Genomic DNA, 115,343 nt, shown 5'->3' on the forward strand with positions numbered 1-115,343 from the left:
GAACCGACGTAAGCACCCCAAAGTGTAGCTTCTGAATTTGAGTTTTCCGGCAAGTCATAGTGTCCTGCCTCACTCGGAAGTGGAATTCTGCTTGCCGGGCGTTAGCATAACGCCTTCAGGAGGAATTCCCCATGAGCATCGATTCTCCGGACTCGCCGCGGCGTGAGCGGCGTCATTTTACGGCCCAGCAGAAGGCGGCGCTGGTGAAGCGGCACTTGCTCGACGGCGTTCCGGTTTCGGACCTGTGCGACGAGGCGCAGAGCACACCCACCCAGTTCTACCAGTGGCAGAAGCAGCACTTCGAGGGCGCCGCGGCGGCCTTTGAGGCGAAGAAGCCGGGCAAGCCGGCCGGGACGTCGCGGGGTCCGAACGCCGTTCGTGCGTGCGAGCATCGAGCCGGCCGCCGCCGTGCCGGCGACGATGCAACCGCGGTCACCAAGCGAATGCCCCAAGTCGAGGGGCCGCTCCCGGCGTTCCGCGTCGCCGTCGATCGTGTGCGCAGCACGATTCCTTCACCAGGGTCGCGCGACCTGCTAAGCTGGGCGGAGATCGTCTCCTCCCGACGTCACAACCGCGTTCCGCGCGTCGTCCCGAACGCAGCGCGAGCGGAGTCCGTGCCGGCGGCCCGCGGGGACTTGCCGGGCGTCGATCCAACCTCGTCGTCGGCCTTGAAGAGGGCGCCTGTGAACTATCTCGCCGTGATTTGCGTGCTCGCGTCGGCGTGCGCGAGCGCGACTGCCGCCGAAAAGCCTCGCGTCTTCGTGCTCTCGGACATCGAGAACGAGCCGGACGACGCCATGTCGATGGTTCGTTTTCTCGCGTACGCCGACCAGTTTGACGTCGAGGGGCTGGCGGCGACGACCTCGGTTCATCAGCCGAATCGAGTCGCCCCGCAGCGAATTCGCCGAATTGTCGAAGCGTACGCATTGGTGCGAGACAATCTCGAACAGCACCAGCGAGGGTTTCCGACAGCCGACGTCTTGCGGCAGCGCGTCACCGCCGGGTTGCCGGTCTCCGGCCTGACCGGAGTCGGCGAAGGCCGCGATTCCCCGGCGTCGGAGCTGCTCGTCAAGGCGGTCGACAAAGACGATCCTCGACCGCTGTGGGTGACCGTGTGGGGCGGGCCGAACGTCTTGGCTCAAGCGCTGTGGAGCGTACGGCAGACGCGCTCGGCGGACGAGCTGAGCAAGTTCGTCGCCAAGCTGCGCGTCTACGCGATCTCCGACCAGGACGACAGCGGTCCGTGGCTGCGCGAGCAGTTTCCCGATCTGTTTTACGTGGCCAGCCCGGGCGTTCATGCGGGAGGCGCCTACCACCACGCCACGTGGAGCGGAATCAGCGGCGACTATTTTCACGGTCGATTTTGCGGCGCGGACTTTTCCTTGGTAACGAACGAATGGCTCGACGTGCACGTGCGACGCAAAGGGCCGCTCGGCAAAGAGTACCCGCGGTGGGAGTACCTCATGGAGGGCGATACGCCCTCGTTCCTGAATCTCGTCGACAACGGCCTGAGCGATCCCGAGCATCCCGACTGGGGGGGATGGGGGGGCCGCTACGAACTGTACGTGCCGCGCAAGCAGAAGTGGCACTTGCAAGCGGAGCAGCGACCGCTCTGGACCGACGCCGAGGACGAAGTTCTGGGAATCGACGGCCGGTGGCATACGAGCAACCACGCGACGATCTGGCGGTGGCGCGAAGCCTTCCAGAATGACTTCGCCGCGCGGATGGATTGGACCGTCAAGTCCTACGACGAAGCCAATCATCCCCCCGTTCCGCGGCTGGGCCACGCCGACCGTCTGACCGCGAAACCGGGCGAAGTCGTCCGGCTCAGCGCCGAGGGTTCGAGCGACCCGGACGGCGACGCCTTGTCTTACCATTGGTTCTGCTACGGCGAGGCCGGATCGCTGACGATCTCGAGCGGAACCACGGGGCAGCCCGTTCCGATCCGGGACTTCGACCAAGCGACCGCGTCGTTGACGGTTCCCGCGCGGGGGACGATGCCTCCTGGCGCAGGCGCCATGCACGTCATCCTCGCCGTGACCGATCACGGAACTCCGCGTTTGACCCGCTATCGCCGGTTGATCGTGGACGTCGCACGCTCACGTTAGGAAGCGCACTATGACTTTGCGTACCGTCTTGCTCGTCTTGCTGGGGACGGCGCTCCTCGACGGCCGCGCCGCCTGGGGAGAAGTCCGGTTCAGCAGGAACCTGCTGAAGCAGGAGGATGCCTGGTTTCGAACGGACGAAGCCCGTGCCGTCGCGGACAGCGTGATTCAGTACCAGTCGCCCCACGGGGGGTGGCCCAAGAGCACGAACCTCGCCCAGCCGCCGCGTTCTCCCGAGGACGTTCCGCCGCCGGGACGGGGCCGCGCGAACAGCTTGGACAACGATGCGACGACGGTCCCGATGCAGTTTCTGGCGCGGATGACTCACGCGACCGGCGAAGCCAAGTACCGCGATTCGTTTTTGCGCGGCGTCGATTACTTGCTCGCCGCTCAGCTCCCCAACGGGGGATGGCCGCAATTCTGGCCGCTGCGAAACGGCTACTACGCACACATCACCTACAACGACGGCGCCATGATCCGAGTGCTGGAGGTGCTGCGCGACGTAGCTCACGGAAACACCCCCTACGAGTTCGTGGACGCGGTGCGGCGCGAGAACGCGGCTCGTGCGGTGGCGCGGGGCGTCGACTGTATTTTGAAGACTCAGATCAAGCAGGACGGGCGGCTCACGGCGTGGTGTGCGCAGCATGACGAGGAGACGCTCGAGCCGACTTGGGCTCGGGCGTACGAGCCGCCGTCGCTTTCGGGCGCGGAGACCGTGGGCATCGTCCGCTTCCTGATGTCGATCGATGATCCTTCGGACGACGTCGTGGCCGCCGTCGACGGAGCCGTGGCTTGGCTGCGGTCCGTGCAACTGACAGGCTGGCGCGTCGACCAGGTCGTCGCCGCCGACGGGCGCCGCGAGCGAAGGCTGGTCGCCGCCGCCGAAGCCCCGCCGCTGTGGGCCCGCTTCTACGAACTGGAAACGAACCGTCCGTTGTATCTCGACCGCGATTCCGTGTTCCGATACGACTTCGGCGAACTCAGCGACGAACGACGCAACGGATACGCGTACCACGGCACATGGGCCGCTGCGCTGCTCGACAAGCACTATCCTCGCTGGCGTGCGAAATACGGGATTGTCCGAGAAGACGCTCCTCCCGCAGGGGGCGTGCGATAGCTCGCGCCTTGCGGACAGCGACGAGGGCCGGATCGTCTGGATCGTGCGGTCGTTCAGCCCGTGCCGGCGGTAAGCGTTTCACGATCTACACGGTCTCAATGCTCGCTACGAGTGGCCGATTTTGAGAGCGCGGGCAACGTTCCCGACACGGTCAATCTCAACGGCACGACCAAAACGTTCACCGCAACCGGCGGACCGGTGGTGATCAACGTCGCGGGCGATTTCATCCTGAATTCCGGCGCTACGTTGCGCCTTACCGGCGCCAGTCCGCTCGATTTCTTCGTCTTCAACATCGCGGCCAACGCCAAGTTCGACATTCAGGGCTCGGTCGTCGAATTGCTGGGCGACGTCACCATCAGCGACGTGCTGTTCAACGTCAAGGGAGTCGTTGGCGGAGGCGGCGAAGACGACGCCAAGATTCAAGAGAGCCTCTTCCGGGGCACGCTCCTGGCCGCCGGACGAAACGTGCTGGTCAACGACAACGAGTTCAGCGAGGGGCACGGCATCTACGGCGCTCTGATTGCCGGCAACAAGCTGATCGTCCAGGAATCGGACATCGTCCACGACCCGTTCATGCCGGTCCCCGAGCCCGCAACCTGCGCTCTTGCCGGACTCGGCGTCGCCGCCGCAACGCTGCAGCGGCGCCGGCCGTCGTAGCGACCCGAGTCGAGCGAACGGTCGAGGCTCAGGCCCTCCTCGCCGTCGCCGATTCGTCGCTGCGGGAGCGGCCCAAGTCGGACGCTCTCCGCGGCTCGCCGGACGACGCGTTCGAAAAGCGCCCCGGGCCAAGTCGACCAAGCTCCCCGACCCCTGCTTCTCGACATGCTGGGCGGCGGCCGATCTCGTCGATCCATGTGCGTCGACGAATCTCCGTCTCTAGCTCCAGTCTTGCCGCACGCTCTGGTGCGCCGCGTTTCCCGCTTCGCGATCCGCAGCAACGCGCACGCGGGATCCGCAGCCCCGGCACGACCTCTCACGACGCCAATCCAAAAAGGGCGAACCGCACCGAGCGCGGCCCACGTTCGGGGCGCCCCCTTCGAACCGCGAGGCGGGTGCAGGTTGCGAAGGCCGCGCCTCCGTGCCGTCGGCAGCACCCCCCTGCGCGCCCCCGCCCCCGCCCGACGACTCGTCCCTCCGCCCGACCCCTCTCGCGCCCCGCCTGTCCGGAGCGACCTCAGGCGTCGCCGCAACCGCAATCACAGCAATCGGTTCCGAGAAGGCTCGGTTTTCGGCGCGTCGTTCACGAGCGCTGCGAACCGCGTGCAGCGACTAGGCGTATAGTCCCGTGGAGACGGATTGTGCACGGTTGGCGTTTCAGATCTCCCAGGAGGAAACGCATCGATGACGACGTTCCTGCGGTCGGCGCTTCCTCGCCCTCGATCGCCCCCGCGCGGACGGAGGTCTGCAAACGGGCGCTGCTGCGCCTCGTGCGCCGCCAATCGCGAGAGCGAGAAGCCTCTCCGTCGCTGCGGCCCCAACACGAGGGCCCGGTCGCGATCGAGACGGTCCGCGGCTGGTCGACGCGCGCCGCCTCGACCCTCGCTTGGCGAGTCGCCCCCCAGGGCCGCGACACCGTTCCTGGCGAGCGGACGCGGCCTGGAGTCAAGCCCGCGCAGCGGTTCCGCCCGGGGCCGCTTCCCGGACGCGCGCCAGCCTGCCGAGCCTGCCGTCGGCGCGGTCCGAGTACGGCTCTCGAATCGCGCCCCCGTCCGGTCAAGTTCGCCGCTCCGCGGGCTCGCCCCCGTCGTCTCGCCGCATTGACTGCGAAGACGCAACGCCTGCCGATCGAGCCCTGCCGCGTGCGGCGAGCCGCTCTCCCCCGCTCCCGTCGTGCCGCTCGCCCCCGTCCGACCCGACGGCTCGGCCCGTCGCCGGAGGATCGGATCGGGCGTCGTGCGGCGACGTCGCGAACGGTCGGCGGCCAGGGGGATTCGCACAGGTCCCTGGGCGAACCTTCGGCGCCTCGCGAGCGGACTTGCGCGGGCTTGGGGATCGCGCAGGGCGCCGGACGCCGGCGACGCGGATCGCAATCGGATCGGAACGACCGGCAGAGCCGGGGTCGTTTCGTCGGGGGGGCGCCCCCCGACCATTGTCCCACCACCGACGCTTTGCAACGAAAGGGCGGCCATGGGCCTGGAGACGAACAACGCGCGGGATTCCCGTCACGAGCCGTCGACCGACCGACCTGTCGGGGCGGTCGAGCAGGCGCTCGTCGCCCGCGACGCGGAGCCGTTGTTCGTCGTCGGCCTGGGAGCGTCCGCCGGGGGGCTGGAAGCGCTCGAGACGTTCTTCGAGCGGATGCCCGCCGATGCGGGGATGGCCTTCGTCGTCGTCCAGCATCTGTCGCCGGACTTCAAGAGCCTGATGGACGAGCTCCTGTCGCGCCGCACCGAGATCCCCGTCCATCGCGTCGAGGACGGCGTGGTCGTCGAGCCGAACGCGATCTACCTGATTCCTCCGAAGAAGGAGATGATCATCGCCGGGGGCCGGCTGCTGCTGACCGACAAGGATCCGGCGGCCGGCTTGAGCCTGCCGATCGACACGTTCTTCCGATCGCTGGCGCAGGAGGCGGGAGAACGCGCGGCGGCAATCGTCTTGTCCGGAACGGGCAGCGACGGCTCGCGGGGCGTCCGCGCCGTTCACGACGCGGGAGGACTCGTCATCGCGCAGTCCGAGGAGACGGCTCGGTTCGACGGGATGCCCCGCAGCGCGATCGAAACGCGGGCGGTCGACTTGGTGCTCCCCCCCGAGGCCATGCCGCAGGCGCTGCTCGATCACGTTCGCCGACCGATTCTCGGAGCGCGACTCGGGGGCCTTTCCGGGGAGGTCGTTTCCGAGAGCGGGATGAACGCGATCTACGCCCTGCTTCGCGCCGAGATCGGGATCGACTTCACGCACTACAAACCGACCACCGTCTTGAGGCGGATCGACCGCCGGCTCCGGATCGCGCACGCCGCCGACCTCGACGAATACGTCGCCGCGCTCCGGAGCCAACCGGCCGAACTCCACGCGTTGTCCAAGGATCTGCTGATCGGGGTGACGCGATTCTTTCGGGATCCCGAGTTCTTCGCCCGGCTCGCCGCGGACGTCGTTCCCGACCTCGTCGCTCTGGCGACGCGCGACGAGGGGCTGCGCGTCTGGGTCGCCGGGTGCGCGACCGGCGAGGAAGCCTATTCGCTCGCCATGCTCTTTCACGAAGCGGTGACGGCGGCGGGGCGGCCCCTGGACCTCAAGATCTTCGCGACCGACGTCCACCGGGCGAGCCTCGAATTCGCCTCCGCCGGCCTCTACGACGAGGGGGCGTTGGCCGACGTCGCGCCGGCCCGCCGGGAGCGGTACTTCCTGCCCCAGAACGGCCGCTGGCAGATCGTCCCGGAGCTGCGGAAACTGATCGTGTTCGCGCCGCACAACGTGATCAAGGACGCCCCCTTCACGAAGCTCGACCTGATCAGCTGCCGCAATCTGCTGATCTACCTGCAGGCCCCCGCCCAGAAGAAGGCGCTGTCGCTGTTTCACTTCGGGCTCAAGACCGGCGGGGTGCTGGCCCTCGGCCCCAGCGAAAGCCCGGGGGAGATCGCCGAAGAATTCGCGACGCTCGATCCCCACTGGAAGCTCTATCGGAAACGGCGCGACGTGCGGCTGTTCGCCGAGATGCGAGCGCCCCTCGCGCCGGTCGTTCCGCCCGTCCCGCCCGTCCCGGTCGCGGGGAGCGTCCTGCGCCGTCCGCGGACGGCGCTCCCCGACGCCAACCTCCTCCGTGTCTACGACGAGCTGCTCGAGGCGTACGTCCCGCCGAGTTTTCTGATCAATGCGCAGCGCGAGGTCCTCCACGCGTTCGCGGGGGCGGGACGCTGGCTGCGGGTCCCGGACGGCCGTCTCTCCGCCGATCTGCTCGACATGGTCGACCGCGATCTGCGGCTGGCGATTTCGAGAGCCTTGCAGCGGGCGGTCCAGGAGAACGCGCCGGCCGCGCTCGGCGGCGTGCGGCGGGAGGCCGGCGGCGCGGCGGAGCGGCTCCGCGTCTCCGTGCGGCCGCTCGCGGTCCGCGGAGCGGGCGAACCGTACTGCCTCGTCGCGATTGAACCGGACGAGCGGCCCCCCGCGGTCGCAGCGCCCGCCGGGGAGCTCGACGTCGCAGCGGCCTCGGAGCAGCGGCTGTCGGAACTCGACGACGAACTCCGGTACGCCCAGGAGAACCTGCAGGCGGCCGTCGAGGAGATGGAAACGACGAACGAAGAGCTGCAGGCGACCAACGAGGAGCTCGTCGCGTCGAACGAGGAACTCCAAAGCACGAACGAGGAGCTCCACTCGGTCAACGAGGAACTGCACACCGTCAACGCGGAGCATCAGCGCAAGATCACCGAGCTGACCGAACTCACCGACGACATGGACAATCTGCTGCGGAGCACGGACGTCGGCACGATCTTTCTCGATCGGGAGCTGTTGATCCGCAAATTCACGCCCCGGATCGCCGAGTCGTTCCGGCTCCTCCCGCAGGACGTCGGCCGGCGGATCGACAGTTTTGCGCACGACGTCCTCCACCCCGGCTTGCTCGACGACGTCCGGCGCGTCTTGGCGGACGGCGCCGCGATCGAACGGGACGTACAGGACAAGCGGGGGGAGTGGCATCTGCTGCGGATCCTCCCCTATCGCACTCAGGAGGCGATCGAAGGGGCCGTCGTGACGCTGATCCCCGTGACGCGGCTCAAGAAGACCGAGGCCGAACTGCGGCGGCTGTCGAAGGTCTTCATGGACGGCGCCGACCCGATCCTCATCGAGGATCTTACGGGCACGATCCTCGACTTGAATCGCGAGGCGGAGCGGGCCTACGGCTGGTCCCGTGCGGAGCTCGTCGGGCAGCCCGTCACGAAGCTGATCCCTCCCGCCCTCCACGCTCGGAGCGACGCGCTCCGCCAACAGTGCCTGCGCGACGACTCGGTCCGCAACGTCGAGGCGGTCCGCTGCGCGCGTCACGGCGAACCGAGGCCCGTGCTCCTGACGCTGTCGCTCTTGCACGACGAGTCGGGGCGGCGGGCGGCGATCGCCAGCATCGCCAAGGACATTTCCGCGCAGAAACAGGCCGAGCAGGACGCCCGCGACGCCGCTCGCCGCCGGGACCAGTTCCTGGCGATGCTCTCCCACGAGCTCCGCAATCCGCTCGGCGCCCTGCTCAACGCGACGCGGTTCGTCGTCCGCGCGGGGAACCGCGATCCCGCTCTCGGCCGGGCGTGCGCAGTCATCGAGCGTCAGGGGAAGCAGTTGGCGCGGCTCTTGGAGGACCTGCTCGAAGTCTCCCGCGTCACGCAGGGGAAGATCCGCGTCGCTCCCCAGATCGTCGATCTCGTCGCCAGCGCCCAGGAGGCCGTCCAGGTCTTACAACCGCTCGTCGACCGCCGCGGGCACGCGCTCGAGACGGAGTTCCCCGAGCGACCGCTCTACGTCGAGGGAGATCCGGCGCGACTGTTGCAAGTTCAGGAGAATCTCCTGGAGAACGCGGCGAAGTACACCCCGCGGGGCGGGACGATTCGGCTGGTCGTCCGCGAGGAGGCGGGGGAGGCGGTCGTCACGGTCCGCGACAACGGCGTCGGGGTCCCGCCCGAGATGCAGTCCCGGATCTTCGAGCTCTTCGTCCAGTCGCCGCAGGCGCTCGAGGAGGACGAAGCGGGGATGGGGATCGGCCTCACGTTGGTGCAGTCGATCGTCAGTTTGCACGGCGGGCGGGTCGCGGTTCGGAGCGACGGCCCCGGCACGGGGAGCGAATTCGAAGTCCGGCTTCCGACGACCGCCGAGCGCCCCGCCGCGACCCCGGCCGCCGCCGTCGCGCCGTCCCCGGCGGGGATGCGCGTCGTCGTCGTCGAGGACAACGCCGACAGCCGGGAGATGCTCGCAGCGCTGCTGACGATGGACGGGTACGACGTCGCGACGGCCGCCGACGGCCGGCAAGGGGTGCGGACCGTCCTCGAGCGGGCGCCGGACGTCGCCCTCGTCGATCTCGGGTTGCCGGGGATCGACGGCTTGGAAGTCGCGCGACGGATCCGCGCGGCCGAGCTGCCGCGGCCGGTCCGGCTCGTCGCCCTCACCGGCTACGGCCGCGCCGTCGATCGGGAAGCGGTCTTCGCCGCCGGCTTCGACGAGCATCTCGTCAAGCCGGTCGATCCCGACGAGCTGGTGCGAATCCTCCGCCCGCCCCCGGCGGGGAGCTGAGCCGGCGTGTCGGGAGCGGGGACGGCGCGTCTCCGCTCCCGGCCGCGCGGCCAACCGGCGGCGATCCTGGCGAGTCGTCGTTCGATTCCGGACAACCCGGCTCGGCCCTGGTCGGCGCTGCGGACCGCTTCCTCATGGGAAGCGGCGCGGCTCACGCCGGAACGAGTTCCGCGGCCAGGTCGCGCTCCATGGCGCGCACCAATTCCTCCGGGTCGACCGGTTTCGTGAACCAGCGGTTCACGCCGTGCGGACCGACCGGGACGTCGGCCTCCGCCGGAACCGTGCCGGTGACCGCGAAGATCTTCAGGTCGCGATGCTCGGGATGGCGGCGGATCGCGGCGACCGTCTTGGGACCGTCGAAGCGCGGCATCTTCATGTCGAGGAGCACGACGTCGGGCGGTCCGGGCTTGGCGAGATGAACCATCGCCTGGAGGCCGTCCTGCGCGTCGTCGACCGCGAATCCGCTCAGCCGGAGATAGCCGGCGAGGAGTTCCCGTTCGTGGGGATCGTCCTCGACGACCAGCGCGCGGGGGGTGCGGGGGAGGGGCGCCGCGGCGTCGCGCGACGCGTCGTCGCCGTCGAGCTCCGCCTCGATCGCTTTGAGCTCCCGCAAGATCTCCAAGACGGTCGGCTCGGCGTCGTCGGTTCGCCCCGCGTCGAGTTTGCGCTGCAACACGCGGAGGCCGAGCGTCGCCCGTTGGAGCCGGTTCCGCGTCGCGTGGTCGAGCCCGCCGCTCGGCGCTGCGCGGTCGGTCGGCGATTCGCGGCGGTCCTCGGCGAGTTCCGCGCGGAGGACGGGGATCGATTTGGGGGCGTCGATTCCAAGTCGAACGTGCTTCCCCTCGACGCGCAAGATCTCTACGGAAATGCCGAGCGTGGGGAAGACGACCTTGTCGTTTCGTCCTCGAGAGAGAACAAGCATAGCCGGGCCTCCATGCCTGCGAAGCGATCGCGCTCGGCCTCCGGCCGACGATCGACCCCGTGGCGTTGTCGTGTGCCTGATCGCCCGCAACGGCGCGGCGCCGCCCCCGGGGGCAACTCCCCGGGGCGGCGCGGCCGCGTCAGACGGCCCAACGTCCCTGTCGAGCGAACTGCGGAGGTCCCTTCCGCGCGGGCTGACAACCAGCCGCGTCTCGTTCTAATCCATCGCGGCGAAATTCTTCAAGACGAATCCGCGCGCTTTGAGAGCGCGTGCGCGCAGTGCTGTCCGCGGGCCGACGCTAGCGTGCCGAGCGCGCGGCCGAGCCGTTCCGGAACGTCGTTCAGCGGGAGTCAGCCCGCCGGGCCGGCAGGCGCCCTGCGAGCAGTCCCGCGATCGCCGCGGCCAGCAGCAGTCGCGTCGGCGGCTCCGGCGCGCTCCCGGCGGCCGCCGCGCCGGCCGTGCCGAACTGCGTCGTCCAGATCGCCAGATCGTCGCGATCGACCGTCCCGTTCCCGTCGCCGTCGCCGTCGAATCGGAAGGCCCCGGCGTTCGTCCCGGCTCCCCGCTGCCACCTCAGGAAATCGTCGCCGTCGACGTCGGCGTCGCGATCGAAATCGCCGGTCGAAGGCCCGGGGGGCGGCAGCGGCAGGTCGAGGCGAAGGCTTTCGCCGCCGGTCACCGCATACGACCGGCCCAGCACGTCCGTCACGTCGACGGTCCCCGCGGAGACGCTCAGGTCCAAGGTCCCGAGGCGATCCGCTTCCCCGTACTCCAATTCGTAACGGGTGCCGCGGACGGCGACGGCGGCCGTCGAGGTTACGACCCGGGGACGCGGCCCGGCGCCGAACAAGGTTTCGAACGACAGCTTCCCCGCGAGCAGCTTGACGATCGTTTCGACGACGGTCGGACTCCGCAGAGTCCCCACTTCCAACGTGCCGTTCGGTAAGAGCGCCGCTTTCGCCCCGTCCTCGAACAGGACTGTGACTTCATGGGCGGACGTGTTGAGCACGACGTCCCCTTCGACGAGCGCGTAGCCGTCCTGAGCCGGGAAGCGGGGCCGTCCGATCGGCTCGATCCACACGCCCGCGGGGTCGCACTGCAACGTGGCGACTTCGTGCCGCGGCGCCTCGCGCAACTCGACGCCGCCCGGCAGTGCGAACGCGGGGACGGTCAGGTTCGCGCTCCAGGTCGCTTGAGCGCCGGCGCGCGGATCGTCCGGATCGACGTTCTCGGCGTTCGTCCCGGCCGCGACGCCCGCGGCGACGACCTGTCCCAGCGAAAACCGTTCGCCGATCCGGGCCGGAAACTGAAACGCGAACGTCCCGCTCATCGGCAGCGACGCCGGCGAGGTCGTCACCGGCTGCGACGCGCTGGCGCCCGCGAGACTCAACGCCGGCAGGTCGCCCGACCGGGTGAACGACGCGGTCAGGTCGCCGGGGGTCGTCGTGTGGCTGTCGAGCGGACGGGCGTGGAGTTCGTAGGGAAAGACCGGAAAGAGCGACGGCTCCGCTTCGCCGTAGCCGAGCGCGGGGCCGAGATCGAGGTCGACCCCGGCGCCCCCCGGAACGTCGACGTAGCGGAACCCGAGCGCACCGCTGACGCTGAACCGGGCCTCGAGCGTCACCTCGGCGCCCCAAGGAAGCGTCGGAGAGTACGCATAGTAGTGTCGGAAGCGAACGGCGCTGACGTTCGCGTACCCGCCGAAATGCCCGGGGTTGCGATTGTTGGTTCCGACGCCCGACCCGTCCACGCGGAAGGTCGCGGCGTCGAGGACCAGCCCGGCGGAGGCTTGACTTCCCGTCACGGCGGCGCCGAGCGTGCGGTCGAGCGGGCTCGAGCCGAACGGAAACGCGGCTTCCTGCGCGTCGGTCAGCGCCGGACTCGTCGCCTGCACGACGAGCTGACCGAAGGAGTAGGGCTCGACCGCAGCCGCGCGGGCCAGCCCGATCGTTCCCAGGACGACCGCCGCGGCGACGGTCGCTGGCGCATGGTTGTCGACGAATTGGTTTCCTGACTGCCGCATGACGACCACCCCCTGACGGTTGGGCGGCAACGACGAAGAGATTCCCTCAGCACCCGCCGGATGACGACCGGTCGACGGCGGCGCAACCCCCGCGCGGGGAGGCCTTCGCCTGCGGGAGAGACCCGCAGCGGGCGCTCCTCGCCGCCCCTGCAAGAGGGGGCGCCAAGGCGTGCGCATCGAGAAGCCAAGCGTGCCATCGCACACCTGCCTGTGTCGCCCCGGCACGGCCGCCGAGCGAACCGCTCGGCGCCGCAGGCCTTGAGCTCGGGGGCCTGATCATGCCGGGGTCTTGTGCGGAGTGCTCGGGAGTTCAAGCGGCAAATCCGATGCCGCGGGGGCTCGTCACGGGCCTCTCGGCGGGTCGAGGCTCTCGCTTCCGAAGGCGCCGCGGCTTGGGGAACGGGCCGGCGAGGGGCCGGCTCGTGTGAGCCAAACAAAAAAGCGAGCCGAGGCGTGGGCCTCGGCTCGCTGGGAGATGCTCGTTCGATTGTCTGCCGCGCCCGACGTCCGGGGCTGCAGGGGATCGCCCGCCGGTTAGGCGCGGCGACGACGGAGGTAAGTCGCAAACCCGCCGGAGGCGATCATGCCCAAGAGCACGAACGACGACGTCTCGGGGACGGCCGAGAAGCTGAAATTGTCGATGGCAAGACCGTGGTCGTTGCCGGCGTCGTTCAATTCAATCCAGCGGATCCAGAGGGTCTCGCCCACCTTCCATTTAATGTCGTTGATTGTCCCGCCGCGATTGGCGACAAGTCCGGCGACGTTGCCGTCTACGGCTGCTGCGGTTGAAGTCGCCACCGGAGAGGTCCAATCGAAGGTCCCGCCAGGAGCAGTCCAAGTGGTCACGCCAGCAAACGTGCTCCCGAACCCGTATTGCAGGACCATCGGTTGAGCGGTGGTATTCCCGCCGTTTCGCCACTGTTCGCCGTCGAAACCAACAGTAAACGAAAACAAAGTTGCCGAGGTATCGTTCGTTAATCCAATAGCGATATAGCCGGAAAGCGAACCTGAGCCGACGCCGCCAAGAGCACGATCCTGAGCACTGGCCGAGCCAAAACTGTAGAACGCGCCAGCGTTGCTGCTTCCAGTTCCAACAGTGTACTGTGTGATCGCAGCATTGCTGGAGTTAAACAAATACCATCCGTCGAGCGTGGTATCGTTGGTCCAGGCTACCGTTGTCCCCGTTGACGCCAACGTGTTGAAGTTCTGAGTGTACGTCGACAAAGTCGTATCGTACGACAACGTCGCGTCAGCGCGGGGCGTCGCGAGGACGCAGAGGGCCAGAATGGCAAGGCAGGTACGCAGCAGCTTCACAGGAAGTCCCCTCTCAATGCAGCTCAATTGATTTCCATCAGGAGGCCCGGCCGCATCGGCCTCAAACCGCCTGATCCACTTTTGCATCCGCCGTCTACTTCTCGTTACGATTCTTGCAGGCGTCCGAATCGGCGTCAACCATTTTCCCGCAGCCAACGGGCCCGTATTCCGAGGCAAGTGAGCGGAACAGGAAGTCGCCGCCTCGTCATTCGCCTCGACTTAAGTCCAGACCCCGGCTCTATAGCAAGGTGCATCTTCTGCGCCGAAACGGGCTCTTGTCCCGGTTCGATCCAACGGACCGCGTAACACCCTTTCCGACAACACGTTAGTGCGACACATGGATCGCCCCCCGCCGCCCGTGCGGGGGAGGGGACGGCGGGCCGTGCCGGATAATTCGGCGCCGGCCGCGTAAACGAGGCGCAACCTTGGGGCGCTCCTTGGCACGGCTCGCCCGCTCGACCCTTACCGGGCTCCGGGGGGTGTCCGCTCTTACGGCTAGGTCGCCCCGAGCGGTGCAGGTCGTTGAGGTCCCAAGCCGCCTCGCCACAAGTCAGCCCCCCGGCACAAAGGCACAGCCGTGGTCACCCTCGTGACCACGGCTGTACGGAGATCGATCAAACAGGGGTGCGAACGGTTGCCGGGGGTCCTTATCCGCCGCGCCGCCGAGTCCAGTACGCCCCGGCCGTGACGCAGCCGACGAGCCCGGCGAACAGGAAGCTGGACGCCTCGGGCACCGCGGCGATCGCCGTGCCGTTGATCGTCACGTTGTCGAACCGCCACGTGCCGCCCGAGCCGTAGTCGCCCGTGGTCGTTCCGCCGCCGGGCGTATAGCTTGCAGCGGCGTTGGCTCGCATGTACGCCGTATTGGCGGCGTAGTCGGGCAGGGAGGCATTTTGGTCAAACGCCACCGGCGAGAAGATCGAAACGATCCGCAAGCCGAACAGGGGGTTGTCGTTCGCCCCGCCGACCGAGGAGAGATCGAAGTCGAAGGTGTAGAACGCGTCGTGCGGAGAGAGCCCGCCGCCGTTGTCGGCGAACGGCGTCCAAGAACTGCCGCCGTTGGTCGTGTATTGAACTTCGGCCCAGCGCGACGCGGTGCCGCTCGCCCGATGATCGAACGAGAGGGTGATGTTTTCATACCCCGCGGTGCTGACCATGAACTGCACGCCGCGGGTCCCGCTGCCGGCGCCTTGAGCGGCGTAGCTTGTGGTGTTCCAGCCGCGTCCCGGGTTCCCCGCCGCGAAGGTGGCGGTGACGCCGACGAGGGAGGCGGTTCCGGCGCCTGTGGACGGGGTGGTCACGTCCCCCTCGAACGTCCACTGTGTGATTAGGTCGGCCTGCGCCCTTGCGGTCAGCAGCAGGACGGCGGCCAGGATCGGGACAGTGTTCTTCATTGCGCTCTTCATTGCGGGTCGCTCCTAGAAAATCGATCATCGTCGGATGGCGTTGAGCAGACTGCTCCGGCAAGTCCTTGGCGCGTGCGCGTCAGCGGCGCTCGCACAAGAGCCTGCTGGCCGACACGATCATCCAGGTTGCGGAGTGCGCCAATTCCTTGGCCCCGCAGCGAGCGACCGATTCATCGAAACTTCATCGAATCACGAAAACTTCATCGTTCGTCTTCACGGACGCTTCATCTGGTCCACACAATCGCTCACCCCCTGCGTCCGGTCGTCGAGCAACGCAGCGCCCGCGCTCGCCGACTTCGCCCGCGGCGACGTCATGCGGAGCGGGCCGAAAAGAAAAGCGAGTAGCGCCAGTTGTCCTCAAGGGAGTGCGTGAGCAAGAAGCTTTCACCCCAAACGCGGCCCACGCCTGGAGCGCCGCTCAGATCCCTGCAGCCCCGGCCTCCGGCCGGGGGTTGCGCACCAAAGGCGCAACGCTTGCTCCAACGATAATCGACCCCCCGGCAGAGCCGGGGGCTGATGTTGCAATTGGCAACGTGGCGCGTGGCAGTGGGATGCTTCTTGCGGCTGCGCCGTGCGAGGTTGGGGACAACCTGGGCTGCCCATGGGCGCTGCGCCCGATCTTCGGGGTGAGACCATTTGCGCCCATCAATTGGGCAAGTGGGTTCACGACCTACGCCTGGGGCGCGTGCTCGGGGAAGACGACAGGCAGCCTGTCCCGCCCCGAGCGACCCGACGCCCAGCTAGCGGCGCTCGGCCAGCAGCGCGCGCAGCGCCGCGTCCCACTGCTCGACCATCCGTTGCCGGCTGAAGTGCGCGTGATAGGCGGCGTGGCAGCGGCGGCGGAGGGCGGCCAGTTCGACGGGGTTGTCCGCGAGCGCGCGGAGTTGAGCGGCGACCTCGGGGACCGTCGCGGGGGTCAGCACCCAGCCGGCGTCGTGCGCGCGGACCCAGCCGGCGATCGCCGACTCGGGCGCCCCGGCGTAAACGACCCCCCGCCCCGCGGCCAGGGCGCCGAAGAATTTCGAGGGGACGACCGTGCCGGTCCACTCGGGGCGGAGGCTCACGAGGTGGAGGTCGCAGGCCGTGAGCCGTTGTTCGAGTTGGTCCTCGGGGGCGAAGCCCGCGAAGCGGACGTTCGCGTCGTCGGGCCCGACCGCCGCTCGCAGTTCGTCGGCCCGGTTCCCCCGGCCCGCGAAGCAGAACGCGACCCCGCTGCCGCGCAGGGCGCGGGCCAGCGCCAGGAACTCTTCGTACGAGTGGGCCCGGCCGAAGCTGCCCGAGTAGAGGAGCCCCAGGGTGGCGTCGCCGAACAACTCGCGCCGGACCGCGGGGTCGGGCGCCGGCGGGGTCGCGGGCTCGACGAGCGACCAGGGGGTGATCGTCGCGGGGCGACAGCTCGGCTCGATCGCCTGCAGCCGCCGGCCCATGCAGGCCCCCAGGTCGGCCACCAAGTCGCACCGCCGATAGGCCGCCGCGGTCAGCCGAGCGAGGAGCCGCGGCAGCCAGCCGTCGGGGGCGAGCATGCCGTCGGCGACCGCCGCGTCGGGGTAGAGGTCAAAACACCAGTGGGCCGTCTTCGTGCGGCGACGCAGCAGCTTCCAGGGAATCGCGGCGAGCACCCCCAGGATTGGGTCGGTGCCCACCAGCATCACCTCGTTCGGCCGGCGCCGCGACGCGAGGGCCGACCACGCCCAGGCGGCGTGCATCCAGGCCGAGTTCAGCAGCCGGCCGCGGTTGGACGACTGGTCGAAATCGGGCCGCCAAACGCGGCGGATCTCGACGCCGGCGCGAACTTCGCGGCGCGAAAACCGCCGACCGCGGCCGAAGCAACTGCGGTTGGCGGGCCGAACCGTGACCCGCCACCCGCGCTCGGCGAGCCCCGTCGCCAGTTCGTCGAACAGCCGTGCGCTGACGACGTCGTCGGGGCGGAAGAAGTGGTAGAGGAGGGTCAGGCGCGGCGGCTCGGACGGCGCGGGGGGGGCGGCCTCGCGGCCGCGCTCGGCTGCCCGCTCGGCGTCGATCATGACTGCGGCGCCGCGGTCGCCTGGGTCGGCTCGGCAGGCGAGTCCGACGCCGACTCGGCGGTCGCGGGGCTCCCCTGGATCACCTGGCGCAGCAGATGCGTGCGGGCTTCATGCAGCAGCCTCCGCGCGATCTGCTTCGTCTCGTCGGCCAGTTCGCCGGGGGCGGCGACGAGCACCTGCACTTGGAACATCTGCCGCGACGGGGCCAGCGGGTGGCGCCGCACGAGCAAGCGCCACAATTGATCGCGGATCGCGCCCATCGGGGGCGAGACCGGTTCGCCGAACTCGTCGAACATCGACCAACTGACGAACGCCCGGGCGCCGTCCGGCTTGGCGAGATCGACCTCGACGGCGGTCCACGTCTGATCGCCGATCTCCTCGGTCGACCAGTCGCGGCGAGCGACCTCCCACCCGGCGCCCGAGTAGCAGATGGTCAGTTCGTGCCACCCCTGGCTAAACGGAAAATCGCACGATACGACGTACCGCTCGCCCGAGGGGCCTTGGTACTGATAGGTCCGCGAGAACTCGCCGAAGATCACGTCGCCCCGTTCGCGCTTGGTCTCCTCGAACCCGACCCGCGCGGTCCCGGCGAGTTGCTCGGGGAGCGACGATTCGGCGAGCGTCGTCGCCGAGGCGACGTGCGCGTGGGCGGTCGTCGGATTGAACCACGCCCAGGCGAGGAACCCGAACTGGGCGACCGCCAAGGCGCCGAACGCGATGGTGGCGGTGCGCAGCAGCCGCAAAACGCCCGCTGGGACCGCGGAGGCCGCGGCGGCGACCGGCGCGACGTCGTCGGCAGGCGGCTTGCGGTTCGTGCGCAGCGGATCGCCCCAGCGCACGATCGCGTCCCAGACCGCGGCCGGCCAGCGGCCGAATCGCAGCGGCACGCCGGTCTGCTGGTTCCACGCCGACAACACGGGGGCGAGCCCCGCTGCGAGCAGAAACTCGGTCGAGATCAACGCGCCGAACGCGACGACGAATACCCCCAAGCTGAGGATTTCGTGAGGCGCTCCCTTCGTCCAATCGACGTCGAAGTAGTGCAGCGCCCCGGCGATCAGCGAAATGCGGATCGAGTTCATCAGCATCGCCCACAGGACGCCGGCCGCGGCCAGGGCGGCCAGGTGCAACGGGGGACGGTTGCGCCACACGCCGTAGATGACGGCGCAGGCGATCAGCGACTTCACCGAGACGATGCCGCTGCACGCCTCGTCGACGAACAACTCGCGCCCGGCCAGCAGCAAGGTGTTGCCGTCCATCAGGTGGGCCACGCCGACCAGATCGAGGATAAAGCTGCTCAACCGGCTGCTGGCCAATTGCAGCTTGGCGACCAGTTGCTGTTCGAGCCCCAACGGCAGGGGCAGCACGAGCCACAGCAGCAGCCAAATTCCCCACAGGTACGTCACGCGGCGATAGCGGCCCACAAGCGCCAACCCCGCGGCGGCCAGCACGATCAGCGACGCCATCGACGCCCAGGGGTTGTACAACAAACCCGCTCCCGCCAGCGACGCCCAGGCGAGCGCCGTCAGGGCGCGGCTGGCCCGCACGGGCCGATCGGCCCCGGGCGCCGGCGCAGGATCGGCCTCCTGCCAGCGGACGTACAACAGTCCGCCGAAGGCCGCGAACACGAACGGAAAATACTGAGACTGCGGCGACGACCACAGTTGCTGAAAAAACGCCGCAAGCATCGGGGCGTACGCCGCGGCCACAGCGACGGCCGCCGCGATCAACACGGTCCGTGGGACGATGCGTCCTTCGGCGGGGTCGGCGTTCCACGAAAGGGTCGTCATGCAACCAGATATTCAGCAGCGAGGAGAGGCCAGCCGACGAAAGTGGCTTGGGAGCAGCGCCCGTCGGCGCAATTGGAAGACTTCATCATACACTGCCGCAGGAAAAACGATCCCCCGCGACGGACTCTTCGCGGCCTAAGTCGGGACGTCGGAATCTGCGGGTTGTGCGCCCTGGGCGACCTCGGCGGCGGGTGGTCCGACTTCCGGTCGGCCTACCGCCGGAGGGGCGACCGGGGCGCCGAGTCGGCCCGCCGCGAGGAACACCCCGACGGTCGTTTCATAGGCGGCCTTCATCCGCGCGTAGAGGACGCCTCCCCGTCCGTCGAAGATCGCCCGTTTAACCAACAGGAGATGCATCATCCGCAGCCAGCCGCGAGCCGGCATGCGGTAACTTAGGCGCTTGATCGCTCGTCGCCGTTCAATCCCGCTCCCCAGCGCGATCGCCCGCAGATCGCCGCCCGTCGAGCCGTCGCCGGCGAGAAACTCCTCGGCCTCCTGCCGTGCGTAGCGCGCGTGTTTGACGAACCAATCTTCCAGCCCCTTGGAAAACGGATCGTGCAAGTACGGCGAGCGCAATCGGCCAAGTTCGCCGGCGGTCGATTCGCGCTGGCCGTGGCCGGAATCGCAAAATCGAAGTCGGCGCTTGTGAAACAGTCGCACTTGGTAAGCCGGATACTCGCCGGAGTAGCGCAGCCAGCGGTTCCCCCACATTAGTTTGCTGGGGACGTAGTACCCGGCCTTCTCGTTCTGCGGAGTCGCCAGCGAGCGAATCTCCTCGACCAACTCGGGCGTGAATCGTTCGTCGGCGTCGAGGTGAAACACCCAGTCGTGCCGCAAGTCGAGGGAGTCGATCGTCCAATTTCGCTGCTGCCCGAACGAGCGAAATTCATTGTGACTGACGATCGCCCCGCAGCTGCGAGCGATGGCGACGGTGTCGTCGGTCGAGCCCGAATCGACGACATGCACGTCTTCCACGACTCCCGCCAACGAATCAAGACACCCCGGCAAGTTGCCGGCCTCGTTCTTGCAGAGGATGACGACGCTCAGCGGCAGCGGTTCGCACGAGGCTGGTTTGGCAGAATGTTCGTTCAAGGATGCAACGATCAAATGGGAATAGCAACCTATCTGGCAGCGGAGATCAGTGGTGAAGCGCACAAGTGCGGAACTTGGCAGCAATGCACTGAGTCCTGAAGAATCTCCGACGGCGGACCAATTTCGTCGCGCAGCCGCTGGCGAGCGTCAGCAAGATGTGCGTCCGTGGTTCAGGGACGCCTGCGGCGCCCGGAAGTGCGTCGAACGCCTCTGGCCCATACTGGCGTTGCCATACGAGGAAATCGCTGCCGGAGACGACTTGATCAAAATTCGCATCGCCATCCGCAAGGGCGGCAGGCATTCCTGTGCCGAAGCGATTTTGCCACGTCGCCAGATCGACGGCGTCGACCACCCCGTCGTCGTTGAAGTCAGCCAAGTCGCCCCCGTCCCAAGATCCCTCGGCGGTCAAGATCCGCGGCATTGTGATATCAGCCCAACTCGCCGCGAGACCAGCCGTGATCTGTGCGCCGGCGGAAGTCAACGGGGTGACGCCGTCGGCAAAGGTGCCATAGTAAACAGTTCCGTCGCTTCCTGTGACCTGGGCAAGCGGATTGATGCGAAAGTCGCCGGCCAGCGGATCGCCGAGCCAAAACTGCGAAAGCTGAGCCGGAGTGAGGTAGACGCTATTAGCGTCTTCGCCAGTCGCCGATTGCCAAGCGGCCAGCGTGTTGTATATCGTCGCTCCAAAGCGGCAGCGGAGGTCGGCGCCCGTGCCAGTCGAGGCTCGAGCGCAGAAGATGTTGAAATCGCCCGAGTACGATCCTCCCAGAGCGTCGATCTGATACGTGTTCGGAGATCGCCCGACGAAGACGGAACGGTGGACCGAAAGAACGCCGCCGGCCGGATTGTTAAGCATGACCGGGCGACCAAAGCCGCCGCTGCTGTCGATCACCGCAAATGTGCAGTTGCTCAACTCCAGGGAACCGGAGTATCTCAGCAGTTCCACGTTGTTGTTGACTGTTGCGTCGACGGCGAAGAAGCAGTTGTCGACAGTAGAGCTTCCAGTCGCCTGCAGACGCGACGCGCCTCCGCTTGCTGCGAACTCGACTTGAAGATCTCGCGCCGAGAAGGTCGTCGTATCGCTTCCCACGCTGAATACGGTGTGAGCCTTGCGATGGGTCCCGCCTTCAACGGTCGTGACAATGCCGCCCCCGTATCCGACGCTGAACTGGCCGGAGGTTCGTGTGCGTTGAAACGCAATGGTCTCAAACGAAGGCCCGCTGGCATCATGCACCGCAAATGCCGAGAAATTGGGGCCGAGTGCGTCGCCGTTTTGTTGCACGAACGTGCAGTCGGCAAACGTGCCGTGATAGCCGGCCGCCTCATTGCGGAAGTTGACCAAACCGCCGGAGAAGCCTGCCGAGTAAACGCTCAGTGCGTCGCCGACGACGACTCCGGAAAAGTGCTGGGCGAAACCATGATGCTTGCCGCCGCCGTAGGCTTCGCTGTCGGTGATCGTCCCTCCGTCGGTTCCGTTCCAGGCTTCCAGGCCGCCGTTGTTGAGCATAGCTCCGCGAACGTAGATTCCGTCAATGGACGCGGCGTTTCTTACCGCTGCCTGTCGCACGGAGATGCGCAGACTCCGCGAATTTTCGTTTGGATCGCCGCCGTCGTTCAGATGGACCACAACGTCGACTGGGCTCGCAAGAGCGTTAGGCGGTGCGAAGTAAGTCCCCGGCGTGGCCTCGCATTCCTCTGCTGTCTGAACCCTGCGCAGGAGCACGCCGTCGTCGAAAGCCATAACGCCGTAGGATTGGGAGGTCGTCTGAATTGGGACGGAGGCGGCAAACACGCCTCCTCCCAGGCCTTGCCACGATTCGACTCGCTCAGTTGCATCAATTGCCGGGCGGGGACCTTCGCCGTACGCAGTGAAATTCAGCCCCACGACTGCAGAGCCGATCGACTCACGCCAGATTCCCCCGCGGCGCAAAGCAATTGTGTCGCCCGGCGATGCCAGCGCTTCGGCGGCCGCCAGAGTCCGCAAAGCCGAAATGCGTGCCAAGCCATCGTTGGCGTCGCTGCCAAAGGGTGAGACGTAAAACGTTGCGGCGTGCAGAGAGTTGAGCTGCACGAGGAACGCGATGAGAACGAAAAGAGCACGACGAAACCGGGCCAGGTGACACTCCGAGTCGAACCGCATTCTGACTGCTATCGCCGTTGTTCGCTGGGAGCAGTTGTCACGATGCCAGTATTGCAGGTGCAACATATGCAGAAATGCTAAGTTGTCCGGATGCAGATCGCGGGGCCCAAACGCCATTATGACCCTGCTCTCTCCGCTACGGCAATCATCGACTTGGCCAACGGGGCGAAGCGGCCGACGCGGAGGAATCGTACGCGGGCGAACCCGGCTTCCTGCAGCAATTGCGTCAGCGTCGCGATCGACCAGAACTTGATGTGCCCGTGATCCCACAACGCGGTGAAGTGACGGTCCATGGCGCCGGTCGCCGCGAGGGCCAAGTTCTTCAAGTAACCGTGATACGGCGTCGAGACGATCGCGATTCCCCCCGGCTCGACGAGGGAGAACAGCGTCGCCGCGTAGTCGCGCGGAGCGTAGACGTGCTCGACGACCTCCAGGCTGATCGCCGCCGGAAACGTTCCGTACCGCGCGGCCAGGTCGTCGTAGGCCGAGCCTTCCTCAAGTCGCAGTTCGGGGTAGCTGGCCGCGGCTTGCCGGATTCCCTCGGCCGACGGATCGACCCCGGTCACGTCGTATCCCAGCGAGGTCAAGTAGGCGGCCACCGAGCCGTTGCCGCAGCCCAGGTCGAAGACCCGCCCCGGCGCGGCGCCGAAGCGGGCCGACAGTTCGCTTGTCAGCGCCGGCAGCAGGTATCCGTGGGAATGGTTGCTATTGGCGTCCGCATAGCGATAGCCGCCGATGGCGCTGGTTTGTTTCATGGCGACGGGGCGTCCTCGGGTTGAGCGGGGCGCATCAGGCGGGGTTTGATCGGTCGGGCCGGGTTGCCGCCGACCACGGTCCAGGCGGGGACGTCCTTCAGCGCCACGGCGCGGGCGCCGACGACCGCGCCGGCGCCGACCGAGACGTTGGGCCCGACGAAGGCGTCGGCGCAGATCCAGGCGTCGGACCCCACGACGATCGGGGGCTTCCGCAGCGGCAGCAGCGGGTCTTCGTAATCGTGCGTCCCGGCGCACAGGTGGGCGCGGTGCGACACGGTGGCTCGGGCCCCGATGGTCACGAAGCCCAGGTTGTAAACGAGCGCGTCCTCGCCGATCGCCGCGTCGTCGTCAATCGCCAACTGCCACGGGTAGTAAACTCGCGCCGACGGATAAATGTGCACGTTGCGACCGACCCGGGCGCCCAGTCTCCGCAACAACCACCGCCGCCAGCCGAAACAAGGCCGCGGGCTGAACCGAAACAGCGGCCAGCAGGCCATCCACAGCACCCGGCGCAGTTGCTCGGTGCGCGTGTACTTGCGGGCCGAGCGATTGCCGCCGACGTCAAGTTGTTGCGATTTCGGTGCGGTCATGCCGTGGGGGGATGGACTTGCGAAAATCAGGCGACGGGCTTTGCGGAAGGGCGCCCGGCTCGGTCGGCCTCCGTCGCGACCGCGCGCGGGGGACGGAGGCCGACGTTCGCTCGAGCGATCGACATCGGTCAGATGTGATTGCGAGTCATGTGGTACGACGCCGGATTGCCGCGGACAATGCGGCTGTTCGCTACGCTGCCCGCCACGACGCTGCCGGCGAGGACGATCGCCGCGGCGCCGACCTGGACCCCGGGGAGCAGGATCGCTCCGGGGCCGATCCACGCGTCGGCGTCGACGTCGATCTGGGCGCTCAAGGGGGGCGCTGCCGACACCGGGCGTCCGCGGCGCGGAATCGACGGGGTCGAGGAGAGGACTTGCGCCCCCGGGCTGATGATCGCCCGGTCGCCGATGGTCACCCCGCCGGCGGTCATCAGGCGGACCCCCGCGCCGATCTCGACGTCGTCGCCGATTTCGAGCCGTTCGGGACAGTCGACGGTCACGTCCGGGGCGATTCGCGCCCGGCGGCCGACCAAGGCCCCGGCCGCCCGCAACGACTCGACGTCGTAGGGCCGGCACAGGGCGCCGGCAGCCGGGGGGACGGCACGGCTCGGCTCGGAGGCGGAATCCACGTTCGTCATCGCAACGGCTGGTTCAGTCACGTAGGTCTCCTTGCGAAGTGCGAGAGTTGCCGGCGGGTCGACGCTGCTCGACCACCGCCGGCCATTATCCCGAACGCCGCAGGAAGATTCGACAACGATTTTTGGGCCACTTTCCGGCGACGACTGTATGCGGTTCACTTGGTGCAAACCCATTCAGGGGCAGGACCCCCGCCGAGGACCCACTGGTACGTGGCGACGAATTGCCCGGCGATCCTGGGCCAGGCGAATCGCTCCTCGACGAGCCGCCGACCGCGGGCGCCCGTCGACCGCAGATCGGCGGGCGACAGGCTCGCCAGCGTTCGCAGCCCCGCGGCGATCGACTCGGGACGCGGTTCGATCCGCAGCGCGGCCTCGGCCGCGAACATCTCGGGGAGGTTGCAATGGTCGGTGATCAGCAGGGGAAGGCCGTACGAGCTCGCTTCGAGCGCTGCCACGGGGAGCCCCTCGCTGTGCGACGGGAGGATGAACGCGCTCGACGCGCAGATCAGCTCGTGCTTGTCCCGGCCGTACTTCGGGCCGACCAGATCGACGCTGTCGGCGATCCCGGCGTCGGCCGCCTGCCGACGAAGTCCGGAGAGCATGTCGGCGTCGTCGGCGCCGGCGACGACCAGCCGCCATTCGCGGCGTTCCGTCGCGCTGAGGGACGCCCAGCCGGCCAGCAGTTCGTGCAGCCCCTTCTTCGGGTGAAGCCGACCCAAGAACAGCAATTGTCGCGGCCCGTCGGCGAGCGGCGCCGGTTCTTCGGGCAGGTTCACCCCGTTGGGGATCACCGCGACCGGGTTGCAGAGCCCCATCGCTCGGGCGCTGTCGCGCTCGGCGTCGCACAGCGCATGCAAGCAAGCCGCCCGGCGCAGATGCCGATTCTCGTAGAGCGCCAGAGCCAGTCGCTTCTTCCACCGCGACAGGCGGAGGGCCCAAGGGTCGATCATGCCGTGGGGCGAGACGAGGTAGGGCTTTCGCGTCGCCCGCTCCCATGCCGACACCGAGGCCGACAGAAGTTGCCACAAGCCGTGCGTGTGAACGAGGTCGGGGGCCAGTTCGACAAGCGTCTCCCGCAGTCGGGGCGCGTAGCCGAGTCGGGCCGGTCCGACGACGGGACTCAGCCGGGGTCGGACCGCCGACCACGCGGCCAAGTCGGCCGACGCATGGTCGTCCTCGAGCGAGGCGACCCCCAGCTCGACGTTGCCTGTGGCGGCGAGCGCCTCGGTCAGATCGCGCACGGCCGCCGCGACGCCGGCGCCGCTGCGGGAGATCGACCCGGTGACCAACGCGACCTTCATCGGGGGGCGACTCGCAACGCCAAGCGGGTCAGGGCGCGATCGAGCAGCCGCGACCCTCGCGCTCGGGCCGTCAGCGACGCCTCGGCGGCGCGCAGCAAACCGCGGGCGAATCGGTCGGGCCCCCACTGGTCGACGATCCGCCGGCTGGCGACGGCCATGTCTTGGAGCCGGGCGTCGGGAAGCCCGCTGATCCGCAGCAGCACCGTGGTCATTCCGGCGACGTCGTACGGGTCGAAGGTCCAGCCGTTCACTCCTTCGTGGACGAGATCGGGCGCGCAGCCGCAGCGGTCCGAAACGAGCACCGGCAGCCCCGAGGCCATGGCCTCGTTGACGACCAATCCCCATTGTTCCGAAGTGCTCGCCTGCACGTACGCGCCGGCAAGTCCGTAGTACGCCGGCATCTGGTCGTAGCCGGCGAACCCGGGAAACAGGGCGGCCTCGCCAAGGTCGAGCCGCTCGGCCTCGGCTTCGAGCGCGGGACGCAACTCGCCGTCGCCTGCGATCACAAGCTTCCATGCCGCCGAGCCCGCTTGCCGCCGGTACTCGGCGTAGGCCTGCAGAAGCCGGCTGAGGTTCTTCTTGGCGATGAAGCGGGCCGCGGTCAAGAAGTATCGCTCGGGGAGACCCAATTCACGGCGAATCCGGGGGGCGTCGGTGCGAGTCTTCTCCAACTCGGCGGCGAAGTAGTCGTTGTCGACGACGTCGTACCCCGGTTCGATGCGGTCGGCCGAGACGCCGAGCTTGGCCACGTACTGCCTATGGCGCGTGCCTCCGACCAGGGCCGCGTCGAACTGCGAGACGATCCGCCGCTTGACCCACTCGCGAACGGTCTTGCGACGGAAGTCGATTTCGGTCGTCGCGGACAGAAGCACGCGCCCCGCGCCGCGGGTCGTCGCCCATTGCAGGGCGCCGAGCGCCTCGGGGACGGTCCAGCCGGGGATGGCGACGACGTCGGGCGCCGCGGCGTCGAGGGCCGCCTGCACCGCCGCGACGACCTCGCCGCCCGGCACGGAGAGAATGTTACGCCCCTTGAACAAGGTCGTGATTCCCAAATCCTCCTGCCGCTCGGCCCGCCAGCCGGCCACGTTCGTCGCGCCGAGTCCGTCGACGATTTCGATTCCGACCAGTTCGCCGCAGCCGGCGATCGCGCGCCGCGCGGCGACGTATCGCGCCAAGTGGTACCGCCCGAACACGCCGTAGACGAGGGCGACGTTCATCGGTTTCGCCGCGTCGCCGTCTCGGCGACGGCGTCGAGCAGGATGCGGCGGAACTCGCGCCGCCCCTCGGCGCCGAGCGCGTCGACGCGGCGCTTCGCCTCGGCGAATCGCTCCCGGTTTTGCGGGTCGAGTGCGAAGTCGATCTTGGCGCGAAGCTCCTCGGCCGTGAAGTCGGCGATGTCGACCACTTGGTCGCCGAGCCCCGCCATCTCCATCATGCCGCGGGTCTTGGGCAAATAGGCGATCGCCGCCAGCGGGGCGCCGGTCTGCAATGCAAATACGTTCGAGTGCATGCGCGAACCGAGGAACGCCAGCGAGCGGCCGATGATGCCGCGCATGATCGGGGGAGGATAGTTCGTCTCGTCGACCGCCACGGCCTCCGGGGCCAGCCGGTGCAATTCGTGCATGGCCGATTCGTCGCCCGGGGTGCCGAACCCGGCCTCGACTTGCTTGAGGACGAGCGTCGATACGCCGTGCCGGGCGCGCAGTTCACGGGCGACCTGGGCGACGTTGGCCAAGTACGCGGCCCGGGCCTGTGCGGGGGCGTTCGAACCCGGAAAGTACCAATCGAGCACCGTCGCCGCCAAGAATCGTCGAGGCTCCACGCCGAGCTTGGCGAGCGCCGCTTCGGCTCCCGCTTCGTCGACTCGATTGTCGTAGAACGCCATGTCCGGCAATTGCTGCACCAACTCGTCGGGCAGCTGCAACTCGTCGCGCACGATCCGCTCGGAGGCCGACTCGCGGACGATCACCCGCTGCGTCCGGCGCAGCAACTTCGCCGCTCGGCGCCGCCAAAAGGGGGAGTGAAACGGCCCGATGCTTTGCGGCGCCAGGATCACCGGGGCGCCGCTGGCGACTGCCATCTGCAGGTGAGCCAGATTGCTGACGATGCTGGGATTGGAGTCCTCCAAGTAGCCCCCCGGACAGGCGACGACCAGATCGAGATCGGCGAAGCAGGAAGCCCGCCCCCCGGCGCCCCGCGGAAGGAAACTCGGCCTCACGACGTTTCGCCACACGCCGACGAGCAAGCCAGCGACGTTGTCCGCCCGGCGGCGGAGTCCGCCGCGCGAAGACGTGCCGTACTGCGTGCTCCAGCGGACCTGCGGGAAGTAGCGCGCTTGGCTCGCCGGATCGCGGCAGATCCCCAGCAGCTCGGCCCCGGGAAAGGCGTCAGCCAGGGACTGCAGCAGCGCGTCCAGCAGCATCCAGTCGCCCTTGTTCACGTAGCCGAAGACGTGCGTCACGAGAATCCGCATCCGGCGTTCCGCAGTGCGCTCTCGGTCCTCCGGGGGAGCGCCTCCCGCCGTCGTGCGGGTGTCGTCGAGTTCAGGAATAGCTGTAGACGACGGCACGCGCCGGTTCCTGTCTTTGTCGGGCCCAATAGAGCAACGGGACGACGAGAATCGAAATCATGACAATCCGATTGACGAACATGTGCGTACTGTGAGCGATGCACCAGAGCGAGGGGATCAGCAGCGAGATGTAGAGAATCTGCGCCGAAGGCCACCTAAGCATGGCCGAGTTGTAAAGCCCGCGCATGAAGTAGGCGACCAAGAAGAACTTGAACGCCCCGAAGTACCAGAAGGATTCGTACGCATCGGCCACGCCCGTCTTCGAGGCGCCGTTGTAGAAGGCGTACATTTGGTACGCTGCGCTGTCCTGACGAAAATGCCCCGGGTTGATCATCAACGACTGCTTGAACTCGTGGCCGAGCAACTGCCCTGGAACGAACCCGAACACCAAGGCGTTCCAGTGCGAGATCCCGAAATCGAAAGAGCCGCTTTCATCGACCATTTGGATCGCCAGGCAGCAGCGGATTCCCTCGCTCGGCTGCTCGGCAATCGAATGCTGGACGCCTTTGAAAATCTCGTCGACGGTGAGCTTTTCGAGATTGAAACTCGTACTGCCCAAGAGGCTCGACTTCAGTCCCTCGCCGTGCGAGAGACTGCGGCGGTAGACCGAGATCGACAGCAGCAAGACGATGCCCAACGCAAAGCCGCCGACGATCATCGGCCGGGGGAGCGTCTTGCGCCGCACGAGCCAGTACGAGCAGAGCAACGTCACGCCAATAAATGCAAACTGACTGCGTCGCCCGCCGAAGATCGCTTTGTCGGCGAGGAGCAGCAGTCCGATCAACACTGGCGGCAGGAACTTGCGATCGCGCGATTGCAGGTAACCGATCAGCGAAGTGATCAAGCCGTAGTGAAGCAACTGCGAGAAGAATTGGAGAATGGTCGATGAACCCGTCCACTGGCCGCGACGGAGTTCCGCCTGCTCAAGATTGCTCAAAGCGAACATCATGACGACCCCGACGATCGTCAAGAACCAACTGACGGCGACTAACTTCTGCGGCTCGAAGCGCCATTCCGCTGCGCGGATTCCCTTATTGTTCAATCCGTAACCGAGAAAAATTGCGCCCAGACAAAGAACCGCCGTCGTCGCCGCTTCCTGGATGGCAGCAGGCGAAATCCCCTGGACCTGCGACGCTCCGTACAACTGCGGCAAGATAAAGCCGCCGAACAGCAGACTGCAAAGCGTGGGGAGTTCGATCAGACCCTCCGGCCGGCGCAGGCCCCCGAGCAGCCCTGCGACGCAGCAGACGCCTAGCACCGCGAGCATAATCTCGGTCATGGCCGGGTCGCCCCCGCGAAGCGCGACTGGAAACAGTCCAGCAAGGCCTTGCCGTAGGCCTGCAGATCGTACTCCTGCCCGCGAATCGCCGCCGAGCGTGACATGCGCGCCAGCAAGTCGCGATCGCCGGCCAAGCGCCGGATTGCGCTGGCGATCGCCTCGGCGTCGCGAATCGGGACGATGAAACCGTCCTGACCGTCTCGCACGACGCTGCCGGTGTTGGGCGTGCACACGACCGGAAGCCCGGCCGTCAAGGCCTCGTACGTGACGGTCGCCGATCCCTCGCAGAGCGACGGGAGAAGAAAGACGTCGGCCCAGGCCAAGTGCTCGATGACTTCGCAGCGCGGGACGGGACCCCGCAAGTCGGTCGTCGCGGCGATCTCTCGTCCCGCTTCGGGCGACGCGGCCAACGGGCCGACGACCCGAAACTCGGCGACGTCGGCCGCTTGGCGCGCCGCTTCCATCACGTATTGGGTCCCTTTTCTCAGGCCCACGGCGCCCAGCGTCAAAACTCGCAGCTTGCCGCGGCTGAAATCGGTCCGTTCGCAGCGGAATGCGCCGTCGACCCCGTAGGGGACGGCTTGGTACCGCTCGACTGGCCCGCCGCAAGCGCGGAGCGCGTCGCCCACGAACTCCGAACCGCCGACGATCAAGTCGGCGAGTTCCCACTCTCGCTCGAGGCGATCGTAGCTCCGATGCACGGCAGGAGACTCGACGACAGGCCGTTCCCAGTGGGGATAGCGGCGCTGCTCTTCGGCGAGAATTCGCAAGAGAAATCGTCGCGGCGCGTTGGTTTGCTCGAGGACGGTGAACAGGCCTTGCGCGCGGGCCGCGCAAAGAATCTCGAGCCCGCCGTAGTTGAAGCAGTATGCCGCCGAAGCGTCGCGGAACCCGCCGTCGACGACCCGTCGACAAAACTCCGTGGCGAATTTCATGCCGCCGACGAGCGTTTCGTCGAGGTCGCCGAGTCTCCGGTCGCGCGCGTGACGGTACCCCAGGTTCGTAAACGCGGTGACTTTGTCCGCGGGGATTCCGCTTGGGTCGCGGCTCAAGAGCCGACGCAACGAGGCGGGACGCCACGACGCGGGCAGGGCGTGGAGGAGGCGGGGCCAGCCTTTCGTCGCACAAATGTCCGTATACAAATGCGCCAGCATGCCGGACTTCTGCAAGATTCGAGGCACCGCATAGTGCATCCGGGCGCCAATCTGCGCGACGACGACGGTCAGAGGTTCGAGAATTTCGGCCGCGACTGTCACTGCTCGCCTCCCGCCCGACCGACCAGAGCTCGCTCGTTGAAGACGTAGCCGAACAGGTCGACGTCTTCCTCGAAGATTCCCCCGATGAACGCTTTCAAGTCCCCGTCGTAGTATTCCCGGTAATCCTCGCGTCCCGTCGCGCTTCCGATCCGCGGCAAATCGACCGATTGCACGCCGAGGCGGGATAACTTGTGCAGTTCGTCGCCGAGCGCCTCGAACCGCAACAGCTCGTCCATGGCGATGCGCCCCGTCGAATCCCGCAAGAATGCAACTTGAGTTCGCTGGTGGGCGCGAACGTTGTGGTCCCGCGGGGGGCGATCGAGCCAGCCCCTCCAGAAGGCGTCGAAATCGGCTCGCGACGGCTCGCGGCTCCGATCGCGCCAATGGTGATACGTCGAGACCGCGCGGTCCCACGGATTGCGGCACACGGCGAACTTGAACGCTTCGGCCAACGTGCGCGGCGGCACGAGACCCAACAACTCGATCTCCTGCAGCGTGCAATGCTGGGCGCACAGACTGACGTCGACCGTGCCGAACAGCCGCTGCGAGGCCTTGCGATCGGCGAACTTGCGTTGGAGATACGTGCCGGCGCGCGCCGGAAAGCTGCGGAAGCGGTACGACGCCAACTCGGCTTTGTCGACCATGCCGAGCAGCGCCTCGATCGACTTCCCAGCATTCTTGGGGACGTGGATGAAGAGCAGGTTGCGATTAGGATCGTAAGTCATTTCGTCTTATCAACGACAAGTGCCGGCGCGTGCGGCCCGGCGGCTTCACGAGTTCCATTGTTGCCAGTAGCCGGCAGGCTTGTGCTGGTCTGCCAGCAACTCGCGGACGTCGTCGCCAAGTTTCGCTTTGACGAAGGCGAGAGTCTCGTCGTCCCAACGAGGTCGTTCCTCAATAGGTCGCTTCATATGACGCCTGACGAGACCGCGCCATGAGTTCGGAAGTCGGCTGCGAATGGCGCCGACGAGCGGCAATCGCCTAGCCAGGGACAGGACTCGTCCGTCGATCAGCTTTCCCGAAGAGACGTTCTCGGGACGATCAAGCCCCTGGAATTCAAAACCGGGGTCCAGCCCCAAAAATCGAAGTACGTCGGCAAGAGTCGGAGCGGGGGCCGCGATCATGTCCTCAAAAAACACGATCCGGATTCTGTCCGCCGGAAAGTGCTCGCGGTAACGACTCAATTGTTCATAGTATCGGGTGGAATCGATGAGAATCGACGATTCGTGGACAGCGCGATTAAAATCCGAAACAACCTCGTTCGAGCCGTTCGTCCGCAGTTCGATCCACAGCGACTCGATCCGTTTGACGGGCTCTCGGACGGCGTAAATGATTTTCGCATCGGGCAGGCAATCCGCAATTCTTGACGCCGCCTCGGGGTGCTGACGCAACGCCGAGCATCGCCAGCCGCCTGCGATAAAGACCTGCTGTCCCTCGTATCGAGGAAACAAAGTTGCGTAGTACTCGAGCCCCCGCCGGTACATCTGGTCGTTCGTGAAAAAAGCGATATCGTTGCCCGAGTAGACGTCGGGATGTTGATTGAGCTTCCGTTTCAAGAAGCTCGTGCCCGCTTTTGCCGCTCCGATGACGAACGTATTGGGAAGCATGTCAGTCCGAATCCAATGTGAAGGGTCGATTGCGTCGCGGCGCTGTGCGGGTTGCGAGTCCATCGTTTTCAATTAGCTGCGTCGCCCCGGAACAGGGGGGAGCATCACGTCGTGCAGGAACGTTCGCCACGTATCGCCGACAAGACTTAGCGAACCGCGAAGCACGACTCCGGCCAAGATCATTTCGGCTCCCAGCAGCGCGACCGCCGGACCGATCAATCCCAGGGCCCTTGTCAGCGGGACGGCGACAAGGCAGCTCGCGCCCATCCCGAACACGAAAAGCATCGCCAGCCGTTGATGAAGATTGATCGAGGTTGCGACGACGGAACTGGTGAACCACGTCGTTCGCATGAACACGGCCAGCAACAACGACGCCAACAGGGCAAGATCGCAAGTCACCTTGCCTCGGGTCCAGAATTGCAGCAGCCAGGGACCTGTGAGGCAAGCGAACGCCAGCGCCAGAGCTGAAACCCAAATTGCGTATCGACACGCTTGGCGATGGAGTCGCCGTTGGAGCGGTATGTCCGATTCGCCGTAGGCTCGAGCGAACTCAGGGCTGACGACGCGGTTGATGATCGACGTCAGTTGCGTAGCGATATTGGCGATCGTTCGGTGGGCGGAGAAAGCGACGGTCGCCGCAGGACCTGCAACTGCGGCGACCACTTGGATCATCCCTTGATTGTTCAGGGCATGTCCCAACGGCATGGCGGCCGAGGCGAAGGCGGGACTTACGAGTCTGCGAAGGACTTGCCCGTCGGCATGTCGAACGCCGGCGTGCAGCCAGGGGCTGTAACGCTTCAGCACGAGCATCGTCACGGCGTGCGCCGCCAGCCGAAAAACGGTTCCTAGCACCGCGGCTGCAATCATCGAACGGAACGTCAGGGCCCCGATCGCTTGGCCGATGAATTCGCTCGTCCGTTGCAAAGTGAAGCACAACGATCCGACGGCGAAGTTCCCGTCACAGCGGAACCCGGCGATCGCCAATTGAGACAGTACGCTCGACAACACGCCCACGATCAGGGCCGTGCCGATGACTCGAATTTCCGCGAGCGAGACCTCGACCGGCAACAGTGCAGGAAACGGCGTAAGCCAGAGAACCCCCAAGCCGACGATCAACGCGATTCCTGAAATCGCGGAAAGCAGCGCCCACATGCTTTGGTAGACGACGACGACTCGTTTTCGGTCGCCCCGTCCGGCGTCCATTGCCATCTCGTTGGCGGCAGCCGTCGCGAATCCCATTTCGCTGAGCGTCAGAAACGATGCCAACGAGGTCAGTGCCAGCCAGTGGCCGAACCCTTTCATTCCCCAGGCAGCGACAAAGGCCGGAAACGCGGCCAATTGAATGCTCGCCGATACGACTTGGCCGAAAAGCGCCGCTGAAAATCCGCTGACGATCCGCGCTCGGACGGAGTTCTGCGGGCTCGCAGGATCGGGATCAAGTTTGGAGGCTCCGGATTCCATCAGCGGTCGATTGTGAATCGCAGTAGGGACTCCTCGCTGTCGACGGCGTTGGCCCGGATGTTGCGAACCAATCGCTGGTAGGTCGTCGGCGCCGGCTCGCAGGCGAGCGACCGGGCGCCGCAGACGGCGCTTGCCAAGATCGTGTAGACGCCGACGTTGGCGCCCAGGTCAAGCAACAGGTCGCCCGGCCGCAGCAGATGGAGGACGAACGACATCTCGACGAACTCGTGCAGTCCGACGTAGATATTCCCCGTCGCGCCCTGCATGCTGCGTTCGACGACGAGCCGCGAATCGTTGACGAAGGGGTACTCGACCGGGTGTTTCAGCAGCCGGCTTCCCAACTGCCACCGCGCCCAGCGCGAGATGCTTGCCCGCCGGTGAAGCCGGCCGAGCGGGTGGTTCGCAATGAACTTCCAGGTGTTTAGCAACGACACGGCGGCGTCAACAATCACGAACGTTCGCGGGGGGCGCGGTCGCCACGAAATGCCCCTCGGCCACCTGATACTCAATCGTCCCCGGGCGCCAGTCGGCGGCGCCGGCGACCGGTTCGACCAAGTCGGGATGAATCTCGACGGTCGCCCCCGAGCCGAGCGCGGTGACGCCCAGGAACAGTTTCGACCGGTGGTCGGCGTTGACGACGGTTCCCTCGAGGCCCTTCATCGGTCCGCCGACGACCCGGACCCGGGCGCCGGGGACCAGCCGGGGGTGGAGTTCGAATCGGTCGGGGGCGGCTCGCAGCCCGAGTTCCAACGCGGCGATCTCGCGGCGGAAGCGGTCCTGCTCGCCGGGGGCGATGTCGACGTGCGTGACGATCCGCTCGGTCTTGAGCGCCGCGAGCCGCGTCGCCTCGTCGCCGGCGTAGAAGAGATAGGACGCGAACAGCGGGTAGAGATTCCGCCGCCGCCGGCCCCCGGAGGAGGTCTCGCGGAGCACCAGCGGCAGAAAATACGGGATCCCCCTGCGGCCGAGGTCCCAGGCGAGCGCCTTTTCCTGCCGCGGCTTGGCGTACGCGACGCGCCACGGGGCCGGTTCGTCGGCCAACGGGCCGGCGCCGGGGAGGGTCATCGGCGGGTTGTCGCGGAGTTTGAGCATGCGGGAAGCGGCGCGGCGGGCGGACGTTCGCGGGACAGGGGTCGGTCGGCGCGGACTCCGTCCACGTCGGTGCACGGCGCCGAGGTCGCGGGAAGGCCGGAGGTTGCTGCGGGCGGGACCTCGCGGAGGCCGTCCCAATACCGGGCCGGACAACGGTTCGCGAGCTGGAGGCGGGGTCCTGTCGACGGGGCGGGACTCGGGGAGAGTCGACGCCCCGACAGGCGTCTCCTGCTCGGCGACTGCGAGTTCGCAACCACGGGATTCCTGTCGCAGGAGTCCCGAGGGAGGCGGCCACTCAGTCGCCGGGCAAGAAGCTTCAGGTTAACCGCGCTCGTGCGAGGGCGCCAATCATTCGCTGGCGAAAACCTGGGCGCCGGAGGACGCTCAAGCGGGTCGACTGCCTAGATCCGGTGCAAGTCGCGCAATCGGACCGCGACAGCGAGGCGGATTGGCCTTGCGCGACGCGTTGCAGGCGATGCGCAATAACGAGATCGCACCTGCGGTTTTTGCAGGATTTTTCTGGACGCAACCTTTGCCGCGGTTAGATTAGGCGCATGCCGGTTCGCCGCGCTTGTCAGCGGCGGCGATCCGCCGCTTGTCTGTGAGTCGTCGCCCGAACTTCTAAGATCCTTCATCGTTGAAGCGAGTTGAGCCATGAATTGCCGGCGTGCGTTTCTCAGCGTCGCTGTGGTGCTCGGGTGTGCGGGGCAAGCCGCGGCGGCGGTTTGGTATTACGACACGAGCGCGACGCCAGGACTCGGCGGCTCGCCGGCGCCCGGCAATTGGGCCAGCGGCGCGGGGGGCGCGATGTGGTCGACCGATCCCACCGGCAGTACGGCGCCGGTCGTGACGGCCTGGAACTTGGCCGCCAACAACGACGCGATCTTCGACGGCACGCCGGCCACCGTCAATATTTCCAGCGGCGGCGTGACCGTCGGCGGCATCGATTTTCGCGCGACCGGATACACCCTGGGAGTTGCCGCAGCGCCGGCGGCGATCACTTTTGTTTCGTCGACCCGCAACGCGATCAACGTCGTCTCGGGCACGGCGACCGTCAACAATCCCTTCGTCGGTTCGACCGGTTACCAGAAAACGGGCGCCGGCACGCTCATTCTGACGGCGACGACCGGCCACACGATCACCGGCCCGGTGTCGATCACCGGCGGGACGCTGCAGCTTGCCGGTTCGGGCTCGATCGGCGGCACGGGGGTCGGTTCCGGTGACGTGACGATCGACGGCGGCACGTTCCGCAATAACGCGGGGGGTGTCTCGGCGACGTTCCTGACCGGCAATCGCGGCATCGTGATCGGATCCAACGGCGGGACGATCGACGTTCCCGGCACGGTCATCCAGATTTACACGAGCGGCAGCATTACGGGCCCCGGCAACACCCTGACGAAGTCCGGTACCGGCACGCTGCGCGTGACGACGCCGACCTCGATCACGTTTTCGAAGCTCGTCGTCACCGGCGGGCTCTACCAAGCGGCGGCAGACACCATCTTCGGCGCGGTTCCGGGAGCGGCGACGGCCGACGCGATCACGCTCGACGGCGGCGGCATCAGTTCCAACGGCGGATTCAGCTTTCACGCCAACCGCGGCATCACGTTGGGTGCAGCGGGCGGGACGATCAACACCTCATCCAGTTCCACAGTTCTGGGCAAGATCACAGGCGTAGGATCGCTGACCAAGACCGGCTCCAACATTCTGACCTTGTCGGGCGACAACGATTACTCAGGCGACACCAATCTGAACGTCGGCCGAATCAACTTCAACCATAACAACGCAGCGGGGACCGGAACGATCAACGTGGCGAACGCAGCCGGCATCGAATTCACGTCGACGGCTGTAGGCGTCAGTCTGGGGAACGAGATTTCGCTGGCGGGCGGCGCGAACACGGCCAAGTTCTACGCGACGAGCGGCAACTCGCTCACCCTCACCGGCAAGATCACCGGCGCCGGCGGCATTCTGCGCGACGACAACGGCGCCGGGACGCTCACCCTCGCCGGCGACAGCGATTTCACCGGCGGCGTCAAGGTCGTCAGTCGCGGGATTGTCGTCGGGCACAAGAACGGACTGGGGGCGGGCGTCCTGGCGCTTGGCGACGCAACGACCGCTCCGGCCAATCCGATTGCGATCTCCGCGTCGACGCCGCTGACCGGCGCGAGCGCCGTGGCCAATTCGGTGAGCGTGGCGCGCGATTTCACCGTCGCGGGTTCCAACGGGATCGAGTTCTCCGGACCTGTCGATCTCGGCTCGGCCACGCGGATCGTCACCGTCTCGAACACCGGCGACACGATCGTCTCCGGCGTCGTCAGCGGCGGCGTCGGGGCCGGACTGACCAAGAGCGGCGCCGGCGACTTGACGCTGACGGGCGCGAACGACTACTCCGGGCCCACCGTGATCACCAGCGGTACGCTCTACGCCAACAACAGCACGGGCAGCGCCACCGGAGAAGGGTCGGTCACGGTCGACGCCGCCGGGACGCTCGCCGGATCGGGCGCCGTGAGCGGGACGGTGCTCGTCAACGGAACCCTCTCGCCGGGCAACAGCATCGAGTCGCTTTCCGTCGGGGCTCTCACGTTGGCGGGGACCTCGAATTCCATTCTCGAACTCGACTCGAGCGGCGTCCCGCTCGCCGCGGCCGCCGACCTGATGAACGTCTCGGGCTCGCTGACGATCGACGCGGGGGCCAAGCTGACGCTGCTCGACGTCGCCCTCGTCAGCGCACCGTTCGCGCCCGGCACGAAGTTCACCCTGTTTCGCTACGACGCGAACGGCTGGAACGGCGAGACGTTCGACGGCCTGCCCGACGACTCGGTGGTGACCGTCGGCGCCACGATGTTCACGCTGAACTACAACGATCTTGCGGCCGGCGTCAATTTCGGCGGCGGCGCCGGCGGCGGCCATTACGTCACCCTGACGGCCGTTCCGGAAGCGTCGGCAATCTTGTTCGGCAGCGCGGTCGCACTCGTCGGCGGGACGACGATGCTCGTCCGCCGCCGCCGGCCGCGAGCGGGGTGAACCGCGGCCGGCTCGAGCGACTGACGTTTGCGGACGTCCGCCGTCGCTGAGTCTCGCGCCGCGAGAGTGATGCGTTCGCCCTTGTCTGCGGCGCGAGCGGAACGGGCCGAGCGTCAGACCGGACCTCGTCGACGCGCCGTCACGAGTCGGCGAGGAGTCGTCCCCGCACCTCTCTCCTGACGCTCGCGGGCTGAGGAGTCGACGCCGACGTCGTTCCGACGCAAATTGCCGTGGCGACGCAATCTCGAATCGCATTCGCCTTGGGGCTTCGCGCGACTCCGCCCCAGTGAAACCCAGCGGCCGCGAAGCGACGCTTCGGCAAGTGCGAGCCGCCGGCGACGGTCGTGATCAAGCCGGTTCGCCTGCGAACAGGGCCGGCAATTGCGTCGCAGTCGCCGACGTCGGTCGCCGGTTGAAACACTCCAAGGCGACCTGACGTCCGCTCCCAGGCGTGCGGAATTTCGAACGGTGTTTGCAAATCGCAAGCTCGGTCGCTCGGCCTCGGGAGATTAGGATGATCGTGGCCCGCCGGCGCGGGTCCCTTGTCCGCTTCCCTTTTCTGACAACCTCGACGACCTCTCGGTCAGGACGTGCGCGGGTCGCTCGCTGCGGCCTCGCATGCGAATCGTCGGCGAATCGTCGCCCTGGCCGCCGTTGTCGCCGAGGCAGACTCCGTCCGAACTTGCTCGCGGCGCTGCCGCGGCGACTGCGTGAATCAGAACGACGAAACCTGCCTCCTCTGGTCTCCTCAAGGGGTCCGCCTGATGTTCGCCACAGAATCCTCGGTGCGTTGGTTGCGTACGGCAGTCTGTCTCGCGGTATTCGCCTGGAGCGTCGACGTCGCTCGGGCGCAGACCAAGCGGACTGACTACGGGGGCGACGGCGTCACTTGGGAAGACGGAGCGAATTGGAGCCCCGACGGCGTGCCGATTTCGACCGACGACGCGTTCGTCAACCGCACGGCGAACGGCGGTTCGCTAAGCGTCTCGACCAACCAGACAGTCGATGATCTCGCCGTCAGCAACAAGAGCAACTCCGGGACGTTCGTCAGCGGAACCTCGACGCTGAACGTGCTGCCGGGCGCGACGCTGACGGTCGGGAGCACAAGCGGTTTTCGCATCGGTCATGAGCGACCTCTCGCCGACGGGGTCGGTTCGTCCGCCGGGGAGGTGATTCAGTCCGGCGGGACGGTTTTGATTCCCAACGGAACGAACGGTTTGCGAATGTCGCAGTCCCATGCCAACGCGGCCGAGTCCCTGTACCGAATCAGCGGCGGGTCGCTTCAAGCGGGCGCCGTCGGCGGAACCCAAACCCCGCTCAATCTGGGCGGAAGGTCGAACAACTTCGGCGTCGCCGAATTCCATGTCGTGGGGAGCGGAGCGACGTCGATCGTCTTCGGCGGCGACGCGGTCCTCGCGGGCAGCGAGACCGCCAGCGGCGGAATCGCCCGACTCCACTTCACCCTCGACGCGGCCGGAGTGACGCCGCTGGTGCTCGGCGACGAACTGCGGTTCGACGGGACGGGAACCAAACAGTTGGTCGTCGACATGATCGCCCTTCCTCCGCAGACCGACATCACGCTGATTAGGTCCAACCGCATTACGACCGCCAACTCGTCGCTGGCGCAGTTCACCGGCTTGCCCGACTTGTCGCCGATCTCGGCCACCTTCGGCCCTACGACGTACCATTGGCTGTTGGACTACACGGCGGGGGCGAACAACGGCGTGTTGGACTCGAGCGTCGTCCTGCGGTTCCAGTCCGCCGTCACGGCGGCGGTGCCCGAGCTCTCGTCGTTTTGCTTGGTCGGGCTGATCGCCTGCGGCGGCGCGTGGGCCCGTCGACGGCGGACGACTGCCGGTCGCCCGTAGCCGACGCCCGGCCGCGACTCGCTCGGGCAGATCTGGTTCCCGGTCTCGGCCAAGAGCCGCCGGCGGATCGGCCGGCCGCCGCCGGTCCAGGAGCGTTCCGCCCGCCGCAGGACGACGCCGAGCCCAGCCTCGGGGAGCTTCCCCGTCGCGAGGTCATCCGCGAGGGACGGCCTGGGCCTTGCGAAACGCCCCCGGCGTCGAGTTCGCGCACCGCTTGAAGGCCGCGGCGAACTGCGACGCGGATTGATAGCCCGTGAGCCGCGCAATCCGATCGAGGCCGTAGTCGGTGTCGCACAACAGCGCCTTGGCGCGGCTCATCCGGACCCGTTCAATCTCGGCGGCCGGCGAACGTCCGACCGCGACGCGAAATCGTCGCTCCAGCGTCGAGCGGCTGAGGGGAATGCGATTGAGCAGGTCCTGAACGCTCAGCCCGCCGCCGGCGTGATCGCGAATGAACGCGAGGGTCGCGGCGACGTCCTGATCCTCCACGGCGGCGACGTCGGAGGACTGGCGCTGGGCCAGCCCCTGCGGCGCGACGAGCACGACCTCCGCCGGGGGCGACGCTCCGTTCATGAGGCGGTCGAGCATCGCGGCCCCTTCGAAACCGATCCGGCGGGCGGCGGGGCGAATGCTGCTCAGCGGCGGGGCGGACAGTTCGCAGATGACCTGGTCGTCGTCCACGCCCAGCACGGCCGCTTCCTCGGGGACCGGAACGCCGCCCTGCGAACAGGCCTCGAGCACCTGCCGCCCCCGCACGTCGTTGCAGGCGAGCACGGCCACGGGCTTCGGCAAGCGGCGCAGCCACGCGCCGAGTTGCGCGCTTTCGAATTCGCCGCTGGCTTCGGACCGCAGCACCGTGACTTGGCCGCTTACCCGGCGAGGCGGTTCGTACGCCTGCCGCGACGCGGCGCGATGCTCCAGGTGCGCCAGGAAGGCGCGCCCGCGCTTGTCGGAGAAGTCGACGCCGGAGAAGCCGCAGTACGCGAAATGTCGGAAGCCGCGGTGCAGAAAATGCTCCGCCGCCAGGCGCGCAATCGCCTCGTGGTCGGCGTCGAACATCGCTCCGCGGGGGGGATGGAACGCGCCGCGCAAGTCGACCGTCGGCAGTCCCAGCCGCGCGATCTGTTCGGCGATCGGCTCCGACTCGATCCGCGCAATGACGCCGTCGCCTTGCCAGTCGGCCAGTCCGGCGGGCAAGCGTTCGCCCAGGCCCCGCTCGACCTGGAGCACCCGCCACCCCCCGTGCGCCCGCACGTAGTCGGCGACCCCCAGCAGGCAGTCGCGGCCGTAGGCGCGCGAACTCTCAATCAGCAGGATGACGCGCTTCGGCAAGGCCCTGGTCCCCGGACGGCGCGAAGAAACCGACGACAAGACGACAACCCGACGGCGGCCGGGCGGGGCCAAGCCGGCGTCAGCGTCAATTATGCCTCAGATCGCCGCGTGTGGTGAGGCGCCGGGGGGCGGGGCTCGTGACAAAATTTGCACATGGATTGACGGACAACCGGCATGACGGCCGAGCCGCCGCCGAGTCCAATGACGGGTGGTCGACCCGCTCTCCTCCCCCGTCCGGCCGCACTTCGCATGACGAACCAAGGCCCCGTCTCGTCCGTCGACGTTCGCTTCGAGCGGGTCGAAATCCCGACGTATCCCGTGGGGCCCGCGTGCCCGCACCCGATGTTCCTCGACAAGCGGGTCTATCAGGGGAGCAGCGGGGCCGTCTATCCGTTTCCGGTCGTCGAGAGCGTGGGCGACGCGTGCCGGCCGCAGACGTACGAGGCGGCGCTGCTGGAGAACGAGTACCTCCGGCTCATGATCCTGCCGGAACTCGGCGGCCGGCTGCAGATGGCGCTCGACAAGACGAACGACTATCGCTTCGTCTATTGGAATCGGGTGATCAAACCCGCGCTGGTCGGCTTGACCGGTCCGTGGATCAGCGGCGGCATCGAGTTCAATTGGCCGCAGCATCATCGCCCCAGCACGTTCCTCCCGGTCGACTGCGATCTGGAGCGGCACGCCGACGGATCGGCGACGGTCTGGTGCCACGAAATCGATCGCATGGTCGGCACGCGCGGGATGCACGGGTTTCGGCTCCGACCGGGCCGGGCGTATCTGGAGCTCGTGGTGCGGCTCTCCAACCGCACGAACCAGCCGGAAACGTTTTTGTGGTGGGCCAACCCGGCCGTTCACGTCGACGAGCATCACCAGTCGATCTTCCCCCCCGACGTCCGGGCGGTGATGGACCACGGCAAGCGGGCCGTCAGCACGTTTCCGATCGCCACGGGAGAGTACTCCAAAGTCGACTACTCCGCCGGCGTCGACATCAGCCGCTACAAGAACGTCCCGGCGCCGACGTCGTACATGGCCTGCGCGTCGAACTTCGACTTCGTCGGGTCGTACGACCACGGCCGGCAGGCCGGCCTGCTCCATGTGGCGAGCCATTACGTCGCGCCCGGCAAGAAGCAGTGGACCTGGGGGTGCGGCGAGTTCGGCCGAGCCTGGGACCGGCGCCTGACGGACGAAGACGGGCCCTACGTCGAGTTGATGTGCGGGGTCTACACCGACAATCAGCCCGATTTCAGCTGGCTGGCGCCGGGCGAGGAGAAGTCGTTTTCTCAGTATTTCATGCCCTACAAAGGGGTGGGCGTCGTCAAGAACGCCACCCGCGACGCGGCCCTCGGCCTGGAAATCCGAGGGACGCAAGCCGTGGTGCGGGCCTACGCGACCGCGCGCCAGCCGGGCGCCAGCTTGTCCGTGCGTCTCGGAGATCGGGAGCTGCTGCGGTGCGTCGTCGACTGCGACCCCCGCGCCTCGATCGAGGTCACGGCGGACGTTCCCCCCGGCGTCGACGAAGACGCGCTGGTCGTCGTCCTCGAAGACGGCCGCGGGCGGGAGCTCGTCAGCTATCGCGGCGTTCCCGAAGAGTTTCCGATGCCCGAGCCGGCGCGGCCCGTCCCCGAGCCGGCGGAGCTGGACTCGGCGGAGTCGCTCTACTTGGCCGCGATCCACCTGGTACAGTACCGTCACGCCACGAGACGCCCCGCGGACTACCTGCGCGAAGCGCTGCGGCGCGACGCCGGCGACGTGCGGTGCAATACGGCGATGAGCCGACTCCGCTACCGGCGGGGGGAATACGCGGCGGCGAAGCGTCACGCCGCGGCCGCCGTCGCCCGGGCGACGCGTCACAATCCCAATCCGCTCGACGGCGAGCCGTTCGTGCTCTTGGGTTTGGCCGAGGCCGCGCTCGACAACGAGCGGGCGGCGATCCAAGCGTGGCACAAAGCGGCCTGGAGCGCGGCGTCCCAGCCGCAAGCGTACTTCGAGCTCGCCAAAGCGGCGCTCCGGCAAGGCGATCCGGCCGAGGCGCAGCGGATGCTGGCGCGGTGCCTCGAGCGCAACGCCAACCACAGTCAGGCGCGGCACCTCGAGGTCTGCCTGCTCGCGGAGCGCGGCGAGCGGGTCGCGGCCAAGCGGCTGGCGGAGCGGGAGCTGGCGCGCGATCCGTTTTGCCTGGGGATCGTCTACGCCTACGTCACGGACCTGGGGGGAGACCCGCAGTTGCTCGAGCGGCGCCTGCGTCACGACAGTCACAGCTATCGACAGCTGGCGCACGACCTGGCCGACGCCGGGCTCATGCGGCAGGCCGAGGACGTCCTGCAGCGGTACCTCGATCGCTGCGGCGACCGCCGGCCGGATCCGCAGTTGGTCTACTGCCTGGCCTGGCTGCGCGGTCGGCGCGGCGACGCCGACGCGGTCCGCGAACTGCTGCGCCTGGCCGCCTCGTTGCCGCGGCACGAGTTCTTTCCCAATTCGTTGCACGATCTCCGGGCCCTCGAGTTCGCGGTCGCCGTCGAACCCGGCGACGCCCGCGCGTGGTGCGATCTCGGCAACCTGCTGTTCAGCAAGCAGCGCGACGACGAGGCGATCGACTGCTGGGAGCGCGCCGCCCGGCTCGCGCCCGAATTCCCGCAGCCGCGACGCAACCTCGGCCTGGCCTACTACAACAAGCGGCGCGACGCCCCGGCGGCGTGGGCGGCGATGGACGCCGCGCTTCGGCTTGATCCCGCCGACGGGCGGGTCCTGTTTGAACTCGATCTGCTGGCCAAGCGCCTCAACCATCCCGCCGCCGACCGCTTGCGGCGACTCGAGGCGCACCGCGCCTGCGTCGACGCCCGCGACGACCTGACCCTCGAATTCGTGACGCTGCTCAATCAGCTGGGCGAACACCAGCGGGCGTTGCGCACGCTGCTGTCGCGAACGTTCCAGCCCTGGGAGGGGGGGGAGGGAAAACCCTCGTCGCAGTACGTGCTGGCGCTGGTCCAACTCGCCCGTCGCGCCCTGGGCGCGGGCGAGTTCGCGCTGGCCGACGAGTTGCTCCAGCGGGCGTTCGTCTGGCCCGCGTCGTTAGGGGACGGCAAACTCCCCGGCATTCAGGAGAATCACCTCCACTTTTGGCGCGGCGTGGCGCTCCGCGGCCTGCAGCGGCACGACGACGCCCGGCAGTGCTTTGATGCGGCGAGCGCCGGGCCCGCCAGCCTGGCGCCGGCGCAGTTTTACAACGATCCCCCTCCGGAGACGAGCTTCTATCAGGGCCTGGCGAACCTGGCGCAGGGGCGTCGCGCCGCCGCCGTCGAGCGATTTCAAGCGCTGGTCAGCTACGGCGAGCGCCACTTCGATGAGCCCGCGTCGATCGACTTTTTCGCCGTCTCGCTTCCCGACTTCCTCGTGTTCGAGGCCGATCTCGCGGCCAGCCAGCAGGTGCATTGCCGGTTCCTGCGGGCGTTGGGGCTGATCGGCTTGGACCGGTTGCCGGAGGCCGAGGCCGAGTTCCAACAGATTCTGGCGGTCGACGCGAACCACCTCGGCGCGCTGCTCCACCGGCCGCTCTGCCAGGCGCGGGAGCGGGAGGCGCTGCTCGTCGGCGGCCCGCACGACGAGGCCGGCGCGCCGCCCCCCCGCTCCGCGGCCGGCGACCGCGCCTGACCGCCGCCATCGCGGCGGCTTTCGATTCGATCCCACCCTCACCCCCCGAATCCAACCGATGCCTGCTCTCCCGACGATTCTTGCGGCGGTTGCGGTCATGACGTCCGTGCTCGGCCTCGGCGGCGGCGCAGCCCATGCGGAGCCCGCGGCCGAACTCAATCTCTCCGGCTCGTGGCGACTGGCGCTCGACCGAAACGCCGCGGGGGACGCGGCGCAATGGCAGCGGTCCGATCAAGGCGAACGCTTCGATCGTCAGGCACGACTGCCGGGCTCGCTCGACGAACAGCGGATCGGCGATCCGCTCACGCTCGCCACGCGCTGGGTGGGAGATTGGGAGCGGAGCGCGTACCGCACCGACCCGCGGTACGCCCCTTATCGGCCCCCGCACGAGGTGAAACTGCCGTTCTGGCTCACTCCCGCCACGCATTACGTGGGACCGGCGTGGTACCGCCGCACGTTCCGCGTTCCGGCCGCCTGGAGCGACCGGCGCGTGACGCTGCTGCTGGAGCGATGCCACTGGACGACCGCCGTGTGGATCGACGGCCAGGAAGTCGGCCGGCGCGATTCGCTCTCCGCACCGCATGAGTACGACGTCACCGCGTGGGCCCGACCGGGGGAGCACGAGGTCGTCCTCCGCGTCGACAACCGCGTGCACGTCAATCTCGGCCCCAATTCGCACAGCATCTCCGACCATACGCAGGGCAACTGGAACGGCGTGGTCGGTCAGGTGCGGCTCGCGGCGACTCCGCAGGTCTGGATCGACCGCGTTGGCGTCGTCGGCAGCGCACGGAACAAGACGTTTGCGGTGGAGGTCGCGCTGGGGAACCGCACAGGTCGCGCGGCGCGCGGCACGCTGACGGCGTCGGTCCGTCCCCGCGAGGTCCCCCAAGCCGAGCCGTGGCAGACGTCCGTCGCCGTGACTGCCGCGAGCGCGGAGCGGAAGGTTCGCCTCGAGGTCCGGCTCCCCGAGGAGAGCCCGCTGTGGGACGAGTTCGCCCCCGCCCTGTACGACGTCGAAGTCTCCTGGCGGCCGACCGAAGGAGCGGGGCGCGAGACGCACGTGGTCCGCAAACCGAGCGGCCTGCGGGACGTGACCGTCGAGGGATCGCAAATCGCCGTCAACGGGCGACCCGTCTTTCTGCGGGGAACCTTGGACTGCTGCGTGTTCCCCCAGACCGGTTATCCGCCGACCGACGTCGCCTCGTGGCGGCGAATTCTGCAGACCTGCCGCGAGTACGGACTGAATCACGTGCGATTCCACTCGTACTGTCCCCCGGAGGCCGCCTTCATGGCGGCCGACGAGCTGGGCGTCTACCTGCAACCCGAGTGCGCCAACTGGGCCAACCAGGGCGCCTCCTTGGGGGACGGCGGGCCCGTCGACCAGTACGTCTACGACGAGACGCAGCGGATCCTGGACGCGTACGGGCATCACCCGTCGTTCCTCCTCTTCGCCTGCGGCAACGAGCCGAGCGGCAGACGGCACGTGGACTTCCTCAGCCAGTGGATCGGACATTGTTCCGCGCGCGATCCGCAGCGGCTGTACACCGGCGGGTCGGGCTGGCCCGTCATGCCCGCCAACCAGTTCCACGTGTCGCCCGCCCCGAGAATCCAGGCTTGGGGCGCGGGCCTCCGGTCGCGGATCAACGCGCGACCTCCCGAAACCGTCTCCGACTATTCCGAGTTCGTTCAAGCGCAGAGCGCACCGGTCATCGCCCACGAGATCGGCCAGTGGTGCGCGTTTCCCAATCTCGACGAGCGACGAAAATACGCCGGCCATCTCCAGGCCAAGAACTTCGACATCTTCGCCGACTGGCTCGAGGCGGTCGGGCTGGGCCGCCTCGCTCACGACTTCTTCTTGGCGTCCGGAAAGCTGCAGACCCTCTGCTACAAAGAAGAGATCGAAGCGGCGCTGCGGACGCCCGGCTTCGGGGGATTCCAACTGCTGGGGCTCAGCGACTTTTCGGGGCAAGGCACCGCGCTGGTGGGCGTTCTCGACGCGTTTTGGGAGCCCAAGCCGTACGTCACGGCGGAACAGTACCGTCGCTTCTGCGACTCGGCGGTCCCGCTGGCGAGACTCCCCCGGCGGACTTACCGCAACGACGACGTGCTGGCGTTTGAGGCGGAACTGGCGAATTACGGACCGCGACCGCTGACCGGGACCGCCGTTACGTGGAGCCTCGTCGCCAAAGCCGATGCCGCGGTGCTCGCGAGCGGCGTGTTGCAGGCCGATGCGGAGACGGGCGCCGTCACGTCGGTCGGCTCGGTCGAGACGTCGCTGGCGGGCGTCCGCAGTCCCGCCGCCCTGAGGCTGGAACTGGCGTGCGCGGAGACCGGCTCGAAAAACGACTGGGACCTGTGGGTCTATCCTGCCGAGTCGTCCGAACCGTCCGGGCCGTCGGACGGCCTGCTGATCGCCACGGAAGCGGACGACGCGGTGCTGGCGGCCCTCGACGCGGGAGGCGTCGTGTTGCTGACGCTGCCCGCCGAGCGGGTGAACGCGTCGGCCGTGCTCGGCTTCTCGTCCATCTTTTGGAACACGCTGTGGACGGAGAACCAGCCTCCCCACACGCTGGGCGTTCTCTGCGACCCGCAGCACCCGCTGTTTGCCGCGTTTCCTACGGAGTTCCACTCGAACTGGCAATGGTGGGAACTGATTCACGGCGCGGCGGCGATGGACGTTACCGACATTGCGGACCAGGTGACGCCCCTCGTGCGCGTGACGCCCGACTGGTTCAACCCCCGCGCGCTGGCGCTCGTCTGCGAGGCTCGGCTGGGCCGCGGCAAGCTGCTGATCACCTCGGCGAATCTCGCTCCCGACCGGCCCGACTGCCCCGCGGCCGACCAATTTCGCCAGTCCCTGATCGACTACGCGACCAGCGACGCGTTTCAGCCGACGACGACGCTCACGCCGGAAGCGTTGCAGTCGCTGACCAAGCCGCCGCGCTAGACCGTCCCCCCCGTCAGCGGCGTGCGCCAGGGGGCCCCCCCGCGCCGCCAGCCCCGCTTCCTCTCGTGCGTGATCTCATGCATCTCGGATTCGTGTGGAGAGTCTGCACAGTCGCCGCGCTGGGCGGCCTGCTGTTCGGCTACGACTGGGTCGTCATTGGCGGGGCGAAGCCGTTTTACGAGCAGCGATTTCAGATCGCTGCGAACCCGCTGGCCCAAGGCGTCGCTATGAGCACCGCCTTGTGGGGATGCTTGGCGGGGGCCGCGTTGTCCGGCCGGCTTGCCGACCAGATCGGACGCAAGCGGCCGCTTACGCTGGCCGGGGCGCTCTTCACCGTCAGCGCCGTGGCGACGGCGCTGGCAGGCGATTTGACGACCTTCAACGTCGCACGGTTCGTCGGCGGGATCGGGATTGGATTGGCCTCGAACCTGTCGCCGCTGTACATCGCCGAGGTGAGCCCGGCCGGCATGCGCGGGCGACTCGTCTCGCTCAATCAGCTGCTGCTGGTGACCGGGATTCTGGCGGCGCAACTCGTCAATTGGCGGATCGCATCCGACGTGCCCGCCACGGCGGAAGGGGCGGCGCTGGCGGCGACCTGGTGCGGTCGCATCGGGTGGCGATGGATGTTCGCCGCGGAGGCGATTCCCGCCGTCGGGTTCTTGGCCCTTTCGTTGCTCGTGCCGGAAAGTCCCCGGTGGCTGGTCAAGGCGGGGCGGCCCGACGACGCTCGCCGCGTGCTGGCGCGGATCGGCGACGACGCCTACGCCGCGACCGAACTCTCGGCCATCCAAGCCTCGACGGCCGCTCACGCCAAGCGGCCGTTCCGCCTGGGGCAACTGCTGGAACCGAGCCTGCGGCGACCGTTGCAAGTGGGCGTGGGCTTGGCCGTGCTCCAACAGTGGTGCGGCATCAACGTCATTTTCAACTACGCCGAAGAGGTGTTTCGCGCCGCCGGTTACCAGGTCCGCGACATCATGTTCGTGATCGTGGTCACCGGGCTGGTGAACCTGCTGTTCACGCTGGTCGGCATGGCCGCCGTCGATCGCTTCGGGCGGCGGAAGTTGATGCTGTCCGGCGCGGGGGGGCTGACGGTTCTGTTCGGTTTGCTCGGAGCGTTCTACTTCGTCGGCAGCCAAGGCCCCCACATGGTGGCGCTCGTGTTGGCGTCGATCGCCTGCTACGCCATGTCGCTCGCTCCGGTGACCTGGGTCGTCATCTCCGAAATCTTCCCCACCCGCGTGCGCGGCACGGCGATGTCGGCGGCCGTGTTCGCCTTGTGGCTGGCGTGCTCGCTGCTGACGTTCACGTTCCCGTGGCTGAACTCCCGCCTGGGGGCGGCGGGGACCTTTTGGCTGTACGCCGCCATTTGCGCCGTCGGCTTGGCGTTCATGGCGCTCCGCCTGCCGGAGACGCGCCATCGCAGTCTGGAAGAGATCGAGCGCGACTTCGCCAGTCAGTGATCCTGCCAGCAGCGCCGCAGACGGCGAGGGGAAGCTGACTGAGGTCGTTCAGGCGGCGGGGGCGGGCTTCCCGAACTCTTGTCGAGACTACTCCGCACAAGCGGACGTTGCCTCCCCTCTCGGGTCGGGGCTCGGCCTGCTCCAAGCTCGCTTCGTGTTCGCTCCGCTTCCGCTGGCTGCGCTGACAGCGGCGGCCGCCCATCCCAAGCGCGGTGCGGCATGGTCCGTCGTCGCGCCGGAGAATGCGAGCCGAATCGGCGCTAGCCGCGGAACGCGAGCGGATCGCGGTTGCGATCGTCGGCGGGTCGGTCGACGACGCGGACGACGCGGGCTCGGAGTCGAATCCCGCCCTCCTGGCGCTGCCTCTTTGGGAAGGGCCGTTCCCGGATCGTCGCCCAGGCCCGAATTGCGGAGGGTTGGGACGAGCTTCCGCCGCATGTTCGTGAGGCGCCGCTTGCGCTCGTGGACGCGGACGTCCGGTCATGGCGCCGTCGAGAAATGGGCAACCGGCGGTTGCCTATTTGACAATCGTGCCGCAGGCGGCGGCGTCTTGGCCCCGGTCCGTTTTGCCGCATGTGGCGACGCTATTCGGGGGATCAGCAATGATGCAGCGGCCTGCTGCACATCTGGCGCGGGTCTGAATTCGCCGTGAGGATGAGGCGCTTCAGCTGATCGCGTCGCTGCGTTCGGCAACGAGCCGCTTGTAGGCTTCTTTCTGATCATCGGGCAAAAAACTCCGGTCAATCTGCGCATGCGCATCGCCCAAGACGGACGCCTGTCTCTCGAGCAGGCGCAGCGCGACCTTATCCGGCAAATTGCAGTATGCGGCGAATCGCCGCCACACGCCCCGGCTCAGATTGTCCGTCTGGCCCTGCAGCGGCAGCGCGAGCTGGTCGTCAGGGATCGCCAGGCGCGTGCAAACCAAGTCGTAAGCGGGCGTCAGGCGCGTGATTCCGTCATCGCCGGTCAGCAGCGAAAAGTTCTTCAGGTGCATGTCGCCGTTGCCGGTCCACCAGGCGAACAGGAGCAGTCGGTACAGCTTGAGCAATTCGACCGGCGGCTCGTCCGCGTACTTGCGAATCAGCTTGACGCACAGCTCCGCCGACCCGTCGTCGTATTTGTCCTTGGGGGGCAACTCGGCGAGCTGGCAAAAATCCTCCTGGGGGAGCTTGCGGCCGTCGAGCGTGCGGTCGAAGCGTCGGACGATGTAGGCGAGCGCGCCGTCCTTGAGCGAGACAAGCCCGTTGGGCGCGACCTCGATGTCCACGAGCCTGGCCAGTCGCGTGGTGACGTGCTCGTTCTCTGGCAAGGCCGGGTAGGTTCCGGTCTGCGGCTTGAGCACGTAGCGTCCGCCGACGGCCGCGACCTGGAGCGTGGCCCGATCGGCCGAGAGATTGACCGAGATTTTCTTTTGAATGCCGGAAAGCGACGTGTGGCCGACCATTGCCAGAGCCGCCGTATGCAGCTTACTGGTCTCTAGGTCGAGTATCGGAACCTTCGTCGTTCCAAACAGCGCGCGCAGGCAGCGCGGATGGTAGTCGCTTTCGTCGGTGACCTCGCCCAGGCAAATGCGGCAGGCTTGGCTCATGTCGCCTCCTCAGCCGGCAGGATCTCGACTGCGCCGACGCAATCGGCGCAGGTGGCGATCAAGAGGCCGAACACATCGTCCTTGGAAATCTTGAGCTTCTTGGTTGCCAGCTCCAACAGCCAGCCTTCGGGGAGCAGATTCTCAAAGAACGGGTGCAGGCCGTCGGTGACGTACGGCTTGTCCGTGACCGGCAGCGTCATCGAGACGGCGACCGAGGCGGGATTGGCAACCCATTCCGGGTCGTAGCGGAAAGCGACCTGTCGGCCTTCCTCGGACAGCGTCCCGACGCGCTGCCCGTCAATCCGCACGATGGCTTGGCGCGCGCTCATGATTCGCCATCCCTCGGCGCATCGACGACGCCGAGCGTCTTGCCAAACACGGCCAGCACCTTGTTCACCGCGTCCATGCGTACGGTCGGCTTGGCCCGTTCCAGCTCGGAAACGAAGCGCCGCCCGACGCCGGCCAGGTCCCCAAGCTCGCCCTGAGTGAAGCCCCCGGCCTTCCTTCGTGCGCGAACAAATTCGCCGATGTCCTTGCCAAAGTTTCGGGCCATGGTCGCCTCGATGGGATCGCAATGCGCCCGATCGGGAGCATTTCTCGTGTTCGAGGCAATCATACCCCTGGAGTTGGCTAAAGGCAATCAACTTGCACCCGTTCGGGTGCATTATTCCATTTTCTTGGCCCACGAGGCCAGTAATCCTTGCAGTTCCCGTCCTGTGCCCCCGAACGGGAGCAGTTTCAAGAAGCTCGGGACACCGACCAAGTCAATTGCCATTAGGCTCATATCGCTCGACGCCGTCGCCTCGGGCGGATCGCGTTTGCATTCGTCGGCAGGTCGGTCGACGACGCGGGCGACGCGGGCTCGGACTTGAATCCCGCGGGAGTTCGACAAGATGGAGATCGGTGGACAGCGGCGGAGAACCGACGAGTGGCGCAGCCCAGGTCGGCTCCGGCGCGGGTGAGTTCGTTCGCCAACCGCGGCTTCAGCCACGAGCGGCCCGGTGGCACTGCCTCCGCGCGCTTGCCCCGTTCTCCCCGCTAGGAACCCCGTGTGGAGGTCAAGGAGCAGGGGTCTGGAGGCGGTTCCCTGAGGCCGCCGGATCCGCCCCAAGGAGCTGCCGAACGCCGACCCGTCACCTCGAGATTCCCGCGAGAACATCTTGAACCAAAGCGTGCGGAGCGCCCTTCCTCGACCAACGCCTCGATGCGGATAAGGATCCGCCAAATGCGACAAATTGGATTGTGATCGGCAGCCCGCCGGAACAGACTCAAGTCGAGAGGACGAACGCGCTCGCGGCCTGTTCGCGCCGTTCGGCCTGGCGGCCGCGGGTCGCGCCGGTTTCGGCCGTGTGCTGTCGCTCCTCCGCTCGACGGGCAGCGCCGCGTCACGGTCGCCCGCCGGTCAGGCGACACGAGCTCGTCAGTCACGCTTGTCTTGGGTTTCCGTGCATTCCTGGCGGTACGAGCCTCCGCTCCTGAACCTGTGCGCATGATCGGGCTGCACGGGGCGCACAGCTCCCTGGTCTTGAAACCGTCTGCCGCCGCTGGAGTCGGCGGTCGGGCGACGAACCAGGGCCGAGGCGACTCGTGTTCGCGAACCGTCGGGCGGCTTCCTCGAACCTCGGAGGGTTTCCGTGATGTCCTCGCAACGCCTGGGGCTGCAGCGGTTGATCGTGAGCACGAATTCAAGGCGGCTGCTCGCGCAAGCAGCGTGTCTGTGGTGCGTCGTCGTCGGAGCGACCCCCGCGGCGACGGGGCAGTTGATCAATCTCAACTTCACGAACGCGCCGTACTCGGGGAGCGGCGAGACCAGTCCCGCCACGCCCGCCGGACCGGCGGGCGTTTGGAACAATCTCACGACCGGCGTCTTGAACGACCCGGGAAGTTTCGAAACGGACGGCGTCCAGGTGCTCTTGGCCGACGGGAGCCCCGGTCCGACGCTGACGCTCGACGCCTCGAGCGGCACGTCGAGCGGGAACTCCTGGAACGGCACGTCGTTCGTCTCGCCGATCTCGTCGGTCGACTACACGACCGGCGGCGGCGTCTACGACGTCCCGAACCTCTACGAGTCGGGCGTGGTCAACGGCGGGAACAACACGACCGGCTTTCGCCTGCGCGGGCTCGCGGCCGGAACGTACGACGTCTTCGTCGTGCCGATGTTCCGCAACGCGCAGGCGGCCGGCGAGAAGGCCGATCCGGCCGTGAGTTTCCGGATCGGTCTCGGGAACGACGTCGACGCGCGCAACGCCGGCGATTACGCGCTCCTGGCGATGGCCTCCAGCACGCCCCAGTTCGTCGCGACGAATCTCACGACGTGGGTCGCCGCGACGGACGGAACGACGCCCTACAACTATTTCAGCGCAACCGTCGCAATCGACGGCCCGAATCGCTGGCTGACGATCTTGCTGGGAGATTCCGCGACGACCGGCCCCGACCGAGCCGGGTTGAGCGTCGTCCAAGTCCGCGCGAGCGGCTCCGCGCCGATCGTCGCCGGCGATTTCGACGAGGACGGAGACGTCGACGGGCGCGATTTCCTCATCTGGCAACGCTCCCCCGCCGTGGGCGACCTCGCCGCTTGGCGGCAGCACTTCGGCACGAGCGGGCCGCCGGCGGCCGTGACGGCGACGCCGGAACCGGCGAGTTGGAGCTTGGCCTTGCTCGCCGGCCTGGCCGGCGGATGCTGGCGGCGCAAACGCTCCCTCCGCACTCCGCGGGACCGCGCCCCGCTTGCCGGCTGACGAAGCGCGTTCCGTCGACGCTGGCGCGAATCGTCGCTGGGCTCCCAACGCCTCAAGAATCCGGTCTGCTCGCGCGACCGTGTCGGGTCGCAGCGTCCAACAAGACGCTCGGCGCTAGGACCTCGCCGCTGAGTCGGACTCCGCATTGTCCTGGCAGCCTTACGGCCGACGGACCATGGCGGCGGCCAGCACGACGGCCACGGCGACCGTTGCGATCACGACGGCGCCGGACGACGGCATGGCGATCCACTTGAGCGACTCCTTCGCGGCGGCCGTGCTTCCCAGCCCCGGGGCGCGAAATCCGGCCGCCAGCCAATAGACGGAATAACCGAGCCCCCCCAATCCGAGGCCGAGGCTGATCGCCCGCGTCCAACCGGGCGACGTCCCGAGCAAGACCGCCGCCAGCGTCAAGCCAATTGCGGCGGCGCCGAGCCCCCCGGCATGCAAATGCGCTCGCTGCATGTACGCCCACGACTTGTCCAGCACCGATTTGATCGCCGCGTCGTCGCCCCGATAGACGGTCTCGCGCACGTCGGCAGCGGAAGAACTCAACTGCGATTTGATCGCCTCCTCGTTGAGCCCGAACGCAATGCCCAGCCCAAAGCCGAAGAGCAGCGTGAGCACGGCGAACAACAAGCCGGGAAGCGCCGGCCGCAAGGAGCGCAGGTTGTCGCTCGCGACATTGGTGGTCGACGTGTTCATTTTCCAGTGTCCTGATTCCGGGGAGGAGCGAGTCGTGTCGTAAGCGACCGCCTGACAGTCGCTTGCCCGACCGACCCTCAGGATACACTGGCGGGCCTCGTCAGCGGGAGCCGTTGCAATCGGTCGGAAGCGGCGGCGTCCGTCGTTTGTGCGCGACGCGTCAGGCGGGCGCGGCCAGTGCTTTCCGGCGACCAGCGCGACGAAATTCAGCACCTCAAGCCGACCGGCTGCCGGCGGTGCGGCGCGACGCTCCGCCGGCGCGACCCGACGCCGCTGCCGCGGCAGGTCGGGGAGCACCCGAGCTCCGACCGCACGTCGCGGACTGCCGTCGGGCTGCGGCTCATTGCGCTGCTGGCGCCAGAGCAAACGCTGCCTCGAGCGCGGCGAAGCGGCCGCGCTCGAGGCGTGCCGTCGCTACCTGCGCCGCCGAGCTTGCGCAATCGCACCGCACACGGCGCCCAAGAGCGCCAGCCCCCCCGTCGCCGGCTCGGGAACGCCGGTGATCACGAACGCCATGTCGAGCGGCCTCGGGGCCCCGTACTGGGGATCGAGCGGCGCCCAGGGCAGCCCCGGGAGGAGCGGGCGAAACACGGCCGTATCGGCGAACGGATTGAGAGTCGTCTTCCACCCGACGGGCGACTGCGGGCTCACGTCCCAAGCGACGCTGAGTCCCAGCCAGTAGATCGTGTCGAGTTCCTGTCGGAACGGGTCGACGATGTTCTCGATGTTGATCTGGTGAAAGGTCGCGTGGTCGGCGGGCGTCCAAATCGGCTGCTGCGGATCGGCGAAGCCTTGCAAGCCCGTCCCGTAGTCCCGCACGACCTTGAACTCGCCGGCCGCCAAGTCGAAATTCCTGCTCCACAGGACGTGGCCGGGCTTGCTGAACGGCCCGGTGCGGTCGTCGGCGTAAATCGTCGCCAGCACGTGATCGATCCGGGTCTCCAATCCCTGGGCGACTGAATACCAGAAATGGATGTCCGACACCGGGCCCGTCTGGCTGCACCTCCAGTCGTCGGCAATCTCATGCTGGGGGGTCACGATCTCCACGTCCCAGCCGAAGGGGTCCGGCAGTTGCGGAAAGTGCATCTTGTGCGAGTCGCCGGGACGCCAATCGGCCCCGACCGGCGCCGCGCACAGGAGGACGACGCCGCCGAAAGTCGCAATGATCTGTCTCGCGTTCATGAGTTCTTACCTCCCGCCAAGTTCCGCCGCACGCAGCCCGCGAGACGACCCGCGGGCCGGCGAGCGGCGATTCGATACGGACCGTCGGACGGCCGACGCTCCGAGGACGCCCCCCAGGCCGAGGAGCTCGGCGGACGGCTCGGGAACGGCGGCGTCGTTCGCCAGGACCGGAACGCCGCCGTACTGTCGCTGCCACGCCAAGAAGTCGGAACCGTTGACGAAGCCGTCGCCCGTGGCGTCGCCCTGCATGTGCGCCGCCCCGACCAAACCGTAATGGACCTGCCAGAGGGCCAAGTCGGCCGCGTCGACGTCCCCGTCTTCGTCAAAGTCCGCCTCCGCCCACGGTTCGACGATTTCATCCCAGATCTCGATCGAGCCCGGATTGAGGAACGGCTCGACGTCCAACCCGTCGATGTTGTCGGTCGGCAGAACGCCGAGCGCGGTCGCGGGAAGATAGAGGTAGGGCACGCCCGCGAATCCTGTCGCCAGCACGTCGGCCGGCGACCAGCCGCGCTGCGTCAGGGTCGGCGATCCGGGGGCCAGCGAGAAGACGGCGAAGTCGAGTTGCGACGTCGCCTGCAAGTTCCCGTCGACGTCCCACACGGCCAACGCGTCGATCTCGTCGCCGCCCGTCAAACCGATCAACGGCGCCGCCGCAAACATGGCCAGCGGACCGCCCCCGGGAGGCGACGCCAGAATGTCCGCTCCCCCGGCGCCGAGCGGCGTCAAATCGGGGCTCGCCGCATCGAGCGACAGGTAGACGGGCCGCTCCGAGACGAAGTCGCCGTTGAGATCGAAGGGCGTCAGTTCCAGGGCGTCCATGTCGTCCATGTCGGTGACGCCGGGCAGTCCCGACGTGTAGGGATTGAACAGCGTCGGCGGGATCGTCGGGATTTCGTTGTAGCGCGTCTGATTGGCGCTCAGCAGATTGATCGGCCCCGGGAAGACCGGTCCCGCAATCGCCGCCGGCCCCGCCATGCCGAAGACGGTGGCCGTGACCGGAAGCGTGGTGAAGCCGTTGACGACGAACCGATCGCCCGCCGCTTGGCGCCGCGTCGCCTGATGCGCGACATGCGTTCCCGGCATGCCGATCGAGAGATCATCGACCGAGAAATAAACGACCAACTGTTCGGCGAAGAGCAGTTCGCCGTTGGAGATGCCGTCGACGTTGCTGAGGCTGCCGAGGGCCGCGACCCCGAACGACGGCCCCGTCAAATGGAGGACGGGGCCGGGTCCCCCCGCGTCGAACCCGCCCGCCCCGGCGCCCAGCACCTCGCCGTAGACGTCGCTCGTCGACGCCGGGTTGTGCGGCATCGCTGACGGCGAAGCGCGATCGATCGAGATCGGATCGGGCTGCAGCGGCGGCGCGGGATCGGCGTACGCCGAGAGGCCGCCGCCTTGACCGACGCAACACGCGCACGCCAGAAACGCTTCCAGGACCGGTTTGAACTTGACGCGCCACATCGTGCACCTCCTCCCAAGGACTGCAGGGCATTGCCGCCCCGCGTGCGTCGGCCGCTTGCCGAACGTCATGCTCACGTCGACGCCTGGCTCAGGGTCCCTCGCTGCGGGGACGACTTGTCTTCGCAACGGGCGTTCGCTCCAAGCCGCTGCAGCGGTTTGGAGCCGAGCGAGGGACAACCAAGGCGCCGCCTTGGCAGCTGTCGTTGACGCCGCCCCAGAGTGGATGACGGCGGCAAGCAGAACCCGTGTGTCGCACTCAATGGGCGAAAACGCCCTGCGATGGCGATCGCTGGCGACGAGCGCGATGATCGAGAGCCTTGCGTTGAAACGAGTAACGACGATTCCGCCCGCATCGCGCAGCGGTCAGACGGATCTTGCTGCAAATCACGGACCTCGGTCCCGCTCAGCGCCGCGCTCGACTGCGCGGACGGGCGAGACCAATCACGGTCCGCCGTACGGCGAAGCGAACCGACTGCCGCGAGCGCCGCGGAACGTCCCTGACGGCGATTGCGACGCGAGGGAGCGTCGCCGTCAGGTCAGGTCGCTCGACCGGCGCAAGTCCTCCATCCCGTCGCGGCCGCTGAGGGTTAACCGCAAACGACGATGAGGCGGGCTGCGAGGCCTCCGTCAGGGCTGCGAGCGCCATAGGCTTGTCATAGCCTAGTCTCGACATGGCATTACCAGGGAGGTCCGCAAGCAACTCGCGCCCGGGGATCGAGCAATGTCGGCAAACTTGGTTCCGATCGAAGAATTGAGGATCGGCGATCGGCTGTACGAGTCGGTTTACGATCGAATCGGTCGCCTGCTGGTTGCGGGCGGGACGGTCGTCGGCGAGACGATCCAGACCCGGCTGGCGGAAGAAGGGGTCGTGCGGGTTTTGCTGGAGGATCGCAGCGCGCGGCCGACGAGCGATTCGATCGGCGGCTGTTCTCGGTGCGGACTGGGGCTCGCCTTGAAGGTCCCCTCCGCCGGCTCGCCCGCCCTGGTCACGGCGTGCAGCGGCTGCGGCGCGATTTACGTCGCGGCCTTCGACGGCGCCTGTCCCGGACTCTGTTGCGGTCCCGAGCGGGTCTACTGCGATCGCAGCCGCTGTGCGCATCTCGCGCCGGTCTTCCTCCATACCCTGTCGCCCGCCGAACTCGCCTCCGTCCGCGCCCTGGGGACTCCCGGAGCGGTCATCCCGGACATTCTCCACTCCGGCGAAGAACGTCGCCGCAGCAAGCGGCATCGGCTCCACGCCTCCGTCTCGGTCCTCCCGCTCGACGGGTCGTTTCGCGTGCTGGGCCCCCCGCTTCCGGCGACGCTCCGCAATCTCTCCTTCTCGGGTGTCTGCGTCGCCTTCGGCGCGGATCGCGAGACGGGTGCGGCGGTGGTCGACTTCACCCCGTCCGGGGTTCCGCAGCTTCGCTTGATCGTGCGGGTCGTCTGGACGGCGATCACCGAGGCCGAGCGGCTCATGAGCGGGGTGATTTGCGGGCGAATGCACGAGTCGGCCGGCGACCTCCGTTCGCTCCAGGATCTGCTCCAGCGCGGCCAGCGCACGGCCGCGACGCTGGCCGGCGCGACCTCGTCGCGCGGCTGACGGCGCCGCTCGGCGCTGGCGACCGACGGCCAGCCGCGTCCCCCGTCGCGCGGTCGCGTTCCTCGCAAGTTCGGCTCGAACGAGGCGGCCTTCGCGCGTCCGCGCCCGGGAATTCGTCGACGTCGAGATGGTCGAGGCTGGTTGCGGGCGCGGAATGCCGGAACGCCTTCACGGCGCGATTGTTCGCGACTCGCGGCGTTTTCTCCTTGGATCGGCGTTGCCTGGATTTGATTTGAGGTATACACTATGTGTATACCTTCCTCGGGCCGTTCGGGAGCAGGAGCACGCCATGACCAAAACGCTGATCAAGCACGGCAACAGCCTGGCCCTGGTGATCGACAAGCCGATCCTCGAATTGCTTCAAATCTCGGCGGACACGCCGTTGGAGTTGTCGACCAACGGCGACCTTATCGTCATCACGCCCGTGCGGAACGCGAAGCGACAACAACAACTCCGCGCTTCGCTGAAGAAGATCAACGGGAAGTTCGGCGACGACCTTCGGCGATTGGCGGAGTAATCGGCCGTGGTCGATTTCCTGAGCGTATCGGACGTCTTGCTGCTGCACCTCGATCAGATCGAACTCTATGGAGGCGATCCCGGCGTGCGCGACCTGGGGCTGTTGGATTCGGCGGTTGCGCAGCCGCGGGCGACGTTCGGAGGCGAGTTGCTGCACCAGTTCCCGTTTGAGACGGCGGCGGCGTACTTGTTTCATCTCGTTCAGAATCACCCGTTCGTGGACGGCAACAAACGCACGGGAGCCGTTGCGGCGCTCGTCTTTCTCGACCTCAACGGGATTGAGATCGAAGCGCCTCCCGGCGGTCTCTCCGAGTTGACGCTTGCCGTCGCGACCGGTCAGGCCGACAAAGCGCGCATCGCCGCATTCCTTCAACGGCATGCGAACTAGGCGGTCGCCTCCGCGGCGACGCTCCGCAATCTCTCCTTCTCGGGTGTCTGCGTCGCCTTCGGCGCGGATCGCGAGACGGGTGCGGCGGTGGTCGACTTCACCCCGTCCGGGGTTCCGCAGCTTCGCTTGATCGTGCGGGTCGTCTGGACGGCGATCACCGAGGCCGAGCGGCTCATGAGCGGGGTGATTTGCGGGCGAATGCACGAGTCGGCCGGCGACCTCCGTTCGCTCCAGGATCTGCTCCAGCGCGGCCAGCGCACGGCCGCGACGCTGGCCGGCGCGACCTCGTCGCGCGGCTGACGGCGCCGCTCGGCGCTGGCGACCGACGGCCAGCCGCGTCCCCCGTCGCGCGGTCGCGTTCCTCGCAAGTTCGGCTCGAACGAGGCGGCCTTCGCGCGTCCGCGCCCGGGAACTCGTCGACGTCGAGATGGTCGAGGCTGGTTGCGGGCGCGGATTGCCGGAAATGGGCAGCGCCGCTCTCGGCGCCGATCAGCCCAACACAACCGCCTGGGGCCCGAGGACGTTCCAGGCGAACGCGGGCGAAGCAGCCGGGACGAACGGGCTATCGCAACCTCTGCGATTCTTCCGAGGAGCGTCCAGGTTCGATGGGGACGCTGCCCTCTTCTACGGCGATTGGGACGGTCCTTGCGTCACGTGTCGGCGTTGTTTCCTGCGAGGATCTCGGGCCCCAACCAACCTCGCGATTCCAGGAGTGAGACCACTTCGTCGGCAATGTCTCGCGCAGTACGCGCTTCCGTCGAGGCGATGACGTCGGCGTCGGTCGGGGCTTCGTAGGGGAAGGTCACGCCCGGAAAATTCTCGATCTCGCCAGCCTCCGCCGCTTGGTAGCGACCGAGCGCGTCCCGCCGGCGACAAACGGCGAGCGGCGTCGCCAAGTGGACGTGGACGAGCCGCTCGGGGCCGATCAGCGCCTTGGCGCGGCGGCGCACGGCGTCTTCGGGAGCGGCGAACGCGGCGACGCAGATTTGTCCGACGTCGTTGACAAGCCGAGCGATTTCGGCCGCGCGGCGGAGATTCTCCGAGCGCTCTTCGGCGGAGAATCCCAGGTCGCGACTGATCCCGAATCGCAAGGACTGCCCGTCGAGGAGCGCGACGACGCACCCCAGCTCGAACAGGCGGTGCTCCAACTCGCGGGCGAGCGTCGTCTTGCCCGCTGAGCTCGGTCCGGTCACGAGCACGGTCCCGGGCCGGTGCCCGAATCGTGTCGCGCGGCGCTCGGGCGAGACGAGACTCGTCGCACGCTCGAGTCGCCATCCCGTCGGGGCGTCTTGCCAGTGATCGCGGCTTCGCGGAGCGAGCGCTTGACGCACGACGCCCGCGGCGACGGTCTCGTGCGTGATTCGATCGACGAGGATCAGCGCTCCGGTGGTCTTGTTGCGGGCGTACTCGTCGAGGACGAGCGGGTCGTGGAAGCCCACAAAGCACTGGCCAAGCTCGTTCATGCGCAACGTGGCGGCGGGCGTTTCGCACTGCGTGTCGACGTCGATGGCGCAGCGGATGTTGCGCACTTCGCAGACGGTCTTCTGCGACGCGAGTTTGCACCAATACTGCTTTCCGAGGGCGAGCGGCTGCTCGGACATCCAGATCAGGCTCGCTTCGGCCTCGCGCGCGACGAGGGGGGCCGCCGCGGGCTTGGCGAGGACGTCGCCGCGCGTCACGTCGATTTCGTCGGCGAGCGTGAGCGTCGCCGCCGCCGGGGCGACGGCGACCGGAACGTCGCCGTCGCACGTCACAATCGAGCGAATCCGCGACGTCCGGCGGGACGGCAGAATCACGACCTCGTCGCCGACGCGAACTTCGCCGGACGCGAGCGTGCCGCACAAGCCGCGAAACTCCGCATGCGGGCGGTTGACCCATTGGACCGGAAACCGCAGGGGACCGGCTCGCTGCGCGGGGACGACGTGCACCGTTTCCAAGAGATGGAGCAGCGATCCGTCGGCGTACCACGGCGTCTGCGCGCTCGGCTCGGCGACGTTGTCGCCCCGCAACGCCGAGAGGGGAATGAATCTCAGGTCCGGAATCGAGAGCTTTTCGGCGACGCGGCAGAAATCGTCGCGGATCCGTGCGAAGACCGTTTGGCTGTAGTCGACCCGATCCATCTTGTTGACGGCGAGAAACACATGCTGAATTCCCAGCAACGACGCGATGAAGGCGTGGCGTCGCGTCTGAACGAGGATCCCTTTGGTCGCGTCGACGACGATTACGGCCAACTCGGAGTTCGAGGCTCCGGTCGCCATGTTGCGGGTGAACTGCTCGTGACCGGGCGTATCCGCGATAATGAACGTCCGTTTCGTCGTCGAGAAGTAGCGATAGGCGACGTCGATCGTGATCCCCTGTTGACGCTCGTCCTCCAGCCCGTCGAGCAACAGGGCCGCGTCGAGTTCCGCGCCGGTCGTGCCGTGACGCGCCGAGTCGGCTCGCAGTCGATCAAGCTGATCGTCGTGAACGGCCCCGGCGTCGATGAGGAGTCGACCGATGAGCGTGCTCTTGCCGTCATCGACGCTGCCGCACGTGAAGAAGCGGAGCAATTCCCGCGGGGGGCGTCGCGCGACCGACTCGGCGAGCGACGTTTGGCAAGGGGCGGCGGAGCGTTCCGCGTCGGAGAGGGGGGAGAGCGTCTCGGCGGTCATGGGGCGATCCTGGCAAGTGCGAAAATATGCGGACGAACGTCGCGGCAGGGCTTCTGCGCCGCGGGCGGACCGTCTCCGAAGCGGGGCTAAAAATAGCCCTCGCGCTTCTTGCGTTCCATCGCCGCCGCTTCGTCGCGATCGACGGCTCGGCCGTACCGCTCCGAACGGCGGGCGGTCAGCGTTTCGTCGACCACGGCTGCGAGCGTCGTCGCCGTCGATTCGACGGCGCCCGTCAACGGGTAGCAGCCGAGCGTGCGAAACCGAACCATCCGGACGCTCGGCGTCTCGCCGGGAAGGAGTCGCATCCGCTCGTCGTCGACGACGAGCAACTCGCCGTCGCGATCGACGACGGGCCGCGGTTTGGCGAGGTAGAGAGGCACGATCGGAATTTGCTCTTGGAGGATGTACAGCCAGACGTCCGCCTCCGTCCAATTCGACAACGGAAAAACGCGGAAGCATTCGCCGCGGCGATGCCACGTGTTGTAGACGTTCCACAGTTCGGGACGTTGATTGCGGGGGTCCCAGCGGTGGCGCCGATCGCGAAAGGAGAACACGCGTTCCTTGGCACGCGATCGCTCCTCGTCACGTCGCCCGCCGCCGATCGCAGCGTCGAACCGATGATCGTCCAGAGCCTGCTTGAGCGGCTGCGTTCGCATGACGTCGGTGTAGGCCCCGCCGGCGTGATCGAACGGATTCACTCCCGCCCGGACCCCGTCCTCGTTGACGGCGACGATCACCTCGAGCCCCAGAGCGCGACGGACGTATTCCTCGCGAAACTCGATCATTTCGCGAAACTCCCACGTCGAGTCGACGTGGAGCAACGGAAATGGGAGCGGAGCCGGGAAGAACGCCTTCCGCGCCAAGTGGAGAATGACCGAGGAGTCTTTGCCGATCGAGTACAGCAGCACGGGCTTCTCGAATTCGGCGACGACCTCGCGGAGGATATGAACGCTCTCCGCTTCCAAATGGCGCAGGTGATCGTCCCGGTGCGCGGGAGGCGTTCGTTCCGCAGCGGCGACGGAGGGAGCGGCAAGCGGCGCTGTCATGGAGAATCGACCTTGAGCGGCGAGGGGAAGGAGCGGACGGCCGGCGAGCGGCCTGGGAGTCCGACGCGTCGGGACGCGGCGCGGCGGAGCCGGTCACGAGCGGCCGGCGTCCGCGGGGGCGAGAGGTTCGTTCCGAAGTTCCATGGCGTGAGCGACTCGAATCGGCAGCCACGATCCCCGACGCGTGAAGCGGAAGAACCGACCCTCGTCGAGGGCGACCAGATGCAGCCAGCCGTTTGCGATTTGGGCTCGCAACGAGGCGTGCGCGGCAAGGATGCGCTCGATCGCTTGCCGCGGCGCGGCGACGACGGCCTGGAGGCGCAACGGTTCGTGACGCCACCGCGTCCCGTCGTGGAGCGATTCCACGGGAAGTCCAGTGAGCAGGTCGCCGCCGCCCCCGGCGACGAGCCCGAAACGGCCGACGACGTTATGGGTCGTCTTGGTCCCGCACCCGTACTGAGCGTTGTCGACCGTCGAGGCGTAGTACTGCAGGTTGATCCATTGGGCGACGACCAGCGGGGCGGTCATGATCAGCTCGAGCGTCGATCCGTCGAGGTCGGAGCGATGGTCGTAGTCATGAAGGAAGACCCGCCCGTCCAGGCGGGCTCCCCGGGTGAGTTCGCGGGGACCGATCACGAAGGCGGCGTTGCCGACGAGCCCCCATTCAGGCCGGACCTCCGACCAGTCCCGCCCCCGGCGGACCAGTTCGGCGTCATCGCGGCAGGCGAGCGTCGGCAAGCGTTCCTGCCGCGCTTTTCCGGCGGCGACATGGGCGACCGTCTGGAGCAATTGGACGTCCGCGGCGTGCGAATCGGGGACGTCGGCGAGGAAGAACGTGATCGCGTCGGTCGTCGTCTCATGGAGCGCAGCCAGGAAATGCGTGTCCGCAGGGACGTCGACGCCGCGCTCGGCCAGTCCTCGGCGAACGTCCGCGTCGTTGAGCAGCGCGGCTGCGAACTGCGCGTTCGCCTCCCCGCTGTGGCCGCCGCAGGCGCCGCATTCCAAGCCGGCTTGGAGCGGGTTGTTCGCGACGGCGGTACCGTGCCCGCAGAAGACGACGAGTCGCGGAAACTCGGTTGCGATCCCGGCGTTTCGCAGGATCGCGTGGGCCAAGTCGAGCCGGCGGGAAGGAGCAAGCCCCGGCGCATCGAGCCGGAAGCGACTCGGCCCCGAGGCGCCGCGCTCCGCGTTCGTCAGTCCGTCGCATCGACCGTCGTTCGGGCGGCCGCCGAACCCGAGCGTCCGCCGGAGCATCCGGACGCCGGCCCGCCAGCCGCTCGTCTCGACGAATCCGAATCCGCCGATCGCCGAATTTTGAAAGGCTTTCTCGGCCCGTCGCACGGCGCGGACGAAGGCTCGCTTGGCGAGGAGCCCCGGCGCTTGTTTGTCGTCCGCCACGCGTTCGACGACTCGGATTTCGGGCGCGAGGAGGGCCGGAACGCGCGTCGAACCTTGCGTCGCGCCACACGGAAGGAATTCCATCGGGATGCCGAAAAAGCCCGCGAACCCGCTGGTCGCGATTTCGGCCGAGCAGGACTCCAGCGCACGCCGAATCCGTTCCGAGCGGACGTCGATGCAGAACACCAGCCGAGCGAGCTTTCGCGAGGGGTCGGCGCCGGCGGCGCGCGAGCTAGAGGGGGACGCGTCGCTCGCCAGCCGACTCAAGAGGTCGCGACGATAGGCGATCTCGGCGGCGCGCAAGAGGCAATACCGCAGGAGCGCTCCGTCAGGACCGCCGTCGGTCGCGGGGGTCGAACAGGCGGCCAGAGTGCTCCAGGCGACTTCGATCCGATGTCGCTCCGAGACGGCCGCGTCGTACGCCAGCCGCATCGCCAGGAGACCGACGAAATCGTCGTTCTGTTCGCCGCGGCGTTCCCCCTGGAGGCGCTGGAACTTGGCCCAGGAGCTCCACCCGAGGACCGCATGCGCGGCGGCGAGGAGGACGAATTCCTGCAGGGAAGCCGGCACGCCAAGTCGCGCGAGCAACGCCGCGACGGCGGACGTCGGATCGTCCGGAAGTCGTCGCACGAACGCGCGAAAGCCGGTCAGGCCCAGCAGCTCGACGCGTTTGTCGATGAGTGCGGCCGAACGCCACGCCTGATAGAGCGACCGTCGTTTCCACGGACTGACCCACGCCGACTGCCCCTGGTCGTAGTGAGCGGCACAATGCTTGCCGATCTCTTCCAGGAGGATTTGCGACCATTCGGTCCCGGCGTAACGATCGACGACGGCCGCCAGCGGCTCGAAGCGCGGATGGCGAGCCGACCCCGCCTCGTCGGCGGGGGGGTCGGACCACTGCGCCCGGCCCGTGAGCAGGGACCCGATCCAACACGACTCGAGCCGGCCCGCCCCCGGGACGCCGTCTCGCAAGAGTTCGTCGATCGCCGCGTCGACGTCGGCGAGGGTGAAGCGACCCTCTTGGAACTGAGTGCGGTAGTGTTCCAACGGCATCAGCAGTTCGCCGGCGGACACGCGCTGCAGATCGCGGCGCGCGGCGAGCCATTCCTCCGTGCCGTACCCTTGGTAGGGATTGACGGCGACATAGTCGGCCAGCGGCCAGACGGGGGCTATTTTCTCGATCACCCGCTCGAGGGTCGCCTCCAGATTCTCGTCGCAGGCCTCCGCAACTGGCGTCGAGAAAGGGGCGAGGGGGGCGTCGATCGCTCGAGGCGGAACGAGCTGCAAGTGGGATGCGACGGACATCGATGCGACTCCGGTCAAGCTCAGGTCAGGGACGGGCTGGGACGACGAACGATCAGGGACCGAGGGGGGACGGGACCACACGCAAGACGATCAGGTCGAGAACGACCGCAGGCCCCTGCGTGCGAACGCTTCCGCATAGAATCCGTTGAGGGCGTGCACGTAGAGCGCGTGCTGCCAGGGAATCGTTCTGCCGCCGGCAATCCGCAACTCGCCCAGAAACAAGGCCCCGAACGCCGCCAGCAGGAGCGCCGCCGCCGCCCAGGTCGCGGGGGCGGAGCCGACGGCCGGCACGCTGCCGGTCAGCGCGGCCTCCACGAGGAGGTAATTTGCCGCGTACGCGAGGCAGAGCCCGGTCGTCGAGAGGACGACGTACCCGCGCCGCCAAGGCGACTTGTGCTCGAGGAGGTGCCAGGCGCGACGGACGAGGGCGAGACAGAGCAGCCCGCCCAGAAGATGCCCTCCGGGCTTCGTCGTCGGCGAGATTCCGCAGGCGGTCGTCGTCGCCAAGTAGGCGCCCAGGACGAGGCACGCGGCGATCGCAAGGCGCCTCGCGGGCGGGACCGCGGGAGATCGCTCCTGGTCGACCGGTTCCTGGGCCGTCGCGACGACGAGGACCTCCCCGCTGGCGAGAAAGGCGTAAGCCTTGTAAAGCGAGTGCGCGACAATGTGGAGCATCGCGGCGGCGAACGCTCCCAGGCCGCACTGGAACATCATGAATCCCATCTGAGCGATCGTCGAATAGGCGAGTGACCGTTTGACGCTGGTCTGGGCAAGCATCGCGACTCCGCCGACCAGCGCCGTGACGACTCCGACGATCGCCAGCGTCGCCAGGGCCGTCGGGGCGGCGACGAGGACGGGACTCAGCCGCACGAGCGCATAGCCTCCGGCGTTGACGATTCCCGCATGCATCAACGCCGAGACAGGCGTAGGCGTGTCCAAGGTCTCCGGGAGCCAGAAGGAGAACGGAAACTGCGCGGACTTGACCGCTGTGCCGAGGATCGCGAACCAGACGAACGCCGTCATGGCGGAGTCGACCTGCCCGGCGACGATGCGTTGCTCGCCGGCAGCGATGAGATCGGCGAGATTCAAGGTCCCGAACGCTTGCCAGGCGAGGAGCAGAGCGCCCGCCAGGAGCAGGTCCCCCAAGCGATCGACGACGAGCTTCATCTGCGCCCCGGCGGCGGCGACGGGGCGGCCCTTACGGTGGGTCAGCAGGCGGTGGAGGCTCGCGCAGGCCGCCGACCAAGCCCCGACCATGATCAGGAGATTCCCCGCCAGGGCCATCAGGGCGGCGGCGCCGATCGTACCCCCGACGCGGCAAAAATAGGCTCCCTGGTCCGAGTCCCCGTCGAGATAGCGGGCGGAATACCGCGCGACGACCCAGCCGACGGCGCTGACGAGCGCCACCATGATCCACGCTCCCCCGGTCCAATACACGAGATCGACGGGCGCCTCTCCGGCGCCGATCGCGGCAAGCGGGCGCGGCTGGGTTCCCAACTCGATCCCGACGAGCATCGCGGCGAAGAAGACTCCGACTGCCAGTCGAGGGACCCACCGGACGGCCGCGATCGCGTAGCGATTCGCCAAGCGAGACGGCGCCAGACCGATTGCCAGCAGGGCGGCGACGGGGATCAGGATGAGCAGGGGGAGCGCGTCAGACATGACCGGTCCTCGGGGAGCGGGAACATGGCGAATGTGATAGCACGAAAAATAATGTACGAATTACATATCGTCAATAGAGAGTCGTGTTCTTGAGCGCGGATTTCTTGAGGACGGGGGGCGGCCCCGTCGCGAGGCCCCGGATCCGTGTGAACTCGGGCGCTGTTCCTGAATTCCCAGTCGCGAATTGGACTTCCGAGGAACCGTGCTAGAATGAGCAGGCTCCGTTCCCTATTCCCGCACAGGCGCGTCATGCCCCGCTCCAAGCCCGGTTCTCGCTCCTCCTCCGCCCGAGCTTCCGGGCGATCGGAGCAGGCCCCCGCTCCCCCCGCAGCAGGGACTCCTCATCGCTGGACGTTTCTTACCAATCATGCCCACGTCCTGATCCTGCTCCACGCCCAGCCGCAGTTGGTGCTGCGACAGGTCGCGGCCCAGGTGGGGATCACGGAACGAGCGGTGCAGCGGATCGTGCAGGAACTCGAAGAGGCCGGCTTCATCGAGCGCGAACGGGTCGGACGGAAGAACGAATATCGGGTGCTGACCGATCAGCCCCTGCGCCATCCGATCGAGGCTCACCGCCGAATCGGAGATCTGCTGAAATTGATCGTCGGCTGACGCGAGCGACGACGCGCCGAGAATCGACGCCCCCCAGGGGTCCTCGCCGACTGCGAGCGGCGTTCGCCGCGCGAAACGATGCAGGAACTCCTCGTCGGCGAGGGCGCCTGGACGGTCGGCGCCTCTCGGCCCTTGACGACGTGTCGCCAAGAAGTCGTGCGGGCTGGGCTCCGCTCCCGGCACTGCGCCGCCGCAGCCAGCGCCGGCGCATGCACTGGGGCCGATGCTGCCCGGTCGCCAGTCGCGGGGTTCCCGCTCCCTCGATCCTGCACCCGCATCCGAACGATCGCTTCTACGCCAATCGCCCGCAGCACGAGCCGCATGTGATGACGCCCCGCGCGCGGATCGCCGCGGGGGGCGGCTCCACAGGGCCGTCCCTTGTCGCGACCCTCTCGTGCAGTCGGTTGAAGAGTTCGGCCGCGGCTGCAGGCGGCTTCTCGCGGTTCGGCGACGTTGCCGGCGGAGGGCGTTTGTCGCCAAGCATGAAGCGCCCCCCTGAGGCGCCGCCTAGCGAACGGCGTCAGGAGGCAGGGGACGGGTGATCTTGACGACGACTTGATTCGGCCACTTCCGATCGTTGTAGATCCGCTGGGCGCGCATCACCGAGAGTTCGACTCCGGCGGCGGTTTGTTTCGCAGTCGGCGTCGGATCCGCGTCGGGCTCGTATTCGAGGACTTGGCCGCCGTGGCCCAACACCGAGACTTCCGATTCGTCGCTGAGCCGCAGGGACTTGAGACAGAGGGTTCGCCGCTCGCCGAGGGGCCACGCCTCTTCCCCGGAGAGCACTGCGTAGACGGCCTCGCCGTCCTTGGCTTGCGTGAACCAAGTGCGCCCCTCGCGGCTCACGTGCCAGGGGCGAACGTTGTAGATCGCTTCGCCGTTGATGAACAGCCACAAGCCAAGCTCGCGAAGCAACGCTTCTTGCTCGGGCGGGATTCGTCCGTAGGAGTCGGGGCCGACGTTCAAGAGCAGGTTGCCCCCGCGGGCTCGCGTTTCGACCAAGATTTGGATGAGCTGTCGGCCGGTCTTGTACGTCTCGTGGACGCCGCGGTACTGCCACTGGTCGCCCAGCGTGTAGCAGGCCTCCCACGGTTGTCCTGGCGGCACGTCGCCCAGATTCTGTTCCGGCGTGGACATCGCTCCGCGCGTGACCAGCGTGCGGGGGTTGCGATCCCACACCAGCTTCTTGAGCGCATCAGGGGGCTCCAAACTGTCGAAGAACCACAAATCGACCGGGTCGTAGGCGTCGCAGAGTTCCTCGATCTGTCGGCGGCAGTAGGCTTCGAGCTCCCTGTTCTGGCTGAGCTGGGTGTAGCCGCGCTCGATCGCCCGGGCCGGGACGCGGCCCTGGGCATGGAGCAGAGAGAAATCCTCGGGCGAAAAATAGAGCCCCGCTTTGAGTCCTTCGGCGCGGAACGCCTGCATGTACGGACCGACGACGTCCTTTCCGTAACGGGACGACTCGACGTCGAAGGTCGTGGTCGTCGTAGGAAAGAGACAGAAGCCGCTGTGATGCTTGGCGGTCAAGACGGCGTACTTGAACCCGCACGTGCGGGCCAGCGCCGCCCACCGGGCCGGGTCGTAGTCGCACGGATCGAACGTCTGCGGCAACTCGCGGAAGAATCGGTCGCGATAGGAATTGTCGGCCCCCACCAGCGAATGACTGATGACCGCGCCGTACTGGACGTCGAGCCCCCAGTGAATGAACAGCCCCAGCCCCAAATCCAGGAAGGCCTCGACTTCGTCCGCGCGATTGCGGCTGTCCGAGGCGGGCGAGGTCCCTTCGGGCGGTTGTGCAAACGACCGGGACGCGACCGTCCCGCCGACCACCAGGCAGGTCGCCGCAAACGTCGCCGAGCATGCTCTCACGTGGCGTCGCATCAATGATTTCCCAAGGGGTGACTTGCAAGCGTGAGTGAATTAGGAGCTGAAGCAAGCGGCGCGCGGGTTGCGGCAGGACCTGGGTCGTGAACGCACCGCGTCGCGGGTCGTTACTGCCACGTCGTCAGGCGGACTCGATCGCGCGCGTCAAGGCGCTCGAGCGCCTGGCGGAGCGCCGGCCGATCGGCGAACTTTGTTGCGGCACGGACCTGGAGCGCGTAAAGGCCCGTGGGAGGCCCTTGGCTGATTTCCTTGTAAGGCCAGACGGCGCCTGGTTCGCCGAACGGCGTCAGGTAGGCCAGCGCCCCGCGGATGCTCCCCCCCTGGGGACTTTCGTAGCCCCACAGATCGACCCCGACGGCGTCCCCCATGGAGGCCAGCATGATCAGCCCCCGGAGGTTCATGACGCAGTAGGACCAGCTTCGCGTGCGGCTCAACTCGTGCGGTTGTCGCCCGTCGCCCTGGACGTGGGCCGCGATTCGTTTTTCGGCCGCTTGTTCGAGGATCGTGCGGGCCGTCTCCGGTTGTCCGATGAACAAGGCGAACGCGGAGGCTTGAGCGTCGTGATAAGTGCCGTGGTTGTTGTGTTCGCGCGACTCCCTGCGCCCGAGCTCGCTTGACTGAATCCAGGCGAGGAAGTCGGCGAACCAAGCGCCGAGCCCCGCGCGGGACTCCGCACTCCAGGCCGGAGACGACTCCAGAAACGACATCGCCGCGACGACGTGGATCAGCTCGCTCGATTCGATGAGTCCGTAGCAGCGACCCTCGGTGAGACCGGGAACCCCCTGGCCGTACTTCATGTGGGGATTCATCCGCGTCGCGGGGTCGAGAAACCAGATTCGCAGCAGTTGCGCCGCGCGCTGGGCGTATTTCTCGTCGTCGAAATAGTAGTAGCCCAAGGCGAGCGTCTCGACGGCCTGCGACATCGCTTGCAGCTCGCGCTCGTCGGAGATCGCGTAGTACTCGGGATTGACCACGCCGTCTCGCTTGACGTAGGGGAGCCCGTCTTGGGATTTGGGATCGGGCCACCAGTAGGGGCCCTGGCTCATGTAGTCGTGCTTGTCGCCGCTCGGAGGGGACTGCTCTTTGTGCATCACCGAATAGGGGCCCAGCGCGAGCGCCTCGTCGGCCTCTTCGCGAAGCGCGGCCAGGGCGTCGGTCCAGGGGTGCTCCGACTCCGTCGAGGCGACCTGCTTGATGCGAGCCATGTCGTCGAGGCGCCACAGGACGGCGCTGGCCTGGATCGACGACGGCGCTGCGCCGACAATCGAAGCGGCCGAGTCTGGTCCTTGGGCTCTGGCCGTCGCCTCGAGCGCGAGGCCGGCGACGGCGCACCACGCCGCCCGGCGCCAGGAATTGGCGTGCAGGCCGGCCTGTCGCCGCAGCGGGCAATTCGGAGTTTGATTCATCGTGCGACTCTCGCCGGGGGGATGCGGATTGCCAAGCGCTTCGTGCGATCGCGCCGACCGGGTTCGGCGGACCGCGGGCCGTCATCGCGGGCCGATGCTGTGAAACGGAATGGTCCTGACGACCGGGACGCGGTCGGCGAGGGACCGACGCGGCTGCAGCGTGAACTGGTCGTCCTCGACGACCCCGACTTCGTCAAGCTGGTCCGTCTCCAGTTGCAAGTTGTTGCGAAACGTCAAGAGGTCCATGTGCTGGTCCATGCCGTCGTTCACGTGAAGCCATTGGTCGCAACCGACGGCCACGTTGTGCTCGATGACGTTGCCCTTGGGAAGCATGGGGTCGTCCTCCATAATGCCATGAAGCAGCGGGTAACGCGTGCGCCATTGCTCTCCGCGGTAGCCGACGCGCTCCGCTTTCGCCAGCAGGTTCCAACTGTCGCGGGGATCGTCCCAGACCGTGCGCGTCAGTCCGCGAGCGTCGGCGTGAATCGCCTGTCGGCACGCGACGAAAACGTTGCCGCGGACGAGATTGTCGCGTCCGCCGCCGATGAACGTGGCCCGACTCGCGCGGTAGAAGACGTTCCCCGCAATCGTGTCGCCGCTGTCGCAGTCGTCGAGATAGACTCCCATGGCGCCGACCTGTCCGAAGCTGGTCAGGTGGTGAATGAAATTGTGACGGACGACGTTGCCGCGGCTCGCCCAATCGCGCCCGGTGTAGATCGCTCCGACGTCCGACGTCTCCAAGGCGACATGATGCACCTCGTTCAGTTCGATCACGTGCTCGTTGCCGCCGTAAATGACGGCCGAGTGGGGGGCGAAGGCGATTTCGTTGTGGGCGACGCGATTGCCGACGCCATGGAGACGCACGCCCGGGGCGTAGGTGCGCTGCAGGCGGCCGAATTCGCGGATGCGGCAATCGAGGACCGAGCAATTGCCGCAGACGAGCGTCTTGCGCACGCCGCAGTCGAGGTCGACCCCCCCGCGACCTAGCTGGTGCAACTGGCATCGCTCGATCCGGCAATCGAACGAGTCGCGGACGACGGCTCCATACCCGCCCAGATTCCGGACCGTGCACTGGGCCACGACCACGTCGCGGCAACCTCGCACGTCGAATCCGTCGCCGTGGCCTCCTTCGAGCGTCAGGCCCCGCAGCGTGACGTGCGCGGCGCCGCGGACGGTAACGATCGGGGCGTCCAAGTCGGACAGCAGCGTTTCCTCTTCGGCGACGGATCCGGGCGGATAGAAGTAGAGGACGTTCGCCGTTCGGTCGAGCCACCACTCGCCGGGCGCGTCGAGTTCGGCCAGAACGTGCACCGCGTAGTATCGCCGGGGAAACCGCTTCAACCAGGCGTCCTCAGGGAAGTCAAAGCGATGTTTTGCCGCCAGCGCGAGCCGCTTCTTGGAGAGGTCGATTTCGGCGATCTGAAGCACCTCGTCGGCCCAGTCGCGACTCCAATATCCGTGGAGCCACGCGCCGCGTTCGACGTTCCATCGGTCCGGGCGCGGGCCGGCGTAGACGATCGTGCCGCCGGCGCCGCGCGAGGCGTCGACCGCATCGCGGCGGACGACTTCGTCGAATTCGGCCCAGCCCTCGTTCGGCCAGCGGGCGGGGGTCATCGGTTTGCCGCCGAAGTACAACTCCGGCGCCGGCCAAGCGCCGTGCCAGCTTGGCGGAAGTTCCGGAAGCGGCCCGACTCCCAACGCGGCGAGGTCGACTTGCAGCACGTGCGAACGAATCTCGTCGGCGATCTCCGCCGCGGGACCGCCGGCCGCAGGCCTCCAGGCCGACCCGGGGATCGTAGTCCCGGCGAGCAGCCGCACGGGGCCCGGACCCTCCCGGCAGATCTCGACGCGCGAATGTCGGCCTCGCAATTCCACCGTCTGGCGAATCGGATAGTCGCCCGCAGTCAAGCGGATCGTCGCCACGGCGTCGATGTTCGATACGTCCGCTTGGCGCCAAGTGCGAAGCCGCTGCAGGGCCTCGTGCAGGCTCGCCAGCGGCGCGTCGGCCGTCCCGGCGGCACGGTCGTCCCCATGCGGAGCGAGGCGCCATTCACTCCCCGCCGCCTGCGTCGGGGCGAATCCGCACACGACCGCCGCGAGCAGGGCGCTTGGCAGGCTTAGCTTCAGGCGCTTCATGGGAATTCTCGGAAAGCGCGGCTAACTCGAGACACGCGCAACAGCGCCCGCAGCGGCGGCTTGGCCGACGGCGACAAGCCGCAGACCCGCCGTCGCGAGCATCCCGAATGCGAGCGCCGCCAATGTCGCCGCAGGGGGCTCGGGGACAGGCTGCGTCGTCAGGCTCGTCGTCGCTGCGATCGCCCCTCCATAAGTGCGACCGAATCGGTCCCGCCACACGGCCAAGTCGGCGGCGTCGCCCGCCGCGAATCCGCCGTGGTTTCGCTGCCAAGCGAGGAAGTCGCGTCCGTCGACGACGTTGTCGCCGTCGAAGTCTCCCGCGAAGGAGGCCAAGTAGGTGCTTCCCGGCCCGACGTCGCTCACCGTGAGCGGGCGGAAATCAAGCTGCGCGCCAACCAGCGGAAACTGGCTCGATTCGCGGAAACCGACCGGATCGAGCACGAGTCCCGGATCGACGCCGACGCCGACTCCTGGCGGCGTATAGCCCGGAGTCCCTGACCCGGTCGACCACACGACGTTGCCCGACCACTGATTCGAGACGTCGGGGGCGTTGTTCTCGCGGCGAATCGCTTGGCCCGCGTTGTTCACGATCAGGTTGTCGCGAATCTCGTTGCCGGAGGGGGGCGTGTCGATGAACGCTCCGCTGACGGTGCTGCCGTAGAACTGCCCGTAAATGAGGCTGAAGTCGCCCGTGTTGACGATCGTGTTGTTCGCCACCAGCGCGTCGCGGAACGGTTCGTAGGGGACCTCCGACTCTCTCCCGGCGCCGAGGATCATCCCCCCCTTGAGATTGCCTGTTTCCGGTCCGTAGAACCCCTCGAAGTAGTTGTTGGTGACGGTATGACCGGAGCCGTAGGCTCGGATCCCGCGGCCGTTAAGGAAGTAATTCGAGTCGACGACGTTGTCGTCGCCGGCGCGCAGGACGAGTTGGTCGTTATTGTGGTCGAACGTGTTGTAGCGGAACACGTTCTGCGAGCTCTTCGAGGAGACGAGCTCCGACGAACTGGCGTTGTCCTTCCACAGGTTGTGCTCCACGGTGGTCCGATACGCGACGTCGGCGGACGACCCCCAACTCAACTGCAACGTCTCGAACCCGGCGTGACCGCTCCAGTAGTTGTACCGGAACAGATTGTCGGTGTTGTCGGGATCGGTCGCGCCGCCGCCGACGCGGACGACGATGTTCTTGTTGTTGTTCAGAAACTGGCTCCGTTCGACGACGTTGTTCTTCGATCCCAGGGTGAGATGGAGGAACATCGTGTTGTTCGACGCGTTGTCGGCGGGGTTCGGGCTGCTGAGACCGCAGTCGACGATCGTCAGATTGCGCAGCACGTTGTTGCTGGCTCCCCGAAGTCGGACGACCGTCATTTTGTCCGACGAGCTCGTGCCGGGGATTTTGACGTTGTCGAAGTTGAACCCGTCGAGCGTCCAGTAATCCCGTTCCAGCCGCAGCTTGGCGCTATCGCCGAGACTGCTGCCGGTGAACGTCACCCCGCCGATCGACTCGGCCTGAAACGTGATCGGATTTGCGGCCGTGCCGTGCTTGCCGTTGATCCGCACGGGGAAGTCGTACGTGCCGTTCTTGACGACGATGACGTCCCCCGGATTGGCGCCGGCGAGCGCGGCGTTGATCGTCGTTTGGCTGTCGACGTGCCACGTGGCGGCGGTCGACGGCTGTGCGCACGCGAGCGCCCAGGCCGTCGCCCCGACGATCGCGAGGCGCAGCCGCAGGGCGTCGGCCCGCTGGTCCGAGGGTCGAATCGTTTGCGGCGATGACGTCGTTTGCATCAAGTTGTCCTCTCTGTTTCACCAAGTCGCCCCTGAGCGGACGCGCCGGCTTTGCCAAATGCTTTCAGCGATTGCTGCAGTTCCGGATGGTTGCGGGCGTAGTCGGCGAGCGTGGCGCCGCTGACGGCGGCTTCCCAGGCTTGGCGAATAGCTCGACACCCCGCGGCGGGTCCGCCCGGATGAGCCATCACGCCCCCCCCCGCCAAGTACATCAGATCGACCGTCCCGGTGCGGGCGAAGGTCTCGGGCGCCTGCCCGCCCCACTGTCCCGACGACACGACCGGCATCGCCCGATCGTCGCCGAACATCGGCGTCAGGCACGCCTTGATCGAGCGCTCGACCGAGTCGTCCGACTCGCAGAACTTGTTCTGCAGGCCGTTGACGTGCAGGTGATCGACCCCTGCCAAGCGCCAGATCTTCTGCCATGCTGCATACTCGACGCCGACGCCGGGGCTGCGCGAAAAGAGTCCCCACCCGTTGCGGTGCCCATGGATCGGCACCTGGGAACGCCGCCGCAGGGCCAGCGCTCCGGCCGGGCCGACGTGATGCATGCTGATCATGACGCAGGTCCCCCCGTGGGCGACGACCGCGTCGTGGTGACGGTACATTGCGTCGAGCTCGTCCGACACGTTGAAGGCGTACATCGCCTTGCGACCGTTCCGGTCGGCGAGTTCGTTGATCACGCGCATCACTGCTGCGACCCGTTCCGCCAGGGGCGAGTGCGGCGGGTTGGCCAGCAGTTCGTCGTCCTTGATGAAGTCGACCCCCGCCTCGACCAGCGTGCGAACCGTCGCGGCCGTTTCCGCGGGGCTGAGCCCCACGCTTGGTTTGACGATCGTGCCGATGAGCGGGCGAGCGAACGCTTCGGCCAATCGGCGGGTCCCTGCGACGCCGAATTGCGGGCCGGGAAGCGCCGCAAACGCCTCGGGGAGTTCCAAGTCGAGCAGCCGCAGGCCGGTAAACTCGCGCAACTCGAACAAATTGCCCGTGACGGTCGCCAGCAACGTCGGCAGGTTGACGCCCATGTTCTCCAACGGGAATGCCAACACGAGCTCCGCTCGCTGATACTGCGGCGCTCCGCCGGCGAAAGGAGGCTGCGCCCCCCCGGGGAGCGTCGGCTTCTCGGCGACGTCCAGCGGCGTGATCCGCTCGACGTGCGCCAGATGCCGTCTGCGCAGTTCGTCCGTCTCGCCAGGCACGCGCACGAACGTGCCGCATGACTGCTCGCCGGCGAGCGCCGCGACCGCTTGCTCCAGCGGATGCGGCGTCTCGATCCAGTAGGTTGCGCGGACGAACTCGCGAGCCACGGACGGGTTTCCTCAATGCACGGGGAATTACGAACGACGAGCCTGGCGCTCGCCCATGGCGACGGTCGGCACTTCAAATCCTGGGCGATCTTGCCGGCGCAACAAAGCGTTCCCGGCTTCCGAACCGGGGCCGACGAATCGCTCGGACTGCGGATCGAAGGTCAGCACCGGACCGAGACGGAAGTCGCGCGCCGCCTGGGGACCGTCGTGAGCGACGGCCACGTTGCGCAGTTGCTCGACGAGCGCGACGGCTTTGTCGCCGCCGGCAAAAGCGCTCTGGATGTCGTCCAGGACGGCGGCGCGGTCGGACTCCTCGAGGGCGGCGCCAGCGCGATAGGCGACGTTGGCCAAGCTGCACCATTCGGTCGAGTTGTGCCCCGTCTCGGCCGGCGCTTTCAGTATGCTGGCGTCGCCGGTGCGCACGGCCTTGATAAAATTCGCTTGATGGCCGCCGCCGCCGTTGCCTGTGAACTCGCGGATCTTCTTGCCGGCCGCATCGAACGCGGCGCCTCGGCCGCGCTGGCCCTCGAGACGTCCGCCGGCGCAGAAGGCCGTGTAACCGCTGCCAGGGCCCGGCGTGGTGGGCGAAGACTTGCTTCCTGGCTTCACCGCGACGTTGCAGACTCCGACGATCACCGGAATGGAGCCCGTATCGAGCACGGCCGCATGGACGTTGGGCGTGTTGCCCGCGTCGTGCCACGCGAATCTCCCGCCCCCGGCGACGATCCGGCGAGGCAGGGCGACGCGGTCCTGGAAGACGACGTTCCGCACGTCGTCGACGATATGAACGCCCCAATTGCCCATCTCGCCGGAGCCGGTGTTCCAGTCCCAATGCCAATCATAATGGAACTCCTTGCGGAAGATTGGCTCGTCCTGAGCCGGTCCCAGCCAAAGGTCGTAATCGAGCGTGGCGGGGGCTGCGAGGGGGGACGCGAGCTTGCCGATCGTTCCTCGCATGCCGAAGCGGCTGACTCGTACGGACTCGACGGGGCCGAGCGCGCGATCCTCGTGCAGAAACTGCTTGAGCTCGTCCTGCATCGGGTCGGACCTCTGCTGCGTTCCGACTTGGCAGATGCGATCGTAGCGGCGGGCGGCGTTGACGATCTGGCGGCCTTCCCAGTTGTAATGTCCCAGCGGTTTCTCGACGTAGACGTGCTTCCCGGCTTGCATCGCCCAAATCGCCGCCAGCGCGTGCCAGTGATTGCACGTGGCGATCGCCACGGCGTCGATCTCGGGCGAGTCGAGCATCGCCCGCAGGTCCTTCCAACGCTGCGAGCCGGGAACTTGTCCTGCGAGCTCGTCCAGCCGGGCTTCGTCGGGGTCGCAGAAGCCGGCGAACCGGACGCCCGAAATGCCTTTGAACGCGTTGAACAATTGCCCTCCCCGCCAGCCGCAGCCGACAAGGCCGAGATTCACTTGTCCGTCGCCGCCAGCGGCGCGGACGCGTCCGCCGGACAGAGTCGCCAGCGCCCCGGTTGCGGCGCCGCAGTACAGGAAGGATCGTCGCGTGAGCTTGGACATAGTTGGCGGTCCTTGTTGGGTCGTTAGCGCAAGATCTCGAAGTCCGATCAAATGCCGTGACCAAGTAGTGCGCGCAGCGCGACGACGGCGACGCCGATCGCGGTCAGCGCCGTCGAGGCGGGCTCGGGCACATTGTCGGCGCCGGCCATCGCGGCGATCGCGACGCCGAACTGCCGCTGCCAAGTCAAAAAATCGGATCCGTCGAGATCGCCGCCGAACCGAGCGCCGAAGCCGTTGACAGGATCGATGAGATCGGCCGAACTCACTTGGCCGTCGCCGTTGAAGTCGCCCGGCAGCGTCGTCGCCGCCGCCAGGACGAGATTGTCCAAGTAAGCGGTCCCGGCGGTCGTGCCGTCGGGATCAAACAAGTAAAAGCGGAACTCCACCGGCTCCGTAAGCTCTTGAAACTCGTCTCCGATGAGACTGATGAAGTAGGTCTCGAAGCGATCGGAAGCGACGTCGTCCGCCGCGAGGTTGTTCGTGAAGCCGTCGATGCTCGAGCGAACGAAGTACCGGTCGTTCGCGCCGGAGTCGCTGGAGCGGCGCAGATCGTACGTCAAGTGCGACAGCGACAAGCTTGTTCCCGCAACGGGGGAGATCGTGAATCCCACGTAGTCGTCGGCCGCCACGGCTGCGGCTTGCGAGGCCGTGTTCGCGCTCGACAGCGCAATCGCCAGCGAACCGGAGGGATTTCCCAGGCCGTTCTGCATCGCCGAGATCCCAGACCCCAGGGTCACGTTGCCAGCGACGGAGTTCGGGTGCGCATCGTTCGATTGCAGCCATGTCGCGCCGGCGGTGAACTGATATCGGGCGACCGTGACCGGATTGGCCGGCGCCCGGAAACTGCCCAGTTGCATCAGTCCTTCAGCCAAGTAACCGAATCCGTCCACGGCGTCGTAGCGATCTTCGCCGCCGTGGGTCCGGAACATGTCGCCGGTCCACAGCACGTGGATCGCCTCGTGGGCCAGTCGTTCGGCGTGCTTGCGATAGGCAGGGTCGTCGAGTCGATCGGCCGCTTTCAGCATAATCTGAATTGCGTGACCGTACGCCTCGGCGTAGGAACCGACGCCGTCTTTGGCGTTCAGAGCCGGTCGCTCTTCCATGATTCCGCGCGTCATCCGCTGAATATGCGTCTCCAGGAACGGCACGTCGGCCGGGAAGGCGGTTTCGCTCGCGTGGTGGAGATGGATCAGCGTCGCCGCGAGTCCCAAATAGTGGTCGTGCGACGGAATCTGCACGTTCCAGGGGCTGCTGTAGTCGAACGGCGCGTAGGGAGCTCCGGAATTGTCGAAGCTCGGCGAGCCGTCGTTGACGTTCACTTTGCCCCAGTAGCGCTCCGTCGGTTCGTGCCAAGCGTACTGCAGATAGGCGTGCACGCCGTCGCGCGCCATCGTGACGTAGTCCTGATCGCCGGAGTATTCGGCCGCGATGAGCAACTTGCCGGCCCATTCGCCGATCTCCGTCGTCGACACCTTGTAGTCCCACCGCGACGTGTTGGGCATGTTGTTGCGGACCAGCCCGGTCGTGGCCCCGCGGGCCGTGTAGCTGTAGGTCGCGATCTTCTTGGCGTGGTCGAGATACTTCTGCTTCTCGACCTCGGGGACGAGTCGGGCGAGCCAAGTGAGCGACTCGACCAGCACGCCGCCGGCGTCGATGAAGGCGTGCGGCGAGTCGGTGAACGTGTCATGCCGGCTGAAGAACCCGGTCGTCGTGTCGTAGCCGTCCTGGACGTGATGCTCGCCGGCTAGATCAATGTGCGTCTTCGTCATGTCGGGATCGAGCGCCCAAAAGAAGTCCCAGTTGGGCGTATAGGGCCGCATCTCGTGGTAACTCCCGGAGAACCCCATGTACCGATCGTTGTAGTAGTCGTTGACGGCGTCCGTCGGGCTGTCGAACGCGCGATAGAACCAGTGCTCGCCCCACTTCCACAATCCCGAGCGAGAAATGCGGCTGCCGTCGCGGCCGTTGCTGGGCGCCAGGTACGTTGCGGCGTACAGGTTGGCGGCGTCGTGATACTTCGAGTCCCCCGTGACGGTCGACAACGCCAGCGCGGCGTTGATCTGGGGGATGTCAAAATAGAGCGTCGAACCCTTCGGCGCGGGATTTTCGCGATAGATCCGTTTGCCTGCCGCCGCGTAGTCGCTCGACGGATAGTTCTTGGTGTTGGTGTCCAGCGACGCCATCCACAGCGGGGTGTGGAGCGGTCCGTATCTGTCCAGACCGTACTGCAAGTAGACGTCGAAGTGTCCCTGCACCAGCGGCAGCAATTGCACCTCGGCCGCCGAGCCGGTCGCGGAGAGCCCCGTCGCGAGGATCGTCGCGAAGAACGCCGTTCGAATCGCAGTCATGTTCATTGTTGTCCGCCTCGTCTCGTGTTGCCTTGCCTGGATCGTGATCGCCCGACCGTTCGTCCGTTCCGCGACGGACGACTACGTCGGCGCGCGGTTCTCAATTTGGAGGCGCTCGGCGCGCGCCATCGTGTCGGCGTACGTCTCCAATTCGAACTCGCGCAGAATGTCCGCCACTCGGACGTCGGGCGAGCGGCTCTCGATGATCGACCACTCCTCTTCGGCGTAGGTCGTGATCACGACGTCGCGGCCGTACTTGGACTGGATGTCGGGAAAGCGAGCGTTGAAGGGCCAAGTGTGGAGGAAGGTCTTCTCCAGGTTCACCGCGGCGCACGCCCAACGGTTCCAGCGGCTCGTCGCGGCAAGGGTTTCGCCCGTCACATCGACGATCTTCGACGTGTCTTTGCGCGTGCTCGACGCGACGACCAGTTGGTTCTGACAAGCTCGCATGTTCACCGCTCGACCCGCGGCGAAGGCCGAAGGGAAACAAACGATCTCCGCCCCCGCGTCGCGCAGCCGCCGCCAGCCGTCGTGCCACTCGACGTCGAAGCAGATCTGAGCCCCGACTCGTCCGAAATCGGTCTCGAACACAGGCGGTTGCAACGGACCGGGGGAGACGCCGTACTCCATCTCGCCGACCGTCGGGTAGGTCTTGCGATACTCGCCGCACGGCCGGCCTTGGCGATCGATGATGACCACGGCGTTGTAGTACCGCCCCGCCTCGACCGTGTAGCCCGAATAGGCGACGTAACACTGGTGCGATTTCGCGAATGCGACGAATGGCGCGGCGAGCTCGCCCAGCGGGGCTTCGGCGATCTCGCGCACCGGCGGTCGGCTGCCGGCGCCGCCGGGAAAAAGGAACATCTCCGGCAGGCAGACGAGGTCCGGCTGTTGCGCAGCCGCCGCTTCCATTCGAGCGAGCGTCTCCCGCGTGAGGGCCGCAGGCGTGGTTCCCGTCATCCCGTCCTGAGCGATCGTGGCGATCCAGACTTCGCGCGGCAGTCGACTGGGACGCTCGGGACGGGTCGCCGTCGACGCACAAGCGGCGCCGGGGGCCGTCGCTGCGGCTCCGGCGCTCAACGAAGCGACGGCCGACCGGCGGAGAAACGTGCGCCGCGCGATTGCTGAAGGAATTGTGCTCATGGCAGATCTCGTTCAGTCAGTCGTCGCTTGCCGGCGATGCGTCCGCAGCACAAACGTCCAATCCTCGTCGCCCGGAGTCGGCGGCGGCGGAACGCGCAGCCGCTTGCCTGAATACTCAAGGGAGGCGACGTCGTGCGAGTTTCCCGTGCGCGGATCGAACCAGCTGGCCGCGTACCGGCGCGGTTCCAGGTCGTTCAATTCCAAAAGCTTGCCCCCGTTGCCTCGCGGGAGGTAGACGACGTAACCTTCGCCGAGGATCGCAGCGCAAAGCGGCGGGCTGACGTCGTCGGCGCTCGGGATGCGGGTCTTCGCGCCGTTCACGAGCGCCATGTCGCGCCGCGGCTCCAGGCGGTTCCAGGAGAACTCGCGGAGCAAATCGACGGCGTGTCGCACTTGCGCCGAGCCCGGCATTTGCATCGCTTCGGGCCAGGGGATCGTCTCCGGCGAGGGCTTGCCGGTTTCGCCCTCCCGGTCGTCCGGGTCGTAGAACTGCCAGACGCCGAACGCCCCGTAGCCGTATCCCGCGGAACCGCTGAGATACGCCGCCCACGCTTGCCACCGTGCGTGATAGGCGCCCTGCGGATCGGAAGCGCGTTCGTAACAGGCTTCGCTGCAAAACACCGGCTTGACGGGCGACAAGGCCCGATTCTCGGCGGTCCTGCTGACGATGCGGAACATCGACCGGACGTTCTGGCCTGTTTGCAGCCAGTTGTGATCGAGCCACGACTCGTGATGAAAGGGTCGTGACGATTGATGCTGAAAATGCTCGTCGCCGGCGACGAGGCGACTGCTGGGGTGGATCGAGAGGGGAGTCCGGTAAGGATTATGCCGCTGTACGGCTTCGCCCAACGCGCTGAACTGCCGCGGCGTCCAACCGCAATCCGTCAGCGCGTACTGATACTCGCCCGACAGGGCCCACAGGGACGGGAACGCTCCGTACCGAACGGCGCAGTACTCGCTCAGCCTCCGCGCCGTGACGAAATCGATCGGGCAGCGCTTCGTTTTCCCCCACCATGAGAACGGCGCGGCTGTGATCATGCCGGCCGAACGGATCGCCTCCATCCGGCGGTCAAGGAATCGAAAGTATTCGGGGTTGAGACGCGTCAACTCGCGATCCAGAAACGCTCGCCCCCCTTCGTTGCGCTGGCCTTCGGGGTTGTTCGGCTCGTCCCCGAAGCCGTTCAGGAAGCGCATCAAGACCGTGTTGAACCCTTTGCTGCGCCGATCGGCGAGGTACTGATGAAACGGTCCGTCGGCTTGGTCGCCCAGCCCGCACCGCGCCGTGTTCCCCCCCCACAACGTGTCGGCCAGCAGCAGCACGGGAGAGCCGTCGGCGTACTGAAACGTCCTGCCGTCGGCGCTGATCCGAATCGCGCCGCGCAAGCCGGGATTGTCGACCAATTGTCCCGGTGCGGGAGCGATCGCTTCAATTTCGCCGCCGACGCCGGCAAGTCGCGAGTCGCTCGACTGCGTGCGATAGCGCCATGTGCCGGCAGTCGGGGGAGCGAAGCGGACGAGCCATCGCCGCGGGCCGTCCCAGCATCCCTCGATCTTCAGCTCCTGGCCCGAATCGGCATGAACGAACGAGACGGCGACCGGGAACTCGTACCAAGGGTGCTCGGCGGCAGACGTCAGCGCGAGATCGATCGTCGTCCAAACCGCGCAGCTTCGGCGGGCAGACCCGTCGTCGACTGAACCGGTCGCCGAGAGCGCGACGCCGCCGATCGATCCCAGCGCGATGCTTGCGATCAAGACGGTCGTACGCATGATGGCCCGTGGCGCCTGCATCAAACCTCTCGTCCTCGGTGCGACAGGCCGGAGCCGCGGTCCGACCGCTGCTCCCGGCGTCGCAGCGGCTGCTAGAAGTGAAAACCCTGCAACTCGCCGTCGTCGCCCGACTCCAATTCCATGAGCGCTAGAAACAGCACGCCCAGTCCATCGACGGCGTCGGCCACGTCCTCGCCGGGATGACTGCGAAATGCGCCGATGTCGGCGATGTAGAGTCGCCCGACCGCCTCCTCGGCGACCTGTTCCGCCAACTGCCGATACTCCGGCTGGTTGAGTATCCGACCGGCCCGCGAGAGGAAATGAATCGCACGGCCGTAGCTGCTGGCAAACGCCCCGTCAATCATCGGGCCTGAGTGTCGCTCTTGCTGGTACTGGGCGGGCAAGCTGTTGCGGACATGCTCGGCCCACCGCTCGGCGCCGGCGCGGTATTCGCCCCGGCCGGTCTTCTCGTAAAAGTCGAGGCACGCCTCGGCCATTTCCATTGGATAATCATGCGTCGGGAACAGCGGCTCCCAGACGTCCGAGTGCCTGGTCGGAGCAAACGGTTCCGAGGTGTTCGGCTTGCTCGGCTGGCCGTCCTCGACGTTGACCGAGCCGAAGTACTTGCCCGCTTCGGCGTCCCAGCCGTAGCGGAGATAGGCGAGCATGCCCGGCTGCGGGATTTCGGCGAACTCCGCGTTGCCTGACAATTCGCCGCAGCGCAGCAGCATGGCGCCCCACAGTCCGACTTCGGAGGAGGCGCTCTTGTAATCCCAGCGTCGCTGCACGGGCTGATTGCGGATAAGTCCGGTCGCCTCGCCCCGTTGTGCCGCGCTGTAGCGCGCGACCTTGAGGGCCGTTTCGATCAACGCGTCCTTGTCCTCCACGTCCTTGGCGGCCAGCCAGCAGAGCGATTCCGCGATCACGCCGCCCGCCTCGAGGAACGGATAGCTGGCCGCGACGTCCTTCTCGGTCGGTCGATACACGGCGACGGTCGTCTTGGCGTGGCGATCGAAACTGCCCGTGGTCTGGTCGGTGACGTGGTGCGTGCCGAACGCGCGGATGCATCGCGCCGTTCGCTCAGGCGAGTTTCGCCAGAATGCTTCCCAGTTGATCGGCAACGGCCGGGCCTCGTGCGCGGGGTGACCGATCTTTTCCATCCGATCGTCGAAGACGTGATACCAGAGGTGATTGCCCCACAAGAACAAACCGTTCTCCTGGGAGACGCAACGAGCGAAAAAGTCGTTGATGTACGCGTCGCAGGCGGCGGCGTACTTGGGATCTCCCGTCTTCTCGCTCAACTGATACGCGGCGACGAGCGTCGGGAGGTCCCAGTAAAGATTGCTGCCTCGCGGGGCGTGAATCCGCCGATAGACGCGGCGACTTGCGTTGTCGACCTTTTCGTTTTGTCCGCCGTTCGCCAAATCGATCGAAGCCAGCCAGAGCGAGTTCTTGTCCTTGCCGTAGCGATCAAGGCCCGTCGCCAGGACGCGGTCGAAGTGGCGTTGGACCAGTTGCTGGTAACGACCTTCGCCGCGGGGAACTGCGACGGAGCCGGCTTCGGCGGCCAGAACCGCCGCGGGAATTGCCGCCGCCAGCGCCCCGCAACCGAGGATTCGAGTCCAAGGCATGGCCGGTCGCCGGCAAGTCGCCCGTTGCTGCGAGCTGACATTCATGACTGTTCCGCAAGTGTGTGAATAGAATGAAAATATGAATAGAAGACGTGGGCGGTCGCCTGCCGTCAGAGCGCACGCGACCGCGCTCAGCCCGAACGGCGGGCGCATTATCGGCTAAGATCGAAGTTCGCCTGGTCGGTGCCCCCCGGCGGGACGGCGAACGTGAGCGTAGTTCGGGAGTTGTATTGAGCCGGGATCGTCTCGCGCGACAGCACCTTTTCGTTGTCGTCGACGACGCGCGTCGTAATCATCACGCGATTCAGTCCGACTGCGGCGCCCTCCGGGCCGCGGAACACGGTCAGCGAGTATCGACCTTGTTCGTCGGTTTCACCCATGGCCAGTTGCTTGACCGCCTCGGGATCCTCCTGCGGCGCCGGCATGAATCGCACTTTGGCCTTCGGAACCGGCTTGCCGTTCAAGGTCACTACCCCGGAGACCGGCGAGATCTCCACCCGCGACCCGCAGCCGACCGTCGCAGCCAGTCCGAGCAGCAGCCACGCGCAGGATCGTGTCGACGCCTTCACCATGGCGATCGCCTCGAGAGCTTGTTGAAACCGGAAAAGACGCTTTTGATGCGCGTCGTGTTATCGAACGCCGGAGACGGTCTCGCCTCCCTCGATCGTCGACATATCCGCCAGGACGTAGACGTCCGCTGAGTTCGAGATGCCGTGAACCGAGCCGTCGCAGAACAGAAAGTTCATGACGCCGCCGGAATGCACCGACGAGAAGACGCGCTGACAAGGCGCCTTCGAGATCCCCTCGAGCGTCGCTTCGCACAGATCGAAATCCGGCGCAAACGGCAGATTGCCGATCTCGGGGATAATCGTGCCCATGTTGTAGCCAAAGAACGAATACGCCCAGAGGGCGCTTCGCTGCGGTCGCGTGATCGTGGCGTACTCGCCGACCATGAGCGTGTTCGACGTCCCGTCGGTGATGTTCTTGATCCCCTCGGGCTGCAGACTGTGCTTCAGCTCGCCGCTGGTCCCGCGGCTGGCGAGGATCGTGCGTTGAGCGGGGTAGGGGCTCTTGGGCGTCGTCACCACGTGCAACGGTCCGCGCCAGTGCCACGGCACGTGATCGACGCCGTCTCCGACCTGGACGCGAAAATCGTTGAAGAAGCCCGCCGTGCCGCTCTGGGCGGTCGTAATCGCGCCGCGCCCCATGTTTCCCTTATACGATCCCGGCGCCCACTCGTACCCGCCGCTCGAACCGCTCGCCGGCTGAATCAGGTTCTGCTGATTCGAATCCGCCGGGCAACTCATCGACGACAACTGAGTCTGCGCGACGATTTGGTGATTGGCGTGGCTGTTCTGAAGATTGAAATCGTAAGCGTCTGCCAGGGTCTGCTGTTCCATGTACGGCAGCAGGCACACGGCCCAGTTTTCCCACACGTTCGACGCGGTGTTCTCGTTCCCCAGCGCGATCTTTCCCGGCGGAAAGGCGTTCTTCGCGCTGTGGTGATTCTGCATGGCCAGACCGATCTGCTTGAGATTGTTCGTGCATTGCATGCGTCGCGCCGCGTCGCGAGCCGCTTGAACGGCGGGCAGCAGCAGGGCGACCAACACGCCGATGATGGCGATCACTACGAGCAATTCCACGAGCGTGAAACCTCTGCGAGTCCGCGATACGGAAACCATGGCGCACTCCGGTTTGCAAATAACGGAAAGAGATGTCGAGATGAGCGACAGCACGATTGGAATGGAGAAGAGCCGGGACCCGTCGGCGCAACGCCTCGCCGCCAGACCGCTCGCAGACGGCGAGCCCCTGGCGCGATTGCCGAGCGCTTGGCGGCGACGTCGGACGGAACCGACGACTCGGACGTAACGTGTTCGTTAGGAATTGCGCGACGCGCCGTCGTCCCGACGGAACGACAGCATGAAGTCGCGACCGTATTCTAAGTGACGCCGCATCAATTCTGCCGCGGCATCCTTGTCGCCGGCGAACGCCTGCTCGGCGATCGCGACGTGTTCCGACTGGTTGGCGATCATCCGCGACGGGTTCCGCTGCATATGCCGCGTAAAGACCATCAGCATCTTGTCGCGCAACTGATTGATGACGCGCAGAATCTCGTGGTTGCCCAGGCACTTGCAGAACTCCAGGTGGAATTCCAAGTCGAGCGACACGCTGCTTTCAATATCCTCGGCCATGGCGGCCAAGTACTGCTGCGAGAGCAGCGATTCGATTGCGGATCGCTGCTGTGCGGTCAGCTTGCCGGTGATCGTGCGAATCGTATAGCTTTCGAGAATCAAGCGGATTTCGAACAGATCCGCAATTTCGTGAATCGACAACTCGCGCACGAAGACCCCCTGTTGGGGCGAGATCGCCACGAGCCCCTCGCTGTCAAGCCGCTCCAGCGCCATCCGAATGGGCGTCTTGCTCATCTCGAGCCGGTCGGAGAGTTGACGCTCCGACAACGCCGCCCCCGGCGAGCACTCGCCGGACAGGATCATCCGTTTGATCTTCGCGTAGGCCTCGTTCCGCAGCAGCTGGCGCGGTGCAGCGGGCTCTGGCGCCTGGGGCAAGTCGATGCTCAAGAGAGGCTCCTAAATGAGAATCGTCATCGCCTTGGAAGGGCGAATCGGGATGCATGTCCGAGGGGAGTCACCCCCCCGAGACGGGATGAGATCGCTCAAGAGACTATACGGCATTCTACTGAGATCTCAGTTAAATTCAAGTCTTTCGCCGCGCCTTTTTACGGAAAGTCCGAATTACTTGCCGACTTGCTCAGGAAATGCCTCCAGACGCTCGTTCAGCTCTCGATTCAACGTTGCCAGCACCTCTTGATGATCAGGGGAGCCGGCAAGGTTCTCCCACTGATTTGCGTCAGCGGCCGCATACAACTCCTGGCTGTCGTCGCGATAGCGGATGAAGTGCCATTCGGAACCGATCAGGGCGTAATTCCCGCGATCCCGGACGCACAGAACCGGAGCGACCGAGGACGCAGCCCCGCTCTCGCGCAGCTCGGGCAGCAGCGACCGTCCGTCCAGCCCGGCCCGCGGCGGCAGTCGACAGGCGTCCAACAGCGTGGGATAGACGTCGAGCAAACTCACCGGCCGATCGCTGCCGACCCCTTCGCGCCCGCGGGGCAGTGCGATAACCAGCGGAACTCGCGTTGCGGTGCGCCACAGCGTCCACTTTCCCCAGTGCTGCTTCTCTCCTAAGTGCCAGCCGTGGTCGCTCATTAACACGACGATTGTCGACTGTCCGTGGGGCCCGGCGTCGAGCGCGTCCAACAGTTTTCCCACCTGGGAGTCGACGAAGGACACGCAGGCCAAGTACCCGCGGGTCGCCGCCCGCCATTGGTCGTGCCGAAGCACGCTCGCGTGCAAGCCGGCCGTGTCCGCCTCCAGCGCGATCTCGCGGGCGAAAGCCGGCAAATCGTCAAGATCGTCGGCCGGCGAATGGGGCAAGACGACTGTCTCTTCCGGCAAGCGGTCGAAGTACTGCTGCGGCGCGAACAAAGGGATATGAGGTCGATAGAACCCCACCGCCAGGAAGAAGGGCTTGTCGCGCGGCTCGCGCAACCGAGCGGCCGCCCATTCGGCAATTTGGCCGTCGCCCATGTCCCGATCGGTCACGGGGAGAGGGCCCCAATCGAACGACTCGCCCTGGGGAGAGCCGCGGAGTCGGTCGCTGGGCATCCCGTTCAAGGGGAGTGAGATCGTTTGGCCCTTCAGCGTGGCTTGATGTCGCTGGGCCAGCGTGCCTTTGCTCGGCAATTCGGCGTCCGAATAGCGAACGTCTCCGGGCGAGAAAGGGCTCCAACGCAAGTGCGGAAACGACCCCTTTTGGAACAATCCGCGACTTGATTGATGCAGCAACTTGCCGGCGCCGAGCGTCTCGTAGCCGGCCGCTGCAAAATGCTCGGGAAGGAGCACCAGTTCGGGAGCCGCGCTGCGGATGTCCTGTTCGTCGTTGGCAAGAACGCCGGTCCGCAGCGGGTGACAGCCGGAGAAGATCGCCGCCCGCGACGGGTTGCACAGAGGCGCTGCGCAGTGGGCGTTGGTGAATCGAACCCCCCGGCGAGCCAGTCGATCGAGATTGGGCGTCTCGGCCTGGGGGTGGCCGTCATAGCAGCCGATCCAGTCGTTCAGATCGTCGACCATGATCAACAGGACGTTGGGTCGGTCCGCCTCGACAATTCGGCCAAGAGCCGTCCCCCAGGAGGCAACGAGCCCGAGGATGGCTGCCCGAAGGCATGAGCCGCGACACAGTGAGGTCATGGGAGGAGGCATGGGCGAGGAGTGCTTGGGAAACCGGGAGGAAACAGCCGGCGGGAAAAAGAGCGTCTGAAGACGCCATTTTACAGAAATATTGATTGCATTTCACTGAGATCTCAGTTAATATACCCTTCAGTTGACCTATTCGAAACAGTCGTTTCGACCGCTTTTCTCGATCATTCCTTGGCTTTTCGCTCACTCGGCCGCTTCTGGCCGGTCAATCACTCGTTCCTTATCGCTCTAGCAACTGGGGGGTCTCATGAGTCGGACCAATTGGTGGTACGTCGCGATCGGCATCGTGGCCTGGTATCTGTCCGCCCCGGCCGCCTCGGCCGCGCTTGTTCCTTACGTCGAGAATTTCGACGACGACGTTCTGGGGACTTCGGCCCCCGCCGAAGGGGGCGCCGAAAACGGCATCTTCCTGCCGCAGGGTCCCTCCCACGTCAGCGGCGTCTCTGCGTGGGAAGTCGTCGCTGGCAGCGACTACGCCGGCGATCAAGAATACCAAGTGACGAACACTCGCAACGGCAGCAACAACAACGCCAACTCGGCGCTCGACTTCGCAGGCAGCATCGGCAACGGGTTGACGAGCAGTTACACAGTTTCGGTCGATTTTCGACTTCTGGCCTCGAACAACAACAACTCGACGATTGGACTTGTCCTGTTCGGCGATTCCCCGGTGTTCAATGACGGATATCTCGCCGACATATCGATCGGCGGCACGCTTCGGCTCTTTAATCTCAGCGCCGGTTCCGCAATCACGAGCACGCCGACGGCCGCCTTGGCGACTGACAAGCTGTATCGGTTGCGGACGAGCGCCGAATACGACCTGGGCGCCGGCGTGATGCGGCTTGCCTTGGAACTCGACAACCTGACGGACAACACGTCGTTCGCCACTGGAATCCCATCGATCCCGCTCGCGGCGGTGAAAACTGGAACCTTCGTCGGCTTCCGCACGCGGACGCTCAACACCAACGGATCGCTCATCGTGGCTTTTGACAATTTTAGCGTCGTGCCCGAAGCGGGCGCGATGAGTTTGGTTGCGGTCGCAGCAACCTTGGCATTCGCGGCTCGGAGGCGGCTTGGCCGCTAGACAACGACGTCGCGAATTGTGCAGGGGCGCTTGCGCTTGCCGTTCCTGCAACTATGTTCCATGCGCGAACGGCCGAGCTTGCAGCAGGCCGTCCGACTCTTCTCTAACAAGGTGGCTAAGATGAAGCACAGGACTTCGAATCGGGCCCGAATCTCGGCTTGGTCGCGCGGCGCCGCCCTGGCAGTCGTCGCGACTGCGGGGCAGGCCGCTCAGGCCGTTACGGCGCCGTATTACAACGACTTCACCTCCGACATCAACGACGTCACGACCTACGTCCAGCCGAACGATCCCTTGGCCGATCCGCTGGTGTACGACGGCGAATGGGTCCTCAACACGACCGACGGCGTGCTCAAAAATCGCACCGGTCTTGCCGGCGGTTCTCAGCGGACGAACGGCGCCTGGGTCGACGTCGACAACGCCGCCGGCGCCAACGTGACCGTCAGCACCGACTTTAAGATTCTCAACACCGGCTTCTCGGCGAACACGACGCTCGGGTTGCTCGGCATGTTCGACGGACTCGATCCGGTGAACGGCTCGTATTATTTCTTCGACTTTCGTCCGCGCACCGGTTTGATGCGGCTGTTTGAAGTGAACAGCGGCGCGTCCAATCTGCTCGCTTCGGGCAATCTGGGCGGCTTGGCCACGGGCGTTCTCGACATCCTCGACGAGTCGACCGGCGAATTTCGCGTCTTCAGCATGAGCTTCGAACTCCTGCATACGACGGCCGACGACGGAATGGGGGGGGCGGTTCCCGCGATGCATCTCAAAGGAACGCTCACCGGTTGGGCTCCCAACGGCAACAGCAATAACGGCGATCCGGTCGATACCTACACGACGACGATCGAAGCGATCGACGCGGTCGCCCCCCTTACGACAGGCAATGTCTTCGGCCTTCGAAACCGCGGGGGCGGCAATACGGCCGTGTACGAAGTCGACTATCTTGACTTCGCCGTCGATGTCGCGGCCGCGCCCCTGGCAGGGGACTTCACCGGCGACGGCATGGTCGACGGAGACGATCTGACCAACGCCACATCGGGCTGGCAGGCCCGCTACGGCGCGGACTTGGACGGAGACGATTTTCTCGTGTGGCAACGGAACTACGGCGCCGGCGTTCCGGCGGCCGTCGGCGTCGTCCCGGAACCGGCTACGCTCGTGCTGGCGGCATTGTTCGTCGCGACGTTCGCGTTGCGGCGCAGGCGTTAGCTCCAACTCGAATGCGGGGCAGTGTGTCCGCCTTCAGCGGTCCTTCAGGCTCGATGCGTCGAAGAGGTCAATCCGGTTTCCAGGCGAAGGCGCTTGGGAACGGAGCAGTCTCTGCGGGGGCAGGGGATTGCTCGCGGGGAGAACGTCCAAGCGCATCGCTCTCCTGGAGGTCCGCTGGGCGGGCGTCGGCGGTCAAGGTCCGTCCGCCGTTGCGGTCAACTGCCGCCATGTCGACGAGTCCCATTCACGGAGGCAATCGCTCATGTCCGCGCCCAGCCGTCTCGGCTCATCTCGCCGCCAGTTTCTGAAGCGGGCTTCGACGTTGGTCGCGGCCGCTGGCGCTCCGTACTTTGTGCCGGCCTCGGCGTTTGGCGCGAATGCCCCCAGCAATCGCATCACGATGGGCTTCATTGGCACGGGCAACCAAGGGACGCCGATCATGCAGAAGTTCCTGGCGCACCCGACGTGCCAAGGAATTGCGGTGTGCGACGTCAATGTCGGCAGCTACGGCTATCGAGGCGAACGTGATTTCTACGGCCGCGAGCCGGCCCAAGCGATCGTCAACGAACACTATGCCGAGCGGCGCAGTTCGGGGAGCTACCGCGGTTGCGACGCCTATCGAGATTTTCGCGACCTTCTCGCGCGCGACGACATCGACGCGGTGACAATCTGCACCCCCGACCATTGGCACGCTCCCATGGCGTTGCTGGCGGCCGAGGCGGGCAAGGACATGTATTGCGAGAAACCCCTCAGCCTTACGATCGCCCAGGGGCGGACGATGGTTGCAGCGGCCGAGCGACATCGTCGCGTTCTGCAGACGGGCAGTCACGAACGTTCCAACCCGGTGGTGCGTCAGGCGTGCGAGCTGGCGCGGAACGGCTACATCGGCGAGGTGAAGTCGATCCTCACGCACGTCGGGGAGCACAATATGATCGGCCCCGGGCCGGGCTGGCAGCCGATGCCCGTACCCGAGGGATTCGATTACGACATGTGGCTCGGGCCTGCGCCGGCGGTCCCGTATCACCAGGACCGGTGTCTCTATCGGTTCCGATTCAATTACGATTACTCGGGGGGCCAGGTCACGAACTTCGGCGCCCACTCGCTCGACATGGCCCAGTGGGGGCTGGGGATGGACGACTCGGGTCCTGTCGAAGTCGAGTACGTCGACGCCAAATACCTGCCCGAGGGGAGCCTCTTCACGGCCGCGACCCACACGACGTTCAAGTGCCGGTACGCGACGGGCGTCGAACTGACCTGCACCACGGCCATGCCCCCCGTGAAGATTGTCTTTGAAGGGTCCGAGGGACGCATCTCCGTCGAGCACGGAGGCCTCGGCTTCGTCACGGAACCGGCCAGTCTGGCTGACGTGAAGCTTCGGGACGACCAGCTTCTCTCGACGAGCGTTGATCATCAGCTCGACTTCCTGAACTCCGTGAGGACGCGCGAGAAGCCCTGCGCGACCGGCGAGATCGGCCACCGCAGCGCTAGCCTGTGCCACCTTGGCAATATTGCCATCAAGCTGAAGACGACGGTGAAGTGGGACCCGGCAGCCGAGCGGTTCATCGGCTCCGCCGCCGCCAATGAACTGCTCGACCGCCCCAGCCGCAACGATTGGCGCGGCGTGGCTTGACGAGCGAATCGCTCGAAGCCGCGACGACCTCCGCAACGTACGCGTTCAAGTCGGCATGTCTCCACCCCTGAAAATCGATCGGCGCGCTTGGCTCAAAGCCGCCGCGGCTCCGCTGGCTTTGTCCGCGCTGGGAACCCAAGCCGCCGACAACTCGTCCGCGGTTTCCCTCTGCGCATTTGAGAAGTTCATTCAACGGCTGAGCTGCCGTGAACTCGCCGACGCGTTGGCCGAGATCGGCTTTGCCGGCGTCGAGGCGACCGTTCGCCGAGGGGGCCGCATCGAGCCCGAGAAAGTCGAGGACGAATTGCCGCGACTCGTCGAGGCGCTCGGCAAACGCGACTTGGAGGTCGCGATCGCCACGACCGACGTTCTCGATGCCGACGATCCCGCGGGCCGCAAAGTGCTGGAGACCTGCGCCGCGTACGGCATCAGGCGGTATCGCATGAGCCACTACCGCTACGATCGGCGGCGCGACATCCCCGCGCAGCTCGCCGAGTTGAAGCCCAAGTTCGCTGCGCTGGCCGAACTCAATCGTGAGTTGGGACTTGTCGGACTCTACCAAAATCACTCCGGGTTCGGCTTCGTCGGCGCGACGGTGTGGGACCTCTACGAACTGATCAAAGACCTTCCGCCCGGCAATCTGGCGATGGCGTTCGACATCCGTCACGCCACTGTCGAGGCGGGACTCTCCTGGGACGTCCTGTACCAACTGATGCGACCGCAGATTGGAGCCGTCTTCGTCAAGGACTTCCGCTGGCAGGGACGCGTCGCTGAGAACGCCCCGCTGGGGAGTTCGATCGATCCGGCTTTCTTCCGACTCCTCCGCCAAGACGCGTTCTCCGGCCCCGTCTCGCTGCACGTCGAATATCTTCCGGATGCAGGAGTCGCGGAGAACTTGCAAGCCCTCCGTCGCGACTACGCCTTGCTGGCCAAGTGGCTGGCCGCCTGACCCACTGCTCAGGAGTCGGTCGACCCGAACGGGCGTACGAGCGGCTCGCCGCTCCCTCAGTCTCCCGTGCGGAGGAGTTTGAGCGCCACGTCGGCTGCGAACGGCGGAGTCTCCAGTTCGCGAGTTCCGCCGGAGTGCGAGAACGATTCGCTGTGATCGATCGCTCCGGTTCGCGGGTTGAGCCAGTCGACTTGGTATGCGCCAGGAGGGAGCCTGAGCGTTATCGGCTCGACCCGCTCGATCTGCTCGAACTGCTGCGGGTCGTCCGGCTTGAAGGGGAGTCGGGCGTGAAGATAGACGGCGTACGCTTTGCTCGGCTCGGAGAGGGTTCGCGCCACGAGGTCCGCGGAGACCGATTGCACCGTCTCGTCGTCCGGACGCATGCTCGTGAAATCGAAGCTCTCGATGAATCGTTTGAGGATTCCCAACTGCGTCCGCAGTTCAGGGCTCCCGCCGCCCGGCGACTGGTACTGCCGAAAATCTCCGGCCGGGCGGTCGACCGTGAACGAGTAGTCGAGATTGTTGTAGATCGCCCCGCCGGCGAGGATGAAGTCCCAGCCCTCGGTGCGATACAAGACGTCCTCTTTTCCTCGGAACCCCGTCTCGTTCTCGCCGATCGGCCGGTCGAGATGGTCGTTGTCCCGCACGGCGTCAGGGGGCGTGCAATAGTGGAAGTTGAACACCGCCGTCGCGGGATGGGGATCGACGATCCGCTTGGTCTTGTTGGCGACGTTCTGCGAGATCAAGTGCCGGCTCGGAAGCCTGCGCTCCGTAGCAACGATCTCGTCGATGATGCGTCGTTCCCATGCGTCAGGGACGTCGCGGGCGTACGGCTCGTTGCAAATCTCCAGAATCACGTTGTCGAACCTCTGCAGCGCCGTCGTCAATTTGCGGACCGCCGCCAACTGCACGGCGAGCAGGCGATCGTGCTTCAGCGAAAGCGCTTCGCTCTTGTCGCCGTGGCCGACGTCGTTGACGTTGTTCGCCCCGTTGAGCGGCGAGATCCGCCAGAGGTCGTCCTCGTACAAGGGGCAAAACAGCGTGAACTCGACGACGATCCCGTGATCGCTCGCCTGCTGCATGTAGTCGTCGAGTCGTCGGAAGTATCGCTCGTCCCAGACGGCGAGATCGAACTTGTTGCCGCCGTCGTTAGCTCCAGGGACGGAGCTGCGAGCCCATGGCGCCAAGTACGCGTCGGCGGCCGGGGCGAGCGTGTTGGCTGTAATGCCGAACGACGCGGCCGTTTCGCGATAAATCCCCGAGAAGGTCCGCGTGTGATTGAGACCGTCTTTGGCTAGAGTCTGAAAGTAGCGGCCGTAATCGAACTTGGCGTTGCAGAGCGAACCGTAGTGCTCGCCCGAAGTGATCAAGATCGCAGGCTTGCCCCGCCACAGAAAGTAGCGCGGATTGTCTGGGTGCAGCGCGATCGGGCGCGGGGGCCCCGTCGTCTCAGGCGCAGCGTTTTCCCCGCTGGCAATCCAGCACGTGCCGCACGTCAGCGCGAGCAGTCCGTCGCGAAGCGCCCTGCGGAGGAAGCCCCTGCGCGCCGCGCGACCCTGGCCGTCAAAGCGGATGAACAAGTTCAAGGCGGTTTCTCTCCAAGGGGCTGCGTCGTCGACCGGCGCGCGGGACTCGCTCCGCCGCACCGTCGCCGGCGCTGTCAAGACGCCTCGCCGTTGCCCCGATGTTCGGCGGCGAGATCAAGCGACGTAATCCGCTGCACGCTCGCCATCACCTCGTCGTCGGAGAAGATCCCTTCCCAGTCGTCGCGGAACAATCGTCGGCGGGCCAGTTTCATCGCCTCCTGGGCGCCGGCCGAAAACTTCCAGTCGATTTCGTCGAACAGGATGGCAAGCTCGATGTTGATATGCCCCATGATGAAGTCCCGAGCCGCTTCGGCCGGCACGCCCCGCTCGACGGCGATGTCCAGTCCTCGCCGGATGACCGACAGGCAGGTCGCGGCCAGCGTCTCGGAAAGAGCCGGCTCGAGGATCGCCATCTGCTCGACGGTCACGCGATGCGATCGCAGCACGGGACCGAACATCTTCTTGGCGATCGCTTCGCCGCGTGCGAAATCTTCGTTCGAGCCCTGCATCAAAGCCGACACCACGGCCTGCTTCGCCAGCCCGCTGCCGAAGAAATCGCGGCGGCTGGTCATGTCCTCCTCGTCGTTGAACACGGGAGGATGAGCCGGGTGGGTGACGAAATAGCTCAGATCGGAACGAACCGCCAGCCGGCCGGCGTGGGGCGCTGCCGGATCGAGGCAAATGACCATCGCCCCCGGCTTCATCTTCGGAACCAATTCCGCGGAGGCCGAACCGATCAGCCGGTCGGGGACCGCAAGCAACACGACGTCCGCCTGCGGGGCTGCGGTCGCCGCGTCGGTGACCTCGATCCCCAACTCGTGCAGCCGTCGGCGTCCCGCTTCCCCCGTTTCGACGTACAAAAGTCGATACTCGGGATCGTTGCCAAGTCGCGCGCAGGCGCGGGCGCCCATGTTGCCTGCCGCTCCGATAATTGCGATGGTGATCAAGGGACGTTCTCCGGGCTAGGTTCATCTCCGTGCGGCAGATGCCGACGACGGAGTCGGGGAATCAACAGGGGACGCCGAGCCGCGAGGCTCGACGAGAGGCGAGCAGACGCGTCCGTCACGGACGCGAACCAAATAGTCCGCGTAGCCGACTTGGCCGCCCTTGAAGGCGATCTCCAGTCCCGTCGCCAACGTGTCGTCAGATCGACCATGCGCCCGACAAATCGGCGAACCTGGCGCCACTGGGGCGAGGTATTCCAGCGATTCGATGCCGAGCTGTCGGGCGACGTAGCCCGACGTATCGCCGCCGGTCACGGCCACGCGCTGCAGCGAGGTCTGCTTGACGATCTGTCGCAAGATCTGGCCCAAATGCGAGCCGATGATCTCCGCGGCGCTGAGCCCGTCGGTGCTCAATGCTCTGCGCTTGGCGAACTGCTTGATGCGTGCGTCGTCGGGGCCGCGGCTGGTGTGCAGCACGACGCTGACGCCGGCGGAGAGAAGCGCCGTCGCGTCAGCGACGACGTCACGCACCACGTCGCGACTGTTCTCGGCAAGAAGTTGCGACGGATCGACCGGATAGTCGACGAAGCCATGCGCCAGGGCGAACTCGATCTGACGAGCCGTCACCGGCGAGCAGCTTCCCGAGACGCAGACGATCTGCTTCACGGCCTGAGCGGACGTCGGCGCGGGCTGCGGACTCAACAGACCTGTCTCGATCCAGTGCGCCGTCAGAGCGTACTCGACCCCCGAGGAACCCACGACAAACAGCGGCAATGGCGCCCGGGCGCCGCTCGGCGGGACGACCGCCGCCATCGCGGCCTCGCCGGCGAGGTCCCAGACGACTTGCCCGACGACCGGCAAATGGCTCGGTTCGACCGAGTCGAACACCACCGCTTCGGCCCCGTCGCGCGACGCTCGATCGAACTCGGCCCGAGCCGCCGTCGCGCCGCCGGAAACGTGCGAGACGTCCGCCAATCCGATCCGCATCGTCGTCTCGCGCGCGAGCAGCAACCGGACGTCGCTCTCGTGGATCGGAGTCGTGGGATGGCACGACATCGTGGGGTGCCGATCGAGCCGATAAACCGGGCTCTCGAGACCCGACCGCGCGAACACGTTGCCGAACGCGCAGTAGCGGCCCAAGATCGGCGCCCCGACGACGATGGGCGTGGCGATTGTGCTGAAGCGTTCTCGAGCGAGTTCCAGCGCCCGCCCGATGCTGCCGACTGCGGGCGAAGAGTCGAACGTCGAGCAGACCTTGTAGTGCACCAGCGGGGCGCCCAGCCGTCCCAATGCGTCGAACGCCGCCGGCAGCGCCGCATCCATCTGGGCGGGCGTCATGGAGCGGCTGACCCCCGCGACGCCCACCGCGCGCGCGTGAGGATGCCTCGCGAGCATTTCCGGCGTGGGAGGTTCCAAAAACAACACCGCAGGCAGGCCGGCGTTGGCGAGCGCCTCCATCACGTCGGCGCTGCCCGTGAAGTCGTCGCCGTAGTAGGCGAGCGTCAACGGCGGCAGCGGGACGCGACGAACGGCGTTCACCCCCGGTCCGGGCTTGGTTTCCATTTGCTTACTCCTCCTCCGCGTCCGAACGGAGCTTGACGCTGCAGCCTGTCGCCGCTGATTCGTACGCCGCCTCCACGAGCTCGAGCGTGCGCAGATTGTCGGCCGCGGTCGTCTCCGCGGGCGCCGTGGAGCGCAGGTCGGCGGTCAGATTCTGCAAGCACGGGACGATGCTCGCGTGAACCACGTCGTAATCGCGGTCGGCCCAGGGATACTGGTACGGCGCGTGACGTTTGACGTCGGTCAACTCCGACGTGGTCGTTCGCACCCAATAGTCGGGGCCGAGTTCGATCGATCCGCGTTCCCCCTCGATCAGCAGGAAGGTTTGCGGGAAGCGTTCGTTCTCCAGCCGGCTGGCGTAGCTCATTTCGCAATTCACCGTCGCCCCGCCGACGGTCCGGAGCATGACTGTTGCGACGTCTTCGCCGCGGATGCCCTGGTGAACCCGGCACGTCTGGCAATACGCCGACTCGAATTCCCCGAACAGGAACCGCGCCGCATCGAGGACGTGCGTTCCGATGTCCATCAGCAGGAAACGTTCGAGACTTCTCAAAAACGGCTGGTTGTCAAAAACGGGGAAGCTGTTGCTGTACTGAATCCGGGCGCGAAACACCTTGCCGACGGCATTCGCATCGAGCGCCGCCTTCACCGCGCGCAGCGGGGTTTGCCAGCGCCAGTTTTCGTGGACCAGCAACCTTGTTCCCGCCTCGCGGCATGCGGCGATCATCGCTCGCACGTCGGCGGTCGACTCCGCCAGCGGTTTCTGGCAGATTGCGTCGAGCTTGTGCTTTGCGACGAGTTCGACGAAGCGCCGATGCGTGCCGACGTCGGTGACGACGTCGATGAAATCGAACTCCTCCGCGGCCAGCATCGTCTCGACGTCGTCGTAAGTCGCCGGCACGTCGAATTCTGCTGCCAGTCGATCGGCCTTGCCCCGCGTGCGATTCGCGATGGCTGTGCAGCGGACTCCAGGAACGTGGCCCCACGCGGCCAACTGGTACTTGGCCCAGAATCCGGCGCCGATCATCCCGAATCGAAGCGTCTTCATGCTTAAGCATCCTCGCCGATGAGGTCGAACGTCGCGACGCCGTAGGGACCGATCGTCGTCGGGCGATCGACGGCGAAGCGGCTCCAGCGGTTGCGAAACTCCGCCGGTTGCCTCGCCGCCGACTCGGCCGTCCCTTCGTCGAGAAAACGACTCCGCACCATTCCAGCCTCAGCCGGAATTGCGTCGGTGAGATGAACGAGCGCGTCTCGCGGGCGCAGGTTGGCGACGATGAGTCGCTGCCGCATACAGCGCCGCAGGGCAAGGGCGTACAACTGCATCGGACTGCCGATCGACGTCGCGGCGAACTCGGCTCCTGCGAATTCGCCGATGTCGGCCAGCACGTGATACGCCGGAAACACGGCGCCAGGTTGCGAGGGGAACTTCTGCGGAAGCGGCGAGCCCGTCGCTCGTTCCATGAGCCCCCGCCAGCCGATCGTTTCGAAGTAAGTCAAGCGATCGGCGCCAGCGGCGGCCAACTCCCCGACGCTCGCCACGGTCCAGGCTGCGGCGAACGGCATGCGCTGACGCGGGTCGACAGAATCCGGAAGTTCCCCGGGCTGAGTCTGCCCATCCGTCGCTGTTGCGTTGGGATTGAACCGCGGCCGCAGGGTAATCGGCCCGACGACGATCGGCAACCCGCCGCTGAACGCCGCGGCGCTGCCGACGGTCGCTCCCTGCGCCTCGAGCGTCTCCATCAGCGAGGCGTCGTCGCATGCGTGCACTTGCGGATTGATCGAATAGCAGACCCCGTCCACCAGACGGAGATCGGGGCGCTCGCGATTCAGCTCGGCGAAGTACGCATCCGTTCCGCCCAGGATCCGAGCGCCAGGCGCAAGCGGGCGCAAGTGCCGCCGCGCCGCCTCAAGGCACGTGGCCGGGCTCGCTTTCGAGCCTGAGCGGAGGATCAGCCAATTGGCGATCGACGACGGACGCGCCTGACAAGTCGCGGCCAAATCGGCAAGTTCCGCCTCGAAGTCGTTCGTCAAGACGATCGCGAGGTCGAGCGGAGTCTGGAGCGATTCCGACAGCTCGTGTGCCGTTCGCAGCCGCTCTGTCCAGTCTGCGTTCGTCATCGCGACTGCGTGTCGCAAGTGCCCTGGCCGAAGTTGCCGCAAGCGCCCGACCTCGTCGGCCGAATGCCCCGGAACGTCATCAGTGGTGCACAACCCGAGCGACGGCAGGCGGCGCCCGTCGAACCGCAGCGAGGGCAACCGCTCGCCCCGAGAGTGGACGTCCGCAGCGATCCGAGTCGGCGTCGCATGACGGCGGAGATCGCGGACAGTGATCCGCACCCTTTGCTCGATCGTGCTTCCCGCCTCGACGACGACGGGAAACGGAAGCTCCAGCGGCGTGCAATAAGTCTTGTAGGACGCATCGGTCCAGTTTCGCTGATCTTCCATCTCAAACACGTCGCCGGCCAACGCGATTTCCACTTCGACTCCGCTGGGCAACGCATGGCGCAGCGCGGCGAATCCCCGCATCGGCTGGTGAGGAGAGATCGACACGGGGAAGACGAACTCGGTTTCCCGCCCGTCGACCAGCAGCACGCGACACGTCTGTCCGGCGCATTCTCGCACCGGATGGAGCACGCAGAACCCGATGCGATTCTTGAGAAAGGTGCGCTCTGCACGCCCTTGCATGCGATACTCAATCTCTCCTCCGGCGCTTCCGACGATCCGGCCCGACCAGCGAAAGTCGATCTCCTCGGCCCGGCACTCCGCGTCGAACGTCGCTGTGAACGATCCGCCGTATTCCGTATTCTGCTGGTCGACGACCAGATTGGCGATTCGCGGCTCGATCGTTCCCCAATTCCGATCGCGCACCGCGACGTAGACGCCGCGGACGACCTCTTCGTCGCCGCAGCGCACGTAGCGCAGGCAACCGCTGGCAGTCTCGAAATGTGCCTGCAGCGGTCCCGCATTCAGTTGTCGTGTCGGGGCGGAGCTCATGAGGTCATGGCAGGCGTCAGGGGAGATCTCGGGGCAATTGCTGCAATTCGGATTCGGGATCGGCGTCGTTCAGGAGCGGACCTCTCCGGGGCGAATCAGGGGGCGTCGTCCCCGATCGAGCCAAGCGGTTCGCATGCTGTCGGTCATCACTGCCGCGAAGATGATCGCGCTGGTGACGAGCGGGTAAGCGTATTCGCTGATTTCGAGATCGAAGCTCGGATCGGCGTCCAGGGCGTTCAGTCCGCTGTAGATCGTCTGCAGGAAGACGGCGCCCAGCACGGCCCCCAGCGCGCCGCCGCGCCCGCCGAACAGGCTCACGCCTCCCAACACGGCCGCGGCGATTGCCGTCAGTTCGCGTCCTTCGCCCAGCGACGGAGACACCGCATTGAGCTGTGACAGCGTGATCACGCCGCCCAACGCCGCAAACGCGCCGCAAATCGTGTGCGCCAAGACGATGTTTCTCGTGACGTCGATCCCCGCCTCGCGGGCGCTTCGGGCGTTCTCGCCGATGGCGTACAACTGTCGACCGAAGGGCGTCCGTGTCAGCACGCCATGGGCCAGCACGACGGCGATCAGCATGATCCCAATCGGGATTGGAATCCCGGCAATCGTTTCGGCGCCGATGACTCGAAACTCGTCAGGCAGCGCCATCGGTCGAGTACGGGTGATCCATAGCCCCGCGCCCCGTCCGACGAACAGCAGAGCAAGCGTCACGATGAACGGCGTCATCCGCAGACGCGTGATCAGCGTTCCGGCGATGGCGCCCCAGGACGCCCCGACAACGACCATCGTTGCAGCCGCGACCAAAGTCGTTCCCCCGCCGAGCAGCCACTGTCCCCCGATTGCCGCGGCCAGCAGCATCACGGCTCCGACCGACAGGTCGATTCCCGCGGCGATCAGCACGAACGTCATGCCGATCGCCGTGATCGCGTTCGACGAAGCGTGAGCAAGGATCCGCGCCACATTGTCGGGAGTGCCAAACTGCGGCGACGCGGCGCAAAACGCTCCCCACAGCGCCACGAGCAGCAGCGCCGGCAGGACTCCGGAGCGGAACGTCGATCGCAGCGCGGCGCGCTTGGTCATGTCAGCCGCTCCTCCCCGAACGCGACTCGCAGCAGTCGCTCGCGATCAAACTCGTCGCGCCGGGCTTCGCCGCGGACCTCCCCCGCGGCCATGACCAACAACCGATCGCAAAGGCCGATCAACTCCTCAAGTTCCGACGACACGACCAGCACCGCCGCGCCTCCCGCGGCCAGTTCGTGAATTTGCCGATAGATGTCCGTCTTGACGCCGACGTCGACTCCCCGCGTCGGTTCGTCCAACAAGATGACGCGGGGCCGAGCGAGCAGCCATTTGGCGAGAACGACCTTCTGCTGGTTGCCTCCGCTTAGAGTCCGAACCGGTTGATTGGTCGTCGACTGAGCGCGGAGCTGCAAACTCTGCAGGACCGAGTTGCAGGCGGCGGTCGCTTTGTCTTGCCGATACCAGCCCAATCCGCGAGAACCGAAGCGGGGCAAGGCGACCAGCGACGCGTTGGCTACGGCCGAAGAATCCAGCAACAGCCCGTCGTCGCGGCGACTCTCAGTAACCAACGCCATGCCGGCGGCGATGCTGTGTCGCGGGCTTCGGGCCGCCGGGCGCCCGAACAACAGCACCTCGCCCGACTGATGCGGCTCCAGCCCGAACAGAATCCGTAACAGTTCCGTTCGGCCCGAGCCCATGAGGCCCGAGACGCCGACGATTTCGCCCTGCCGCAATGTGAAGCTCACGTCGTGCACTACGCCCGGCTGCGTGAGATGCTTGACTTCGAGCGCAGTGTCGCCGAACTGCAGGGCGGTCCGCCGCGGGAACACGGCGTCGATCGAGCGCCCGACCATCATCGAGATCATCCGATCGAGCGAGAACTCGGCGACAGGGCCGACTCCCTGCAACTCGCCGTCGCGCAGCACGGCCGTCGAGTCGCACAACCGACGCACGTCGGCCAGATTGTGCGAGATGTAGACGACCGCGACCCCGTCGCGCCGTAACGCATCGATGATGCCGAACAGCGTTTCGCATTCCGCCGCCGCCAAGGACGTCGTCGGTTCGTCGAGCAGGATCAACCGGGGGCGAGATTGCAGCGCCTTGGCGATCTCCAGGAGCTGCCGCTCGCCCGGCGTCAGCCGACCCGCCAGTCGGTCGACCGAGACGCGCAGTCCGACTCGCTCCAGAGCCGCCGTCGCCTGGCGTCGCAGTTCGCGGCGATCGACGACGACGCGCCCCATTCCTCGGCGCACGGGGAAGTTGGCCAATCGCAGGTTCTCAGCCACCGAGAGATTGGCGAACAGATTCAGTTCCTGCCGGACGATCGCCACTCCGGCGTGACTGGCGTCTGCGGCGGACTGCGGAGCGAACGGCTCGCCTCCCAAGTGCATCGATCCGCCGTCAGGGCTGAGCACGCCGCTGACGATGTTCATCAACGTCGATTTGCCGGCGCCGTTCTCGCCGACAAGTCCCAGCACCTCGCCGCGGCTGACGCCGAGCGTCACCCCGCGCAGCACCGGCACGCCAAAGAATTGCTTGTCGATTCCGTCAAGTTGCAGCGCCCAATCGGTCATGCGGCGTGTCCTCCCCGCAGTCCGGCGCGGTACGACTCCAGCGCGGCGACAAGCAGGATCAACGCCCCCTTGATCGTCAGGACGTGCCAGATTTGCAGATTGCCGAACAGATTGAGACTGTTGCCGACGAGCGTCAGAAACAGCGCGCCGAACGCCGCCCCGCGGACGCTGCCAGAGCCCCCTCTCAGGCTCGCGCCTCCGATCACGACCGCGGCAATGCAGTCCAGCAGGACGCTGGCCCCCACGAGGTCGGGCTTGCCGGTTTCGAGCCGCAACATGTAGATCACGGTCGCCACGGCGGCCATCAGGCCGCTGACAAGATAGGCGACCACGATCGTGCGCGTGACGGGAACCCCCGAAACCCGCGCCGTCGCCGCGTTTTGGCCGACAGCGTACAACTGACGCCCGTACACGGTGTGGGCGAGGAGCAGGTGAGCTGCGCCGCCGGCGACCGCTGCGACGACCACTGGCGCGGGAACGCCCAGCCACCGCGCAAAGCCCGCGTCGATGAAGCTTGCCGGAAGATTGCCGATCGGCTGCGACCGGGTTTGCCACTCGGCCAATCCGTCTAGGAACATCAGCGACGCGAGGGTGACGAGAAACGCCGGCATCTTGCCCCACGCAACGCTCGCCCCGTGTACTGCGCCGACAACCAGCCCTGTGCACGCCATGGCCAACAGCCCCGCCAGTACGCTCCCCCCCGGTTCGCTCGACGTTCCCGTCATCACCGTGGCGCCGACGACGCTGGCGTAGGAGACCAGGGCGGTGAGCGACAGATCAATGCCGCCTGCGATTACGACGAACGTCTGCCCGATTGCCAGTACGGCCAATGGCGCCGCGCTGACGACGACGTCGTTCAAATTGTCCGCCGACAGGACCTCCGGCCGAAACGCTGCGACGACCGCCACGTAGGCGACGACCAGCTGCAACGCCAGCAGCGGCGAGGCCGCCTGTCGCCGAACGTACGCTTTGGCTGACGCATGGAGCATGGATGGAACCCCCTGAGAGACGGCGGGTCGTCGATCAGGCTGAACTGGCCCCCCACATCCTCGTTTTGAGTTGGTCGAGGTTGCGCTGGTGGGCTACGAAACCCTCGTCGCGAATGAGCGTGGCCGCGTCGCGATCAGAGTCGAAGTTCAAGATCGCCGCCACCGACTCGGCGCACTCGAAATACAGATCTTGCACGCCGTCCGCATCGAGGTACCCGTCGACGAGCATTCGGTACGCGGTCGAGTCGCCGTCGAACCCTCCCAAGATGACATGCTCGGGATGGCCGATCCTGTGGTATTTGCCGACTGAACGCAGGGCCGAAACAAGCGACGGGAACAAGAAGTCCGACGAACTGAAAATGAAGTTGATTCCCGGATTCGCCGCCAGCGCAGCGGTTGCGCCTGCTTGGGCCTTCTCTTGATTCCAATCCGTCGGCACGCGGGCGACGACTTCGATCGCATCGGCGTGTGGCTTCAGCGCCGCGTCGAATCCGTCGCGACGCCCCACGGCGTTCATGTCGCCCAAATCTCCCAGCAGGATCATCGCTTGCGTTCGGATTCCGCGCGCGCGGGCGAGTTCGGCCATGTGAGTCACGGTGGTCTCGGCGATCGCCGCGTTGTCGGCCAATACCGCCGTGTACCGTCCCGCATTTTCAGCTGGCGGCCGGTTGTAAAAAACAATGGGAACCCCCGCACGATTCGCATGCTTGACCAGCGGCACGGCCGTGGTGGAGTCTTTCGGCGCCACAATAATCCCGCTCGCTCCGCGGCGGATGAAAGCCAGCACTTGGTCGAGTTGCCGACTGGCGTCCCCGTCCGCCACGGCTTCCAGGGCAGCCTGCCCCTGCTTCCTCAATTCCTGAAGAAAGATCCGAAAACTCGTCTCCCAGTACTCGGTCTGCAGCGTCTCGAAGGAAAGCCCGATCGTCGATTCGCTCGATCCCTTGAGCGGGTTGCCGCACCCAGCCAAACAGGTGGCGGCTAGACCGTGGACGAGCGCCGTTCGTCGAGTGATTGGCATACCAAGTGACGGAAGAGAATTGGCCGGGAAGAGGTAGCGTCTAACTGAGATGCCAGTAGACTGTGGCTGCATTCTAGGCGGGATTCGCCGCGCTCGCAAGAACTTACGGCCGATTACCAGGGCCGATCAGTCAGATTTTTCGGGTCAAGGCCGTGAGAAAAACAATTCGCCTCGCCTGGGAATGGCATTCGAAAAGTGCCCCCTCCGGCGCAGAAATCGCCCAGCGCGAGTCGGATGAGGGCATGAAACCAAGCCTCCCCGCGTCGCCTCATGGGTTTCCGCGGTGCTTTGGGATTGTCGCCGGCTGCAGTCGTCCTGGCGTCAATCGCATGCGCCGGTCTCTTCGAGGCTGCGGCAGCGGGAACGAGTTGGTCGAGGGCGCCCCGGATCGCGTCCCGTTCCCGACAACAGGCAAGTCCGACTGCAGTACGGTTGCGTCTCTCCGATAGCCAAGAACTGCCCCCGGCCTCACAGGGGGGCAGTTCCTCGGCGAGGAGGTTCGCCGCCAAGTCGGCGGCGACGGGAACCCCGCGGGTCGGGAAACAGAAAGGCATGACGCAAACGCACCCTGCCGACGCCGGGCCGCCAGGGTGCGAGAGGTCTTGAACGATTGCGAGGGTTCAGGCGGTTCGCCCGCCGCGACAGTGAATGCGGAGTGACGTCGTCCAAATAGTCGCCCTGCCAATTCCTCGCCTCAAGTCGCACATTTCTCAGGCCGCTTGCCCCAGCTTCCCCCTGCACCGTTGAATGATGAAAGTCGAACGCCTCCAACCTGCCATCGACCGTAAGCCGCCCCGGATGCAACGTTCACTGCTAAGCGACGTGGCGTAGAGTCTGCTCGGTCGCAGGGGTGCAAGACGGTTCTTGTTCGTCGTACCAAGCGACCGCCGCTCGCCGGTAGCTTCGTCCGACCCCGAGCCATTGCAGCTTCGGCCACAGCAGGTGGGCGTTGGCGAACAGATACGGCCAGCGCGTGTAGTAGCTGGTGAAGCATTTGGCGTGCAGCTGGTGCACCTCGTCGGCCGTCAGATGCTCGTAAGCCAGCACTGGGGTGTACATGTCGTAACGGCGCCACGGCGCCGACGTGCGGGCTGCAGACGACTCGTCGTAAAACGGAGTGCCGGGATAGGGGGTGACGATGTTGAAGTTCGCATAGGTCGGGTTGAGCCGTTTCGCGTACCGCAGAACGCTCAAGATCGACTCTCGCGTATCGCTGGGGAACCCGATCATAAACCCCGCCGCAGTCCGCACGCCGAGTTGGCGGCAGGTCTCGAGGAATTGGTGCTGACGGTCGTCGGCGATCGGCTTTCGCTTGTAATTGCGGAGGGTCGTTTCGCTGGGGGTCTCCACCCCGACCGTGACGCTCGTCAGCCCCACGTCGCGCAAGTCGCGGAGCCGAGTCCGTCGCATGAGATCGATTCGCGTCTCGATCGAGAATTGGATCTTCTGCGGCAGTCGGGCGATCCCCTCGATTAGCCCCGTCACGTCGCGCCAATTGAGCCCGAACAGCGGATCGCGAAATTTGAACGATCGAAAGCCCCACGTCTTCATCCCGTAGCGGATTTCCTCGACGACCGCCTCGGCGGAGCGGAACCGCGTACGATTCTCCATGAGAATGTACGGGCAGTAATTGCAGGTGAAGACGCAGCCGCGACTCCGCTGGATCAGTGCGGTCGGAAAGCGGGTGAAGTCGTACCCGATGCGAAATCCCCGCGGTCGAAACGGCGACCAGTCGGGAAACGGGAGGGCGTCCAAATCGGCGATCATGCCGAGATCGACCGGCCCCGGGCCGTGGGCGACGACTTCGTCCCACCGCCACAGGAGTTGCTCCGGCTCGCCGCGGACGACGGTCGCCCCGACGACCGCGAACTGCTCGGGCATGGCGTAGGCCACCGGCCCTGTGACGACGAGCGTCGCGCGGGGCTCGGCGGCCCGGATCGCCGCCATGGCCTGCAATTCCAGATCGAGCGTCGCCAACGCGGGGTGAAACAGATAGGCGTCGGCCCCCGCGGGGACGGCGTCGACGACGTACTCGACGGAGTGCCCGAGCCTCGCAAAGATCGCCGCCAGGCAGGCGTACGCCAGCGCAACCGGTCGGCGATCACGCAGATACCGCCGCCGCAGCCACCGGCCGCGGAAGCCTCCCAGGCCGTGGTAGGCCCCCATGCCGAATCCGCCGCCGAAATCCTTGGTGACGTGGCGCGAGTGCGAGTCCCAGAGTACGACTTTCATGGTCCCCTCCTTGTCAGCGTCGTGTCAGGCGGCGCGCCGGGGGCGGCCAGTCCCTGCGTTCGGTCGGACGGCGCTCTCGGCGGACTCGTCGCAAGTTGCCGCGTGCGCGCCTGCCGGTTGCAACGCGAGGACGACAGGCGTCTCGTCGTCCCGCGCCAGGATTGCCGTGCGTCCCGCGGGGAGCAACTGATAGGCAATCCCCCGCCAAGTCGTACGGCGAGCGCCGATCGTGCTGACGATCGCCAGCCAATTCACGAGGGCGGACAGCGGCGCAAGCCACGGATCGCAGCGGGTCGCGCCGCTCATCTCGTCGAACCGGCGGGGAAAATACATCGCGGCCAGATCGGTTCGCAGCGCTGCCTTCGCGGCGTTGATGGCGTACCAAGCTGCGGCGACGCCCACCGTGGCTCCCCCCCAGGCGTTTCCCGTCGCGAGCGCGACCAAGCCGATCGCCAAGGATCCCCAGAACGCCGCGACCGACATGACGCCAGCCACAAGCGCAAGCGTCCACCACCGGCGGACGTAATGCCGGCCGATGAGATACTGCCGGCGGAGAAAGGCGAACGTCTCCCGCGGCGTCATGTCGACCGGCGAGGCGATCATGCAGGCGGGCTCGAATTCGACATGCAGGCCGGCCGACTGGACGACATTGGTGACGACCAAGTCGTCGGTGAGCTTGTCGCGCCACGCCGCTGCGACGTCGAGCTGTTCGAACAGATCGCGGCGCATCGCCCAACTCCCTCCCCAGATCGGCTGAAACGACTTGGGCGTGTAGAGCGAAGCGGCAGTCGCGTTGATGCTGTAAAGCAGGTAATTCGCGAGCGTCGGTCGGCGCGGCAGGAACCAGCGATAGCCGGTCGCCGCCCCGACGCCGGGCTGCGCAAGTCGTTGGACGAGGGAACGGAGCCAATCGGCCCCGGGACGAGCGTCGGAATCGACGAACGCCAGCGTCGTCACCGCAGGCGGGAGGTTCGCCACGCCGGCCAACAGGTTGTGAACCTTTTGACAAGCCCCGCGCGACCGGCCGGCGAAAACGATCGTCGCTTCCACGCCGCGATGCCGGCGGATCAGATCGTCGATGACGGGGACCGCTTGATCGCGAACGTCTTCGACGACGAACGCGATCTGGTAATCAACGTTGCGCTGCGCGAACAGCGACTGCAGATTCTCGCGGAGCTCGAGATCGCAACCCTTGCAAGGGGCGATCAGGGCGATTTGTCCCGCCGGGGGGGCGCAGGGCGGAGACGCCAACCGTCGCCGAGCGCGACGCCGGTGCTCCCACGCCTGACACCCCAGCAGGAACGTCTCCAGCAAAGCAACCGTCAACGCGATGACCATGATGGTCGTCATGAGGGACCTGTCGAGGCTGTTCGCCGGCCGCGCCATGAACGGAGCAGGGAACTTTCCTTCCGTCCGGCAATCCTGCTCGCGACGGAGTCGATTGCGGATAGTATCGTCCCGCTTCGCTCAAGGCGATCATTGATTCAGCGCGGGATCCGCCTGCGGAGACGTCACGAACCTGGCTGTGCGATTGCGGCCCATGCCAGCGTGCGATCCGAGGGCCGGCGCACACCGTCGGCAAACGGGGACAGCGCGATCGTTCTTGCTTCGACAGACTTTGTTGCGCGAGATTCCACGACGCAACAGCGCGTTGCATGCTCACGATCAGCGACCGGGAGGCGGTCTATCTGATTCAGTTCGTTGACAATTTTCCGGATCCGCGGTCGGGCGTCCTTCGGCATGCTCTTCAGGCTCGACCTTTGAGTCTTCGCCGCCGCGTCCAGCTCAAGTAGACGCGATGCGTACTATGACGCCCCTGTTTCGATCGCGTCGAGCACGGGCTCGGCCGACTGGAATTCCCGCTCGCTGAGGCGGTCGTACCATGTTCGCTTGAGAATCGCCGTGGCGCCGACGGTCACGGCCAGCGCGATCGCTGCGTGATGCCACTGTTGAATGACCGCGTAGATCGGCATCGCGATCAGCGACGTTTGCCAAACGATGCCGACCGCCACGTTGAACAGGTCGCGCGGCAGCGCGCGGTTGGGGACGAACGAAGGATCGGCGGCGATCGTGGCCTGTGCGACCGGCTTCCACAGGCCCCATGGACGAGTGCGGCGGTAGAACTCGTGGAGTACGGCGGGCGTTTGCCGATGGGTGGCCAGACTGCCTGCGACGGAACCGGCGGCGGAGATCGCCAGCAGCAGCGGAAACGCCTGCAGCGGCTTGACGGCCGGGAACGCCAACAGCGTCACGGCGCCGGCCAGTCCGGTCGTCATCCCCCAGAAGTATCCGTGACCGTTCATCCGCCACCAGTACCACTTCAGGACGTTCGGCGCCGCATAACCGCCCCACAAGGCGGCGACGATCCACTCGGTCGCCTTGCTGACCGACGGGGTCAGGCGTCCGGCCGCGCAGCCGACGACCACCAACGCGAGCGACGCGACGTAGCTGGCGCGAATGTACTGCCGCTCGGTCCCGCCGGGGTTCCAGTACCGGCGGTAGACGTCGTTGACCAGGTATGCGGCCGCGGAGTTCACCGTGCCGGCGAACGTGGACATGAACGCGGCGATCAATCCGGCGATCATCAGGCCGGTCAGGCCAATCGGAACGAAGTCGCGGATCACGATCGGCAACACGGCTTCCAAGTCGAGCTTGTCGCCGGCGGTGACTTGCGGCCCCAATCGCACCAAGGCCAGCACCGTGATGCCGGCGATCATCAGGTACCGGGGGATGAACAAAACGACCGACACCATGCCGCTGACCAAGGAGGCTTCGCGGGGCGACCGCGCAGCGAGGATCCGCTGCATGTCGTAATTGGGCGCCGGCCCCGCGGCGCTGACCAACACTCCCTTAAAGACCATCATCAGGAAGAAGGCGCCGAACATCTCGAAGCCGTCGTCGTCGATGCGGTCCTGCACCGCCGGCAGCAGGTCGGACCAGCGCAGGTCGAGTTGCCAGGAGAAGGCGATCTCGTCCCAGCCCGCCGGGGTCGCCGCGGCGAGTTGGTCGGGGGCGACCTGCGTGACGGCCAGCCACGCCAAGGCCAAGCTGCAGCAAACCATGATGGTGAATTGGATGAGATCGGTAATCACCACGCTGTACAGCCCTCCGAGCGACGTGTACAGCGTGGTCACGGCGATCAGCATCAGCGCGTAGCTGTCGGGAGGAATGCCGGCAGGGAGAAACTCGGCCGCGAATTTCGACAGCCCGACGAATGCGTACCCGGTGAAGCCGACGACGCTGACCAGGGCGAACAGCACGACGCTGATCCGCGACGCCTCGGCCCCCAGGTCGGAGCCGAAGCGGAGGGTGATCCAATCGCCGCCGGTGAGCGCCCCCGAACGCCGCAGCCATGCCGACAGGTAGACCATCAGGAACACCTGGTTGAACACCGGCCACAGCCAGGGCATGAACACGCTTTTCAGGCCGTAGGCGAACAGCAAATAGACCAGCCACATCGTCCCCGAGATGTCGAACATCGACGCGGCGTTCGACATGCTCAAGGCCCACCACGGCAGCTTGTTGGCGCCGAGGAAGTAGTGGCTCATTCCCAGTCGGGCCCGGCGTTTGACGACCAGCCCCACGACGACCATCGTCGTCAGATAGGCGATCAGCACCGCGAGGTCGACCCAGTGGAGCTTCATAGCCTGATGCGGCGCCGATGAGAGCGGGCGTTCCCGAGGAGTCGCGGCCGAGGCGATCCGCTACTTGTTCGCTCGCGCGAGGTCGAACGTGTCGGGCTCGACCAGCGGAGCCAATGCGTAGACAAGCGCTCCGTTCCAGTTGATCGCAATCTCGTTCGTCCGATAGTTCGCTTCCTCGTCCCGCCAATCGGTCGCCTTCGGCCAGCCGCCGCCGACGAGATACCCGGGCCAGGGGCGATTGGCGCCGCCGATGCTGTTGCGACGGTCGTGCGGGCGGCGCGGCGGGTCGAACCCCAACCCCGTGACGAAGCAGCGCCCATAGTAATTGCGGCCGAACAGATAGTCGAGCGACCGCAACTGCGCCGCGCGGTAACGGGGGTCGGGAGCAATGCGACGGGCCGCTTCCAGCGTCAGCGCCGTGCGGGCGACGCCGCCGTTGCAGCCCCAGTAGTAACGCTCGCCCAGGGGACGCCCGTAACCGTGGGCGAGACTGCGGGCCGCCAATTCGTCGGCCGTTCGCACCACGTCCCGCCGCACGCGCTCGACCAGCCGCGGGTCTCGTTCGGGTCGGTCCGACAGAGCGTAACCGTAGAGCCCCAGGTTGCGGACGTTGCTCCAGTCCCAGTCAAAATCGACGACCGAGCCCTCCGGCCCGGCGCGGTCGGCCAGGGCGCCAATCCGCTCCTCCGCTTCCCGCAGGTACGCCTCCTCGCCAGTCGTGCGCCACAGTTCGACCGCGGCCCACAGGCGGTCGTCGGCGTCGTCGGTCTGATACGTGCCCGTCGAGAAGCCCGTGAGATCCGCCGGGCGGTTCTCGGGGCTGCGAGCGAGAAACCGGTGACTCGCGCGCGCCGCAGCAAGGCATCGGGCGGCGAACTCGGCGTCGTACGGGGCGAACGCCCGACTGGCCCACGCCCCAAGCGCCGCCAGATCGGCCGTCGCCGCACTGCTACACGGGGCGAAGAACCGCGGCGTGGTCTCCTCCTCGGGCGGAATGAACGGGCCGAACGCCTTTGTCGACAGCTTGTGCAGTACGCTGCCGTCCGCCTGTTGGCATGTGAGCACCCAGTCCAGCTCCCAGCGAATCTCGTCGAGATAATCGGGGACCTCGTCGCCCGACTCGGGGACGTCGAGCGCGAGCCCCGCCAGCCGATCGCCGAAATGATCCCACGCCTGAAGCATCATCCCGACCGTCACTCCGGCGTTGACGACGTACTTGTTGTAGTCCCCCGCGTCGTGCCAGCCGCCGGCGCCGTCCTTCACGACGCCGGCTTGGCCGGCAACCTCGGCCTTCGCATCTTGCTGATGGCACGCGGCATGGGCGAACGTCTCGCCCCGATGGCGACCCGACACGGCCGCACCGCACCGCCACAAGGTCATGCCTCGCATCACCGTGTAGAACGGCGCGTTATACGCCGACCGGTCGATGCAAAACTCCGGCGAGGCGCCGATCCCCTCGACGTGAACGCGATAGACGCCGCTTTCGGCAAGTTCCGAGAAATTGACCGTGGAGAGCCGCTCGCCGGTGTCGTTGTTGAGCACCGCGACGCTCGACTGTCCCGCGAGCACCGTTCGCTCGTCGGTCGTGCGGACGACCCGAAACGGGGCCGCCTCGCCGGGGAAGCTGGCTAGCTTCGCGGCGTCGGGCAAGTAGCCCACGGTGTTCAGTCGCACAGGTCTCGAACCGCGATCGTCGGGCTCGGGGGCAGCGGACGGGACTGCCGACGGCCCGGCGACTTCGTCCCCCCGAGCAGCCGCAACCATCGTCGCCAGGGCTGCGCCCCAAACGACCGCCGCGCCCCTCCGGCGGAGAGAACTGACTTGCCGGCTGCTCGACATGCGTTCGCTTCCCACGACATGGCCGCCAAGGCGGTCGAACCGACGACCGTCTCGCCGCTCGCCCCGACGAACGCCTCCGCGGCCCGACGGATCTTCCCCTGAAATCCAGCGTAAAGCGTACCAGCAGCCCCGGCAATCGTTCCCGCCGAAAGTCTGCATGGCGAGCCAATTCTCCCGCGAGCGGCGCTCGATTGACACCTATCGGGCTCGCTCGTAAGATCGAAGGCCCGCCGAACGAGGCCTTCTAGCCGCCTGGAGACAGGACCGGCGGACGGCCCGTTCGCAACCTCGCACCACGCTCGGTCGCCCCCGCAAGTGCACGGGACCGTGCGACATCCCGCGGCGGAGTAGCTCAGTCGGTTAGAGCAGCGGAATCATAATCCGCGTGTCGGGGGTTCGAATCCCTCCTCCGCTACCTCGCGTTGAAGCCAGAAACTCTTGTGGCGACAAGGGTTTCTGGCTTTTTGTGCGCATCGCGCTCCACGGCGTCGAAGGGTTCAAGTCGTCAGAAATGGTCGGTTTGCCCCCTGGTGCGCACACCGTCTGGGCTGCGCTGCCCAGACGGTGCCGGGTCATCCGGACGGCGCCCCAGGCGCCCAATCAAAATGCGTTCATCGAGCGGTGGGTGAGGTCGATCGGCGACGAGTGCCTCAACCACTTTCTTGTCTTCGGCAAGAAGCATTTCGACTTCTTGGTCTCTTCCTACTTGAGCCATTACAACGGATTCAGGCCGCACCAGGGCGAGGGCATCGACAACAAACCGCTCGCCGGAAAGTGGTCCAAGATCGACGAGCCGCTCGCCGCCGGCGAGCAGGTCGTTTGCATCGTATCGCTTGGCGGGGTCCTTAAACGGTATGAGCGACGCGCGGCGTGAGGTCGTGCTCGACTCGCCTTCTTGGCCACGCTCGCCATGCCATGAGCAAACGGCGACGCTGCGCGCATCTCTCGGCTTTCTCGTTTGCAGTGCCTTCGGCGAAGTCATTGGGGCTTGGGCGGCGACAATTGAGAGGGCCGTTCCGGGGTGCTTGAGGGGGATTTCAGGCTGGGATTGGCGGAGGTTTCCGGCGACGCGACTATTTGCACCCCACGGCGGGCGACGTTGCCGCGGGCGTCGCGAGATGCTAACATTGTGATATCACTTTCCCCTGCACGCATACGGCATAAGGAGTTCCGCCGTGGGCCAGATTCTCGTTCGCGGACTTGAAGACGACGTCGTGACGCGATTGAAAGATCGCGCCGCATCGCACGGACGCTCCCTGGAGAGCGAGGCGCGATCCATCCTGGAGACCGCCGCCGGGTTTTCCGTCGAGGACGCGCGCCGCGTTATCGGCGGCTGGCAGCGCCGTCTGGCCGATCGTCCGTTCACCGACAGCGTGGAACTGATCCGCGAGGACCGCCAGCGATGACGACGCTCGTGGTCGACGCCAGCGTCGTCGCCAAGTGGTTCTTCCCGGAAGTCCATGCAGCCGAGGCGAGACGCTTCCTCTCCTCGCGGTATGAGCTCGTCGTTCCGTCGCTGCTCTGGTGCGAAGTCGGCAACATGATCTGGAAGCGGGTGCGACGCGGGGAACTCGCCGCCGACGAGGCCATCGAGTTGTCCAGCGACCTCGGACGGATGCCGCTGCAGGTTGCGGACGTCCAACCGCTGCTCGCCTCCGCCCTGGAACTGGCGATCGCCACCGATCGCACCGTTTACGACTGCACCTACTTGGCGCTCGCCCTGGAGCGCCATTGCCGCTTGATCACCGCCGACGACCGGTTCTTCAATGCGTTGGCCTCGACGCCGCTGGCGAAGCACATCCGACACGTCACGCGACTTCGCTGACGCGCCCTGATTGTTCTTCCCGGCGTGCTGAGATGCTGAGCATGTTCATCGCATCTGCTCCTCGCGCGGCTTCATCGGGATCGGCGATTCGCCCGTCCGCTGGAGCACGGCCGAGTACTGAATGGCGCGCACGGCCAGCTCAACCGGCTTTTCGGTGAGGTGAACCATCGACTGCGGATTGACCTTCTTCAGGTGCCACAGGTCGAAGTCCGGCACCGAAAATCCTGCATATGCAGAGTGAAAACGCCA

The 115,343-nt window shown here is 66.6% G+C and carries 82 protein-coding genes and 1 tRNA gene; 23 read left to right on the forward strand and 60 right to left on the reverse strand.

Translation table 11 applies throughout. The annotated features are described in order from the left end of the window. The first annotated feature begins 131 nt into the window (after nt 1–131). The 4 genes from KF688_10770 to KF688_10785 all read left to right on the forward strand — a co-directional run bounded on the left by KF688_10770 (nt 132) and on the right by KF688_10785 (nt 9,426). A complete protein-coding gene (locus KF688_10770; protein ID MBX3426152.1) occupies nt 132–2,108 on the forward strand; it encodes a DUF1593 domain-containing protein in 1,977 nt (658 codons plus the stop codon). Between the two features lie 10 nt (nt 2,109–2,118). Continuing rightward, nucleotides 2,119–3,222 carry a pectate lyase gene (pelA, locus tag KF688_10775; protein MBX3426153.1) on the forward strand — a complete coding sequence of 368 codons (1,104 nt, stop codon included), beginning with the start codon at nt 2,119–2,121 and terminating at the stop codon, nt 3,220–3,222. A gap of 111 nt (nt 3,223–3,333) precedes the next feature. Continuing rightward, nucleotides 3,334–3,879 (forward strand): PEP-CTERM sorting domain-containing protein, encoded by a 546-nt coding sequence (locus KF688_10780; protein ID MBX3426154.1) that lies wholly within the window; start codon nt 3,334–3,336, stop codon nt 3,877–3,879. Between the two features lie 1,470 nt (nt 3,880–5,349). After that, nucleotides 5,350–9,426, forward strand: a complete 4,077-nt coding sequence (locus KF688_10785; GenBank protein ID MBX3426155.1) for a response regulator — start codon at nt 5,350–5,352, stop codon at nt 9,424–9,426. Nucleotides 9,427–9,577: 151 nt separating this feature from the next. Here the strand turns inward: KF688_10785 and KF688_10790 are convergent, their stop codons facing one another. The 21 genes from KF688_10790 to KF688_10890 all read right to left on the reverse strand — a co-directional run bounded on the left by KF688_10790 (nt 9,578) and on the right by KF688_10890 (nt 34,682). Then, a complete protein-coding gene (locus tag KF688_10790) occupies nt 9,578–10,348 on the reverse strand; it encodes a response regulator (GenBank protein MBX3426156.1) in 771 nt (256 codons plus the stop codon). Between the two features lie 340 nt (nt 10,349–10,688). Then, nucleotides 10,689–12,371 (reverse strand): FecR domain-containing protein, encoded by a 1,683-nt coding sequence (locus tag KF688_10795; protein MBX3426157.1) that lies wholly within the window; start codon nt 12,369–12,371, stop codon nt 10,689–10,691. 534 nt (nt 12,372–12,905) lie between these two features. After that, nucleotides 12,906–13,685, reverse strand: coding sequence for a hypothetical protein (locus KF688_10800; GenBank protein MBX3426158.1), 780 nt, complete (start codon nt 13,683–13,685; stop codon nt 12,906–12,908). 647 nt (nt 13,686–14,332) lie between these two features. Further along, nucleotides 14,333–15,079: a hypothetical protein gene (locus KF688_10805; protein ID MBX3426159.1), complete on the reverse strand. Its 747-nt coding sequence runs from the start codon at nt 15,077–15,079 to the stop codon at nt 14,333–14,335. A gap of 752 nt (nt 15,080–15,831) precedes the next feature. Beyond that, the gene (locus KF688_10810) at nt 15,832–17,115 is read right to left on the reverse strand and encodes a glycosyltransferase family 4 protein (protein ID MBX3426160.1); all 1,284 of its coding nucleotides are present in this window, start codon (nt 17,113–17,115) and stop codon (nt 15,832–15,834) included. Beyond that, on the reverse strand, nt 17,112–18,902 hold the full coding sequence (gene xrtU / locus KF688_10815) for an exosortase U (protein ID MBX3426161.1): 1,791 nt from the start codon (nt 18,900–18,902) through the stop codon (nt 17,112–17,114). The genes KF688_10810 and xrtU overlap by 4 nt, the downstream gene beginning before the upstream one ends. A 135-nt stretch (nt 18,903–19,037) precedes the next feature. Further along, entirely contained in the window at nt 19,038–19,994 is a 957-nt protein-coding gene (locus tag KF688_10820; protein ID MBX3426162.1) for a glycosyltransferase family 2 protein, read from the reverse strand. 46 nt (nt 19,995–20,040) lie between these two features. Continuing rightward, nucleotides 20,041–21,501 carry a hypothetical protein gene (locus KF688_10825; GenBank protein MBX3426163.1) on the reverse strand — a complete coding sequence of 487 codons (1,461 nt, stop codon included), beginning with the start codon at nt 21,499–21,501 and terminating at the stop codon, nt 20,041–20,043. Between the two features lie 749 nt (nt 21,502–22,250). Then, on the reverse strand, nt 22,251–22,889 hold the full coding sequence (locus KF688_10830) for a class I SAM-dependent methyltransferase (protein MBX3426164.1): 639 nt from the start codon (nt 22,887–22,889) through the stop codon (nt 22,251–22,253). Continuing rightward, on the reverse strand, nt 22,886–23,386 hold the full coding sequence (locus KF688_10835; GenBank protein ID MBX3426165.1) for a putative colanic acid biosynthesis acetyltransferase: 501 nt from the start codon (nt 23,384–23,386) through the stop codon (nt 22,886–22,888). Before KF688_10835 ends, KF688_10830 begins: the two co-directional genes overlap by 4 nt. 221 nt (nt 23,387–23,607) lie before the next feature. After that, nucleotides 23,608–24,138 carry an acyltransferase gene (locus KF688_10840; protein ID MBX3426166.1) on the reverse strand — a complete coding sequence of 177 codons (531 nt, stop codon included), beginning with the start codon at nt 24,136–24,138 and terminating at the stop codon, nt 23,608–23,610. 134 nt (nt 24,139–24,272) lie between these two features. Continuing rightward, nucleotides 24,273–25,418, reverse strand: a complete 1,146-nt coding sequence (locus KF688_10845) for a glycosyltransferase (protein ID MBX3426167.1) — start codon at nt 25,416–25,418, stop codon at nt 24,273–24,275. Further along, nucleotides 25,415–26,635 carry a glycosyltransferase gene (locus tag KF688_10850; GenBank protein ID MBX3426168.1) on the reverse strand — a complete coding sequence of 407 codons (1,221 nt, stop codon included), beginning with the start codon at nt 26,633–26,635 and terminating at the stop codon, nt 25,415–25,417. The genes KF688_10845 and KF688_10850 overlap by 4 nt, the downstream gene beginning before the upstream one ends. Continuing rightward, nucleotides 26,632–27,891, reverse strand: a complete 1,260-nt coding sequence (locus tag KF688_10855; protein MBX3426169.1) for a polysaccharide pyruvyl transferase family protein — start codon at nt 27,889–27,891, stop codon at nt 26,632–26,634. Before KF688_10855 ends, KF688_10850 begins: the two co-directional genes overlap by 4 nt. A 70-nt stretch (nt 27,892–27,961) precedes the next feature. Further along, nucleotides 27,962–29,266, reverse strand: a complete 1,305-nt coding sequence (locus KF688_10860; protein MBX3426170.1) for a hypothetical protein — start codon at nt 29,264–29,266, stop codon at nt 27,962–27,964. Then, nucleotides 29,263–30,522, reverse strand: coding sequence for a glycosyltransferase family 4 protein (locus KF688_10865; protein ID MBX3426171.1), 1,260 nt, complete (start codon nt 30,520–30,522; stop codon nt 29,263–29,265). Before KF688_10865 ends, KF688_10860 begins: the two co-directional genes overlap by 4 nt. Next, complete coding sequence (locus KF688_10870) at nt 30,519–31,247, reverse strand: sulfotransferase family 2 domain-containing protein (protein MBX3426172.1); 729 nt, start codon at nt 31,245–31,247, stop codon at nt 30,519–30,521. Before KF688_10870 ends, KF688_10865 begins: the two co-directional genes overlap by 4 nt. Before the next feature lie 45 nt (nt 31,248–31,292). Continuing rightward, complete coding sequence (locus KF688_10875) at nt 31,293–32,192, reverse strand: sulfotransferase (GenBank protein ID MBX3426173.1); 900 nt, start codon at nt 32,190–32,192, stop codon at nt 31,293–31,295. A 9-nt stretch (nt 32,193–32,201) separates the two neighbouring features. Further along, entirely contained in the window at nt 32,202–33,590 is a 1,389-nt protein-coding gene (locus tag KF688_10880; protein ID MBX3426174.1) for a hypothetical protein, read from the reverse strand. After that, nucleotides 33,590–34,042: a hypothetical protein gene (locus tag KF688_10885; GenBank protein MBX3426175.1), complete on the reverse strand. Its 453-nt coding sequence runs from the start codon at nt 34,040–34,042 to the stop codon at nt 33,590–33,592. Before KF688_10885 ends, KF688_10880 begins: the two co-directional genes overlap by 1 nt. Continuing rightward, nucleotides 34,032–34,682 carry a KOW motif-containing protein gene (locus KF688_10890; GenBank protein MBX3426176.1) on the reverse strand — a complete coding sequence of 217 codons (651 nt, stop codon included), beginning with the start codon at nt 34,680–34,682 and terminating at the stop codon, nt 34,032–34,034. The genes KF688_10885 and KF688_10890 overlap by 11 nt, the downstream gene beginning before the upstream one ends. A gap of 654 nt (nt 34,683–35,336) precedes the next feature. Here KF688_10890 and KF688_10895 point away from each other — a divergent pair. Both KF688_10895 and KF688_10900 read left to right on the forward strand, forming a co-directional pair. Next, nucleotides 35,337–37,703, forward strand: coding sequence for an autotransporter-associated beta strand repeat-containing protein (locus tag KF688_10895; protein ID MBX3426177.1), 2,367 nt, complete (start codon nt 35,337–35,339; stop codon nt 37,701–37,703). 764 nt (nt 37,704–38,467) lie between these two features. Continuing rightward, complete coding sequence (locus KF688_10900; GenBank protein MBX3426178.1) at nt 38,468–39,571, forward strand: hypothetical protein; 1,104 nt, start codon at nt 38,468–38,470, stop codon at nt 39,569–39,571. A gap of 153 nt (nt 39,572–39,724) precedes the next feature. Here the strand turns inward: KF688_10900 and KF688_10905 are convergent, their stop codons facing one another. Next, nucleotides 39,725–40,903 carry a DNA-binding transcriptional regulator gene (locus KF688_10905; GenBank protein ID MBX3426179.1) on the reverse strand — a complete coding sequence of 393 codons (1,179 nt, stop codon included), beginning with the start codon at nt 40,901–40,903 and terminating at the stop codon, nt 39,725–39,727. A 342-nt stretch (nt 40,904–41,245) separates the two neighbouring features. On the opposite strand from KF688_10905, the gene KF688_10910 reads away from it, so the two are divergent. The 3 genes from KF688_10910 to KF688_10920 all read left to right on the forward strand — a co-directional run bounded on the left by KF688_10910 (nt 41,246) and on the right by KF688_10920 (nt 48,958). Then, nucleotides 41,246–44,551, forward strand: a complete 3,306-nt coding sequence (locus KF688_10910; GenBank protein ID MBX3426180.1) for a DUF5107 domain-containing protein — start codon at nt 41,246–41,248, stop codon at nt 44,549–44,551. A 58-nt stretch (nt 44,552–44,609) separates the two neighbouring features. Next, nucleotides 44,610–47,498, forward strand: coding sequence for a hypothetical protein (locus KF688_10915; protein ID MBX3426181.1), 2,889 nt, complete (start codon nt 44,610–44,612; stop codon nt 47,496–47,498). A 77-nt stretch (nt 47,499–47,575) separates the two neighbouring features. Then, the gene (locus KF688_10920) at nt 47,576–48,958 is read left to right on the forward strand and encodes a sugar porter family MFS transporter (GenBank protein MBX3426182.1); all 1,383 of its coding nucleotides are present in this window, start codon (nt 47,576–47,578) and stop codon (nt 48,956–48,958) included. Between the two features lie 664 nt (nt 48,959–49,622). Here KF688_10920 and KF688_10925 read toward each other — a convergent pair. The 3 genes from KF688_10925 to KF688_10935 are packed head-to-tail and all read right to left on the reverse strand — an operon-like array spanning nt 49,623 to nt 51,099. Further along, nucleotides 49,623–50,546 (reverse strand): HipA domain-containing protein, encoded by a 924-nt coding sequence (locus KF688_10925; protein MBX3426183.1) that lies wholly within the window; start codon nt 50,544–50,546, stop codon nt 49,623–49,625. Further along, on the reverse strand, nt 50,543–50,875 hold the full coding sequence (locus KF688_10930; GenBank protein MBX3426184.1) for a HipA N-terminal domain-containing protein: 333 nt from the start codon (nt 50,873–50,875) through the stop codon (nt 50,543–50,545). The genes KF688_10925 and KF688_10930 overlap by 4 nt, the downstream gene beginning before the upstream one ends. Then, complete coding sequence (locus KF688_10935; GenBank protein MBX3426185.1) at nt 50,872–51,099, reverse strand: helix-turn-helix transcriptional regulator; 228 nt, start codon at nt 51,097–51,099, stop codon at nt 50,872–50,874. The genes KF688_10930 and KF688_10935 overlap by 4 nt, the downstream gene beginning before the upstream one ends. A gap of 1,084 nt (nt 51,100–52,183) precedes the next feature. Between KF688_10935 and KF688_10940 the strand changes: the two genes are divergently transcribed. Continuing rightward, complete coding sequence (locus KF688_10940; protein ID MBX3426186.1) at nt 52,184–53,284, forward strand: hypothetical protein; 1,101 nt, start codon at nt 52,184–52,186, stop codon at nt 53,282–53,284. Between the two features lie 159 nt (nt 53,285–53,443). Here KF688_10940 and KF688_10945 read toward each other — a convergent pair whose 3' ends face one another. The 3 genes from KF688_10945 to KF688_10955 form a co-directional block, all read right to left on the reverse strand. Then, entirely contained in the window at nt 53,444–53,986 is a 543-nt protein-coding gene (locus KF688_10945) for a hypothetical protein (protein MBX3426187.1), read from the reverse strand. A 414-nt stretch (nt 53,987–54,400) separates the two neighbouring features. After that, the gene (locus KF688_10950; GenBank protein MBX3426188.1) at nt 54,401–55,168 is read right to left on the reverse strand and encodes a hypothetical protein; all 768 of its coding nucleotides are present in this window, start codon (nt 55,166–55,168) and stop codon (nt 54,401–54,403) included. A gap of 6 nt (nt 55,169–55,174) precedes the next feature. Next, the gene (locus KF688_10955; GenBank protein MBX3426189.1) at nt 55,175–56,632 is read right to left on the reverse strand and encodes a hypothetical protein; all 1,458 of its coding nucleotides are present in this window, start codon (nt 56,630–56,632) and stop codon (nt 55,175–55,177) included. A gap of 721 nt (nt 56,633–57,353) precedes the next feature. Here KF688_10955 and KF688_10960 point away from each other — a divergent pair. The 4 genes from KF688_10960 to KF688_10975 all read left to right on the forward strand — a co-directional run bounded on the left by KF688_10960 (nt 57,354) and on the right by KF688_10975 (nt 59,418). Further along, nucleotides 57,354–58,214 (forward strand): hypothetical protein, encoded by an 861-nt coding sequence (locus tag KF688_10960; GenBank protein ID MBX3426190.1) that lies wholly within the window; start codon nt 57,354–57,356, stop codon nt 58,212–58,214. A gap of 289 nt (nt 58,215–58,503) precedes the next feature. Beyond that, nucleotides 58,504–58,731 carry a hypothetical protein gene (locus KF688_10965; GenBank protein MBX3426191.1) on the forward strand — a complete coding sequence of 76 codons (228 nt, stop codon included), beginning with the start codon at nt 58,504–58,506 and terminating at the stop codon, nt 58,729–58,731. Nucleotides 58,732–58,737: 6 nt separating this feature from the next. Then, a complete protein-coding gene (locus KF688_10970) occupies nt 58,738–59,118 on the forward strand; it encodes a type II toxin-antitoxin system death-on-curing family toxin (GenBank protein MBX3426192.1) in 381 nt (126 codons plus the stop codon). An 87-nt stretch (nt 59,119–59,205) separates the two neighbouring features. Then, nucleotides 59,206–59,418: a hypothetical protein gene (locus KF688_10975; protein MBX3426193.1), complete on the forward strand. Its 213-nt coding sequence runs from the start codon at nt 59,206–59,208 to the stop codon at nt 59,416–59,418. A gap of 350 nt (nt 59,419–59,768) precedes the next feature. Here the strand turns inward: KF688_10975 and cysN are convergent, their stop codons facing one another. From cysN to KF688_10995, 4 genes are all read right to left on the reverse strand, one after another. Next, the gene (cysN, locus tag KF688_10980; protein ID MBX3426194.1) at nt 59,769–61,769 is read right to left on the reverse strand and encodes a sulfate adenylyltransferase subunit CysN; all 2,001 of its coding nucleotides are present in this window, start codon (nt 61,767–61,769) and stop codon (nt 59,769–59,771) included. A gap of 86 nt (nt 61,770–61,855) precedes the next feature. After that, a complete protein-coding gene (gene cysD / locus KF688_10985) occupies nt 61,856–62,815 on the reverse strand; it encodes a sulfate adenylyltransferase subunit CysD (protein MBX3426195.1) in 960 nt (319 codons plus the stop codon). A 93-nt stretch (nt 62,816–62,908) separates the two neighbouring features. Further along, nucleotides 62,909–65,518: a DUF2309 domain-containing protein gene (locus KF688_10990; protein MBX3426196.1), complete on the reverse strand. Its 2,610-nt coding sequence runs from the start codon at nt 65,516–65,518 to the stop codon at nt 62,909–62,911. Between the two features lie 90 nt (nt 65,519–65,608). Continuing rightward, entirely contained in the window at nt 65,609–67,180 is a 1,572-nt protein-coding gene (locus KF688_10995) for a hypothetical protein (GenBank protein MBX3426197.1), read from the reverse strand. Between the two features lie 210 nt (nt 67,181–67,390). Between KF688_10995 and KF688_11000 the strand changes: the two genes are divergently transcribed. Continuing rightward, nucleotides 67,391–67,792 carry a MarR family transcriptional regulator gene (locus KF688_11000; protein MBX3426198.1) on the forward strand — a complete coding sequence of 134 codons (402 nt, stop codon included), beginning with the start codon at nt 67,391–67,393 and terminating at the stop codon, nt 67,790–67,792. 507 nt (nt 67,793–68,299) lie between these two features. On the opposite strand, the gene KF688_11005 is transcribed toward KF688_11000, so the two are convergent. The 14 genes from KF688_11005 to KF688_11070 all read right to left on the reverse strand — a co-directional run bounded on the left by KF688_11005 (nt 68,300) and on the right by KF688_11070 (nt 88,871). Continuing rightward, the gene (locus KF688_11005) at nt 68,300–69,673 is read right to left on the reverse strand and encodes an alpha-L-fucosidase (protein MBX3426199.1); all 1,374 of its coding nucleotides are present in this window, start codon (nt 69,671–69,673) and stop codon (nt 68,300–68,302) included. Between the two features lie 110 nt (nt 69,674–69,783). Further along, nucleotides 69,784–71,082 carry an alginate lyase family protein gene (locus KF688_11010; GenBank protein ID MBX3426200.1) on the reverse strand — a complete coding sequence of 433 codons (1,299 nt, stop codon included), beginning with the start codon at nt 71,080–71,082 and terminating at the stop codon, nt 69,784–69,786. A gap of 81 nt (nt 71,083–71,163) precedes the next feature. Further along, nucleotides 71,164–73,218 carry a right-handed parallel beta-helix repeat-containing protein gene (locus KF688_11015; protein ID MBX3426201.1) on the reverse strand — a complete coding sequence of 685 codons (2,055 nt, stop codon included), beginning with the start codon at nt 73,216–73,218 and terminating at the stop codon, nt 71,164–71,166. A 21-nt stretch (nt 73,219–73,239) separates the two neighbouring features. Continuing rightward, nucleotides 73,240–75,003: a right-handed parallel beta-helix repeat-containing protein gene (locus KF688_11020; GenBank protein MBX3426202.1), complete on the reverse strand. Its 1,764-nt coding sequence runs from the start codon at nt 75,001–75,003 to the stop codon at nt 73,240–73,242. Continuing rightward, the gene (locus KF688_11025; GenBank protein ID MBX3426203.1) at nt 75,003–76,310 is read right to left on the reverse strand and encodes a ribulose-bisphosphate carboxylase large subunit family protein; all 1,308 of its coding nucleotides are present in this window, start codon (nt 76,308–76,310) and stop codon (nt 75,003–75,005) included. Before KF688_11025 ends, KF688_11020 begins: the two co-directional genes overlap by 1 nt. 27 nt (nt 76,311–76,337) lie before the next feature. Then, the gene (locus KF688_11030; protein ID MBX3426204.1) at nt 76,338–77,831 is read right to left on the reverse strand and encodes a Gfo/Idh/MocA family oxidoreductase; all 1,494 of its coding nucleotides are present in this window, start codon (nt 77,829–77,831) and stop codon (nt 76,338–76,340) included. 47 nt (nt 77,832–77,878) lie between these two features. Next, on the reverse strand, nt 77,879–80,179 hold the full coding sequence (locus KF688_11035) for a hypothetical protein (GenBank protein ID MBX3426205.1): 2,301 nt from the start codon (nt 80,177–80,179) through the stop codon (nt 77,879–77,881). Between the two features lie 81 nt (nt 80,180–80,260). Next, nucleotides 80,261–81,322, reverse strand: coding sequence for a carbon-nitrogen hydrolase family protein (locus tag KF688_11040; protein MBX3426206.1), 1,062 nt, complete (start codon nt 81,320–81,322; stop codon nt 80,261–80,263). A 12-nt stretch (nt 81,323–81,334) separates the two neighbouring features. Beyond that, the gene (locus KF688_11045) at nt 81,335–83,089 is read right to left on the reverse strand and encodes a DUF4038 domain-containing protein (protein MBX3426207.1); all 1,755 of its coding nucleotides are present in this window, start codon (nt 83,087–83,089) and stop codon (nt 81,335–81,337) included. Nucleotides 83,090–83,181: 92 nt separating this feature from the next. After that, nucleotides 83,182–84,720 (reverse strand): hypothetical protein, encoded by a 1,539-nt coding sequence (locus KF688_11050; GenBank protein MBX3426208.1) that lies wholly within the window; start codon nt 84,718–84,720, stop codon nt 83,182–83,184. Nucleotides 84,721–84,872: 152 nt separating this feature from the next. Continuing rightward, nucleotides 84,873–85,292 carry a carboxypeptidase regulatory-like domain-containing protein gene (locus tag KF688_11055; protein MBX3426209.1) on the reverse strand — a complete coding sequence of 140 codons (420 nt, stop codon included), beginning with the start codon at nt 85,290–85,292 and terminating at the stop codon, nt 84,873–84,875. Between the two features lie 57 nt (nt 85,293–85,349). Next, the gene (locus KF688_11060; protein MBX3426210.1) at nt 85,350–86,363 is read right to left on the reverse strand and encodes a DUF1559 domain-containing protein; all 1,014 of its coding nucleotides are present in this window, start codon (nt 86,361–86,363) and stop codon (nt 85,350–85,352) included. Between the two features lie 234 nt (nt 86,364–86,597). Further along, a complete protein-coding gene (locus tag KF688_11065; protein ID MBX3426211.1) occupies nt 86,598–87,299 on the reverse strand; it encodes a GntR family transcriptional regulator in 702 nt (233 codons plus the stop codon). A gap of 174 nt (nt 87,300–87,473) precedes the next feature. Next, nucleotides 87,474–88,871 (reverse strand): sulfatase, encoded by a 1,398-nt coding sequence (locus KF688_11070; protein ID MBX3426212.1) that lies wholly within the window; start codon nt 88,869–88,871, stop codon nt 87,474–87,476. Between the two features lie 373 nt (nt 88,872–89,244). On the opposite strand from KF688_11070, the gene KF688_11075 reads away from it, so the two are divergent. The 4 genes from KF688_11075 to KF688_11090 all read left to right on the forward strand — a co-directional run bounded on the left by KF688_11075 (nt 89,245) and on the right by KF688_11090 (nt 93,860). Continuing rightward, complete coding sequence (locus KF688_11075; GenBank protein MBX3426213.1) at nt 89,245–90,078, forward strand: hypothetical protein; 834 nt, start codon at nt 89,245–89,247, stop codon at nt 90,076–90,078. Nucleotides 90,079–90,198: 120 nt separating this feature from the next. Next, nucleotides 90,199–91,281: a PEP-CTERM sorting domain-containing protein gene (locus tag KF688_11080; protein MBX3426214.1), complete on the forward strand. Its 1,083-nt coding sequence runs from the start codon at nt 90,199–90,201 to the stop codon at nt 91,279–91,281. Between the two features lie 262 nt (nt 91,282–91,543). Next, nucleotides 91,544–92,911 (forward strand): Gfo/Idh/MocA family oxidoreductase, encoded by a 1,368-nt coding sequence (locus tag KF688_11085; GenBank protein MBX3426215.1) that lies wholly within the window; start codon nt 91,544–91,546, stop codon nt 92,909–92,911. A gap of 55 nt (nt 92,912–92,966) precedes the next feature. Next, a complete protein-coding gene (locus KF688_11090) occupies nt 92,967–93,860 on the forward strand; it encodes a sugar phosphate isomerase/epimerase (GenBank protein MBX3426216.1) in 894 nt (297 codons plus the stop codon). A gap of 56 nt (nt 93,861–93,916) precedes the next feature. Here KF688_11090 and KF688_11095 read toward each other — a convergent pair whose 3' ends face one another. The 13 genes from KF688_11095 to KF688_11155 all read right to left on the reverse strand — a co-directional run bounded on the left by KF688_11095 (nt 93,917) and on the right by KF688_11155 (nt 113,089). After that, on the reverse strand, nt 93,917–95,446 hold the full coding sequence (locus KF688_11095) for a hypothetical protein (protein MBX3426217.1): 1,530 nt from the start codon (nt 95,444–95,446) through the stop codon (nt 93,917–93,919). A 74-nt stretch (nt 95,447–95,520) separates the two neighbouring features. Beyond that, nucleotides 95,521–96,393, reverse strand: coding sequence for an NAD(P)-binding domain-containing protein (locus tag KF688_11100; GenBank protein ID MBX3426218.1), 873 nt, complete (start codon nt 96,391–96,393; stop codon nt 95,521–95,523). Nucleotides 96,394–96,414: 21 nt separating this feature from the next. Beyond that, the gene (locus KF688_11105) at nt 96,415–97,953 is read right to left on the reverse strand and encodes a four-carbon acid sugar kinase family protein (GenBank protein ID MBX3426219.1); all 1,539 of its coding nucleotides are present in this window, start codon (nt 97,951–97,953) and stop codon (nt 96,415–96,417) included. A gap of 4 nt (nt 97,954–97,957) precedes the next feature. After that, nucleotides 97,958–98,998, reverse strand: a complete 1,041-nt coding sequence (locus KF688_11110; protein ID MBX3426220.1) for a Gfo/Idh/MocA family oxidoreductase — start codon at nt 98,996–98,998, stop codon at nt 97,958–97,960. Between the two features lie 2 nt (nt 98,999–99,000). Next, nucleotides 99,001–100,947 (reverse strand): hypothetical protein, encoded by a 1,947-nt coding sequence (locus KF688_11115; GenBank protein ID MBX3426221.1) that lies wholly within the window; start codon nt 100,945–100,947, stop codon nt 99,001–99,003. Nucleotides 100,948–101,016: 69 nt separating this feature from the next. Then, nucleotides 101,017–102,030: an ABC transporter permease gene (locus KF688_11120; protein MBX3426222.1), complete on the reverse strand. Its 1,014-nt coding sequence runs from the start codon at nt 102,028–102,030 to the stop codon at nt 101,017–101,019. Then, nucleotides 102,027–103,544 (reverse strand): sugar ABC transporter ATP-binding protein, encoded by a 1,518-nt coding sequence (locus KF688_11125; protein ID MBX3426223.1) that lies wholly within the window; start codon nt 103,542–103,544, stop codon nt 102,027–102,029. Before KF688_11125 ends, KF688_11120 begins: the two co-directional genes overlap by 4 nt. Then, complete coding sequence (locus KF688_11130; GenBank protein MBX3426224.1) at nt 103,541–104,533, reverse strand: ABC transporter permease; 993 nt, start codon at nt 104,531–104,533, stop codon at nt 103,541–103,543. Before KF688_11130 ends, KF688_11125 begins: the two co-directional genes overlap by 4 nt. A 34-nt stretch (nt 104,534–104,567) precedes the next feature. Continuing rightward, complete coding sequence (locus KF688_11135) at nt 104,568–105,554, reverse strand: sugar ABC transporter substrate-binding protein (GenBank protein MBX3426225.1); 987 nt, start codon at nt 105,552–105,554, stop codon at nt 104,568–104,570. Between the two features lie 813 nt (nt 105,555–106,367). Then, complete coding sequence (locus tag KF688_11140) at nt 106,368–107,786, reverse strand: radical SAM protein (protein MBX3426226.1); 1,419 nt, start codon at nt 107,784–107,786, stop codon at nt 106,368–106,370. 24 nt (nt 107,787–107,810) lie between these two features. Then, complete coding sequence (locus tag KF688_11145) at nt 107,811–109,136, reverse strand: glycosyltransferase (GenBank protein ID MBX3426227.1); 1,326 nt, start codon at nt 109,134–109,136, stop codon at nt 107,811–107,813. Between the two features lie 455 nt (nt 109,137–109,591). After that, nucleotides 109,592–111,430, reverse strand: coding sequence for a Na+:solute symporter (locus KF688_11150; GenBank protein ID MBX3426228.1), 1,839 nt, complete (start codon nt 111,428–111,430; stop codon nt 109,592–109,594). Between the two features lie 60 nt (nt 111,431–111,490). After that, entirely contained in the window at nt 111,491–113,089 is a 1,599-nt protein-coding gene (locus tag KF688_11155; protein MBX3426229.1) for a glycoside hydrolase family 9 protein, read from the reverse strand. Nucleotides 113,090–113,610: 521 nt separating this feature from the next. Here KF688_11155 and KF688_11160 point away from each other — a divergent pair. The 4 genes from KF688_11160 to KF688_11175 all read left to right on the forward strand — a co-directional run bounded on the left by KF688_11160 (nt 113,611) and on the right by KF688_11175 (nt 115,094). Further along, a tRNA-Met gene (locus KF688_11160) sits at nt 113,611–113,684 on the forward strand. 96 nt (nt 113,685–113,780) lie between these two features. Further along, on the forward strand, nt 113,781–114,143 hold the full coding sequence (locus tag KF688_11165; GenBank protein MBX3426230.1) for an integrase core domain-containing protein: 363 nt from the start codon (nt 113,781–113,783) through the stop codon (nt 114,141–114,143). Nucleotides 114,144–114,444: 301 nt separating this feature from the next. Next, on the forward strand, nt 114,445–114,675 hold the full coding sequence (locus KF688_11170) for a hypothetical protein (protein MBX3426231.1): 231 nt from the start codon (nt 114,445–114,447) through the stop codon (nt 114,673–114,675). Next, nucleotides 114,672–115,094, forward strand: coding sequence for a type II toxin-antitoxin system VapC family toxin (locus KF688_11175; protein MBX3426232.1), 423 nt, complete (start codon nt 114,672–114,674; stop codon nt 115,092–115,094). The genes KF688_11170 and KF688_11175 overlap by 4 nt, the downstream gene beginning before the upstream one ends. A 45-nt stretch (nt 115,095–115,139) precedes the next feature. Here the strand turns inward: KF688_11175 and KF688_11180 are convergent, their stop codons facing one another. Then, nucleotides 115,140–115,310 carry a hypothetical protein gene (locus tag KF688_11180; GenBank protein MBX3426233.1) on the reverse strand — a complete coding sequence of 57 codons (171 nt, stop codon included), beginning with the start codon at nt 115,308–115,310 and terminating at the stop codon, nt 115,140–115,142. Nucleotides 115,311–115,343: the final 33 nt, after the last annotated feature.

It is taken from the genome of Pirellulales bacterium, assembly GCA_019636345.1.
In the GTDB taxonomy this organism is placed as follows: Bacteria; Planctomycetota; Planctomycetia; order Pirellulales; family Lacipirellulaceae.

Bases quoted from the DNA above. Each gene is read 5' to 3' on its own strand.
- KF688_10770 (MBX3426152.1), top strand. From the start codon at position 132: ATGAGCATCGATTCTCCGGACTCGCCGCGGCGTGAGCGGCGTCATTTT.
- pelA (MBX3426153.1), top strand. From the start codon at position 2,119: ATGACTTTGCGTACCGTCTTGCTCGTCTTGCTGGGGACGGCGCTCCTC.
- KF688_10785 (MBX3426155.1), top strand. From the start codon at position 5,350: ATGGGCCTGGAGACGAACAACGCGCGGGATTCCCGTCACGAGCCGTCG.
- KF688_10790 (MBX3426156.1), bottom strand. From the start codon at position 10,348: ATGCTTGTTCTCTCTCGAGGACGAAACGACAAGGTCGTCTTCCCCACG.
- KF688_10795 (MBX3426157.1), bottom strand. From the start codon at position 12,371: ATGCGGCAGTCAGGAAACCAATTCGTCGACAACCATGCGCCAGCGACC.
- KF688_10805 (MBX3426159.1), bottom strand. From the start codon at position 15,079: ATGAAGAACACTGTCCCGATCCTGGCCGCCGTCCTGCTGCTGACCGCA.
- KF688_10810 (MBX3426160.1), bottom strand. From the start codon at position 17,115: ATGATCGACGCCGAGCGGGCAGCCGAGCGCGGCCGCGAGGCCGCCCCC.
- xrtU (MBX3426161.1), bottom strand. From the start codon at position 18,902: ATGACGACCCTTTCGTGGAACGCCGACCCCGCCGAAGGACGCATCGTC.
- KF688_10825 (MBX3426163.1), bottom strand. From the start codon at position 21,501: ATGCTCAACAACGGCGGCCTGGAAGCCTGGAACGGAACCGACGGAGGG.
- KF688_10830 (MBX3426164.1), bottom strand. From the start codon at position 22,889: ATGAAACAAACCAGCGCCATCGGCGGCTATCGCTATGCGGACGCCAAT.
- KF688_10835 (MBX3426165.1), bottom strand. From the start codon at position 23,386: ATGGCCTGCTGGCCGCTGTTTCGGTTCAGCCCGCGGCCTTGTTTCGGC.
- KF688_10845 (MBX3426167.1), bottom strand. From the start codon at position 25,418: ATGAAGGTCGCGTTGGTCACCGGGTCGATCTCCCGCAGCGGCGCCGGC.
- KF688_10850 (MBX3426168.1), bottom strand. From the start codon at position 26,635: ATGAACGTCGCCCTCGTCTACGGCGTGTTCGGGCGGTACCACTTGGCG.
- KF688_10855 (MBX3426169.1), bottom strand. From the start codon at position 27,891: ATGCGGATTCTCGTGACGCACGTCTTCGGCTACGTGAACAAGGGCGAC.
- KF688_10860 (MBX3426170.1), bottom strand. From the start codon at position 29,266: ATGACCGAGATTATGCTCGCGGTGCTAGGCGTCTGCTGCGTCGCAGGG.
- KF688_10870 (MBX3426172.1), bottom strand. From the start codon at position 31,247: ATGACTTACGATCCTAATCGCAACCTGCTCTTCATCCACGTCCCCAAG.
- KF688_10875 (MBX3426173.1), bottom strand. From the start codon at position 32,192: ATGGACTCGCAACCCGCACAGCGCCGCGACGCAATCGACCCTTCACAT.
- KF688_10880 (MBX3426174.1), bottom strand. From the start codon at position 33,590: ATGGAATCCGGAGCCTCCAAACTTGATCCCGATCCTGCGAGCCCGCAG.
- KF688_10890 (MBX3426176.1), bottom strand. From the start codon at position 34,682: ATGCTCAAACTCCGCGACAACCCGCCGATGACCCTCCCCGGCGCCGGC.
- KF688_10895 (MBX3426177.1), top strand. From the start codon at position 35,337: ATGAATTGCCGGCGTGCGTTTCTCAGCGTCGCTGTGGTGCTCGGGTGT.
- KF688_10900 (MBX3426178.1), top strand. From the start codon at position 38,468: ATGTTCGCCACAGAATCCTCGGTGCGTTGGTTGCGTACGGCAGTCTGT.
- KF688_10910 (MBX3426180.1), top strand. From the start codon at position 41,246: ATGTTCCTCGACAAGCGGGTCTATCAGGGGAGCAGCGGGGCCGTCTAT.
- KF688_10915 (MBX3426181.1), top strand. From the start codon at position 44,610: ATGCCTGCTCTCCCGACGATTCTTGCGGCGGTTGCGGTCATGACGTCC.
- KF688_10920 (MBX3426182.1), top strand. From the start codon at position 47,576: ATGCATCTCGGATTCGTGTGGAGAGTCTGCACAGTCGCCGCGCTGGGC.
- KF688_10925 (MBX3426183.1), bottom strand. From the start codon at position 50,546: ATGAGCCAAGCCTGCCGCATTTGCCTGGGCGAGGTCACCGACGAAAGC.
- KF688_10930 (MBX3426184.1), bottom strand. From the start codon at position 50,875: ATGAGCGCGCGCCAAGCCATCGTGCGGATTGACGGGCAGCGCGTCGGG.
- KF688_10935 (MBX3426185.1), bottom strand. From the start codon at position 51,099: ATGGCCCGAAACTTTGGCAAGGACATCGGCGAATTTGTTCGCGCACGA.
- KF688_10940 (MBX3426186.1), top strand. From the start codon at position 52,184: ATGTCCTCGCAACGCCTGGGGCTGCAGCGGTTGATCGTGAGCACGAAT.
- KF688_10945 (MBX3426187.1), bottom strand. From the start codon at position 53,986: ATGAACACGTCGACCACCAATGTCGCGAGCGACAACCTGCGCTCCTTG.
- KF688_10950 (MBX3426188.1), bottom strand. From the start codon at position 55,168: ATGAACGCGAGACAGATCATTGCGACTTTCGGCGGCGTCGTCCTCCTG.
- KF688_10955 (MBX3426189.1), bottom strand. From the start codon at position 56,632: ATGTGGCGCGTCAAGTTCAAACCGGTCCTGGAAGCGTTTCTGGCGTGC.
- KF688_10960 (MBX3426190.1), top strand. From the start codon at position 57,354: ATGTCGGCAAACTTGGTTCCGATCGAAGAATTGAGGATCGGCGATCGG.
- KF688_10965 (MBX3426191.1), top strand. From the start codon at position 58,504: ATGACCAAAACGCTGATCAAGCACGGCAACAGCCTGGCCCTGGTGATC.
- cysN (MBX3426194.1), bottom strand. From the start codon at position 61,769: ATGACCGCCGAGACGCTCTCCCCCCTCTCCGACGCGGAACGCTCCGCC.
- cysD (MBX3426195.1), bottom strand. From the start codon at position 62,815: ATGACAGCGCCGCTTGCCGCTCCCTCCGTCGCCGCTGCGGAACGAACG.
- KF688_10990 (MBX3426196.1), bottom strand. From the start codon at position 65,518: ATGTCCGTCGCATCCCACTTGCAGCTCGTTCCGCCTCGAGCGATCGAC.
- KF688_10995 (MBX3426197.1), bottom strand. From the start codon at position 67,180: ATGTCTGACGCGCTCCCCCTGCTCATCCTGATCCCCGTCGCCGCCCTG.
- KF688_11000 (MBX3426198.1), top strand. From the start codon at position 67,391: ATGAGCAGGCTCCGTTCCCTATTCCCGCACAGGCGCGTCATGCCCCGC.
- KF688_11005 (MBX3426199.1), bottom strand. From the start codon at position 69,673: ATGCGACGCCACGTGAGAGCATGCTCGGCGACGTTTGCGGCGACCTGC.
- KF688_11010 (MBX3426200.1), bottom strand. From the start codon at position 71,082: ATGAATCAAACTCCGAATTGCCCGCTGCGGCGACAGGCCGGCCTGCAC.
- KF688_11015 (MBX3426201.1), bottom strand. From the start codon at position 73,218: ATGAAGCGCCTGAAGCTAAGCCTGCCAAGCGCCCTGCTCGCGGCGGTC.
- KF688_11020 (MBX3426202.1), bottom strand. From the start codon at position 75,003: ATGCAAACGACGTCATCGCCGCAAACGATTCGACCCTCGGACCAGCGG.
- KF688_11030 (MBX3426204.1), bottom strand. From the start codon at position 77,831: ATGTCCAAGCTCACGCGACGATCCTTCCTGTACTGCGGCGCCGCAACC.
- KF688_11035 (MBX3426205.1), bottom strand. From the start codon at position 80,179: ATGACTGCGATTCGAACGGCGTTCTTCGCGACGATCCTCGCGACGGGG.
- KF688_11040 (MBX3426206.1), bottom strand. From the start codon at position 81,322: ATGAGCACAATTCCTTCAGCAATCGCGCGGCGCACGTTTCTCCGCCGG.
- KF688_11045 (MBX3426207.1), bottom strand. From the start codon at position 83,089: ATGCGTACGACCGTCTTGATCGCAAGCATCGCGCTGGGATCGATCGGC.
- KF688_11050 (MBX3426208.1), bottom strand. From the start codon at position 84,720: ATGCCTTGGACTCGAATCCTCGGTTGCGGGGCGCTGGCGGCGGCAATT.
- KF688_11055 (MBX3426209.1), bottom strand. From the start codon at position 85,292: ATGGTGAAGGCGTCGACACGATCCTGCGCGTGGCTGCTGCTCGGACTG.
- KF688_11070 (MBX3426212.1), bottom strand. From the start codon at position 88,871: ATGGTCGACGATCTGAACGACTGGATCGGCTGCTATGACGGCCACCCC.
- KF688_11075 (MBX3426213.1), top strand. From the start codon at position 89,245: ATGAGTCGGACCAATTGGTGGTACGTCGCGATCGGCATCGTGGCCTGG.
- KF688_11080 (MBX3426214.1), top strand. From the start codon at position 90,199: ATGAAGCACAGGACTTCGAATCGGGCCCGAATCTCGGCTTGGTCGCGC.
- KF688_11085 (MBX3426215.1), top strand. From the start codon at position 91,544: ATGTCCGCGCCCAGCCGTCTCGGCTCATCTCGCCGCCAGTTTCTGAAG.
- KF688_11090 (MBX3426216.1), top strand. From the start codon at position 92,967: ATGTCTCCACCCCTGAAAATCGATCGGCGCGCTTGGCTCAAAGCCGCC.
- KF688_11105 (MBX3426219.1), bottom strand. From the start codon at position 97,953: ATGGAAACCAAGCCCGGACCGGGGGTGAACGCCGTTCGTCGCGTCCCG.
- KF688_11110 (MBX3426220.1), bottom strand. From the start codon at position 98,998: ATGAAGACGCTTCGATTCGGGATGATCGGCGCCGGATTCTGGGCCAAG.
- KF688_11115 (MBX3426221.1), bottom strand. From the start codon at position 100,947: ATGAGCTCCGCCCCGACACGACAACTGAATGCGGGACCGCTGCAGGCA.
- KF688_11120 (MBX3426222.1), bottom strand. From the start codon at position 102,030: ATGACCAAGCGCGCCGCGCTGCGATCGACGTTCCGCTCCGGAGTCCTG.
- KF688_11125 (MBX3426223.1), bottom strand. From the start codon at position 103,544: ATGACCGATTGGGCGCTGCAACTTGACGGAATCGACAAGCAATTCTTT.
- KF688_11130 (MBX3426224.1), bottom strand. From the start codon at position 104,533: ATGCTCCATGCGTCAGCCAAAGCGTACGTTCGGCGACAGGCGGCCTCG.
- KF688_11135 (MBX3426225.1), bottom strand. From the start codon at position 105,554: ATGCCAATCACTCGACGAACGGCGCTCGTCCACGGTCTAGCCGCCACC.
- KF688_11140 (MBX3426226.1), bottom strand. From the start codon at position 107,786: ATGAAAGTCGTACTCTGGGACTCGCACTCGCGCCACGTCACCAAGGAT.
- KF688_11145 (MBX3426227.1), bottom strand. From the start codon at position 109,136: ATGACGACCATCATGGTCATCGCGTTGACGGTTGCTTTGCTGGAGACG.
- KF688_11150 (MBX3426228.1), bottom strand. From the start codon at position 111,430: ATGAAGCTCCACTGGGTCGACCTCGCGGTGCTGATCGCCTATCTGACG.
- KF688_11165 (MBX3426230.1), top strand. From the start codon at position 113,781: ATGGTCGGTTTGCCCCCTGGTGCGCACACCGTCTGGGCTGCGCTGCCC.
- KF688_11175 (MBX3426232.1), top strand. From the start codon at position 114,672: ATGACGACGCTCGTGGTCGACGCCAGCGTCGTCGCCAAGTGGTTCTTC.